Annotated in this window: 106 protein-coding genes and 8 tRNA genes (2 of these 114 running past the window's edge); 96 read left to right on the top strand and 18 right to left on the bottom strand. The window is 43.7% G+C overall.

Annotation, left to right across the window (positions count from 1 at the left end; all coding sequences use genetic code 11):
- The 16 genes from chvE (NHH16_RS01985) to NHH16_RS01910 form a co-directional block, all read left to right on the top strand.
- Positions 1 to 195, top strand: the 3' end of a protein-coding gene (chvE, locus tag NHH16_RS01985; RefSeq protein WP_262067912.1) for a multiple monosaccharide ABC transporter substrate-binding protein. 918 nt of this gene lie to the left of the window's left edge; only the last 195 of its 1113 coding nucleotides appear in the window; its start codon lies off the left edge, out of view; the stop codon is at positions 193 to 195.
- Between the two features lie 89 nt (positions 196 to 284).
- Positions 285 to 1844, top strand: coding sequence for a multiple monosaccharide ABC transporter ATP-binding protein (mmsA, locus tag NHH16_RS01980; RefSeq protein ID WP_262067911.1), 1560 nt, complete (start codon positions 285 to 287; stop codon positions 1842 to 1844).
- Positions 1845 to 1846: 2 nt separating this feature from the next.
- On the top strand, positions 1847 to 3022 hold the full coding sequence (gene mmsB, locus NHH16_RS01975; protein ID WP_262067910.1) for a multiple monosaccharide ABC transporter permease: 1176 nt from the start codon (positions 1847 to 1849) through the stop codon (positions 3020 to 3022).
- A gap of 25 nt (positions 3023 to 3047) precedes the next feature.
- Positions 3048 to 4160, top strand: a complete 1113-nt coding sequence (locus NHH16_RS01970) for a GntR family transcriptional regulator (protein ID WP_262067909.1) — start codon at positions 3048 to 3050, stop codon at positions 4158 to 4160.
- Between the two features lie 264 nt (positions 4161 to 4424).
- Positions 4425 to 6536: a glutamine synthetase III family protein gene (locus NHH16_RS01965; RefSeq protein ID WP_262067953.1), complete on the top strand. Its 2112-nt coding sequence runs from the start codon at positions 4425 to 4427 to the stop codon at positions 6534 to 6536.
- 144 nt (positions 6537 to 6680) lie between these two features.
- Positions 6681 to 7157, top strand: a complete 477-nt coding sequence (locus NHH16_RS01960) for a DUF1700 domain-containing protein (RefSeq protein WP_262067908.1) — start codon at positions 6681 to 6683, stop codon at positions 7155 to 7157.
- Positions 7158 to 7616: 459 nt separating this feature from the next.
- Positions 7617 to 8765 (top strand): THUMP domain-containing class I SAM-dependent RNA methyltransferase, encoded by a 1149-nt coding sequence (locus tag NHH16_RS01955; protein ID WP_262067907.1) that lies wholly within the window; start codon positions 7617 to 7619, stop codon positions 8763 to 8765.
- A 2-nt stretch (positions 8766 to 8767) separates the two neighbouring features.
- Complete coding sequence (gene rdgB / locus NHH16_RS01950) at positions 8768 to 9379, top strand: RdgB/HAM1 family non-canonical purine NTP pyrophosphatase (protein WP_262067906.1); 612 nt, start codon at positions 8768 to 8770, stop codon at positions 9377 to 9379.
- Positions 9376 to 9855 (top strand): metallophosphoesterase family protein, encoded by a 480-nt coding sequence (locus NHH16_RS01945; protein WP_262067905.1) that lies wholly within the window; start codon positions 9376 to 9378, stop codon positions 9853 to 9855. Before rdgB ends, NHH16_RS01945 begins: the two co-directional genes overlap by 4 nt.
- 90 nt (positions 9856 to 9945) lie before the next feature.
- Positions 9946 to 10020 (top strand) — tRNA-Pro (locus tag NHH16_RS01940).
- Positions 10021 to 10027: 7 nt separating this feature from the next.
- Positions 10028 to 10098 (top strand) — tRNA-Gly (locus NHH16_RS01935).
- 43 nt (positions 10099 to 10141) lie between these two features.
- Positions 10142 to 10215: transfer RNA gene (locus NHH16_RS01930), tRNA-Arg, on the top strand.
- 132 nt (positions 10216 to 10347) lie between these two features.
- A tRNA-His gene (locus tag NHH16_RS01925) sits at positions 10348 to 10421 on the top strand.
- 34 nt (positions 10422 to 10455) lie between these two features.
- Positions 10456 to 10527 (top strand) — tRNA-Gln (locus NHH16_RS01920).
- A gap of 44 nt (positions 10528 to 10571) precedes the next feature.
- Positions 10572 to 10644 (top strand) — tRNA-Lys (locus NHH16_RS01915).
- Positions 10645 to 10668: 24 nt separating this feature from the next.
- Positions 10669 to 10750: transfer RNA gene (locus tag NHH16_RS01910), tRNA-Leu, on the top strand.
- A 21-nt stretch (positions 10751 to 10771) separates the two neighbouring features.
- On the opposite strand, the gene bioB is transcribed toward NHH16_RS01910, so the two are convergent.
- On the bottom strand, positions 10772 to 11761 hold the full coding sequence (gene bioB, locus NHH16_RS01905) for a biotin synthase BioB (protein WP_262067904.1): 990 nt from the start codon (positions 11759 to 11761) through the stop codon (positions 10772 to 10774).
- Positions 11762 to 12199: 438 nt separating this feature from the next.
- Between bioB and NHH16_RS01900 the strand changes: the two genes are divergently transcribed.
- On the top strand, positions 12200 to 13078 hold the full coding sequence (locus tag NHH16_RS01900; RefSeq protein WP_262067903.1) for a helix-turn-helix transcriptional regulator: 879 nt from the start codon (positions 12200 to 12202) through the stop codon (positions 13076 to 13078).
- Here NHH16_RS01900 and NHH16_RS01895 read toward each other — a convergent pair.
- Entirely contained in the window at positions 13022 to 13405 is a 384-nt protein-coding gene (locus NHH16_RS01895; RefSeq protein ID WP_262067902.1) for a hypothetical protein, read from the bottom strand. The genes NHH16_RS01900 and NHH16_RS01895 overlap by 57 nt on opposite strands.
- A 143-nt stretch (positions 13406 to 13548) precedes the next feature.
- Between NHH16_RS01895 and NHH16_RS01890 the strand changes: the two genes are divergently transcribed.
- The 9 genes from NHH16_RS01890 (at position 13549) to mmsB (NHH16_RS01850) (ending at position 24173) form a co-directional block, all read left to right on the top strand.
- Positions 13549 to 14121 (top strand): DNA-3-methyladenine glycosylase I, encoded by a 573-nt coding sequence (locus NHH16_RS01890; protein ID WP_262067901.1) that lies wholly within the window; start codon positions 13549 to 13551, stop codon positions 14119 to 14121.
- A 32-nt stretch (positions 14122 to 14153) separates the two neighbouring features.
- The gene (locus NHH16_RS01885; RefSeq protein WP_262067952.1) at positions 14154 to 14990 is read left to right on the top strand and encodes a DUF2238 domain-containing protein; all 837 of its coding nucleotides are present in this window, start codon (positions 14154 to 14156) and stop codon (positions 14988 to 14990) included.
- 2 nt (positions 14991 to 14992) lie between these two features.
- The gene (locus tag NHH16_RS01880; protein ID WP_262067900.1) at positions 14993 to 16006 is read left to right on the top strand and encodes a sugar ABC transporter substrate-binding protein; all 1014 of its coding nucleotides are present in this window, start codon (positions 14993 to 14995) and stop codon (positions 16004 to 16006) included.
- Positions 15996 to 17492, top strand: coding sequence for a sensor histidine kinase (locus NHH16_RS15610; RefSeq protein ID WP_262067899.1), 1497 nt, complete (start codon positions 15996 to 15998; stop codon positions 17490 to 17492). The genes NHH16_RS01880 and NHH16_RS15610 overlap by 11 nt, the downstream gene beginning before the upstream one ends.
- Positions 17470 to 19065, top strand: a complete 1596-nt coding sequence (locus NHH16_RS01870) for a response regulator transcription factor (RefSeq protein ID WP_262067898.1) — start codon at positions 17470 to 17472, stop codon at positions 19063 to 19065. Before NHH16_RS15610 ends, NHH16_RS01870 begins: the two co-directional genes overlap by 23 nt.
- A gap of 3 nt (positions 19066 to 19068) precedes the next feature.
- Positions 19069 to 20136 (top strand): sugar ABC transporter substrate-binding protein, encoded by a 1068-nt coding sequence (locus tag NHH16_RS01865; RefSeq protein WP_262067897.1) that lies wholly within the window; start codon positions 19069 to 19071, stop codon positions 20134 to 20136.
- 155 nt (positions 20137 to 20291) lie between these two features.
- Positions 20292 to 21401 carry a multiple monosaccharide ABC transporter substrate-binding protein gene (gene chvE / locus NHH16_RS01860; protein ID WP_262067896.1) on the top strand — a complete coding sequence of 370 codons (1110 nt, stop codon included), beginning with the start codon at positions 20292 to 20294 and terminating at the stop codon, positions 21399 to 21401.
- Between the two features lie 66 nt (positions 21402 to 21467).
- Complete coding sequence (gene mmsA / locus NHH16_RS01855; protein ID WP_262067895.1) at positions 21468 to 23009, top strand: multiple monosaccharide ABC transporter ATP-binding protein; 1542 nt, start codon at positions 21468 to 21470, stop codon at positions 23007 to 23009.
- Between the two features lie 3 nt (positions 23010 to 23012).
- Positions 23013 to 24173: a multiple monosaccharide ABC transporter permease gene (mmsB, locus tag NHH16_RS01850; protein WP_262067894.1), complete on the top strand. Its 1161-nt coding sequence runs from the start codon at positions 23013 to 23015 to the stop codon at positions 24171 to 24173.
- A 147-nt stretch (positions 24174 to 24320) separates the two neighbouring features.
- On the opposite strand, the gene NHH16_RS01845 is transcribed toward mmsB (NHH16_RS01850), so the two are convergent.
- A complete protein-coding gene (locus tag NHH16_RS01845) occupies positions 24321 to 24515 on the bottom strand; it encodes a hypothetical protein (RefSeq protein WP_262067893.1) in 195 nt (64 codons plus the stop codon).
- Between the two features lie 158 nt (positions 24516 to 24673).
- On the opposite strand from NHH16_RS01845, the gene NHH16_RS01840 reads away from it, so the two are divergent.
- From NHH16_RS01840 to NHH16_RS01790, 11 genes are all read left to right on the top strand, one after another.
- Entirely contained in the window at positions 24674 to 25222 is a 549-nt protein-coding gene (locus tag NHH16_RS01840; RefSeq protein ID WP_262067892.1) for a LemA family protein, read from the top strand.
- Positions 25212 to 26957: a DUF2207 domain-containing protein gene (locus NHH16_RS01835; protein ID WP_262067891.1), complete on the top strand. Its 1746-nt coding sequence runs from the start codon at positions 25212 to 25214 to the stop codon at positions 26955 to 26957. Before NHH16_RS01840 ends, NHH16_RS01835 begins: the two co-directional genes overlap by 11 nt.
- A 23-nt stretch (positions 26958 to 26980) precedes the next feature.
- Complete coding sequence (locus NHH16_RS01830) at positions 26981 to 27748, top strand: IclR family transcriptional regulator (protein ID WP_262067951.1); 768 nt, start codon at positions 26981 to 26983, stop codon at positions 27746 to 27748.
- Between the two features lie 289 nt (positions 27749 to 28037).
- Positions 28038 to 28952, top strand: a complete 915-nt coding sequence (locus tag NHH16_RS01825; protein WP_262067890.1) for a malate dehydrogenase — start codon at positions 28038 to 28040, stop codon at positions 28950 to 28952.
- 11 nt (positions 28953 to 28963) lie between these two features.
- Positions 28964 to 30442 carry an L-lactate permease gene (locus tag NHH16_RS01820; protein ID WP_262067889.1) on the top strand — a complete coding sequence of 493 codons (1479 nt, stop codon included), beginning with the start codon at positions 28964 to 28966 and terminating at the stop codon, positions 30440 to 30442.
- Positions 30443 to 30460: 18 nt separating this feature from the next.
- On the top strand, positions 30461 to 31012 hold the full coding sequence (locus NHH16_RS01815; protein ID WP_262067888.1) for a 2-oxoacid:acceptor oxidoreductase family protein: 552 nt from the start codon (positions 30461 to 30463) through the stop codon (positions 31010 to 31012).
- A complete protein-coding gene (locus tag NHH16_RS01810) occupies positions 31009 to 31278 on the top strand; it encodes a 4Fe-4S binding protein (protein ID WP_262067887.1) in 270 nt (89 codons plus the stop codon). Before NHH16_RS01815 ends, NHH16_RS01810 begins: the two co-directional genes overlap by 4 nt.
- A complete protein-coding gene (locus tag NHH16_RS01805; RefSeq protein WP_262067886.1) occupies positions 31271 to 32452 on the top strand; it encodes a transketolase C-terminal domain-containing protein in 1182 nt (393 codons plus the stop codon). Before NHH16_RS01810 ends, NHH16_RS01805 begins: the two co-directional genes overlap by 8 nt.
- Positions 32453 to 32464: 12 nt before the next feature.
- Positions 32465 to 33376, top strand: coding sequence for a thiamine pyrophosphate-dependent enzyme (locus NHH16_RS01800; RefSeq protein WP_262067885.1), 912 nt, complete (start codon positions 32465 to 32467; stop codon positions 33374 to 33376).
- Positions 33377 to 34480, top strand: a complete 1104-nt coding sequence (gene buk / locus NHH16_RS01795) for a butyrate kinase (protein ID WP_262067884.1) — start codon at positions 33377 to 33379, stop codon at positions 34478 to 34480.
- A 15-nt stretch (positions 34481 to 34495) separates the two neighbouring features.
- A complete protein-coding gene (locus NHH16_RS01790; protein ID WP_262067883.1) occupies positions 34496 to 35392 on the top strand; it encodes a phosphate acyltransferase in 897 nt (298 codons plus the stop codon).
- Between the two features lie 54 nt (positions 35393 to 35446).
- Here NHH16_RS01790 and NHH16_RS01785 read toward each other — a convergent pair whose 3' ends face one another.
- The 3 genes from NHH16_RS01785 to NHH16_RS01775 are packed head-to-tail and all read right to left on the bottom strand — an operon-like array spanning position 35447 to position 40478.
- Complete coding sequence (locus NHH16_RS01785) at positions 35447 to 37087, bottom strand: sensor histidine kinase (RefSeq protein WP_262067882.1); 1641 nt, start codon at positions 37085 to 37087, stop codon at positions 35447 to 35449.
- 19 nt (positions 37088 to 37106) lie between these two features.
- The gene (locus NHH16_RS01780; protein ID WP_262067881.1) at positions 37107 to 38933 is read right to left on the bottom strand and encodes a sensor histidine kinase; all 1827 of its coding nucleotides are present in this window, start codon (positions 38931 to 38933) and stop codon (positions 37107 to 37109) included.
- Positions 38934 to 40478, bottom strand: a complete 1545-nt coding sequence (locus tag NHH16_RS01775; RefSeq protein ID WP_262067880.1) for a response regulator — start codon at positions 40476 to 40478, stop codon at positions 38934 to 38936. It abuts the gene before it with no gap.
- A gap of 165 nt (positions 40479 to 40643) precedes the next feature.
- Here NHH16_RS01775 and NHH16_RS01770 point away from each other — a divergent pair, with 165 nt between their 5' ends.
- The 9 genes from NHH16_RS01770 to NHH16_RS01730 all read left to right on the top strand — a co-directional run bounded on the left by NHH16_RS01770 (position 40644) and on the right by NHH16_RS01730 (position 50203).
- Positions 40644 to 42137 carry a sugar ABC transporter ATP-binding protein gene (locus NHH16_RS01770; RefSeq protein WP_262067879.1) on the top strand — a complete coding sequence of 498 codons (1494 nt, stop codon included), beginning with the start codon at positions 40644 to 40646 and terminating at the stop codon, positions 42135 to 42137.
- 20 nt (positions 42138 to 42157) lie between these two features.
- Positions 42158 to 43150 carry an ABC transporter permease gene (locus tag NHH16_RS01765; RefSeq protein WP_262067878.1) on the top strand — a complete coding sequence of 331 codons (993 nt, stop codon included), beginning with the start codon at positions 42158 to 42160 and terminating at the stop codon, positions 43148 to 43150.
- A complete protein-coding gene (locus NHH16_RS01760) occupies positions 43150 to 44160 on the top strand; it encodes an ABC transporter permease (RefSeq protein WP_262067877.1) in 1011 nt (336 codons plus the stop codon). Before NHH16_RS01765 ends, NHH16_RS01760 begins: the two co-directional genes overlap by 1 nt.
- A gap of 54 nt (positions 44161 to 44214) precedes the next feature.
- Positions 44215 to 45282, top strand: coding sequence for a rhamnose ABC transporter substrate-binding protein (locus NHH16_RS01755; RefSeq protein ID WP_262067876.1), 1068 nt, complete (start codon positions 44215 to 44217; stop codon positions 45280 to 45282).
- Positions 45283 to 45347: 65 nt separating this feature from the next.
- A complete protein-coding gene (gene rhaM / locus NHH16_RS01750; protein WP_262067875.1) occupies positions 45348 to 45662 on the top strand; it encodes an L-rhamnose mutarotase in 315 nt (104 codons plus the stop codon).
- Positions 45663 to 45678: 16 nt separating this feature from the next.
- Entirely contained in the window at positions 45679 to 46467 is a 789-nt protein-coding gene (locus NHH16_RS01745; protein WP_262067874.1) for a ParA family protein, read from the top strand.
- Between the two features lie 7 nt (positions 46468 to 46474).
- Complete coding sequence (locus tag NHH16_RS01740; RefSeq protein ID WP_262067873.1) at positions 46475 to 47437, top strand: AraC family transcriptional regulator; 963 nt, start codon at positions 46475 to 46477, stop codon at positions 47435 to 47437.
- Between the two features lie 82 nt (positions 47438 to 47519).
- Positions 47520 to 48935: a rhamnulokinase gene (gene rhaB / locus NHH16_RS01735; protein ID WP_262067872.1), complete on the top strand. Its 1416-nt coding sequence runs from the start codon at positions 47520 to 47522 to the stop codon at positions 48933 to 48935.
- Positions 48936 to 48946: 11 nt separating this feature from the next.
- Positions 48947 to 50203, top strand: coding sequence for an L-rhamnose isomerase (locus NHH16_RS01730; protein ID WP_262067871.1), 1257 nt, complete (start codon positions 48947 to 48949; stop codon positions 50201 to 50203).
- 61 nt (positions 50204 to 50264) lie between these two features.
- Here NHH16_RS01730 and NHH16_RS01725 read toward each other — a convergent pair whose 3' ends face one another.
- The 3 genes from NHH16_RS01725 to NHH16_RS01715 form a co-directional block, all read right to left on the bottom strand.
- Positions 50265 to 52460 (bottom strand): glycoside hydrolase family 2 protein, encoded by a 2196-nt coding sequence (locus NHH16_RS01725; RefSeq protein WP_262067950.1) that lies wholly within the window; start codon positions 52458 to 52460, stop codon positions 50265 to 50267.
- Between the two features lie 8 nt (positions 52461 to 52468).
- Entirely contained in the window at positions 52469 to 53935 is a 1467-nt protein-coding gene (locus tag NHH16_RS01720) for an MFS transporter (protein ID WP_262067870.1), read from the bottom strand.
- 170 nt (positions 53936 to 54105) lie between these two features.
- Entirely contained in the window at positions 54106 to 55317 is a 1212-nt protein-coding gene (locus tag NHH16_RS01715) for a helix-turn-helix domain-containing protein (RefSeq protein ID WP_262067869.1), read from the bottom strand.
- Positions 55318 to 55467: 150 nt separating this feature from the next.
- Between NHH16_RS01715 and NHH16_RS01710 the strand changes: the two genes are divergently transcribed.
- Positions 55468 to 56850 carry an MATE family efflux transporter gene (locus tag NHH16_RS01710; protein ID WP_262067868.1) on the top strand — a complete coding sequence of 461 codons (1383 nt, stop codon included), beginning with the start codon at positions 55468 to 55470 and terminating at the stop codon, positions 56848 to 56850.
- Here the strand turns inward: NHH16_RS01710 and NHH16_RS01705 are convergent.
- Positions 56798 to 57025 carry a hypothetical protein gene (locus tag NHH16_RS01705; RefSeq protein WP_262067867.1) on the bottom strand — a complete coding sequence of 76 codons (228 nt, stop codon included), beginning with the start codon at positions 57023 to 57025 and terminating at the stop codon, positions 56798 to 56800. The genes NHH16_RS01710 and NHH16_RS01705 overlap by 53 nt on opposite strands.
- 204 nt (positions 57026 to 57229) lie before the next feature.
- On the opposite strand from NHH16_RS01705, the gene NHH16_RS01700 reads away from it, so the two are divergent.
- The 6 genes from NHH16_RS01700 to NHH16_RS01675 all read left to right on the top strand — a co-directional run bounded on the left by NHH16_RS01700 (position 57230) and on the right by NHH16_RS01675 (position 65342).
- Positions 57230 to 58078, top strand: coding sequence for a sugar phosphate isomerase/epimerase family protein (locus NHH16_RS01700; protein WP_262067866.1), 849 nt, complete (start codon positions 57230 to 57232; stop codon positions 58076 to 58078).
- A 12-nt stretch (positions 58079 to 58090) separates the two neighbouring features.
- Positions 58091 to 59401, top strand: coding sequence for a glycoside hydrolase family 1 protein (locus tag NHH16_RS01695; protein ID WP_262067865.1), 1311 nt, complete (start codon positions 58091 to 58093; stop codon positions 59399 to 59401).
- A 3-nt stretch (positions 59402 to 59404) separates the two neighbouring features.
- A complete protein-coding gene (locus tag NHH16_RS01690; RefSeq protein ID WP_262067864.1) occupies positions 59405 to 61243 on the top strand; it encodes a family 43 glycosylhydrolase in 1839 nt (612 codons plus the stop codon).
- Positions 61240 to 63792: a glycoside hydrolase family 78 protein gene (locus NHH16_RS01685; RefSeq protein ID WP_262067863.1), complete on the top strand. Its 2553-nt coding sequence runs from the start codon at positions 61240 to 61242 to the stop codon at positions 63790 to 63792. Before NHH16_RS01690 ends, NHH16_RS01685 begins: the two co-directional genes overlap by 4 nt.
- On the top strand, positions 63785 to 64591 hold the full coding sequence (locus tag NHH16_RS01680) for an SDR family NAD(P)-dependent oxidoreductase (RefSeq protein ID WP_262067862.1): 807 nt from the start codon (positions 63785 to 63787) through the stop codon (positions 64589 to 64591). The genes NHH16_RS01685 and NHH16_RS01680 overlap by 8 nt, the downstream gene beginning before the upstream one ends.
- A 157-nt stretch (positions 64592 to 64748) precedes the next feature.
- Complete coding sequence (locus tag NHH16_RS01675) at positions 64749 to 65342, top strand: type IV toxin-antitoxin system AbiEi family antitoxin domain-containing protein (RefSeq protein WP_262067861.1); 594 nt, start codon at positions 64749 to 64751, stop codon at positions 65340 to 65342.
- A gap of 114 nt (positions 65343 to 65456) precedes the next feature.
- Here the strand turns inward: NHH16_RS01675 and NHH16_RS01670 are convergent, their stop codons facing one another.
- Positions 65457 to 66170, bottom strand: coding sequence for a phosphatase (locus NHH16_RS01670; protein WP_262067860.1), 714 nt, complete (start codon positions 66168 to 66170; stop codon positions 65457 to 65459).
- 222 nt (positions 66171 to 66392) lie between these two features.
- Here NHH16_RS01670 and NHH16_RS01665 point away from each other — a divergent pair, with 222 nt between their 5' ends.
- The 19 genes from NHH16_RS01665 (at position 66393) to NHH16_RS01575 (ending at position 82919) form a co-directional block, all read left to right on the top strand.
- Positions 66393 to 68939 carry a glycyl radical protein gene (locus NHH16_RS01665; RefSeq protein WP_262067859.1) on the top strand — a complete coding sequence of 849 codons (2547 nt, stop codon included), beginning with the start codon at positions 66393 to 66395 and terminating at the stop codon, positions 68937 to 68939.
- Positions 68940 to 68959: 20 nt separating this feature from the next.
- Positions 68960 to 69754: a glycyl-radical enzyme activating protein gene (locus tag NHH16_RS01660; RefSeq protein ID WP_262067858.1), complete on the top strand. Its 795-nt coding sequence runs from the start codon at positions 68960 to 68962 to the stop codon at positions 69752 to 69754.
- Between the two features lies 1 nt (position 69755).
- Positions 69756 to 70121, top strand: a complete 366-nt coding sequence (locus NHH16_RS01655; RefSeq protein ID WP_262067857.1) for a BMC domain-containing protein — start codon at positions 69756 to 69758, stop codon at positions 70119 to 70121.
- A 12-nt stretch (positions 70122 to 70133) separates the two neighbouring features.
- Positions 70134 to 70586, top strand: a complete 453-nt coding sequence (locus NHH16_RS01650) for a EutP/PduV family microcompartment system protein (RefSeq protein ID WP_262067856.1) — start codon at positions 70134 to 70136, stop codon at positions 70584 to 70586.
- Between the two features lie 255 nt (positions 70587 to 70841).
- Positions 70842 to 71654 carry a class II aldolase/adducin family protein gene (locus NHH16_RS01645; protein WP_262067855.1) on the top strand — a complete coding sequence of 271 codons (813 nt, stop codon included), beginning with the start codon at positions 70842 to 70844 and terminating at the stop codon, positions 71652 to 71654.
- 16 nt (positions 71655 to 71670) lie between these two features.
- Positions 71671 to 72162: a GlcG/HbpS family heme-binding protein gene (locus NHH16_RS01640; RefSeq protein ID WP_262067854.1), complete on the top strand. Its 492-nt coding sequence runs from the start codon at positions 71671 to 71673 to the stop codon at positions 72160 to 72162.
- Positions 72153 to 73541, top strand: coding sequence for an aldehyde dehydrogenase family protein (locus NHH16_RS01635; protein WP_262067853.1), 1389 nt, complete (start codon positions 72153 to 72155; stop codon positions 73539 to 73541). Before NHH16_RS01640 ends, NHH16_RS01635 begins: the two co-directional genes overlap by 10 nt.
- Positions 73542 to 73558: 17 nt before the next feature.
- Complete coding sequence (locus NHH16_RS01630; RefSeq protein ID WP_262067852.1) at positions 73559 to 74770, top strand: zinc-dependent alcohol dehydrogenase; 1212 nt, start codon at positions 73559 to 73561, stop codon at positions 74768 to 74770.
- A gap of 17 nt (positions 74771 to 74787) precedes the next feature.
- Positions 74788 to 75135, top strand: a complete 348-nt coding sequence (locus NHH16_RS01625) for a BMC domain-containing protein (RefSeq protein ID WP_262067851.1) — start codon at positions 74788 to 74790, stop codon at positions 75133 to 75135.
- Positions 75136 to 75148: 13 nt separating this feature from the next.
- Positions 75149 to 75427 carry a BMC domain-containing protein gene (locus NHH16_RS01620; protein WP_262067850.1) on the top strand — a complete coding sequence of 93 codons (279 nt, stop codon included), beginning with the start codon at positions 75149 to 75151 and terminating at the stop codon, positions 75425 to 75427.
- 34 nt (positions 75428 to 75461) lie between these two features.
- On the top strand, positions 75462 to 75746 hold the full coding sequence (locus tag NHH16_RS01615; protein ID WP_262067849.1) for a BMC domain-containing protein: 285 nt from the start codon (positions 75462 to 75464) through the stop codon (positions 75744 to 75746).
- 157 nt (positions 75747 to 75903) lie between these two features.
- Positions 75904 to 76182 carry a BMC domain-containing protein gene (locus NHH16_RS01610; protein ID WP_262067949.1) on the top strand — a complete coding sequence of 93 codons (279 nt, stop codon included), beginning with the start codon at positions 75904 to 75906 and terminating at the stop codon, positions 76180 to 76182.
- Between the two features lie 81 nt (positions 76183 to 76263).
- On the top strand, positions 76264 to 76911 hold the full coding sequence (gene pduL / locus NHH16_RS01605) for a phosphate propanoyltransferase (protein ID WP_262067848.1): 648 nt from the start codon (positions 76264 to 76266) through the stop codon (positions 76909 to 76911).
- A gap of 25 nt (positions 76912 to 76936) precedes the next feature.
- On the top strand, positions 76937 to 77203 hold the full coding sequence (locus NHH16_RS01600; RefSeq protein WP_262067847.1) for a EutN/CcmL family microcompartment protein: 267 nt from the start codon (positions 76937 to 76939) through the stop codon (positions 77201 to 77203).
- Positions 77204 to 77207: 4 nt separating this feature from the next.
- Positions 77208 to 78530, top strand: a complete 1323-nt coding sequence (locus NHH16_RS01595; protein ID WP_262067846.1) for a 4Fe-4S dicluster domain-containing protein — start codon at positions 77208 to 77210, stop codon at positions 78528 to 78530.
- Between the two features lie 15 nt (positions 78531 to 78545).
- Positions 78546 to 79094 carry a BMC domain-containing protein gene (locus NHH16_RS01590; protein ID WP_262067845.1) on the top strand — a complete coding sequence of 183 codons (549 nt, stop codon included), beginning with the start codon at positions 78546 to 78548 and terminating at the stop codon, positions 79092 to 79094.
- A 17-nt stretch (positions 79095 to 79111) separates the two neighbouring features.
- Entirely contained in the window at positions 79112 to 79876 is a 765-nt protein-coding gene (locus tag NHH16_RS01585) for a DeoR/GlpR family DNA-binding transcription regulator (RefSeq protein ID WP_262067844.1), read from the top strand.
- Positions 79877 to 80479: 603 nt separating this feature from the next.
- Positions 80480 to 81811, top strand: coding sequence for a magnesium transporter (gene mgtE / locus NHH16_RS01580; RefSeq protein WP_262067843.1), 1332 nt, complete (start codon positions 80480 to 80482; stop codon positions 81809 to 81811).
- 73 nt (positions 81812 to 81884) lie between these two features.
- Positions 81885 to 82919 carry a hypothetical protein gene (locus NHH16_RS01575; protein WP_262067842.1) on the top strand — a complete coding sequence of 345 codons (1035 nt, stop codon included), beginning with the start codon at positions 81885 to 81887 and terminating at the stop codon, positions 82917 to 82919.
- Between the two features lie 69 nt (positions 82920 to 82988).
- Here NHH16_RS01575 and NHH16_RS01570 read toward each other — a convergent pair.
- Positions 82989 to 83071 (bottom strand) — tRNA-Leu (locus NHH16_RS01570).
- A gap of 46 nt (positions 83072 to 83117) precedes the next feature.
- A complete protein-coding gene (locus NHH16_RS01565; RefSeq protein WP_262067841.1) occupies positions 83118 to 84239 on the bottom strand; it encodes a DUF4317 domain-containing protein in 1122 nt (373 codons plus the stop codon).
- 148 nt (positions 84240 to 84387) lie between these two features.
- On the opposite strand from NHH16_RS01565, the gene sdaAB reads away from it, so the two are divergent.
- On the top strand, positions 84388 to 85059 hold the full coding sequence (sdaAB, locus tag NHH16_RS01560; protein WP_262067840.1) for an L-serine ammonia-lyase, iron-sulfur-dependent subunit beta: 672 nt from the start codon (positions 84388 to 84390) through the stop codon (positions 85057 to 85059).
- A gap of 14 nt (positions 85060 to 85073) precedes the next feature.
- The gene (gene sdaAA, locus NHH16_RS01555; RefSeq protein ID WP_262067839.1) at positions 85074 to 85949 is read left to right on the top strand and encodes an L-serine ammonia-lyase, iron-sulfur-dependent, subunit alpha; all 876 of its coding nucleotides are present in this window, start codon (positions 85074 to 85076) and stop codon (positions 85947 to 85949) included.
- 124 nt (positions 85950 to 86073) lie between these two features.
- On the opposite strand, the gene NHH16_RS01550 is transcribed toward sdaAA, so the two are convergent.
- A complete protein-coding gene (locus tag NHH16_RS01550; RefSeq protein ID WP_262067838.1) occupies positions 86074 to 87099 on the bottom strand; it encodes a LacI family DNA-binding transcriptional regulator in 1026 nt (341 codons plus the stop codon).
- Between the two features lie 304 nt (positions 87100 to 87403).
- On the opposite strand from NHH16_RS01550, the gene NHH16_RS01545 reads away from it, so the two are divergent.
- The 10 genes from NHH16_RS01545 to NHH16_RS01500 are packed head-to-tail and all read left to right on the top strand — an operon-like array spanning position 87404 to position 98362.
- Positions 87404 to 88222: an SDR family NAD(P)-dependent oxidoreductase gene (locus NHH16_RS01545; protein ID WP_262067837.1), complete on the top strand. Its 819-nt coding sequence runs from the start codon at positions 87404 to 87406 to the stop codon at positions 88220 to 88222.
- A gap of 18 nt (positions 88223 to 88240) precedes the next feature.
- Complete coding sequence (locus tag NHH16_RS01540) at positions 88241 to 89224, top strand: thiamine pyrophosphate-dependent dehydrogenase E1 component subunit alpha (RefSeq protein ID WP_262067836.1); 984 nt, start codon at positions 88241 to 88243, stop codon at positions 89222 to 89224.
- On the top strand, positions 89224 to 90237 hold the full coding sequence (locus tag NHH16_RS01535) for an alpha-ketoacid dehydrogenase subunit beta (protein WP_262067835.1): 1014 nt from the start codon (positions 89224 to 89226) through the stop codon (positions 90235 to 90237). Before NHH16_RS01540 ends, NHH16_RS01535 begins: the two co-directional genes overlap by 1 nt.
- A gap of 10 nt (positions 90238 to 90247) precedes the next feature.
- Positions 90248 to 91162 carry a class II fructose-bisphosphate aldolase gene (locus NHH16_RS01530; RefSeq protein WP_262067834.1) on the top strand — a complete coding sequence of 305 codons (915 nt, stop codon included), beginning with the start codon at positions 90248 to 90250 and terminating at the stop codon, positions 91160 to 91162.
- Between the two features lie 15 nt (positions 91163 to 91177).
- On the top strand, positions 91178 to 92404 hold the full coding sequence (locus tag NHH16_RS01525) for a dihydrolipoamide acetyltransferase family protein (RefSeq protein ID WP_262067833.1): 1227 nt from the start codon (positions 91178 to 91180) through the stop codon (positions 92402 to 92404).
- A gap of 17 nt (positions 92405 to 92421) precedes the next feature.
- A complete protein-coding gene (lpdA, locus tag NHH16_RS01520) occupies positions 92422 to 93795 on the top strand; it encodes a dihydrolipoyl dehydrogenase (RefSeq protein WP_262067832.1) in 1374 nt (457 codons plus the stop codon).
- Between the two features lie 17 nt (positions 93796 to 93812).
- Positions 93813 to 95363, top strand: coding sequence for an FGGY-family carbohydrate kinase (locus tag NHH16_RS01515; RefSeq protein WP_262067831.1), 1551 nt, complete (start codon positions 93813 to 93815; stop codon positions 95361 to 95363).
- The gene (locus NHH16_RS01510) at positions 95353 to 96351 is read left to right on the top strand and encodes a lipoate--protein ligase (protein WP_262067830.1); all 999 of its coding nucleotides are present in this window, start codon (positions 95353 to 95355) and stop codon (positions 96349 to 96351) included. Before NHH16_RS01515 ends, NHH16_RS01510 begins: the two co-directional genes overlap by 11 nt.
- A 6-nt stretch (positions 96352 to 96357) precedes the next feature.
- Positions 96358 to 96978, top strand: a complete 621-nt coding sequence (locus NHH16_RS01505) for a GDSL-type esterase/lipase family protein (protein ID WP_262067829.1) — start codon at positions 96358 to 96360, stop codon at positions 96976 to 96978.
- On the top strand, positions 96953 to 98362 hold the full coding sequence (locus NHH16_RS01500) for an MFS transporter (RefSeq protein ID WP_262067828.1): 1410 nt from the start codon (positions 96953 to 96955) through the stop codon (positions 98360 to 98362). The genes NHH16_RS01505 and NHH16_RS01500 overlap by 26 nt, the downstream gene beginning before the upstream one ends.
- 71 nt (positions 98363 to 98433) lie before the next feature.
- On the opposite strand, the gene NHH16_RS01495 is transcribed toward NHH16_RS01500, so the two are convergent.
- Positions 98434 to 99660: a sensor histidine kinase gene (locus NHH16_RS01495; protein WP_262067827.1), complete on the bottom strand. Its 1227-nt coding sequence runs from the start codon at positions 99658 to 99660 to the stop codon at positions 98434 to 98436.
- Entirely contained in the window at positions 99661 to 100341 is a 681-nt protein-coding gene (locus NHH16_RS01490) for a response regulator transcription factor (RefSeq protein WP_262067826.1), read from the bottom strand.
- A gap of 134 nt (positions 100342 to 100475) precedes the next feature.
- Here NHH16_RS01490 and NHH16_RS01485 point away from each other — a divergent pair, with 134 nt between their 5' ends.
- From NHH16_RS01485 to NHH16_RS01470, 4 genes are all read left to right on the top strand, one after another.
- The gene (locus NHH16_RS01485) at positions 100476 to 101213 is read left to right on the top strand and encodes a polyphosphate polymerase domain-containing protein (RefSeq protein ID WP_262067825.1); all 738 of its coding nucleotides are present in this window, start codon (positions 100476 to 100478) and stop codon (positions 101211 to 101213) included.
- Positions 101206 to 101883 (top strand): DUF4956 domain-containing protein, encoded by a 678-nt coding sequence (locus NHH16_RS01480; protein ID WP_262067824.1) that lies wholly within the window; start codon positions 101206 to 101208, stop codon positions 101881 to 101883. The genes NHH16_RS01485 and NHH16_RS01480 overlap by 8 nt, the downstream gene beginning before the upstream one ends.
- The gene (locus tag NHH16_RS01475; RefSeq protein ID WP_262067823.1) at positions 101883 to 103514 is read left to right on the top strand and encodes a carbohydrate-binding domain-containing protein; all 1632 of its coding nucleotides are present in this window, start codon (positions 101883 to 101885) and stop codon (positions 103512 to 103514) included. The genes NHH16_RS01480 and NHH16_RS01475 overlap by 1 nt, the downstream gene beginning before the upstream one ends.
- A gap of 140 nt (positions 103515 to 103654) precedes the next feature.
- The gene (locus NHH16_RS01470; protein ID WP_262067822.1) at positions 103655 to 105028 is read left to right on the top strand and encodes an MATE family efflux transporter; all 1374 of its coding nucleotides are present in this window, start codon (positions 103655 to 103657) and stop codon (positions 105026 to 105028) included.
- Between the two features lie 98 nt (positions 105029 to 105126).
- Here the strand turns inward: NHH16_RS01470 and NHH16_RS01465 are convergent, their stop codons facing one another.
- Together NHH16_RS01465 and NHH16_RS01460 are read right to left on the bottom strand one after the other, a co-directional pair.
- Positions 105127 to 106053, bottom strand: a complete 927-nt coding sequence (locus NHH16_RS01465) for a site-specific integrase (RefSeq protein WP_262067821.1) — start codon at positions 106051 to 106053, stop codon at positions 105127 to 105129.
- Complete coding sequence (locus tag NHH16_RS01460) at positions 106047 to 106691, bottom strand: restriction endonuclease subunit S (protein WP_262067820.1); 645 nt, start codon at positions 106689 to 106691, stop codon at positions 106047 to 106049. Before NHH16_RS01460 ends, NHH16_RS01465 begins: the two co-directional genes overlap by 7 nt.
- A gap of 118 nt (positions 106692 to 106809) precedes the next feature.
- On the opposite strand from NHH16_RS01460, the gene NHH16_RS01455 reads away from it, so the two are divergent.
- From NHH16_RS01455 to NHH16_RS01420, 8 genes are all read left to right on the top strand, one after another.
- A complete protein-coding gene (locus tag NHH16_RS01455; protein ID WP_262067819.1) occupies positions 106810 to 107400 on the top strand; it encodes a restriction endonuclease subunit S domain-containing protein in 591 nt (196 codons plus the stop codon).
- Positions 107393 to 110464 (top strand): type I restriction endonuclease subunit R, encoded by a 3072-nt coding sequence (locus NHH16_RS01450; RefSeq protein ID WP_262067818.1) that lies wholly within the window; start codon positions 107393 to 107395, stop codon positions 110462 to 110464. The genes NHH16_RS01455 and NHH16_RS01450 overlap by 8 nt, the downstream gene beginning before the upstream one ends.
- 96 nt (positions 110465 to 110560) lie before the next feature.
- On the top strand, positions 110561 to 111781 hold the full coding sequence (locus tag NHH16_RS01445; protein ID WP_262067817.1) for a restriction endonuclease subunit S: 1221 nt from the start codon (positions 110561 to 110563) through the stop codon (positions 111779 to 111781).
- A 13-nt stretch (positions 111782 to 111794) separates the two neighbouring features.
- Positions 111795 to 112412 (top strand): protein adenylyltransferase Fic, encoded by a 618-nt coding sequence (gene fic / locus NHH16_RS01440; protein WP_262067816.1) that lies wholly within the window; start codon positions 111795 to 111797, stop codon positions 112410 to 112412.
- 15 nt (positions 112413 to 112427) lie between these two features.
- Complete coding sequence (locus tag NHH16_RS01435) at positions 112428 to 112940, top strand: restriction endonuclease subunit S (RefSeq protein ID WP_262067948.1); 513 nt, start codon at positions 112428 to 112430, stop codon at positions 112938 to 112940.
- A gap of 86 nt (positions 112941 to 113026) precedes the next feature.
- Entirely contained in the window at positions 113027 to 113644 is a 618-nt protein-coding gene (locus NHH16_RS01430; RefSeq protein WP_262067815.1) for a DUF6088 family protein, read from the top strand.
- Positions 113641 to 114642 carry a nucleotidyl transferase AbiEii/AbiGii toxin family protein gene (locus tag NHH16_RS01425; RefSeq protein WP_262067814.1) on the top strand — a complete coding sequence of 334 codons (1002 nt, stop codon included), beginning with the start codon at positions 113641 to 113643 and terminating at the stop codon, positions 114640 to 114642. The genes NHH16_RS01430 and NHH16_RS01425 overlap by 4 nt, the downstream gene beginning before the upstream one ends.
- A 152-nt stretch (positions 114643 to 114794) precedes the next feature.
- Positions 114795 to 115343: the 5' portion of a type I restriction-modification system subunit M gene (locus NHH16_RS01420; protein WP_262067813.1), read on the top strand. It continues 1071 nt past the right edge of the window; 549 of the gene's 1620 nt are visible here — the first part of the coding sequence; it begins with the start codon at positions 114795 to 114797; its stop codon lies off the right edge, out of view.

Genomic DNA, 115343 nt, shown 5'->3' with positions numbered 1-115343 from the left:
GAAAAGTGTGTAAAGATGGTTGAAGCTGTACTTAAGGGTACAGAGCCAGAGATTAACGATACGGAGCAATACGACAATGGTAAATTAGTTGTTCCTTCTTATCTCTGTGAACCACAACCAGTAGATAAAGACAACTATAAAGAGATCTTAGTTGATACAGAATACTACACAGAAGCAGAAATTAACGAAGAATAAGAAAGTATAAAACGATGGGGCAGTGGTTTTTCCACCGCCCCGTTTAAAAATAGGCGGATAGAAGCAAAAAATGTAAAGGAGCGGGTGACATGTCTGATATTATTTTGGAAATGCAACATATCACGAAAGAGTTCTCTGGCGTTAAAGCGTTAGATGATGTTACCTTTAAGGTGAAACGCGGTGAGATTCACGCTTTATGTGGTGAAAATGGGGCCGGTAAGTCAACCTTAATGAATGTCCTCTCGGGTGTATGGCCATACGGAACGTATAGTGGTGATGTTATCTATAAAGGTGAAGTATGTAAGTTCCACAAGATCAAGGACAGTGAGGAAAAAGGGATCGTTATCATTCACCAAGAGTTGGCTCTAAGTCCATATCTTTCGGTGGCGGAGAACGTGTTCATGGGAAATGAACAAAAAGCGGCCAAAGGGGTTATTAGCTGGACGAAGACGAGAACCAATGCGAAGGCTGTATTAGCCCGTGTAGGTCTAGAGGATGAGGACGTTAACATCCCTGTGTTCAAACTGGGTGTTGGCAAGCAACAATTAATCGAAATTGCCAAAGCGATGGCTAAGGACGTTGAGCTTTTAATTCTCGACGAGCCGACAGCAGCACTTAATGATGAAGAAAGTGCAAAACTTCTAGAGTTGATGCTCGAACTTAAGAAACAAGGTATTACAAGTATCATTATTTCTCATAAGCTGAACGAAATTAGTTATGTAGCAGACTCAATCACGATTATCCGAGACGGTAAGACGATTGAGACACTTGATAAAGAAAAGGACGACTTCAGTGAAGAGCGAATCATAAAAGGGATGGTTGGCCGCGAGCTGACGAATCGCTACCCTCTTCGTGAAGGTGATGACTATAAAATCGGCGAAAAGATTATGGAGGTTGAGGACTGGAGCGTCTATCATCCAGAGGACGCCGATAGACAAATTATTAAAAATGTAAGTTTTAACGTTCGAGCAGGCGAGGTCGTGGGCTTTGCTGGTTTAATGGGCGCCGGACGAACAGAACTAGCGATGAGTCTTTTTGGCAAGGAATACGGTCAGAAGATAACGGGAACCATTAAGATGCATGGCAAAGAAGTGAAGATTAATAATGTAAAGGATGCCATTGAGCACAAAATCGCCTACACCTCCGAAGATCGGAAGACTTACGGTCTGGTGCTGATTGACGATATTAAGCACAATATGTCGATGGCAGCTCTGCGTAGATATTTTTCCAACCACGGTATTGTTGATAAAAATAAAGAGATTCTAAAAGCAGAAGAGTACAAAAAGCTAATTAATGTAAAAGCCAATTCTATTAACCAAGAGGTCGGCTCTCTTTCGGGTGGTAATCAACAAAAAGTTGTTCTTGCGAAGTGGATGCTCGCTCAGCCAGATGTCTTGATTCTCGACGAACCTACCAGAGGAATTGACGTTGGGGCAAAATACGAGATTTATACGGCAATCAACGAACTGGCGAAGGCGGGAAAGGCTATTATCGTTATTTCCTCTGAGTTGCCGGAAATAATTGGAACGTGCGACCGAGCATACGTAATCAATGAAGGTCGGATTGCCGGCGAACTATATAAAGAAGATTTATCACAGGAAAGAATTATGGGCTGTGTTATGGCTGATAATAGGAAAGGAGACGCGTAGAAATGGGAGAACAAAAAGCAAAGAAAACAAAGTCAGTTAGTATTCAGGGGTATGGGATGTTTATTGCCCTGATTGCCATCTTTATCGTTTTTAATATTTTAACTGGAGGGAAGAATGCAACTCCCTTTAATATCAACAACCTAGTTATGCAAAACGGTTACGTTGTTATTCTGGCAACAGGTATGTTACTATGTGTTTTGACTGGTAATATCGACCTTGGTGTAGGTTCTATTGTTGCTGTAACCGGGGCTGTCGCCGCGATTATGGTAGTGCAGATGAAAATTGCTTACCCAGTAGCATTTTTAGTAGCTATTTTGATTGGTTTGGCATCGGGAATGTTTGTTGGTTTCTTTATTTCTGTACTGGAAATACCACCGTTTGTCGTTACTCTAGCGACGATGCTGATGGGGCGTGGTCTTACTTATACCTTACTAAAAGCACAAACTGTAGGACCTCTTCCAGATAATTACGTGTACTATGCAGCAGGTTTCGTGCCTTCGGTAAAGATTCCTTTCGGTGATGGTCACCTAGATTTAGTTAGTATTGGGGTGGCTGTGGTGGCGACGCTAGCGATTATCTTCTCAGAGATGCATTCTCGGCGGACGATGAAAAAGTATGGATTTGCAGTTCCTGCCTTTTTCAAATCTGTCATTAAGGTAGTGCTTATTTCTGGAATTATTTGGTTCTTTTTCTTTAAGCTCGCTCAGCTTAACGGCATTCCCGTGGTATTAATTATTATGTTTATCATTGTGGTTATTTATCATTTTGTTACGGAAAAAACCGTGGCTGGACGCCAAATCTATGCGCTAGGTGGCAATGCGAAAGCTGCTAGATTATCAGGTATCAACACGAAGAAAGTATTCTTCTGGGTATACACCAATATGGGCGTGTTATCGGCTGTTGCTGGTATCATCTTGTCGGCCCGTAATGCAGCGGCTACTCCAAAAGCCGGTGAAGGGTTTGAGATGGATGCCATCGCCTCCTGTTATATTGGTGGCGCGGCGGCTGCTGGCGGTATCGGAACGATTGTGGGCGCGGTAGTAGGAGCGTTTATCATGGGAATACTCAACAACGGTATGTCGCTGATGGGTCTTTCTACCGACATTCAAAAGGTTGTTAAAGGTCTTGTTCTTTTAGGTGCAGTTACCTTTGACGTACTTTCGAAAAAGAAGAAATAAAGTAATCGATATATAAGGGGTAAGAATGAAAGATAAACCGAAGTATGAAGTTATTCTCGATTGGGTTTATAAAAAAATAGAGTCTGGTGAGCTAAAGGATGGAAGCCGATTAAACTCGGAGAATGAGCTGGTGGCCCTGTTTGGCGTTAGTCGTCAAACCGTCCGCCGAGCCATTGCCGATCTCGAGACCAGAGGGATTGTGAGACGGCGCCGAGGAAGCGGGACCTTTATCAATATTTTGCCGGAGCACGGAGAGGTGAACGTTCTTTCGCCGAAAGAGCGAACGAATCGCATCGCTGTTATTACCACGTATATAAATGAGTATATTTTTTCGCCGATTATCCAAGCGATTGAAAAGGTGCTACATAACAACGAATACAGCATTCAGCTATCGTTTACTAATAATGCCATCGGTAAGGAGCGTCAGATTCTCGAGGGCCTTTTGGAAAATATGGATATCGACGGTGTAATCGTGGAGCCTACTACGAGCGGTTTGCCTAATCCGAACACTCATTTTTACCGGGAGTTATTAGCAAGAGGTATCCCAGTGCTTTTTCTCAATAGTTACTATGAAGATGTGAAAGTACCCCATGTAAGTATGAATGACTACGCCGCAGGAAAGATTGCCACAGAGTACCTGCTTCAGTGCGGTCACAAAGAAATCGGTGGTATCTTTAAAGCGGATGATGGGCAAGGACGGCGGCGTTTTTCCGGATATCAGGATGCCCTTTTGGCGGCTGGTGTGGAGGTTAAGAGGGAGCGCGTGGTGTGGATTGATACGGAATTATTAGCGGCTGAGGATGCAGATTACGCGTTCATTACTAAACGGCTAAAAAATTGTACCGCCTGTGTGTGCTATAACGATGAAGTGGCAATTAAGCTACAAAATATTTGCCTTAATCAAGGGATTGGTGTACCGGAAGAACTATCCATTATGGGAATTGATAATTCGGAGTTGGCTCATTTTGCTCAGATTCCCTTATCCACAGTGGAAAATCCTATTGAAGATTTAGGGAAACTGGCGGCCCTGGGAATCATGGAGTTGATAAATGGACACGGTTTACAGGAGAACCTAGAGCTTGAACCCAAGGTGGTTGAAAGAGAATCCGTTAAAAAAATACTTGATTTTCGTATGTAGTTAATATATACTATGCATTAGTTAGAACAAGGGCGTTCCAATAATCGTTTGGATCGCCCTCTTTTTATGTAAGAGAAAGTTCTGTGAACTTTTCTCTTACATAAAAAGAGCTCTGCTAGAGATGCGCACTTCGGCGCAACGTTTTTTGTGCATACGCACACGCCGAAGGCGCAGGAATTTGCAGAGGCAAATTCCATTTTAATATGCAAGAGAAAATTCTGTGAACTAAATTGTACAAAGGGCTAGAAGGAAAGGATGGGAAAGATGAGCGAAGCGATTAAAGTAGCTGAAATTTTTGGAGAAGATGTATTTAATGAGAGCGTTATGCAACAACGCCTGCCAAAAAAAATCTACAAAGATCTAAAGCAAACAATAGAGGAAGGCAAGGAACTTGACCTTGCAACAGCCGATGTCATTGCCCACGAAATGAAGGAATGGGCGATTGAAAAGGGTGCTACCCACTATACGCATTGGTTTCAACCACTTACCGGAGTAACGGCAGAAAAGCATGATTCTTTTATTTCCGCACCGCTTGAGAGTGGTAAGGTGCTAATGAGTTTTTCCGGAAAAGAATTAATCAAAGGCGAGCCAGATGCGTCTTCATTCCCTTCAGGAGGCTTGCGGGCGACTTTTGAGGCTCGTGGATATACAGCCTGGGATTGTACCTCGCCGGCGTTCGTGAGACACGATGCCGCTGGGGCAACGCTATGTATTCCGACAGCATTTTGTTCTTATACAGGCGAAGCACTAGACCAAAAGACACCGCTTCTTCGTTCCATGGAGGCCATTAATAAGCAGTCACTACGACTGATTCGCCTTTTTGGCGATACCACGGCTAAGAAGGTAACTCCTTCTGTCGGACCAGAGCAAGAGTACTTCTTAGTAGATGCCGAGAAGTTCAAGCAACGAAAAGACTTAATCTATTCAGGACGGACGCTCTTTGGGGCGATGCCGCCAAAAGGCCAAGAGCTTGACGATCACTATTTCGGTACGATTCGCCAGCGTATCGGTGCTTACATGAAAGAGCTTAACGAAGAGCTATGGAAGGTGGGCGTGTCTTCCAAGACTCAGCACAACGAAGTAGCCCCTGCTCAGCACGAAATCGCTCCGATTTACGCAAAGGCCAATGTGGCTGTAGATCATAACCAAATCATTATGCAGACTCTCAAACGAGTAGCAACTCACCACGGTCTTAAGTGCTTATTGCACGAGAAGCCTTTTGCTGGTGTTAACGGTTCAGGCAAGCACAACAACTGGTCATTAACGACGGATACCGGAAAGAATTTATTAGAGCCAGGAAAGACGCCTCATGAAAATATTCAATTTCTTCTTGTGCTAGCGTGTATCTTAAGAGCTGTCGATATGCATGCCGATTTATTGCGCAACTCAGCAGGGGACCCGGGAAATGATCACCGTCTAGGAGCAGATGAAGCGCCACCGGCTATTATTTCTGTCTTTTTAGGGGAGCAATTAGAAGACGTGGTAGAGCAGCTTGTAGATACTGGTGAAGCAAAGAGCAGTAAAAAGGGCGGTAAGCTAATGACAGGTGTAAAGACACTTCCAGACTTAGCAAAGGATGCCACCGATAGAAACAGAACCTCACCATTTGCCTTTACCGGTAACAAATTCGAGTTTCGGATGGTTGGTTCACGTGATTCCATCGGTTCACCCAATATCGTTCTTAATACTATTGTGGCAGAATCTTTCTGCGATGCCTGCGATATTCTTGAGAAAGCGGACGACTTTGAAAAAGCTGTTCACGATTTAATGAAGGAATACATGACGAAGCATCAACGGATTATCTTTAACGGCAACGGCTATTCAGAAGAATGGTTGGAAGAAGCCAAGAGACGTGGTCTGCCAAACTTACGCTCAACAATTGATGCAGTTCCAGCACTGGTAACCGAGAAATCATTCAAGCTATTTGAAAGATTTCACGTTTTCACTAAGGCAGAGCTTGAATCAAGAGCGGAAATTAAGTATGAAAATTACTCGAAGGCGATTAATATCGAAGCTAGAACGATGATCGATATGGCTAGTAAGCAACTGATTCCTGCCGTTATCAAATACACGGGAACCTTGGCGAAAACAGCCTTGGTAGTTAAAGAAGCAGGAGCTGATAATAGCGTCCAGGTTAATCATTTGAATGAAGTGAATGCCCTTCTAGCGAAGGCTGAGAGAGCTCTAGACGCTTTGGTTAAAGTGACGAATAAAGCAGCAGCGATGGAAGAAGGCGAAAAGCAGGCTCATTTCTATTACGATAAAGTGATGCCAGCGATGGCGGCTCTACGTAAGCCAATTGATACCTTAGAAATGAAGGTGGATAAGGAAGCGTGGCCAATGCCTTCTTACGGAGATTTACTTTTTGAAGTATAGAACTGGGAACCCTGGCATCAGAATATGAAATCTTTATGATTTTTAGGGCCTTGTGCTTTTAATACCAGAATAACTATGGTATTCTAAGCACAAGGTTTTTCCTTGCCTAATTAATCAGTAATCAGGTGTCATAGGAGGCAGAAGATGACAAAAAGTGAATTTCTTGAGAGGCTTAAAGAAGCTTTAGAAAACGATATAAACGGACCAGTGGTTCAAGAAAATATAAATTATTACAGTCAGTATATCGATGATGAAGTGCGTAATGGTCGCGAAGAGGCGGCGGTAATCGAAGAACTAGGTGATCCCTGGGTGCTTTCAAAGACCATTATCGACTCGGTAGAGATTAAGACGAAGCAAAGCAATACGTATAGTCAAGGGACGTACTCAAATAGTAGCAGCCAGACAAATCAGAGCAGCAGTCAAGGCGCTAGTGGCAGTAGTAGCGGTGGTGGCAGTGGCTTTAGTGGAAAGCTTAAGCTGATTCTAATAATTCTGGTAGTAGTAGCTGTTGTTATGGGTATCTTTAGTTTGGTAGTAGGTGCCTTTTCGGCAATGGCCCCAGTCCTGGTACCGATTCTTCTAATTGTCTTTATTGTTAGACTTTTCAGTAATCGAAGGTGATAAAAGATAAGCGCAATCGTTAGGTTGCGCTTATCTTTATTTATGTAATAGGAAAGTTCTTTGAACTTTCCTATTACATAAATACGCTCCGCTACGGATGCGCACTTCGGCGAGAGGAATTTTGTGCAACAGCACACGCCGAAGGCGCAAGAATTTGCGGAACGCAAATTCTATTTTAAATAAAGTAAAGCAAAGAGAAAAGCTTCGGTAGGGGAGCTACCGAAGCTTTTCGAGGGGAGTATAAATAATTAATAAGGGGTTGTAGAAACTTGTCGTCTCTACACAATTTAGTATAGTATAAAGCGAAGATAATTGCAAGACGCCAAATCGGAGATATATGCACAGATTTTCCGCTGAAAATTTGGGCATATTGTCAAAAGTATTCTGCTTGACAAGGTTGACAAGGGTGGGGTGCAAACCGTAATATTAATTGAAAGATTAGGAAGAACGAGGAAGAATATGAGTACATATGAATTTATCGCACCTTGCCATTTTGGTCTAGAAGCGGTGCTTAAAAGAGAGATTACCGATCTTGGCTATCAGATTACCAAAGTTGAAGATGGACGCGTGATGTTTAGCGGGGATCAAGGAGCGATTGCCAGAGGCAATGTGTTCCTAAGGACGGCAGAGCGCATTCTGTTAAAGGTTGGCGAGTTTAAAGCCACAACCTTTGATGAGCTGTTTGAAAAGACGAAGGCTCTACCTTGGGCAGATTTTGTTCCTCAAAACGGTAAGTTCGGGGTGGTAAAAGCTTCCTCAGTAAAGAGCAAGCTCTTCTCGCCTTCTGATATACAAGCGATTGTGAAAAAGGCAATTGTCAGCAAAATGCAAATGGCATATAATATAGAGTGGTTTCCGGAAGATGGTGCGAATTATCCCCTACGAGTCTTTATTATCAAAGACATGGTGACAATCGGTCTCGATACCTCGGGAGCGGCCCTTCATAAAAGAGGGTACCGAGAGGATTCGGGAATTGCTCCCATAAGAGAAACGCTAGCGGCGGCTTTGATTATGCTAACTCCTTGGCATGGAGATCGGATTCTTGTAGATCCTTTCTGCGGTAGCGGCACTATTCTTATTGAAGCGGCAATGATGGCGGCTAAGATAGCCCCGGGAATGAATCGCTCATTTACGGCGGAGGCTTGGGAGAATATCCTTCCGAAAAAAGTATGGTACGATGCCATCAATGAAGCGAATGACCAAGTGAAAGACGATATCGAAACGGATATACAAGGTTACGACATCGATCGCAGTGTGCTTAAGATGGCTCGTAAGAATGCCGAAATTGCCGGCGTGGATCACTTGATTCACTTTCAAGAGCGGGACGTTAAAGAACTAAACCATCCAAAGAAGTATGGTTTTATAATTACCAATCCGCCATACGGCGAACGTCTTGAAGACCAAGAAAGTATCAAGGGCCTTTATAAAGAGCTAGGAAAAGGCTACGAACGACTGGATAGTTGGTCTCTTTATATGATTACCTCATATGAGGATGCCGAGAAGTACTTTGGGAAGAAGGCGGATAAAAACCGAAAGTTATATAATGGCATGCTTAAGACTTATTTCTATCAGTATTTAGGACCCAAGCCACCAAGGAGAAGAGATTGACAATGGACAAAATCATATTTGCAACAGGAAACGAACATAAAATGGTAGAGATTCGCATGATTCTCGAAGGACTAGGAGTAGAGATTCTATCACAAAAAGAAGCGGGTATTCGTGGGGATGTCGTCGAAGATGGCAAAACCTTTGAAGAGAATGCCCTAATTAAGGCGAGAGAGATAGGTAAGCTGGCGTACCAAAGTCCAGAGCTTCGCGGCGCCGTAGTGCTTGCTGATGATTCGGGTTTAGAGATTGACGCTCTCAATAAAGAGCCAGGGATTTATTCGGCGCGCTATTTAGGAGAAGATACCAGTTATACAGTAAAGAATAATGAAATCCTAAGACGCTTGGCAGATGTGCCTGAAAATAAGCGCCAGGCTCGCTTTGTCTGCGCAGTGGCAGCCTATTTTCCCGATGGGAGTGAAGAGGTAGTCAGAGGCGTGATGGAAGGCAGGATTGGTTATGAGATTGCCGGGGCTAATGGCTTCGGTTACGACCCGATTTTCTATTTACCGGAACAAGGGGCGACAAGCGCCGAAATTTCACCAGAGCTAAAAAATGAACTTAGTCATCGTGGTCAGGCTCTGAGACTGATGAAGGAAGTAATTGAACGTAGATGAAGGTATTAATTGTAAGCGACACTCATAAAGCGCATAATGGACTAAAGGAAGCGATAAAGAGGGAAGCGCCTCTAGATATGCTCATTCACCTTGGCGACGGCGAAGGCTACGAGGATGAGATTAAGGAAATGGCCAATTGCCCCGTTCACATCATCGGTGGGAACAATGACTTTTTCTGCGATTTAGCTAGAGAAGAAGAGTTTTTTATCTGCGGTGTGCATGTGTTTATTACCCATGGTCACGCTTATTTTGTGAGTCTTGATGAAGAACGGTTGCTGGCAGAAGGCCGTGGGAGAGGCGCGGATATTATTATGTACGGACACACTCACAAGCCTTCCGTTCATGAAGAAGGAGCAACCACAATTCTTAATCCAGGCAGTATCTCTTACCCTAGACAAGAGGGAAGAAAGCCTAGTTATATCGTTATGAATGCAGATTTAGAAGAAAAACCAAAATTTGATATAAAATACTTGTAAATAATCATTGACATCTCCGTCACCTTAATATATAATAATTTTTGTCGCTACGGAGAACTTCTAAAGCTAGCGATAATAATTTCATAGCTACGGGGTGTGGCTCAGCTTGGCTAGAGCGCCTGGTTTGGGACCAGGAGGTCGCAGGTTCGAATCCTGTCACCCCGATTTATATGCGGGTGTAGTTCAATGGTAGAACACTAGCCTTCCAAGCTAGATACGTGGGTTCGATTCCCATCACCCGCTTTTGTAAAGCCCTGAAATAAATATTTCTTGGTTTTTATCATTTGAGTCTATAGCTCAGCTGGATAGAGCAACGGCCTTCTAAGCCGTAGGTCGCAGGTTCGAATCCTGCTAGGCTCGTTGGAGCACTTAGCAACTGTGTTACAAGTTGCTTACGTGCGTAACATGGCGAAATACTTAGCGAGGTGTTTTACGAGCTTAGTATTGAGGCTCGTTGCCAGAGATAGTTAAGGTGCTTCTAAAAATAATATGGTGGGTATGGTGCAGTTGGTTAGCGCGCCAGATTGTGGTTCTGGATGTCGAGGGTTCGAATCCCTTTACCCACCCTCAGCTATCAATTTGATAGCGGAATTAAAAGATTGGGCTATCGCCAAGCGGTAAGGCACAGGACTTTGACTCCTGCATTCGTTGGTTCAAATCCAACTAGCCCAGGTTAGTCAGATGACTTAATACAAGCGACTGACACATAGTTAAAAGGGCGTGTAGCTCAGTTGGTAGAGCACTTGACTTTTAATCAAGTTGTCCGGAGTTCGAACCTCCGCACGCTCATAGCCTTTTGGCTTAATTTAATACGCGGATGTGGCGGAACTGGCAGACGCGCTAGACTTAGGATCTAGTGTTTCACGACGTGCAGGTTCGATTCCTGTCATCCGCATAAAAGTCTTAATTTCTTGTTTTACAAGGGGTTAGGACTTTTTTCATATTCAAATGATAATCCTATCCTTGCCAAATTATTTTTTTCTTGCTCAAAGGTTTTCCCAGGAGTGGTTAGGTAATTGCCTACAATCATGGCATTTATCCCGGCGGTATATCCCAAATACTCGTCTTCCTTTAAGGCTCGTTCCCGTCCGCCGGCAAAGCGCAAGTTTCTGTCTGGCAGAATAAGACGGAAAACGGCGATGGTTCGAAGGATCTCTTCGACAGAAAGAGGTGCCTGCTTTTCTAAGCGTGTTCCGGGAAGCGGGTTAAGGATGTTAATTGGGATACTATCAATATCCAGCTCTTTTAGCGCAAAAGCCATTTCTACCAGCTGTTCTGGGGACTCGCCCATGGCGATAATGCCACCGCAACAGACGTCCAAACCGGCTTCCCTGGCAATATGAATAGTCTCTAGCTTTTCGTCATACGTGTGGGTAGTGCAGATGTTGGGGAAATATGAAGCACTAGTTTCAATGTTGTGATGGTAACGGGAGACACCGACATTCTTTAAACTACTTGCTCTTTCAGGTGTTAGGCTGCCGAGAGAAGCGCAAAGTGCCATGCTTGTTTCTTCGTTTAATCTTTGGAGGATGTGTAAAATCCTGGCAAACTCGGTATCCGTCAAGTGCTCGCCGCTAGTCACTAAGCTGTAGCGATTGACACCCATATGCCGCAAACTCTTAGCATTATCGATAATTTCCTCAACGCTTAAGTCATTTACTGCGACTGGCCTAACATTGCTGTCGTGATATGTAGACTGGGCGCAAAAAGCGCAGTTGCCAGAACAGCGACCAACCTTTGCAGGATAGATGGCACAGGTATCTATTTGCGTACCAAAATGTTGACGTGTAATTGTATTGGCTGTTTGGATAAGTGGAGAAAGTGGTGTCGCTTGGGAATCCATTAGAACATTTGCTTCTGCTACGGTGAGTGTTTGTCCGGCTAGGACATTTTCTAATATTGACATAATATGCAGTCTACCTTTCGTTATTTTTAAGTTGATGCTTAGCTATTATATTCTTGCGTGACAAAAATGTCAACTTATAATATAAAAGGTTAACAATCTGCACTAAAAGCGTGTTAGGAGACGAAAAGGCTGCCTTGATGCTGGTGCTATATGAGCCGTAGTTGCCTTGAATGGGGGGGATGGTTTATACTGGTGATTAACTTGCAGAGGTAGAGATGGAGGATATCAGATAATGAGTGAGAAAAAAGAGCGATGTGGGTGGGCTGGTGAAGACGAATTATATTGTCGGTATCACGATGAAGTCTTAATTTCTTGTTTAACAAGGGTTAGGACTTTTTTCGTATATATACCGTTTTACATTCGTCTGAGCATATAGCAAAAAAAGTCGAGAGTCCTTTTTGAGAAAGAAGTAAACTTACATTGTAAGGTGGTGATAAGATGAAGGAGCAGATATTAGCTGTTCAACACATGCAAGATTATATCGAAGATAATTGTACCCAGGAGATTTCTTTGACGGACTTAGCTAAGGTGTCGTTGTTTTCTCCCTGGTACTCGTATCGGCTCTTCAAACAGTACACGGGTTTAACACCTGCAGAGTACATCCGCAAGGTTCGGCTGTCAAAATCCGCACGGCGGCTGAAGGAAGAGGAGTGTAAGATTATCGATGTGGCGTATGATATGGGCTTTGGTAGTGTTGATGGTTATCAAAGAGCATTTTACCGGGAATTTGGGTGTAACCCTGCTGAATATGCTAATCACCCAGTTCCGATTCAACTCTTCGTCACCTACGGAGTAAAATTCAAAGAACTCAGAAAGGAAGTAATCGATATGACAAATGTACAAAATGTTTTCATTCAGTTGATTCACAAACCCGAACGTAAGGTGATTATTAAACGGGGAGTCAAGGCGACAGAGTATTTTGGTTATTGTGAAGAGGTTGGATGTGATGTGTGGGGGCTCTTGACGAGTATGGATTCCATAAGTGGCGAACCAGTCTGCTTGTGGTTACCAGAGGCGTATCGCAGTGCTGATACTTCTGTTTACGTTCAGGGAGTAGAAGAGCCGGTTACGTATGACGGACCGGTGCCGGAAGGTTTTGATGTTATTACATTGCCAGCAGCGGACTACTTGATGTTTCAGGGAGAGCCGTTTAGAGAAGAAGATTATGGGGAAGCGATTGTGGCCGTCGAGAATGCAATTAACAAATACGACCCTTCTCTCCTAGGATTCCAGTGGGATGGAGACAATCCGCAGATTCAGTTAGAACCGCGCGGTGAGCGAGGCTATATTGAAATGAAGGCAGTAAAAGCGAAATAGGATTATCACAACAATTAGTCCAATTCCGATCCTAGCTAACCACATGGTGGATTTCTTATAGGTTATCGGGGGAGAGGTATCTTCTTTATGGAGTCCGAGTGCTTCGATGAGGGCCTTGGCCTGTTCCTCTTGATCTGCTGGGACAGAGATTTGCTCACCTTTGGAGAGGCTATCTTTAAACATCTCGGGCATGACCCCTTTGCCGATTGGCTGGTACACGGCTGTGATTCCGTTATATTCTAAAGTGTGAAGCAGTAATTCGGTTTCTTCTTTGTTATAAGAGATGTAAATTACCGGTTGTTCACGAGGCATATTGTTGGTCGTCATAAGGTGTACTCCTTGCATTTGTGATACGTATAAGTATATCATGTTCTTGTTGCTGGTGCCATATGAGCAGTAGTTGCCTTGAATGAGGGGATGGTTTATACTGGTGATTAACTTGCAGAGGTAGAGATGGAGGATATCAGATAATGAATGAGAAAAAAGAGCGATGTGCGTGGGCTGGCGAAGACGAATTATATTGTCGCTATCACGATGAAGAGTGGGGCGTACCCCTTCATGATGAGCGGCGTTTATTCGAAATGCTTTGCCTAGAAGGGGCTCAGGCTGGTCTTAGCTGGATTACGATTCTTCGGAAAAGGGAGAACTACCGCAAAGCTTTCGACAACTTTGAGATAGATAAAATATTAAAATACGATGAGAAAAAAATAAACGAGCTCTTGCAGGATGCGGGTATTGTCCGCAACCGCCTGAAGATTCAAGCGGTTATTACCAATGCGAAGGCTTTTCGCGAGATACAAGAGGAGTTTGGTAGCTTTGATAGTTATATTTGGTCCTATGTAAAAGGGACGCCAATTCAAAATCACTGGAAGGATATCCAGGAAGTACCGGCAAAAACGGAACTATCCGATCAGATTAGCAAGGACTTAAAGAAACGCGGGTTTAAATTTGTCGGCTCGACCATTATATATGCCTATATGCAGTCTATCGGCATGGTGGATGATCATACGGCGAATTGCTTTTGTAAAGGGAGTAGAAGTTGAAGAATAGAAGTTTGAAACAAAAGATTCAGGTGATGATTACGGCGATGCGCAGAGAAAGACGACAGCATCGCTCGTCTTTTATCGTCTATATTGTATTGCGGGCACTGGTCTTGCTGACCATGATTTTACAGATTTTTAACCGTAACTATGAGAATGTGTTCCTGTGTTTGCTAACGCTATTGCTGTTAATTGTCCCTAGCTTTATCCAGGTGAATCTTAAAATCGAAATTCCCACGGCGTTTGAAATCACGATTTTACTTTTTATCTTTGCGGCGGAGATTCTCGGGGAGATAAGTGCTTTTTATATTCAGTTTCCCTTTTGGGACACAATTCTTCATACGATTAACGGGTTCTTAATGGCGGCTATTGGTTTTGCCTTGGCGGATCTCTTGAATCGACAGAAAAAGGTGAGTTTTCATCTGGCACCTTCTTTTTTGGCGATAGTGGCGTTTTGCTTTTCCATGACGATCGGGGTGCTCTGGGAGTTCTTCGAGTGGGGCATGGATAGCTTCTTTGGTCTAGATATGCAAAAGGATACATTAATCCACGAGCTGCGTACGGTTTATTTAGACCCGACTAGGCAAAATGTGGTGGTAACTATTAAGGATATCACTTCTACGGCGGTTAATGGGCAAGACCTAGGAATCGGTGGTTATCTAGATGTTGGCCTTCGGGACACGATGATGGATTTACTGGTTAATTTTGTTGGCGCCGTTATCTTTAGTATCTTAGGGTATTTTTATGTGAAATATAGAAACAAGAAGAGTTTGGCTAAAAAATTTATTCCTGTCCATAAGAAAGAGGAAGAAGATTTCTTAATGCAGGCGATAAACGAGATGGACGAAGAAGAAAGTAAGAAGGAACGCTAATCATGCAGATGAAAAGATTCTATATTTTGGTAGCAGCCGTCATTCTCATTGTGGGAGTTTTGGTCGGGTCCTATATCGCTCAAGATAGACTGGTGAAGAAAACGGATACAAGCGGGAGCAAAGAAGAAACGTATACTTATCACGTGGCGATGCTAGTGAATGATCGGCGGGATGTCTTTTGGCAATCCGTCTATCAGTATGCTAAAGAAGCAGGGCGTAATCAGGATATTTACGTCGAAGATTTTGGCGCGAGAATGGGTGAGAAATATTCTCGGGAAGAACTGCTAGAGATGGCGATTGCCGCAGAAGTGGACGGGATTATTATCGAAGCAAACAACAGTCCCGAGATGGTGGCGCTTATCGATGAGGCAACGGCTAAGGATATCACCGTTATTACTGTAAGTAGCGATGCAACGGGGAGTAAGCGACAGAGCTTTGTTAGTGTAAATGATTATGCGCTTGGTGAGATGTACGGAAATCAAGTGGCCGCTCTCAAAGGTAGCGCTACCGGAAAAGTGACGGTACTACTAGCCGCAGATGGTGGCAATACGGGACCGGATGTTATCTTTTCGGGGATTAATAAAGCGATTGAAGCAAGCGGGGAAAAGTTCCAGTTAAATTCCTTGATGGCCGGGGAAACGGGAGAGTTTGAATCAGAAGAAAAGATTCGTCAGCTGTTACGAGATGGCGATACGAGACCCGACGTGCTGGTGTGTTTAAGCGCAGTGGATACCATTAGTGCATATCAGTGCGTGGTGGACTATAACCTAGTAGGCAAGGTAAAGATTGTCGGCAGTTATGATACTCCTAGGATTCTCGAGGGTGTCGAGAAAGGGATTATCCAGTCGACGATTGTGGTCAGTGCCCAGGAGATGGGGAATAAAGCGATTCAAGGGATGTCCGACTATTTGACGAAAGAATATACCAGTGAGTACATGAGTGTAGAGAGTAAGCTGATTACGAGAGAAAATGTCACTGACTATCTTAAGGAGCAAGAGGAACAAGGTGAAAAATAACAAAGCAAATTCCATTTGGAAAAAATTAACTCAGGTGTTCTTGGTGGTTCTAATCGTGGTTTTTCTGATTAACGCTTTCATCTACTACAACCTAAATAATACGATTTCTCAGGTGGATAACGTCTATAGCAGCAATATTCAGTTGAACGATTTATCGGAGAACCTCCAGTCGATTCAGGATCAGCTCTACGAATATTTAAGTACTCAGAGCTCCGATGTGCTAGAGAGCTACTATACATACGAGCAGGATTACCGGATTAAGATGAGAGATTTAAACCAGAAGGTGGTAAGCGACAACTACTTGCTGATGGAAAAGAATATCTACTTCCTGTCCCAGACGTATCTAGAGTATGCGAACGAGGCGATTAACGCTAAGCGGGGGCGAGACGTTAGTAAATATAAAGACGCCTATGAAAAGAGTGATAAGCTATACGACTATCTGCAGGCGGGAATTGATAGTATGAACACCACAAGTTTCTTAGAGAACGCTCATAATTATTCGGTGTTAAGAGAAAGTCTTAAGGTGATTATGATTTCTAGTATCGTGGCCCTTTGTGTCGTGATGGCGCTTTCCACCGTTTGGGTTATCTCGATGACTAGAAGCATTACGAAGCCTCTGGTTAAGCTAGCGGATGCCGCCCGGGAGATCGCTGCCGGTAATATTGAGGTGGATTTTCCTATCGTCGAGACAGGGGATGAGATTACGGCTGTAGCCAAAGCCTGTAATAAGATGATCGAGAGTATCCGCTCTCATATTGAGGAGACTAGGGCCAATATGGAGCGGGAGAGTCGGCTAAAAGAAAATGAGTTGACGATGAAGTCAGACTTAAAGGAAGCTCAGCTTAAATACTTGCAGGCTCAGATCAACCCTCATTTTCTGTTTAATAGTCTAAACGCAGGCGCCCAGCTGGCGATGATGGAGGGGGCAGAAAAGGCTTGTATGTTTATTGAAAACATGGCTGATTTTTTCCGTTACAACGTACGTAAGCTGGGACACGATTCCACTTTAAGAGAAGAACTGCAGCTAATCGATAGCTATATCTATATTTTAAATGTGCGTTTTTCAGGGGAAATCAAATATCAAAAGCAGGTAGATGAGCGTTACCTAGACACGGTGATGCCAGGGATGATTTTGCAACCCATTGTGGAGAATGCCGTGAATCACGGTCTGCGAGGCGGTGAGGGAGGCGACTTATTACTATCTGTTTACAGTGACCGAGAGGAACTTCGTATTAGTGTTAGAGATAATGGCTGCGGGGTAGATAAAGACATAGCTGCTCAGATTATGGCTGGTGCTTACGAGAACAGCGGCGAGCAAAAGGATTCGGCAGGCGTCGGTCTTGATAATGTCATCAGCCGGTTGCGCAGCTATTACAATAAAGAAGAGGTGTTTGTCATAACACCCCTTGAACAAGGGACGGAAGTAACGATTATCATTCCGACAGAGAAGAGGGCAAAGATAAATGACGAAAATATTGATCTGTGATGATGAGGGTATTGTTAGAGAATCCCTACAATTTATTATCCAAAAGAACTTTAAAGACGAGTTTGTTACGGAAGTTGCGAAAAACGGGCGAATCGCTATTGAACTGGCCGAGTCTTTTCGCCCGGATATCATTATGATGGATATTCAGATGCCAGGGATTAATGGCATTGAAGCGATGGCAGAGATTCGCCTGGAGAACAAAAATGTCTTGTTTATCGTGCTTACCGCTTATGATAAATTTGAATATAGCCAAGCCTCTATCGATGTGGGGGTATTTTCCTATTTAACGAAGCCGATTAACAAAGATGTGCTCTGTGAGGTGTTGCGAAAAGCGGCTCAGAAGGTGAAGACCAAGAAGCAGAAGGTCAAATCAGACCTATTAATCAAAGAAAAGATGGAAGCAGTAATCCCCCTAGTAGAAAGTGGGTTAGTATATAGCATTCTTTTAGATAACACCAATGACTCAGGGGACGGCATCGGTTACCGGGAGCTCTTAGATATTAAAGAGGATTACGGCTATGTCCTCCTTTTGACCGCTGGTGATGAGCTTCGTAAGGGCAAGTTAACGAATCTCGTCGGTGCGGGGATTGCTCTTGGCAATCAGTTTCAAAAGGTCAGGGAGACGCTTAAAGAGGCGCTACCAGGGATTGTCGGCGAGGTCATGTCCAATAAGATCGTAATGATTATTCCCTGTCTTGAGGAGCGGGAGGATTACCAGACGCGGATTCAGAAGATTGAAGGGGTGCGGGCCCTCCTGAGAAAGCTAGAGCAGCAAACCAACCTAAAATTTAAGGCGGGGATCGGTTCGGTGGTGCCTTGGTCGCAGATGCTAGAATCCTACCGAGAAGCCAGCAGTACAGTTTCCGGGGGCATCGGTAAGGTGACCCACGCCAAGGATATGCCGGTAAGCTGTGTCTATGAAGAGGATTATCCCATTGATTTGGAGAAAAAGCTCTTCGATGGAATTGAACGCGGCAACGCCGAGGAGACAAAGAAGTACAGCGAAGAATTTATCTACTGGATGCAGTCCCGCTCTACAGGGCTCGATAACTCGGTCCGTCTTAAGGTTATCGAATTTATTCTCTGGGCTGAGCGCTTAGTCTATATGCAAGGCGGTATTGTCTACCGCTTTAATGCCCGGGAGGACTATATGGATACTTTGCTAGGGCTAGTTTCTTTTGAAGAGGTGGAAGTGTGGTTTGTTAGGAAGATGACAGAAGCGGCTGAGCATATCGCCATGAGCCGACAAGAACGGACGGGGAATGTGGTCGAAAGGGCGAAGACTTATATCAACGATCATTTTACTGGCGATTTATCTCTAGAGACCTTAGCGGGGGAAATCGGTATCAGTCCTTACTATTTAAGTAAGCTGTTTAAGGAAATCGAAAAAGTAAATTATATCGATTACGTAACGGGACTGCGAATGGACTATGCAAAAGCCGCTTTATCGGGAAGCGAGAAGAGTATCAAGGAAATATGCGCCGAATCAGGCTACAGTGACCCTAATTACTTTAGCCGGATTTTTAAACGCTGGACGGGAAAGACGCCCACAGAATACCGGGAGGGAATTTAGTGTATGAAGAGAAAAGTGGCAGCACTTTTAGTAATCTGTATGCTGGGCACCTTGAGTGGCTGTGCCAGTAGCGAAAAGGAGAGTCAGCTTACAAAAGACGAGAAAGAAGCAGAGGTGCGTATCGGCATCACCTTCGACACCTTTGTTTTAGAGCGTTGGATTAGAGACCGAGACGTCTTCGTCTCCACCGCCGAGAAGCTAGGGGCTAGCGTAGATGTGCAAAACGCCAACGGCGACGTGGATAAACAGCGAGAACAGATTAAGCGCTTTATCGAGGAGAAGATGGATGCCATTGTGATTGTGGCGGTAAACTGTTACCAGCTCTCCGATGTGGTGAGAGAAGCGCGAAACGCGGATATTAAGGTGATCTCTTATGACCGGTTGATTCAAAATGCCAAGACCGATCTTTACGTAACCGTCGATAACGAGATTGTTGGTCAAAAGATGGCGGCGAATATAAGAGAATGCTTGCCAGATGGGGGCAACGTGGTGATGATCTGCGGTCCGAAAGAAGATAGTAATAGCCTGGATGTGGCCAATGGCTTTGAGCGGGAATTAAAGGATGACAAATGGCAGATTATCTATAAGAGCAACGTCCAGTCGTGGACTCCTGAGAACGGCTTTAAGGCGGTAAATGAAGCCTTTGATACGGTTTCTGATAGCGATGCTAATATCGATGCGGTGATGTGCGGCAACGACGGGCTAGCCGGCTATGCTTTTCGGGCTCTTAGCGAACGGCAAATGGCGGGGAAGGTCATCGTCGTTGGTCAAGATGCTGACCTTGAGGCGTGCCAGCGAATCGTCGAGGGGACTCAGTCGATGACGGTCTTTAAGCCGATTGACGAGTTAGCCAAGATGGCAGCCGAGTGTGCGGTCAAGCTAGTAAAGGGCGAGGATATTGGCATGATTGGCGAGATTGCCAATAATAAGACGATTGAAAACGGCAGTACAGTTATGTACCGCGGTTTGTTGCCGATAAGCGTGACGAAAGAAAATATGGATAGCGTTATTATCGATTCCGGCTTTCATGTTAAAGAAGAGGTTTATCTGAATATGACAGCGAACCAGTAGCATATTTTTAAAAAAGGTCTAGTACAAAAAAGTGCTAGATCTTTTTTTATGGAAAAAAACACCATGAATATTTTCAGACGATGGCAAACATGTCCTATTCAAAAGTTGTTATATTTTACTCAAACAAAAACTACATTAACGAACGGAGGAAAAAAATGAAGAACAGATTGAAAAAGTTATTGGTAGTGGGAATGGCAGCAGTAATGATGTTTTCCCTAGCAGCATGTAGTAGCACCGGTAGCGGTGGCGCTGACAAGGACAAGACAGAGGACAAGAAGACCGAAGCAGGAACGGGTAAAGTTGGTGTAGCGATGCCGACAAAGGATCTTCAACGCTGGAATCAAGACGGCGAAAACATGAAGAAACAACTAGAAGCTGCTGGCTATGAAGTAGACCTTCAATACGCAAGTAACGACGTGGCAACTCAAGTATCTCAAATTGAAAACATGATTTCTGGTGGCTGTGAGCTCCTCGTTATCGCCTCTATCGATGGTGACTCTCTTGGAACACCACTAGCCACAGCAGAAGAGCAAAATATTCCGGTTATCTCTTATGACCGTCTGATTATGAACTCTTCAGCAATCGCTTACTATGCGACTTTTGACAACTACTTAGTAGGTCAAAAACAAGGCGAATACATCGTTGAAGCTTTAGATCTTGACAATGCTGATGGACCTTTCAACATGGAAATCTTCACTGGTGACCCGGGAGATAACAACGTAAACTTCTTCTTTGGTGGTGCTATGGACGTTCTTCAGCCATACATCGATGACGGCAAACTAGTGGTTCAATCAGGCCAAGTTAAAAAGGAAGAGTGCGCAACTGCTGACTGGTCAACAGAAAAAGCACAATCAAGAATGGATGCTATCCTAAGCTCTAACTATGCAGATAAGAAATTAGATGTTGTTCTTTGTTCAAATGACTCAACGGCTCTCGGTGTAGAGAACTCTTTAGAAGCTAACTACACAGGCGAATGGCCACTTATCACTGGACAAGACTGTGATCTTCCAAACGTTAAAAACATGATCGCCGAAAAGCAATCCATGTCAGTATTTAAAGATACTCGTAAATTGGCAGAACAAACTGTAAAAATGGTTGACGCTATTATGAGCGGTGACACTGCAGAAACAAACGATAATGAGTCTTACGACAATGGAACCGGCATTATTCCTACTTATCTTTGCGATCCAACAGTAGTAACCATTGATAACTACAAAGAGATGTTAATCGATTCTGGTTACTATGCAGAGGACGAGCTTAAATAGGTAAAGAAATTTATTTACAGGCGGGTTACTTCCCGCCTGTATTTTCTAGAAGGCAGGAGGAATATAATGGCTAAAATAATCTTAGAGATGAAAAACATAACCAAGACTTTCCCCGGTGTTAAGGCTTTAGATAATGTGAATCTGAAAGTGAAAGAAGGCTCTATTCACGCGCTTGTGGGTGAAAATGGGGCCGGTAAATCTACATTGATGAACGTGCTTAGCGGCGTCTATCCTTACGGAAGCTATGAAGGCGATATCATCTATAACGGTGAGACGTGTCAATTTAGCAAGATTAAAGATAGTGAAGAAAAGGGAATCGTTATTATTCACCAAGAACTGGCTCTAGTTCCCGAGATGACCATTGGTGAAAATATGTATCTAGGAAATGAGCAGGGAAAAGCATTTGATATTGATTGGAACAGAACGTACGGAGAGGCGGATAAGTACTTAAAACAAGTAGGCTTAGAAGAGTCCTCTCGGGTACTTATTAAAGATATAGGAACCGGTAAACAGCAGCTAGTAGAGATTGCGAAAGCCTTGGCGAAAAAGGCTAAGCTTCTAATCTTGGATGAACCTACTTCATCCCTTAATGAAGAGGACTCTAAAGCGCTCTTAGATTTGTTGCTGGAATTCAAAAAGCAGGGAATGACTTCAATTATCATTTCCCACAAATTAAACGAGATAGCATATGTTTCCGATGAGATTACGGTTATCCGTGATGGTTCAACCATCGAAACTTTAGATAAAGCCACAGATGATATTACTGAAGACCGGATTATTCAGGGTATGGTTGGGCGAGAGCTAACCGATCGCTTTCCGAAGCGGACGGAAAACTATATTGGTGATGTCTCCTTAGAAGTTAAGAACTGGACCGTTTACCATCCCCTTTACACCGAGCGCAAGGTGGTCAACAATGTCTCCTTCAAAGTCCATAAAGGTGAGGTGCTAGGTATATCGGGACTAATGGGGGCTGGACGTACAGAGCTGGCCATGAGTATCTTTGGCAAGAGCTACGGCAAAAAGCACTCTGGTGAGTTATATATTAACGGTAAAGAAGTTACCCTTAATTCGGTGAAAGACGCTATCGAACACAAGCTAGCGTACGTGACGGAGGACCGGAAGGATAACGGTTTGATCCTTAGCAATCCGGTACGGGTGAATACGACTTTAGCAAACTTACAGGGGGTTAGTAAACGCGGGGTTATCGATGCGGATAAAGAGATTGCGGTGGCAAAAGAATATAAGGAAAAGCTGAATACCAAGTGTCCTACCGTAGAGCAAAACGTGGGCAACCTAAGCGGCGGAAATCAGCAAAAGGTACTCCTAGCCAAATGGATGTTTGCCGAGCCGGATGTCCTGATTTTGGACGAGCCTACTAGAGGGATTGACGTTGGTGCTAAGTACGAAATTTACAGCATAATTAACGACCTAGTTAAAGCCGGGAAGTCCGTTATTATGATTTCCTCAGAACTTCCAGAGGTTCTAGGTATGTCAGATCGCATCTATATTATGAATGAGGGCAGGATTGCCGGTGAATTGACTTGTGAGGAAGCGAGCCAGGAAAAAATTATGGCCTGTGTCGTTAAGTCTGGTAAAGGAGGAGAATAGGATATGGATAAAGCAAAGGTTTCAACTTTTTTCAAAAAATATACAATGGTTATCGTCCTGGTCATTGTCATGTTACTATTTACTTGGCAGACAGGAGGTAAGCTTTTACTACCACAAAATATTAACAACCTGATTTTACAAAACGCTTACGTATTTGTCTTAGCAACTGGTATGCTGCTATGTATTTTAACTGGTGGTAACATCGACCTAAGCGTTGGTTCGGTAGTTTGTTTTGTCGGTGCCGTTGGCGCCACCCTAATGGTAAAGAACAATGTCAACGTGTTCCTTAGTATTGTGATTATGCTAGCTGTCGGTCTACTAATCGGTATCTGGCAAGGGTTCTGGATTGCCTACAGACGAATTCCCCCATTTATCGTAACCTTAGCGGGAATGCTGATGTTTAGAGGGATGTCTAATATCGTACTCCAAGGTTATACGATTGCGCCGATGCCACAAGGATATCTAAATCTTTTCAATAGCTATATTGTGGACTTCTTCCAAGGAGATGGCTTTAATATTACTAGTTTGGTAGTGGGGATATTGGCAGCAGCAATCTATACGATCAGTCGTTTTCGTCAAAGATTTCAGCGTCTAAAAAAAGGCTACGACGTGGATAATATCGGAACCGATATCTTGCGCTGCGTAGTCATGAGTGCAGTGATGATTGCGCTGATGTGGCGCTTAGCAATGTACAAAGGGATTCCTAACATTTTGTTATGGATAGGTATTATTGTCCTGATTTATGCGTATATCACCTCTAAAACTACCGTTGGTCGTCATTTCTATGCCGTCGGTGGTAACGAGAAGGCAGCGAAGCTTTCCGGTATTAATACGAACCGAGTGTATTTCTTAGCTTATGCGAATATGGGACTATTAGCCGCAGTAGCGGCGATGGTAACGATCGCTAGATTAAATTCTGCTAACCCGACGGCAGGTGATAGCTACGAAATGGATGCCATTGGTTCCTGTTTCATCGGTGGTGCTTCTGCCTATGGCGGTAGCGGTACGATTCCGGGAGTTATTATCGGTGCTACATTAATGGGTGTTATTAACTTAGGTATGTCCATTATGGGAATTGATGCCAACTGGCAGAAGGTGGTTAAAGGCTTGGTTCTTTTGGCAGCGGTAATCTTCGATGTAGAATCTAAGAAGAATTCAAGATAAGCGAAACTATTCACACCTTGTAACAATAGACGAGGCCGAGATAAAGCACCTAATTAGGTACAGCTATCTCGGCCTCTTTTTCGTTTCCGACTGGTCGTATTATATCATGAATATGTGGGAAAAACGTGAACAATTATTTTTGGATAATCAAAGAGTTCGCAAAAAATTTGCGCTTACTCTTTCCACTTCACTGTTATTAATATCAAGCAAATGATATTTGTTTTGTTTGAAGAAGCCATCTTCTAAATCTCTGATATAATATTTTTCGACCAGTTCTAATGCTTCATGTCTAGACTCGGCTGCATTGATGTAGTTCCCTAAATCGTCTCTAATTATAAACATATCATAGCCCTCCTAAGGCTATTGTAGTCTAAGTGAAAAACTAACAAGTACCCTTTTGACAAATATATAACGGGAAAATTATCCAAGAGGATAGTATATAAATTAACTGGTAAGTATGGTAAAATGAAAATAGTTTTTAGAAAATAGGAGGAGATAAGATGGCATTAATTATTATTTTAGTAGTTGTTGTAGTGTTAATTGCTTGGGCTATTGGGGCCTACAATGGCTTAGTACAAGCCCGTAATAAGGTGAAGGCAAATTGGTCACAAATCGATGTGGTTTTAAAGCGAAGAGCGGATTTGATTCCTAACTTGGTGGAGACGGTAAAGGGTTATGCGGCTCACGAGAAAGGGACATTAGAAGCGACAATCGCCGCTCGTAACAAGTACTTAAGCGCAGGAAGCCCAGAAGAACAGATGCAAGCATCGGGTGAGTTAACTCAGGCCCTTAATCGGATTATGATGTTAGGTGAGGCGTATCCAGATTTAAAGGCCAATACTTCGTTTAATGACTTGCAGCAAAATCTAAAAGAGACAGAAGATAAGATTCAGTACGCAAGACAGTTTTACAATGACTCTGTTTACGCTTACAACAACAAACGGGAAACTTTCCCATCTTCAATTGTAGCCGGTATGTTTAACTTCAAGCCTTACGAAATGTTTGCTGCCGAAGCTGCGGATAAAGAGGTGCCAAAAGTTGAATTCTAAAAAACGCAAAAAGGGACTGGCGGTAGTCTTGGTTCTCCTTTTGTGTTTCGCCTTTGCCGTGCCTTTAGCGGCAGCAAGCGGTGACGACTTTGGCTTAGATATCGAAGTTGTGCTCGCCGAAGATGGCAGTGCGACGATTAAGGAAATATGGGATATTAACGCAAATCAGGGGACGGAGATTTACAAGCAACTATTTAATATGGATGGTATGGAAGTTCATGATTTCCAGGTGGAAGAAGACGGTAAGAAGTATGAACAGTTAGAGTGGTGGGACGTGGACGCTAGCCAAGAGGAAAAAGCGTTCAAATCAGGAGTAGTAGGCACCGACGAAGGATATGAACTCTGCTTCGGCGTTGGTGAGTACGGTCGCCATAAATACGAACTGAGTTATAAAATTACCGGCTTTGTCTATCAGCTAGAAGATGCTTTTGCGGTTAACTTTCAGTTTGTTAGCCCAGAAATGAATGTCAAGCCAAATGAAATGACGATTAAAATAAGTGGAGTTAATGTGAATCCTGATACGAGAGTCTACGGCTTTGGTTTTGAAGGGGACATTCACGTAGAAGGTGAAGAGGGAGACTATTACATTCTTGCCGTTAGCGATGGTGAAGTTGATTATGCCAATGTCTTTGCCGGCTTTGAAGAAGGCTCGTTTACAGATGCTAACCAGACGTATGCTTCTAGAAGCTTAGAGGATATGATTGATGAAGCCAGAGAAGGTAGTGACTATACCGACAGCTCTGGCGGCGGGTTCCCGTGGTTTCACGTAATCGTATCGGTAATCTTTTTAGGCGGAATTCTGACGGCGGTAACTGCATCATCAAAGAAAAATAAACGCCTAAAGACGCTAGAGTTTACCGATGGTCGTAATGAACTACCGGCCTATAAGGACGTTAATTATTTTCGTGATATTCCCGCCAATAAAGATATGTTTCTCTTCTACTATATTGCTAGACAAGCGGATTTAGTCGATGAGCAGACGGCTCAGTCAGGTCTTGTTAGTGCGATTTTACTTAACTGGATTCGTACGAAAAAGGTGGAGTTTGATAAGACGGAGAAGAAAGGGATATTCTCTTCAAAAGATACCTTTACAATTCACTTTTTAGATGACGGGAATGGTTTAAGCACGCCGATGGAAAAGGTGCTCTATGGGTACTTTAGGGAAGCGGCTGGGGCTAACCTGGTGTTAGAAGACAAAGAGTTTGAGCACTGGTGTACGAAGAACTACGAATCCATGACGGGCTGGTTTGCTTCGGTGGACACAGCGGTTGCGGGCATGCTCGGGAAGAATGGCTACGGCGAAACCCAGACGGTTAAGCAAAAGGTAATGTTCTTTGATACGAATATTATTAAAACCATTTATACGCCCAAATTCCGGGAAGAGCTTTTGCACTGTATCGGCTTCAAGCGCTTCTTAGAGGAGTTTGGCAGTCTTGGAGAAAAGCAAGTAAAAGAAGTTGTCCTTTGGGAAGAGTACTTACTATTTGCCTCTATCCTTGGCATGGCCGATAAGGTAGAGAAGGAAATCGGCCGCTTATATCCCGAGTTTAACGAGCAGTCGGATATCGATATCTTCTATACTTCAATGGCGACGAGAGCGTTCGTTCTCCATAGTATTAGCAATGTGCACTCCGCAGAATCAGCTGCCAGATTCGAAGGTAGTGGTGGTTCCACTTCCTTTAGTGGCGGTGGCTCCTCCTTTGGTGGCGGTGGCGGTGGCGGTGGCTTCCGTTAGAAAGAAGAATCAAGGTGATAAAGATGGAAAATGGGGATAAGAATAAACAGTACATTCTCAGCTCGGTAGAAACAGCTCTATCGGTGCTGGAGCTGTATTTTGACCATGAAGAGCTGAGTGCCGCTGAGGTGGCAAAATATTTAAAGATAAGCAGGAGCACAGCCTTTCGCTTTTTGGTAACCCTAGAAAGTAAAAGTTATTTAAAGAAGACAGAGAATTCTAAATATCGGTTAGGAATCAAACTTTTTGCCTTGGGACAGGTAGCGAATCGGCGAATGGAGCTAATTTCGCTGGTACATCCGTATTTAGAGAGATTGACAGAATTTACCGGTGAGACTTCACACTTTACCTGTATGGACGGGGACAGCTATGTGGCCTTTCTAGACCACGTCCTGGGCACCAAGCATCTACATATGAACATGATGCTGGGAACCAGGCGGGTTGCTCATACGACTGCTTCGGGAAAGGTAATGCTTGCTTACGGAGCCGCTCAGCAGATTACGAAATATCTTAAAAATATAAGTTTCATCCAGCAAACGGAAAACTCGATTAAAGATGCGAAACAGTTGCTAGAAGAGTTAGAAGAGATTAAGGAGATTGGCTACGGATGTGACAACGAAGAGGCCGAGGTTGGTCTTAGTTGCTACGCGGTCCCCCTTCTTAATGCCGAGGGGATGCCGGTAGCGGCCATCAGTATCTCCGGTCCAACGACTCGGTTAATTGCCAACAAAGAGTCCTACCTAAAGAAATTAGAGGAAGCAGCGGGAGAAATTATGTCTGCCCTTAAGTAATTAAAACTGAATACAATAAAGAGTACTCCTCTTTTGGTTGATTTTTAACGCAAAGAAATCAACCAAAAGGGGAGTTTTTCTATCGGCAAAAGCAGGTAAAATAAGTACATAATACACAAAAAAGGGATTGATAAAACCGTAACATTATAGAAAAAGCACAAAAAAATAATGTGATTTCAGTAAATCCCTACATTGACATGAAGAAACGGGAATGCTAACATCAAAACAAATAAGTTCTCTCTAGGTAACAAGGTTTCGCTTAGAGAAACAAAAAGGAAGGAGTAAAAGAATGAAATTAGGAGTTATTGGAGGTGCAGGTCTTTTAGGGTCGACAACGGCGTTTTGCGTAGGGATGCGCGATGTACTAGAGGAGATAAAGCTCCTGGATTTAAAGGAAAATGTCCTAGAAGCACATGTAATGGATATGAGTCAGGCGTTGTTACCCGTCAGTAAAACGAAGGTGACGAAGGCTGACTATGAGGATTTAGGAGATTGTGACATTATTCTGGTGACGGCTAGCTTACCTGAGCGCCAAGTGGCGAATCGGAACGAATACTTGACAGGTAACCTAGGGGTGGTTACCCCAATTTGTGAAAAGTTAAAAGCGGTTTGTAAGAAGGATGCTATCTTAATTTCGGCAACGAATCCGGTGGATGTATTTACCTACGTATATTGGAAGCTGCTGGGCTGGGATAAGAGCAAAGTCCTTGGTTTCTGCGTCAATGATACGCTGCGGTTTAAATGGGCCATCGAAGAAGTGACAGGTAAGGAGTTTAGTAAGCTAGACGCCATGTGTATTGGAGAGCACGGCGATGGACAAGTGCGTCTATACAATCACGTGACTTATGATGGTAAGCCTATGGAGATTTCTCAGGAAGAGCGCACCGCCATAGAAGAAGCCACGGCGAACTGGTTTAGAACCTGGCAGCAACTAGATAGTAAGAGAACCACAGGGTGGACCTCAGGAGTAATGCTTGCCGATATGATTGAAGCGATTGCCACAGATAGCAAGGCGGTTATTCCGGTTTCGGTCGTTATGGATGGATTTAAAGGCTATGATCATGTAGCGATGGGAATGCCCGGTGTCTTCAGTAAGGAAGGTGTGACCAAGCTGATAGACGTAGAGCTTACAGATGAAGGCAAGGCGCAGCTAGATAAGACCGCCTGCAAAATCGAAGATATGTTAAAGAGCATTGATATGTGAAAGGAGATTTTATGCAGTTATTATTAGCAACGACCCCGATATTAATTGTACTAGTAGGTATTGTTGTTCTCAAGAAACCTACGTGGATCGTATCACTAATCGCTTTTGCATATACCTTTATCTTAGCCATTACCGCCTTTAAAAAAGATTTGGCGGAAATCGGAGCGACGACGCAGAGTGCAGTGGTTTCTGCTCTACAGGTCGGATTTCTCGTATGGGGAGCATTTGCGTTATTGGAGCTTATGACAGTAAGTACAGGAATGAACAGAATCAAAATCACGGTGGGAACTTTGACAAAAGATACCAGGGTTCAAGCCGTTTTAATCGCCTTTTGTCTGGGGACCTTTATTGAAGGGGCAACTGGCAATGGCGCACCGGCAGCGATTTTGGCACCGTTTCTTTTAGGTCTTGGATTTCAGCCGGTACTAGCAGCGGCAGCCTGTCTGATTTGTAATGGTATGTCTCCGTGCTTTGGTGGGGCAGGGGTACCGACGATTGCTGGTATGGGAGGAATAACGGACAAGGTAGAGCTTAGCAACTTAGTAGCTATGACCGGACGGTTTTTGATGATTGGCATCATCTTTATTCCGGCAGTTATGCTCTTAGTACTCTTTGGGAAGAAGAGTTTGAAGGGAATGTGGGGATATTTAGCAGCTATTTGTATTACCATGTCTCTCAGTATGTTCTTAGTATCGAATTTTATTGGGGCAGAGTTAGCGGATATGGTAACCGGAGTTGTGGGGGTAATCGTCTCGGTTATTTATATCAAAGTTATAGGGGTGAAAGACCAAGAGGAGTATACCAATAAAACGAGTCTCGATATCGAAACAAAGGTCTCAACGCTGAAGGCTTTTTCACCGTATATCTTACTTCTGATTTTACTTCCGGCAGTTCGCTTTAGTTTCCCTTTAAGCGCTCTTACAAAATATGGTTATGCCACTTGGATTGCCTTAGTTATCCATCTTGTGGTTTTTATCAGTTCTCTTATTCTCGGTTGCGGGAAAGAGTTCTTGAAGTGTGAAATCAACGGTTTAAGAAAGCTTATCAAACCGATTATTGCGTTATGTGCACTTTTTGCCCTGGCTAATATTACGAATACAGCAGGGATGATGTCTTTAATCGCTCAGAGTATCGCCACGGTAGCAGGGCCAATCTATCCGGCGGCAGCCGTAGTTATCGGTGCGCTTGGAGCCTTTATGACCGGTTCTTGTCTAGGGTCAAATCGACTCTTTGCGCCCATGCATATTGAGGCAGCTTCATCTTTGGGGATTAATAAGGTGGTCAGCGCCACCGCCTCGAGTGCTGGTGCGGCCCTTGGCAATATGATTTGTCCTAATAATGTTATTGCAGTAAATGCCACACTGGAACTTAAGAATTCAGAAGGCGTGGTAATGAAGCGGACAGTTAAGGCCTTTGTAATTATGTCCATAATATACGCGGGTCTAGCGCTACTTTATACTTACGTTCTGTTCCCAGGATTCGGCTTATAAAAGGAGGAAAACAATATCATGAAAGAAATACGTTTACACGGACGAGGTGGTCAAGGGGTGGTAAAAGCCGCTCAGACCATTGTCTCTACAGTGGTAGATGACGGAAGTTACGGACAGTTTATCCCATTTTTCGGCGTTGAGCGTAAAGGCTCGCCGGTATATGGATTTTTACGTTTAAATGATGAGGATATTCGGATTAAGACCCAGGTGTATTATCCGGAAATTCTCTTGATTTTAGACGATACGTTATTAGACATGCCCCAGACCTTTGCCGGCTTGCAAGAAGGTGGCACTGTTGTCCTCAATACCAGTAAAAGCATCGAAGAACTTAATCTTCCTAAGACAGTAGGGACTTTAGCTCTTCTTGATGCGGAACCGATTGCTCTTAGCCATATTAAAAGAAATATTCCCAATACGGCAATGCTAGGAGCGTTTGCGAAAGCGACCGGTCTCGTGAACTGGGATAAGCTTAAAGACCATATCGCGGCCACGTTTGGCGAGCCTAATCGACTGGCTGCTGATGAGGCTTATGAGAAGGTTCGGATTATTAACTTGGGAGGTGCTGCATGAGAAAATATATTTCACCAATTGGAAAAGAAGGGTTATACGTCTTAGATACCGCTAGTTGGCGGACGTATCGACCGGTAATGGATAAAGAAGCGTGTATCGAGTGCGGAGCATGTATGAGCTTTTGCCCTGTGAATTCGATTTATCGCGATCAAGAAAAGAAATACTATATTTCTTATGACTACTGTAAAGGTTGCGGCATCTGCGCCAATGAGTGTCCTAAAGATGCAATTACGATGATGTTGGAAGGAGAAGGAGAAAATGAGTAAGATTCAAGCTTTAACAGGTAATTATTCTGCTTCATACGGAGCAGCGCTTTGTAAACCGGATGTCATTGCGGCGTATCCGATTACTCCTCAATCATCAGTTGTAGAGAAGTTGGCTCAGTTTAGCGCCGATGGGGAGATCTCCGCTAGCATGGTGGAAGTGGAATCAGAGCACTCGGCGATGAGTGTGGTGCAAGGGGCCGTGATGGCTGGAGGACGGGCGTTTACCGCCACCTCAGCTCAGGGACTAGCCCTAATGTACGAGCCTTATTTTAGAATGTCTACCCTTCGTCTACCGATGGTTATGGCTCTGGCAACGAGAGAAATGACTTCACCAGAGACGGTATGGAGTGGTCAACAAGATGCCGTGTCTGTTCGTGATGCGGGCTGGATGCAAGTGTTCGTAGAGAACAATCAAGAAATTCTCGATATGATTATCCAAGGCTATAAGATAGCTGAAGATCCCAATATATTATTGCCACTTAATGTTTGCTATGACGGTTTTTACCTGTCTCATCTAAGCGAGCGGGTGGAGATTCCTGAGCAAGCCGAGGTGGATGCTTTCTTACCGCCTTATAAGTCGCGTCACGCGATTCTCGATCCTAAGGAGCCGATGGCGGTGGATCCGCTGACTCCTGGCAATATCTTGATTGAGTATCGGAAGAGCCATTTAGAGGCGATGCAAGAGGCGCTTGCGAAAATCGAAGAAGTAAACAAAGAATTTGCTGACCAATTCGGTCGTAATTACGGGGGTGCCATCGATACGTATTGTATGGACGATGCGGAGATTGCCATCCTTACTATCGGCAGTATGACGGGAACCGGTCGAGAGGCCGTAGACGAAGCCCGGAAAAAAGGCATTAAAGTAGGCTTGATTAAAGTGAGATTCCTGCGTCCCTTCCCAGTAGAGCGTATCAGAGAGGCACTTAAAGGTGTGAAAGCGTGGGCATCAATTGATCGTAGTGTGGTCTTTGGCTGGAACTCTGGTCCTGTCTTTATGGAGACGAGAGCAGCGGTAGGAAATGCCGATTCTACCTGTAACTTCTCAGCTATTGGCGGCCTAGGCGGCGCGGATATCTCTCTTGATGACATTACAGGTTGTATTGAAACATTGGATAAGCTGAAGACAGAGCCTGGGAAAAAAGATACCCTATGGTTTTCTAAGCCGGTTGAGTAAGGAGGGGAAAGAATGAGTTACTTAGATGTTTTAAGTGAAAGTAAAGATCTAGTTACACCGGGAATGTCAGCTTGTCAAGGCTGTGGCGGTGAATTGATTTTAAGAAAAGTATTACAGATATCAGGGGAAAATACCATTATTGGTATTCCGCCAGGATGTATGGCAGGAGCAGGGGTAGTAGGCTGGAATTTTTCTAATGGTTTAAAGATTCCCGTTCACATTCCTCTTCTTGATAACACAGCCTCTCTCTTATCGGGAGTCACAGCCATGTATCAAAAGATGGGACGAGAGGATGTAAATATCATCGGTCTAGCAGGAGATGGCGCGACGGCGGATTGTGGTTTCCAGTCGCTATCAGCAGCGGCTGAGCGAGGCGAGCATATGCTCTATGTATGCTATGACAATGAAGGGTATATGAATACCGGCTTCCAGAGAAGCTCGACCACGTTTAAAGGGTCTCAGACTAGCACTACCCCAGTGGGTAAGGTGAAAAAGGGAAAGAAAGAAAATCGTAAGAACATTCCCATGATTATGGCCATGCACGGGGCTGCTTACGTAGCCACAGCTAGTCCTGGCCACATGAAGGATATGGTGGAGAAAATTGAAAAGGGAATCGCTGCAAGTAAGCATGGATTCGCCTATCTGCATATTATCTCTCCATGTCCTACGGGTTGGGTAAGTAAACCGGAATGCGGAATCGATTTAGCCAAAAAGGCAGTGAAGAGTAATTACTTCCCACTATTTGAGGTAGAAGAAGGGGTTTGGCGGCGAACCGTTCCTAATCCTAAGCCGATTCCCGTTACGGATTTTATTGCTGGTCTTCGGAAATTCAAGCATTTAGGCGAAGACGAATTGGCAGAAATTCAAGAATACGTGGATAAGAATAACGAATTGCTGGAAAAATTAACAAGAGAGGTATCGTAGATGGGATATAGATTACTGATGATAAACATGGGGTCAACCTCAACCAAGCTAGGTGTGTATGAAGACACCAATTTTGTTTGGCAAGAGACCTTGTCTCATCCCCGAGAAGTGATTAGCCAGTATCTGAAATTTATGGATCAATACGATTATCGCATGTCAGCCATCTTAGATGTCCTAAAGGAAAAAGGGGAAGAACTGTCAACTTTTGCGGCTTTTGTTAGTCGTGGGGGAACCGTTCAGCCAGTGCCTGGCGGTACTTACCGGATTACCGAGAAAATGCTTGAGGACTCTCAGTCGGGGAAATTTGGTGATCATCCTTGCAATATCGGCGGGCAGATTGCTTATGATTTAGGAGAAAAGTATGGAAAGCCAGCCTTTACCGTAGACCCACCAGTATGTAATGAGATGTGGGAAGAAGCTACGTATTCTGGCTTGCCGGAAATTCAGCGGATTGCTTCCTTTCAGCAACTAAATCACCGGGCGATTGCCAAGAAGTATTGCTCGGAACAAGGCGTTAATTATGACGAACAAAACCTAATCGTCGCTCATATGGGTGGAGGTGTTAGCGTCGCAGCTCATTGCCAAGGGAAAATCAGAGATGTGAATAACGCCTTAGCAGGAGACGGTCCTTTTGCCCTAGAAAGAAGTGGCGGTTTGCCAGTAGGCTCTTTAATAAATCTGTGTTATAGCAATCAATATACCCAAGAAGAAATGCTTAGAAGGGTAAATGGTCGCGGTGGCATGGTGGCTTATATCGGTCTCGTTGATGGCCGGGAGATAGGCAAACGTATCGATGCAGGTGATAAGGAGGCAGAGATGGCAACGAGGGCGATGGCCTATCAGATTGCTAAAGAGATTGGCGCTCTATCAGCAGCGATGAAGGGCCAGGTCGATGGCATTATTTTAACAGCCGGTCTCGCTTATTGGACGTATTTAGTGGATTTGCTTAAAGAGAGAATTGGTTTTCTCGCACCGGTATACGTCTATCCCGGTGAGAATGAAATCGAGTCCTTAGCATTTGGTGTCCTGCGGGTATTAAACGGGGAAGAGCAAGAAATGAATTACGACCAGGAGGCCGCCAAGGAAGATCATTTGGGGTTGTAAGAGAGGAGACAGATCTTGTTAAGAAATTTTGAAGAAATATTAGCAAAAATAGAGAAAGATCCGGTCAAGAAAAGAATCGTGGTAGTAGCAGCTCACGATGAGGAGGTTCTTGGTAGCGTAGTGGAAGCCTATAAAAAAGGGATTGCTGTCTTTACGCTGATTGGCAAAAGCGAAGAAATTGCGATTATCATGAAAGAATTAGGCGAGGATGCTACTAGGTGGGATATTATTGATGAACCGGATGATAAAGAAGCTGCCAGATTAGCGATGAAAATGATTGCTGATGGAGCTGCTGACCTACCGATGAAAGGACTACTGCACACGGCGGTGTTCCTGAAAGCGGTATTTAATAAGGAATATGGTTTAGTACCGGAAAACGCTTTGGTAGGCCAAATTACCGTGGCCGAATACAAAGCGGCGGGCAAATTAATTATGGTTACAGATTGCGCGGTCACCGTCGATCCGGGGTATGCCCAGAAGGTACAATTGATACAAAATGCTGTGAAATTAGCTAAGGCTTTGGGGTATAAAACTCCTAAAGTAGCAGTCATTACCCCGGTCGAGGTGGTGAATCCGAAGATGCCAGAGACCATCGAAGCCTCTATGCTAACAGTTGCTTCCATGCGGAATCAGATAAAAGGCTGTATTGTCGATGGACCGCTAGCTCTAGATAACGCTTTATCAAAAGAAGCGGCGGTGGCAAAAGGGATAGATAGTCCTGTGGCCGGTGATGCGGATATTTTACTGATGCCAAATCTTAGTACAGGAAATGTGCTGGATAAAGCCCTGCGTTACTTTGCGGAAATTAAGACAGGTAGTGCAGTAGTTGGTGGGAAAATTCCTTTTATTATTACTTCCAGATCAGATACCGCACAAAATAAGTTGCACGCTATTGCATTAAGCGTATTATAAACTCTTATCTCAAAAAGAAAGAAGGAGGCGAAACTAGCCTCCTTCTTTCAATGTTTATCTTGGTAAAGTAATAATAAAAACATGATTGTCTACCATATCATTTCTATCAACACCGAATGCTTCTCCGTAAAGGTCTTTAATATGCAGGTCTTCTCTTCCAAGAAGTTCATTGGTAGCAGAACTTGTAGGACCGGTACCGCTATCAGCAACGGTGATCTTTAGATGAGTTTGTGTATATTCCATCTGGATATGGATCGTGCCGCTAGCGATTCCTGAATCAAAGTCTTGGAATAGGGCGTTTTCGGTAAAGCTTAGTAGTAAGAAACGAGGAATGCTATTGTTTAAAATACGGTCATCTCTGATATCGTATTTTAATTCGATGTTTCCTGGGTGGCGATACTTTTGGATAGTAAAGAAATCGTCTAGAAGGGTCAGTTCTTCTTTTACCGTAATGGTAGAAGCAGCGTATTGGTCTACATGCTTCATGAAGCTTGCCAAAGCTTCTGCCATTTCGGGAATGCCAGCTACTTGCTGAATATTGGCCATCCATTTAATCGTCTGGAGGGCGCTACTGGCAAAACCAGGATCGATCAGCTTGTCCGCATTTTCGCTTAAGCGCTCTACCCGAGCTTTTTCGTCTTGGCGCACCTCGGCAGCATACGTTTTCATGCTTCCTGAGAGGAAGTTAGCACTTCTGGCGATATCGCCTAGTTCGTCGCTTGTTTCTATGGTAGGGTCGCTGGTAAATTGTCCAGTTGCCAGTTTTAAAAGATGATTTTTAATTCTTCTAGCGGGTTTTATGATAAGCTTCTTTGTCTGCATATAGAAGATCAAGCAAAAGAGCCCGATGAGTAGCAAGAGACCAATTAGCAAAGGCAAGTAGGTAGACGCTAGGCGGATGGCGAGCGTAGGCTTTGTTTTCGTTAGGGAGACGCGGCAATCTTCGTAGCTAAGAGGAAAGCTCTCAGAAGGATCAATAGCCGTATTTTTCTCGGAAAGCGTCAGCGTGTTGTCTTTTACCAGATAGCGTTCACCTCCTAGTTCAAGGCGAACATCATAACCGAGATCTTCGTAGGCGGTCATAACCTGGACAAAAATCTGGGGATCAATATCTAGATAGAAGAAGCCAAGAGTGTCTTCACTGCCACCGTGAAGGAGCGTTATTAATTGAAGACTGTCGGTGTCGTCCTTAACAAAAGGGTCTGCTTGCAGACCGCTAGCCAGTCCGAACTCCTTTCTTTCGATTTCTGTTTGAAAGTAGTCCAGTTGGGTAATGGTCTTTACTGCATTTACATCTGCGCCCAGGAAGGAAGCAGCGCCTGCTTGGAGATATTCCTCGCCAGCTGAATTAGCGATAATAATCCGGCGGAAATACGAGTGAAAGCTGTTCCCGTAGAAGCGTAGGGCGAGGGCGTGATAAGCGCTATCTGTCGCCTCTGAATCTTCTAGGTAAGTAGCGATATCTTCGCTTGCCACAGCCCAGTCAGACAGCTGACGGATGCTATCCAGCCGTAAGTCCATATCTTCTTGAAGGTTTTTACCGTGTTGCTGTAGTTCCTGCTTCTCCGTTTTTTGCTGGACTTGTTCGCCGGTAGCGATGGTCACCATCAAGGTGCCAACCCCCAGTATTAGCAAAATGGCTAAGAACATAATGAGAAGCTTGCCACCGATTGTTTTAAAAAATGAACGTTTCATGTATTAAAAATCCCCCTTTTTAATTAGTTTCTTCCCCAGAAGTGGCGATGTGAATCTCCACTTCGGTACCAACGCCTATTTCACTGCGGTAGACGAGTCCTGAAGTTTCACCATAGAGTATTTGTAAGCGCCGATGGGTATTATAAACGGCGATGTTTGAGCCCTTACTAGGACCGGCTTTGTCCTGGCTATAGATTTCCTTTAAGGTCTCCTCATCCATCCCTACCCCGTCATCGGAAACTAAGATAATGATTTCTTCTTCCTCTCGCCAAGCTGTTATCACCAGCGTTCCAGTCTTGCACTCCTTTTCCAGAATGCCGTGGAGTACGGCGTTTTCAATGACTGGTTGCAGGGTCAGCTTCGGAATGGTGTAGTCTAGAAGCTCTTCAGGAACATCAATCACCAGCTCAATGGTATCGTGGAAACGCATATTCTGCAGCTCCACATAGGTGGTCACGTGTTCCAGCTCTTCTGATAAAGTGGAGAAGCTTTTCTTTTTACTTAGTGTTAGTTTGTAGTAACGAGATAGCTTAATAATTGCTTGGCTGACCTCTTCTTGCTTTCCTTGTTGAGCGAGCCAATTAATCATTTCCATTGTATTATACAGGAAATGGGGGTTGATTTGGGCTTGAAGGGAGTTAAATTCGGCAATTCGCAGTTCTTCTGCCGTTTTCATCTGACTTTCCATTAAGTTATTGATGGTCTCGGTCATGTGATTATAGGAATCGATCATCACCCCAACCTCATCTATCGCCGTCGGTGGCGGTAGAGCCACAGGTAGATTGGACTTAGCCCTCTTCATCTCCTCGGAGACCGCGGTGATCCGCGAGGTAAGGGAGTGGGAGAGCCGGTTAGCAAACCAAAAGACGATTAAGACAAAGAAGAGGTAGATTAGGAACATCCCCAGAACCAACTGGTAGCTGTGTGTCAGCATGGGTCCAGCCGGTAGGGCGATTACCAGATACCAGTCTACGCCTTTTACGTTATAAAAGGCAGCGTATACTTCTTTGCCAGCCACCGTCTTGGGAATAAAGTTATTCGATGAGGTGAAATATTCGTTGATCTCATCATAGTTGAAGTAGTAAGCCCCGGCACCGCTACTTTGCGAGGAGGCCACGACACTATCCCGAGAGTTAATCAGGTAGGCAGAATTGTCCTCACTTGCCAAAGAGGTTTTTAGGAGCTCATCAAAAAAGTCTTGAGAAAAGTAAAGGGCTAGAAAACCTTGGTAGGAAACCCCGTCCTGCTTAATGGTAAATTTGGTGATATAGGCCGCGTTGCCATAGTGCTCCTTCTCCAGTGAGCTTAAGTAAAAAGGTGGACACATCAAAGAGGTAGTGGTGGGGGTACCGCTAAAGATACCGTGCCAATACGAACCTCTTGCTTCTGCGGCGAGGGTTAAGTTGTCGTAAAGCGGACCAACGATGTAGTCCTTCTCTCTAGGTGGTTCGTTGATATAAAGCTTAACTTTTTTAATGAGGGTACTGCTTTGCATGTCTTCGATTAGATTGGAGAACTCTTTCGCGTCTTCTGAAAAGGAAAGGGTTCGCAAAGATTCGGTTCGCTGGCTGGAGGTAAGTTTTTCGAAATAGGTAGAATCTTTTAGTTGCTTTTCGAATTGCAGGATCTTATCCACTTCTTTTTCGATAGTCGGTGCCACGGAAAGCGTTTTATTTTGTTCCCGACTGATGGTTTCACTAACCACCATATCGTACATTCGAAACACAAAAAAGATACCAACGATAATCACTGGAATAGAGAGAATAATCAGGTGACTAATGGTTAGCTTGGCCTGGATAGGTAGGTTTAAATATCTTTTTTTGATGTTCTGAAAAAAATTCTTCATCTAAAGTACATTCTCCCGATAACCTGAAGGCGTCATGCCTGTATATTTCTTGAAACTTTTGCTGAAGTAATTGCCGTTACTGTAACCTACCTGTTCAGAAATCTTGCTAATCTGATTCCTTGGGTCTCGGAGCAATTCTTTGGCCCGTTCCATCCGGTAGTTGGTAATGTATTGGTTAAGGGTTTCCCCGGTCTGATTCTTAAAGTAGGTACACACGTAGGAGATAGAAAGCGATACGTGTTCACCAACATCTTTAATCGAAAGAGTGTCATCGCTATAGTGCTGGGCTACGTAGCCTCTGATTAGAGAGATGGTGGTCTCCTCAGGGGTATGGGAGGAGAGAGCGCTAAAATACTGCAAGGTCAAATCAATGGTGCGACGGTGGATTTCTTCAAAAGAGAAGGCGTTCTCAAAGATCGAAAAAGTCTCTGGATGAAACCTTAAGCCCTGTTCATTACTAGCATCGCTAATGGTAGAAACTAAGCGGTAATAGCTATCTTTAGCGTGGCTCGGAAGAACAGCCAGATTGCCTTTGTAAAAGCTGTAAAGCTCTTCTAAAGCGTGAATCGCCACCGGCTCGGCCACCTGCTCTAAGGCGTGAACGAAATCTTTGATGTAGCCAGCAGGTAAGTCATAATCCACACTGCGATCGCCTGGGCGGATTACGGAATTGGCTTTTAAGACGGTGCCAGAAGGAAAGAAGAAGCTACTTTGGAGCGTAATCACTAGGGCAGTATAAGCGTCGTACACTTTCTTAATGCCGCTAATAGTTTCCCCTTGAACGATGTTATTAGGGCCGTATTCCGAATAAAAATGCTGAATGAGCGAAGTGAATTCTTTTTCCATCTCGTCGCTTGGAAGTCGCTTGCCAAACACGTGAAACACGTGATAAATGGAGTGGAGGCGTACGTACATCAGGTCGTAATTATAGACTTTTAAAAGGGTCTTTAGACGCAGTAAGAAACCGTCCACGTAGATGCCATCGGCATCTTCTGTGCGCACCTTTACCACATAGGTAGTAAAATACGTATCTTTTTGAAGACTGGGATAGAGTTCTTTTGTCAGGGACTTTATCTCAGTCGTGTTTTCCTTATAAGGTCTCGTTAGATACGTGGCGAGAGTCCCCTCTTTTTGTAAGGTTTCCCAGTTTTTGCTACGGGTAAGCGTCTGTAACTGCAACTGCTCTCGCTTAGCTTTTAACACCGCTTCCGCCACCTCTTCTAAGTTAAGAGGTTTTTCTACATAATGAAGGACTTTCAAACGAATGGCGGCTTTTAAGTATTCTTTATCGGAATAACCACTCATAAAGATCACGCTAGCATCAAGGCCAATGGCATTCAGCTGTTCGATTAAGCGGATGCCGTCCATGCGGGGCATCCGGATATCAGAAAGGATAATCTCCGGTTTTTCATTAGCAATTACACTAAGGGCGCTAATGCCATCATCGGCGGTAAAGACTTCTTCAATCCCTAGTTTATGCCAATCTATGGACTCTAGGAGCCCTTCTCTAGTATATTTTTCATCGTCTACAATCAGTAATTTCACAAGCAAACGCCTCACTTTCTCGGTAAACTTATCATAGCAGAATATAGGTGAAAAGCAACATCAAAATAATTTACCCTTAATCGTAAAATATTTCTATTTTAGATAAATTTAAGAAATGCTAAGCTTTATATAGAACGTAACAGCAATGCAAAAGGAGGAAGCGAAGTGTCTGATTATATCTTGGAATTAAAAGACATTACTAAAATATTCCCCGGTGTTAAAGCCTTAGATGGTGTAAAGTTTCAGCTGAAAAAGGGCGAAATTCACGCGCTGATGGGTGAAAACGGGGCGGGTAAATCAACCTTTATCAAAGTCATCACCGGAGTACATAGAGCCGAAGAGGGGGAGATGTTCCTTGAAGGCGAGAAGGTGAACTTTAAGAAGACGAAAGATGCCCAAGAGGCTGGGATTGCGGCGGTGTATCAGCATCCCACATCTTACCCGGATTTAACAGTAGCCGAGAATATCTTTAAGGGACATGAGGTCCTAAAGTTTGGCATGATTCAGTGGAAAGAGATGAATCGTCAGGCAGAAACCCTTCTTGAGCAGCTAAACGCCGACTTTAAGGTGACAGATGAAATGGGTACTCTTAGCGTTGCCCAGCAGCAAATGGTGGAAATTGCCAAAGCCCTTTCTACAAATGCTAGAATCATCATCTTAGACGAGCCGACAGCGGCGCTGACCAAAAACGAATCCGAAGAACTTTACCGGATTGTGGATAAATTAAAGGAAAACGGGGTATCGATTATCTTTATATCGCACCGATTTGAAGATATGTATCGCTTAGCCGATCGGGTTACCGTCCTAAGGGATTCCCAGTACATCGGTACTTATGACGTGGATGGCATTACCAATGCTGATTTAATTAAAGCTATGGTTGGTCGGGAAATCAAGGATCTTTTCCCTAAGCCAGAAGTGAAGCTCGGCGAAGAAGTGATAAGAGTGGAGAACTTTTCCCGTACCGGCTACTTTAAAGATGTAAGCTTTAAAGTTCGTGCCGGTGAGATTATTGGACTGACCGGTCTGGTAGGTGCTGGTAGAACGGAAGTGGTAGAGAGCATTTGCGGTGTTACTCGCCCAGATAGCGGTAAAGTCTTCTTAAATGGTAAGGAAGTTACCATTAAAGAACCCTCAGATGCGATGAAGAACGGGATTATTCTTTTACCGGAAGATCGTCAGAAGCAAGGCTTGATTCTTAGTTGGGGGTTAGGTGATAATGTGACCTTACCGATTATTAGCAAATACGCAAAAGGTGGCTTTAACGATACGAAGAAAGAAAGAGAACTGGCAAAAGATTTATTAGAGTCGGTAGATACGAAGGCCGTCAGTATTTTTGATAAAGCGTCTACCTTATCTGGGGGAAACCAGCAAAAGGTAGTGGTAGCGAAAGCCCTAGCTCAGGAAATGAAAGTGGTTATTATGGACGAGCCCACCAAAGGTGTAGACGTTGGTGCCAAAGCCGAGATTTACCAGATTATGGGTGAACTGGCGAAAGAAGGTTACGCTATTATCATGATTTCTTCAGAAATGCCAGAGATTCTCGGAATGAGCGACCGGATCGTGATTATGTGTAACGGCCGAGTGACCGGTCAGCTGGATCGTCAGGAGACGACCCAAGAGCGAATCTTAGAACTGGCTATGGAAAAATCGGAGAAATAAAAGGAGGAAGGAAAAGTAAAATGAAAAACAGTAAATCGATACTTAAAAAATTAACCGCCTCCAGAGAAGTGAGTTTGATTATTGTTCTAGTAATCCTTTGTGTGGCAATTGGTCTTAGAAGTCCCTCGTTCTTAACCCTTAAATCTATTGCTGATATGTTTAAGAACAATGTAGTGACGATGATTATGGCCGTCGGTATGTTAGGGGTCCTCTTAGTTGGCGGAATTGATATTTCTATCGCCTCGACCTTAGCCTTTTCCGGAATGGCTGTCGGCATGCTCTTAAAAAGAGGCGTTATTACTAGCACTCCCCTAGCTATTTTAATCGCTGTCGGCATCGGGCTAGTGTGTGGACTCTTGGTGGGTCTAGTTGTTGCGAAAGGGAATGTGGCACCGATTATCGCTTCCATGGGCTTTATGTATATCTACCGGGGACTTGCCTACGTAATATCCAATAACGAATGGGCAAGCGCGGATAGCTTGGGAGACTTTAAGAATTTTGCCCTAGGTAAAATCTTAGGAATCAACAATGTTGTCTGGATTATGATTTTGATTTATATCGCCTTCTTCATCCTAATGAAGTGGACGACTCTTGGACGGAAGCTTTATGCCGTTGGTAGTAACCGGGAAGCAGCGGAGATATCCGGAATTAACGCTTCCAATGTTATCCTCTTTTCTCATACGATGATGGGTGTGCTAGCGGGACTTTGTGGCGCTTTGGCGGTTTCAATCTACGCTTCCGCTCAGGCCAATATGCTTTACGGTAAAGAGATGGATGTAATCGCTGCTTGTGTTATCGGCGGTGTTAGTATGACTGGTGGTCGCGGTAGCGTTCTTGGGGCTTTCCTTGGCGCTTTGATCTTAGCGATTATCGCCAAAGCTCTACCGCTAGTTGGTATCGAAGCGATTGCCCAAAATACAGTAAAGGGTGTTATTATCCTTGTGGTTATTATTCTGAATGTATTAACCCAAAGATCAATGGATAAGAATAGTTTGAAAGAGAGGGAATTGTAATGGCAGGAAAATCAGGAAGAACGATTGCGCATACCCAGAACAAATCTCTACTAAAGCGTTTGATGTGCTGGGAAAGCATGCTAGTAATACTATTTATCATTGTTAATATCTATTGCTCGAGCCTTTCTTCAACGTATCAAATCAATAACGTTTTGCGAGAAATGCCCAAATATTTGACAGAAGTGTTTTTACTATTGCCAATGGCCTACATCTTAGTTATGGGAGATATCGACATCTCCGTTGGCTCGATCGTGTGTCTTTCGGCAACGGTGGCTTGCATTTTGGGAAATAAAGGATTACCCTTTGGTTTGGTATTATTAGTAGGACTGCTTACAGGAGCGCTGTGTGGACTTATTAACGGCATTATCGTTACGAAATTTACCGAGTTACCGCCGATGATAGTCACTCTGGGAACTCAGATTCTCTTTCGAGGAATCGCCGAAATCGCCCTTGGTAGCGGGGGGTCAATCTCTCTCGAGCACGCTGAAGGCTTTCGGATGTTAGCTGGTAGAGTAGGAAGAATACCGTATATTCTCTTCCTTGTGCTTATCCTGGCAGTTATCTATATTATTATTTTAAGTAAGACCACCTTTGGCAGAAAGCTCTATGCTATTGGATCAAACAAATTAGCAGCGTATTACGCCGGGGTAAAAGTTCAGAAGATTCGCCTAATCGTCTTCACTTTAACCGGACTAATGGCAGGTCTTTCAGCATTATTTTTAACGGCTCTTCAATACGGCGTGAATACAACCACTGCTAGTGGCTTCGAGATGAATGCGATTTCCATGGCAGTCTTTGGGGGAATCTCTACCGCCGGCGGGAAAGGTCGACTTCAGGGTGGTGTAATTGCTGCATTTATCATTATTAGTTTGCGAGTCGGTCTAGGACAGATTAACTTAAATCCACAAGTCATCCTTATAATTCTAGGTGCGCTACTTATCCTAGCCGTTATGGCACCAAACATTGTGGAACAGTTTAAGCTAATGAAGAAAAGAAGTAGCGTAAAGTAGAAATATGAGGCATAAGCCTTGTATATAAAAAACTCACAAAAGGGAGGAAACAAAATGAAGAAACGTATTTTCAGCGTGCTTTTATGCATGGCAATGATGGCTAGCCTTTTAGTAGGCTGTGGCAGCAGTAACGACGGCGGCGATGACGCTAAGTCAGAAGATGGCGGAAGCGATAGCGGCAAAAAGGTTTATGCTATGGTAGCCAAACAAGCAGGTAACCCGTTCATGGAGAAAATGGCAGAAGGTTTCACGGAAGTAGTTGAGGCTGCTGGCGGTGAAGCAATCATCAAGTATCCAGAAGAAGGAAAAGCTGATCATCAGATTACTGCAATTCAGTCTTTGATCTCTCAAGGAGTAGATTCAATTTCTGTAGCTGCAAACGATGAAAATGCTCTGCAACCAGCACTTGAAGATGCAATGGCAGAAGGTATCAAAGTAAACTGCCTTGACTCTAAAGTAAACGCTGACAGCCGTCAATTATTCGTAAACCAAGCCGGTGTTGATGAAATCGGCCAGGCTCTGATGGACGCAGTTCTTGACATCAGCGGTGGCGAAGGCCAATGGGCAATTCTTTCTGCTACATCTCAAGCAACCAACCAAAATGCTTGGATCGATTCTATGAAAGAAATCATGGAAGGTGATGAGTATTCTAAGCTTGAATTAGTAGAAGTTGCTTACGGTGATGACGAGCCTCAAAAATCAACTGACCAAACACAGGCATTACTTTCTAAGTACCCAGACCTTAAAGTAATCTGTGCACCAACAACAGTTGGTATTATGGCAGCTGGTAAAGTACTTCAAGATGAAGGTTCAGCTACTAAGTTAACAGGACTTGGACTTCCTTCAGAAATGGCAGCTTACATTGGTGATGGCGATGATTCTTCTTGCCCATATATGTTCCTTTGGAATCCAATTGATCTTGGACGTCTTGGTGCATACTCAGCAATCGCTTTAGTAAATGGGGATATTGAAGGCGCTGAGGGAGAAACCTTTGACGCAGGCGACATGGAGAACAGCCCATACACAATTACAGACGCTGGTGACGGCGGTACAGAAGTTATCTTAGGTCAACCTTTCAAATTTGATCCATCAAACATTGACGAATGGAAAGAAGTTTACTAAGATAGAAATAATTAGATGATTAAAGAGGATTTCTTAATTGAAATCCTCTTTTTGGAGGTAAAAGCATGGTAAGAAAAGCATTTAAAATGAAGATATACGAAGGACAAGCCGCCGAATACGAGAAGCGTCACAATGAATTGTGGCCCGAGATGGCAGAGATGATTCATGAGCACGGCGGTTCTAATTACTCGATTTTTCTCGATAAGGATACGAATATCCTTTACGGCTATATTGAATTAGAAGATGAGGAAAAGTGGGCCAAGAGCGCGGACACGGCGATTAATCGCAAGTGGTGGGATTTTATGGCGAACATTATGGAGACCAATCCTGATAACAGCCCGGTAGCGATCGACTTGCAACCAGTATTTCACTTAGACTAGAAAGAGGGAGATTTGCATGAAGAAGACAAAGATTATCGCCTTTGCAAATAATAAAGGAGGCAGTGGCAAGTCTACTACCTGCTCAAATATCGGGTATGGCTTAGCGATGAGGGGAAAGAAAGTACTGCTCATCGATGGCGATATGCAGCTTAATCTTTCCTTGTCTCTTTTTGATGAAGAGCAGGTCCTTAAGTTTGCCGAAAGCGAGCGTAATCTTTATGTGGCGATTAAGAATCAAGACGACTTAACCGACTATGTGGTCACCACCAAATATGCAAATCTCGACCTGATTCCTTCCTCGACCTTAATGAGCTCGATTGAATTTGAACTCTTCTCCAAGTGGCAGCGAGAATTTATTTTAAAGAAGTGCTTACAGAACCTAGTGGACGGCGGGACCTATGATTATATTCTGATCGATGCACCGCCGACCCTTGGGGGCTGGGTGATGAATATCCTAGTTGCCGCCAAGCAGGTGATTATCCCCGTTGAGTCTTCGCCCTGGGGGTTATTTGGTCTAGGAAATATGTTTGAGTTTTTTGAGCAGGTTAAGCAGATCAATCCCGATCTTTCAATTGCGGGGATTGCCATTACCAAAGTGGATACGAGAAAGAACTATTTTAAACAGACAAAGGAAATCTTAAGCGAACTAAAGGGCATCAAGGTGTTTAACACTTTTATCCGGGTAGATAGCGGGATCGAGTGGTCTCAGGATAATAACGAACCGATTATCGCTTACAAGCCTTCAAGTAGAGCTGCCAAGGAGTACCTAGAGCTTACCGACGAAGTTGTTAAAGTGCGAGGATAAAGAAGCTATGCATAGAGAAATTATCGAACGCCTTTCGGGAATAACTGAGGAAGAACAAGAAATTCTAGATGGCCAACAAGGAATTAATAAAGGGATTTACACCCAGAAAAGCGAGCTGGTTATCGACCGGGATAAGCTTCTAGAAAAGGGGAAGCTGATTCAGCTGCGAACCCATACCCGCTTCGTTCACTTTCCTAAGCATCGCCACAATTACGTGGAACTAACGTATATGTGTAGTGGACAGACGACTCATATCATTAATGGGGAAGAAGTGATACTTAGGACTGGGGACTTGATTTTTCTCAATCAGAACGCGGTTCAGGAAATCCTGCCAGCCACTAAGGACGATATTGCCGTTAACTTTATTATTTTGCCGGAATTTTTTAATACGGCCTTCGATATGATGAAAGGGGAAGAAAGCCTACTAAAGGATTTTCTAATCGATAGTCTGGGAAAAGGCGCTCACAACGCCTCCTTTCTTCACTTCCTCGTCGCCGATGTATTGCCGATTCAGAACCTGGTGGAAAATCTAATCTGGGGACTATTAAACGATCAAATCGGCAAGCGCAGCAGCAATCAGATTACCATGGGACTCTTGCTTTTGCAGCTACTGAACCACTTAGATAAGATGGAATCAGGGGCAGATGCCTATGAAAGAGAGTTTACGATTACCGTCCTTAATTATATCGAAAACAACTATAAGGACGGGACGCTAGGAGAATTGTCAGAATTGTTGAATAAGGACGTTTTTTGGGTTAGTAAGGAAATCAGGAAAAGAACGGGCAAGACGTATAAAGAGTTGCTTCAAGGGAAGCGCTTAAGTCAGGCAACCTATCTGCTGACCAACAGTCGGATGCCAGTGGCAGACATTATTACCGCCATTGGTTACGATAACAGTAGCTACTTTTTTAGAATCTTTAAGAAACGTTTTGGGATCTCTCCAAAAGAATATCGTGAGCGTGGCAAATAAGGACGGTGTATTTAGTAAATACCGTCCTTTTTTTTGTCTGTTTTGTTCTATATAATTGAGGGAAGAAAGGGAGGTAGGATCATTGAATAAACATTATTTAGCAATTGATATTGGTGCCTCAAGCGGTCGTCATATCTTAGGCACGATGATTGATGGCAAGATGGTTCTCGAAGAGGTGTACCGCTTTCCTAATGGTATGGAAAACCGAGACGGTACCCTGTGTTGGGACTTAGATGGCCTCTTTAAGGAGATTATCGCTGGCCTTAAGGTGTGTAAAGAGTTAGGGAAGGTTCCAGAGACGATGGCGATCGATACTTGGGGCGTAGATTTTGTCTTGTTGGATGAGAATGATGAAATTCTCGGCAAGACTGTCGGCTACCGGGATCATCGTACCGATGGTATGGATACAGAGGTGTATAAGATAATCTCTCAGGACGATCTTTATTTGCGCACCGGTATTCAAAAGCAGATTTTCAATACGGTTTATCAGCTGATGGCGGTAAAAAAGAATCAGCCAGAGGATATGGCAAAAGCTAAGAGTATGCTGATGATTCCCGACTATTTTCAGTACAAGCTAACGGGTGTTAAAAAGATGGAATACACCAACGGGACCACTGGGCAACTCATTAACCCGCAGACTGCCGATTGGGACTATGAATTAATAGAAATGCTAGGCTATAACAAGGAGATGTTCGTACCGGTATCTATGCCGGGTGAGGTGGTAGGTGAGTTTAGTAAGGAAGTGCAGGAAGAGGTAGGTTTTAACTGTACGGTAGTCTTACCAGCGACTCACGACACCGGTTCGGCAGTTTTAGCAGTGCCCACCAATAACGATAATGCCCTTTATATAAGCTCAGGCACTTGGTCTTTAATGGGTGTAGAACGAGCTCAGGCCGATTGTTCACTAGCCAGCATGAAAGCGAACTTTACGAATGAAGGCGGTTATGATCATCGCTACCGCTACTTAAAGAATATTATGGGGCTATGGATGATTCAGTCTGTTAAGAAAGAATTCACTGAGGACTTGTCCTTTGCCGAGATCTGTGAACGGGCGGGAAAAGAAGAGATTCCCTCGATTGTGGATTGCCAAGACGAAGTATTTTTAGCGCCTGAGAGCATGACACAAGCGGTGCAAAATTATTGCCGGCAGACCGGACAACAGGTGCCGGAGACGGTAGGCGAGATCGGGGCAGTAATCTATAATAGCTTAGCGAAATGCTACGGTGATACCATCGAAGAAATCGAAGGCATTACGGGAAAGAAATACGAAACGATCTATGTGGTTGGCGGCGGTGCCAACGCCGGTTACTTAAATGAACTAACGGCAAAATACTGCCAGCGTAAAGTATCCGCTGGCCCAACGGAAGCAACAGCCATTGGCAATATCATTGTGCAGATGCTCTACGACAAGGTATTTAAAGATTTACCAGAAGCCAGGGAATGTGTGGGTAGGTCTTTTGACATTGTAAATTATGATAAAACAGGAACGGTAATTTAGGAGGAAGAACTATGACGACGAAAGAAAGATATCTATCAGCAAAAGAAATGTACGCCGCTATTGGCGTGGATACCGACAAAGTATTAGAAGACATGAAGAAAGTGGATTTATCAGTTCACTGCTGGCAAGCCGATGATGTAGGCGGTTTTGACCAGAAAGACAAAGAGCTTACCGGTGGTATCCAAACCACCGGAAACTACCCAGGAAAAGCAACCACTCCTGATGAGTTAATCGCTGACCTTGACAAAGCTTTTAGCTTAACAGCAGGAAAACACCGCTTAAGTTTGCACGCTAGCTATGCAATCTTCGGCGAAGGCGAGTGGGTAGATAGAGATTCTCTTGAGCCTAAGCACTTCCAGAAATGGGTCGAGTACGCGAAGGAAAGAAACATGGGCCTTGACTTTAACCCTACGTTTTTCTCTCATCCTTTAGCTAGCGAGTATACCTTGACTCATCCAAACGAAGAGATTCGTCAGTTCTGGATTCGTCACGGTCAGGCTTGTATCCGCATTTCTCAGTATTTTGCTGAGCAAACAGGTACCCCTTGTCTGATGAATATCTGGATTCCTGATGGTTTAAAAGACGTACCAGCTGATAGAATGGGCCCAAGAGCTCGGTATAAAGATTCTCTAGATCAAATCCTTAGCATCGATTACGATAAGAGCAAAGTACTAGTGTGTGTAGAGTCAAAAGTATTCGGTATCGGTATGGAGTCCTATACAGCAGGATCGGCAGAATTTACAATGAACTACGTGATGAAAAACGATCTTGTACCTCTGATGGATAACGGCCACTACCACCCAACGGAAATGGTATCGGATAAGATTTCTTCCGTCCTGCTATTCTGTGATAAATTAGCTCTTCACGTAACCCGTCCGGTGCGCTGGGATTCAGACCATGTTGTGCTTTTAGACGATGAGACGAAAGAAATCGCGAAAGAAATCGTGCGTAACGACGCTCTTGACCGGGTGCTAATCGGTCTTGATTTCTTTGACGCTAGCATTAACCGGGTAAGCGCTTACGTTGTGGGTATTCGCAACATGCAAAAAGCCTTAATGATGGCGATGCTAACACCTAATAAAGACTTAAAAGAACTTCAAGATACCCAGCAATTCTCTGAGTTGATGGTGATGCAAGAAGAACTTAAATCCTATCCATTCGGCGATGTTTGGAACTACTTCTGCGAAGTGAACGGTGTTCCTGAGAGAGAAGATTGGTGGAGAGAAGTACAGAAATACGAAGAAGAAGTATTATCAAAAAGAGCATGAATAGATTATTAAGAAATAAAAAACTCAGACCCTTTGGTGGCCTGAGTTTTTTATTTCTCATCTATTTTTTAATTCCCTGCAAGATCCGGTTTACCTGACGGATACTTTCATCGTCTACGCCGCCTTGTTTAAAGAGACTAACAAGGGTTTGGCGTCCCATCATTCGCTGAAGGGCTGGGTTATCCTTGACGGCTTCGGCTACGTCTCCTCGTTCGGAAGCGCCTCTAGCCATCATTTCTGAGATAATGGCCCCAGCTTTTTCGTTAGCGTTTATATCGGCCAAACGATCGTTAATAGAGAAGCAAGTGGGGTCAAGTTCACCGTCAAACCAGTTGGTAACGGGGGCGCGTTTAACGAAGATGTAATCAGGATTCGCGGTGTCGACCTTGCGAATCTGAATCTGGTCTTCACAAGTTTCTGCCTTGGCGGTAATGGTATGCTCCCCAGTAATCCTTACCTTAAAGGTAAATACCGTCTTCCCGGTTTGGGTTTCTAAAGCTTTACCATCTACAAATAAGGTGACCTCTTTCTGGTTAGAGTAGACCTTAATCTCGGTTTCGTCTTCAGCCCGGTCGACGTAACGACGACCACAGAGATGTACGAAATTCTCGGTCTTATTCCAAGCGGCCTTATAAAGGTAAAAGGCATCTTTTTTTAGCTGGCGATCAAGGGTTACAAGACCCTTTTGGTTCTCCCCGTGCTTGCCACCTTCATCCCGGCCATCTGCCGCAAAGTCAAAGAGGTTCCAAACGTGAGTGGCCCACAGATATGGTCTAGCTTCAATCATTTTCAGCATATGCTCGTGATAGAGGGCTTGGTATGTCTCGGTATAATCCCCTTTTTCCGGCGTGCTTGTCTGATACTGCGGATTGGCATCAGCGCCGTACTCAGAAAAGCCCATAACCTTATCAGGGTACTGCTGGTGGAATTCGTCAAAGAATTCATCGGTTTGCTCTAATTCCCCTAAGTACCATCCGAAGTAGAGATTATAGCTGTTAATATCAGGAATATCGAGAATCGGACTATCTGTCTCTAACATAAAGACATTGGCCATAGTGGTTGGTCTGGTCTTATCTAGTTTGTGACATAGGTCATTTAGAAGTCGGTGATTCTCTAGTAAATCATCGTTTACCGCACTAGCGGCCGTGATTTCATTGGAGAGTCCCCAGGTAATGATGGAAGGGTGGTTATAGTTTTGCACCACCAATTCTTCCATCTGGCTTAGGGTGTTCTCTCTTGCGGACTTCATTTGCATAGTGATATAAGGAATTTCTGCCCACAAAATCAAACCGTTCTCATCGCATAAGTCATAGAATTCTTGAGCGTGTTGGTAATGGGCGAGGCGGAGTGTAGTTGCTCCTAGCTCTTTAATGATCTCCATATCCTTTTGGTGATGCTCTGGTAATAAGGCATTGCCGACGTCTTTAAAGTCTTGATGACGTGAAACACCTCGCAGAGGGTAGGTGCGTCCATTTAGGAAAAATCCCTGTTCAGAATCAATCTTAAACTCCCGGCAGCCAAAGCGAGTGGCTACCTCATCGCCGCTTTCTAAACTCGCTTTTGCCGTATAGAGATAAGGGTCAACAAGGCCATCCCAGAGGTGGACGTCTTCAATCACAAACGTGGCCTCGGCGTGCTTATCAGTAGTAGCAATGGTCTTTTCTTCACCGTTAATGGCAAAGGTAACTAAGGTGTCCCTTGAAGTCCAAGCCTCAGCAGTGACGGTAGCAGACTTCTCCAAGAGGTTTACTTCTGGAGTGACTTTAAGGCCTGGCGCGCCACAGTAGTCTAGGTCAAAGTGAAGGGCGGGAACGGTGATTAGATTAACCATTCGGTATAACCCGCCGTAGAAAGTGAAATCCGCTTTCTGGGGATAACAAATGGTATTATCCTCGTTATTAAGGGCGACGACAATGGTGTTATCATCTTGAAGAACTTCCGTAATGTTTACCCGAAAGGTGGAGTAACCACCTTCATGATGAGCGAGTTTTACTCCGTTTACATAGATATCAGCTATCATAGCGGCGCCGGTAAATTCCAGATAGGCATAGGCGCCACCTTCAAGTTCTGGCTTTGCCATTTTCTTAATATAGTAGCAGGTACCCCGGTGGTAATCGTTTCCCCCATCTTGGCCGTCAAGGGCATTCCAGGTGTGAGGAAGCGAGATTAGTTCACCATCCTTAGTCAGGGCATCGCTAGCATCCCCAGCCGACTTTACAAAAAGCCAGTTATCTTTTAATGGTTCTATTTTTCTCATACTTTTCATTACGCCTCCACCTCAGCTTTTCTAGCAGCAATTCGCTTTTGGACCTCTACCATGTCTTCTTTTGATAGGTGACAGAATTTCATGGCGATAAGCGTGCAGATCCAGCCTAAAATTGGGAGACCGAATACAAGTCCAGTAGTAAGCCAGAAGATTTGCGGTGTGGCCGCATCCCCAGGTTGTGGCATCGTGGTGGTGTAACCGATTAGGGCTACAGAACCAGTGGCAATCAAGGCTGAAAAGGAAGTGACAATCTTATCTATAAAGTTATAAACCCCTGTAATAGCAGCTGGTACGTAACGACCGCTACGATCTTGCTCAAAGTCGATAATGTCTGACATAAAGGACGTGCCGGCGGTAGTTACACACATGTTAGCCCCGTTCTTTAATAGTGTTAAGACTACGTAAGCAATCATAATCACACCACCGGTAGCAATTTTTTTCGGATCGATGGCAATAAAGAAAATCCACATGACTACAGAAATCACGAGGGCGATTTTGGACCAAGTGACAATGGTTTTCTGGCTACCAAATTTCCCGGCGTACTTAGCGCCAAAGAAGGCAAATACTAAGGATGGTAACATGCCGATAACCGCAAGCATCGTAGCTAGCCCCATGTTACCAATCAGAATTCCATTAAGCATGGTTACGATAACTGCTTGGGAGGTGGTTTGCTGGGCGATTTTGTCTGAAACATTGGAAATGATGTAACACTGAAGAGGCCGGTTCTTTTTAACAATTTCGAACATGTCTTTCATTTTTAAGTTACTTTTTTCCTTCGACAGTCCTTTGAAGTTTTCCGGTTTATCGTATTCTGATACGCCGATGCAGACCAGGACGACACCGATTGCCGCCACTGCGAGGCATAGTTTACAGGCAGCAGCTAAGAACTCTCCATTGTAAGTGCCACCAAAGCGAGGTAGTAAGACCACGTTTAAGATAATACTCAGAGTCATCGGCAGCAGGTAGTTAAGTGCCGTAGACCAAACACCAACAGTGGGACGTTGCTTGGGATCATTACTGATTAATGGGTTGATGGTAAGGGCAGTGATATTGGCGATGGTATAGCCGATTACGTAGACGATATAGCTTAAGACGAAGGCGATCATCCCCAGACCTTTACCAGCCCCCCAATTAAACATAAACATCAGTCCTAACGCTTCGATTAGAAATCCGATAACAATAAGAATTCGGATTTTCCCGAAGCGAGTGTTAACCTTGTCGTAGACAAAGGCGATTAGCGGATCGGTAACACCATCTAAGATTCTTGTCCAAGTTAGAATTACACCGACGGCAGCGGTACTGATACCAAACCCGATACTGGCAGTATAGCTAGCTAGACCAATCAGAGAGTAGACAGCCATACCGATAAAGGCGTTGCAGGCAACCAAGATGATTTGCCAAAGTTTGGCACGGCGATATTGAACGCCGTCGATTTCGCTTTGTGTAAGCTTCTTTGCTTTTTCCATTTTTATAAATCCTCCATTTTCCTTTAATGTATCTGTGACCTCACTATAGCCATATACTAGAAAATGAGGGTTTGCAAATTCGTTATCATGTTAGAAAACTTAAGATGTAATTCGAAAAAGAATAAATACATAACATTATAGCGAAAAAAGAAACGAGAAATAAGAATTGCTTAAATCTTTTGATTGCTTTGCCGGTATTCGCTAGGGGAAATCCCGACTTCTTTGCGAAAGCAGGTATAGAAATAGCTACGGTTTCCAAAGAGGAGAGTGTCGCTGATGCTTTGGATAGAGTCACTAGTACCAGCTAGCAGGAGCTTTGCTTGGGAGATTCGTTCCTTCAATATATATTCGTTTACGCTTATCCCTACTTCCTTATGGAATTTGCGAGAAAAGTAATATTCAGAATATCCATACCTCTGGGCCAACGCTTTAATCGAGAGCGGGGTGGTAATATTTCCTTTTATAAAGGTGCAGGCGTTTTGAATCTGGGTAGATACGTCAGAACTTTCCTTTGCCTGCTGGACCCGTAAGACGTAATCTTCAAGCATCTCCTCGAGTAGTTTTCTAACAGCGGTAAGGGAGGCGCACTCTTCCAAACGGGTTGCGTAATAGTCGTTTAGGTCATAGGCGATTTCTGGTGCTAGGCCGCCGTTTATACAAGCTCTAGAACAAAGGGTAAGCAGTACCAGTCCACTGTTTTTATGCTGTCTTAAGGCATCGCCGGTTTCTGCTTTTACTCCAGAACTTAATGAGGAAGAGTTTCTAAGCGCTTCTTTATAGTTAGGGCTGCCATCTGCAAAGGCTTTTAAGAGTTGTTGCTCGGTGTACCAAATACCCGCGTGCTCAGTAGAGGCTTTTTTTGCCGATGCTTGGGCAGGCGCAGGAATTGTACTTTGAAAGGTGAGGTCTGCATCAGTAATCCTTTCCCCAGTTAAGGCGTAGTGGAACATAATCGCGTATTGGCTAAGGATGTTGCTGGGGATAGTGGGGATTTGCTCAAATATCTTAGTAATACTAGAACGCAGCTTAATGCTTAGATCATAGGAGTCCATGTTTTTTCTAAGCATGAGGTGAGAATTCCGGCCGCTATAAATAGGGCCGATAAAGTAGCAGGCCTTTAGCGTGTCCTCATCGTAGTCAAAACTAGCCATCCACATTAAATTGGCAGGGGCCTCTAAAATGGTAGGTGTACGTTTCCCAGAAGCGATATGTTCTTTCACCAGACCGGCGAGACCAGTATAAGAGACAAAGTTTCCGGCAAAAACGCTTTCCGTCCAATTGGTCTGGAGAAAATTAAGGTCACCATCGTATTCCCAGAGAAATAAATCGTAATTGCAATTAATTAGCTCTAGGTAAAGCTGGAGATTTTCGCGATTCGTCATGGTCTTACCTCTCTTTCTGATGTTTCTTATCTCGTGGTGAAGTTATATAATTCGTTACATTTCTAATCTTGGGCAAATTGTAGCACATCTTCGCGAAATAATGAACGCCTTTTCTCAGCAAATTTCTTACACTATCGGTGAGGTGAGAAAATGAAAAAAACAGACTTAAAAAGTGAAGCCCTATTTGCGGAAAAATCAGTATGGAAAGCAATCTTTTCCTTAGCGATACCATCCTGCATTACGATTCTGATTATGGTGTTTTACAATTTGGCGGATATGTTTTTTATCGGTCAATTAGGAAGTACGGCTCAAGTGGCAGCTGTCTCAATTGTTGGCCCGGTCTTTTCCCTGGCGGTGGCGGTAGCGACGATGTTAGGCATTGGTGGTAGTTCGGTAATTGCCAGTACCGCCGGTTCCGGTAAGTTAGAAGATGCCAGAGCTCTTGGAAGTCTATGCTTTTATACCGGTATTGCGCTGGGACTTATCTGCACAATAGTAATGCTACTAGGCGGCGAGCCTTTACTAAAGCTCCTAGGGGCAAGTGAGGCGACGAAGAGTTATGCAAGCGAATATCTGCGTATGCTGGCCCTAGGGGCACCGATGATGATTCTATCCACCACCCTACCAGCACTTCTTAGAAGCGACGGGGCGATTAAAGAAGGACTCCTTGGAAATCTGCTAGGGACGATGCTTAACATCATTCTTGATCCGGTCTTTATCTTCACTCTAGACTTGGGTGTAAGTGGGGCCGCAATTGCCACAGTTATCGGCAATACAGTAAGTACCATTGTCTATGTTACCTACATTATTAGGAAGGGCCAAATCCTAGGACTAAATCCATTGCTTGCTATGAAAAATATCAAATTGTTATGGAGAGTTATGGCCATTGGGCTGCCGAATGGTATAAGTAGTATTCTCTCCGGTTTTGCCTCTTCTTTTGCTAACAATTTGTTGGCCAGCTACAGTGTGAACGCCGTTGCGGCCATGGCTGCCGCCGGTAAAGTCTCCATGATTATCAGTATGCTACAGATGGGAATCTGTATGGGAGTGGCTCCGATGCTGGCCTATAATTATGGGGCAGGCAAGATCGCTAGATTGCAAGAGATTATCAAGAAACTCAGTCTGCTCACGGTCATTGTCGGCACCCTTTCTACCCTTATCTGTATTTTAGGTAGAGGAGAGTTAATCGGTCTATTTTTAAAAGAAAGTAGCGCGAGAAGACTAGGAGAAGAGTTAGTTGTCCTTTTAGTTCTAGTGAGTCCTTTACTGGGCTTTTACTACCTTAGCACCAATTTCTTACAAGCCACTGGGAAAGCGATGCTAGCAACAATAGTTTCTTTGCTGCGACAAGGAATCATCTTAATGCCAGCCCTTTTCTTATTAGAACGCCTTCTCGGCGTCCCCGGTATTGGTCTAGCTTATCCGGTAGCAGATGGGCTTTCGGTGGGTGCAGCCCTCATCCTTTTGCTAGGGCAATTAGCTACTGCAAAAAAGCGGATAGAAGCTTATAATCGGCAGGAAGCTCGCACTTAATAATCCCGCCGAAAAGCAGTTCCGGTTGGTTTTTTAAAGATAGAAATATGTATTGGCACAAGGCGCTTTTCATCGCCAAGAGATCCCCCTCAGGCGTTTCGAAAGTGACCTTGCCTTTACATTCTTTGATTTTGCTTAGTAACTCTTCTAAGTTACAGTTTTCTTTAATTGGCATATATTACCTCTCGTTTTCAAATTATCTATGTTTATAGGATATCATTTTTTGAAAAGATCGATGTTCGTATATTCGCAATAATGTTTATTTTTTAATCAGACAATTGATCAAAAGGAATTAATTAACGAAAAAGCGAAAAAACGAACGCATATAATTGCCAGGATAGATAAAATAGAGGTGAAGATAAAAGAAAGGAAATAACAAATGACAAGGAAAGCGGTACAGCAGATTATGCTAGGGACGGTTACGAGAAGTGAAAAGGAAGCTTTAGATACTTTGCGGCAGATAAAAGCAGCGGGTTATGATGGGCTAGAACTTAATGGCTTTATGATTCGTCCTTCTTCACTAATGGTGCGCCTGCTAACGAAAGCCGCAGGCATACCAGTGGGAAAAGGGGGACATCTAGATTGGCCGAATCTATTAAAGGAGACAGGACTTGGGTGTGTAAGTCTTCACGAGGATTTGAGGACGGTAACTAAGGACCCGAAAAGCGTGGCCAAGGAAGCGGAAGCCTTGGGCTGTGATCAGGTGGTAATTACGGGAATGTATCGCTTTGATTACGGCAACGAGGAAGCGGTAAAAGACTTAGCGGCGAATTTGAATACGCAAGGTGAACGCTTGAAAGAAGAAGGCATCTCGCTTCTATATCATAATCACAACTGTGAATTTAGGAAGGTTGCGCCTAGGCGGACGGCCTTTGATGTGCTAGTAGAAGAGACGAATCCCGAATTCGTTAACTTTGAGTTTGACTCCTATTGGCCGACGGAAGCAGGAGTGTCAGCGCTTGCTTTGATGGAGAAGTTAGGAGAGCGCTTAAAGTTATACCACATCAATGATCGGGGGACTAGAGTAGTGGGGCCGTCGATGACGCCTATTCTCAAATCGGATAGTATGGAACTAGGCTTTGGTAATATGAACCTAGAAGCCTTAACCAGGCAGGCGCTAAAGGTAGGGGTTAAGGCGATCATTTTAGAGAGTCATAAGAACTGGATAGATAAATCGCCAGTTAAATCGTTACAAGTAAGTAGTAAATTTCTAAATAAGCATTTATAAAGGAGGCAAATCATGAGTAGATTTCCAGAAGGATTTTTAGTAGGAGCGGCAACGGCGGCTCACCAAGTAGAAGGAAATAATGTAAATAGCGATTATTGGGCAATGGAGCAGATGCAATATACGAGCTTTACCGAACCCTCGCTAGCGGCCGTAGACCACTATCATCGGTACGAAGGGGATATTTCTATGCTGGCAGCGGCTGGGCTTAACAGTTATCGCTTCTCCATCGAGTGGGCGAGGATAGAGCCAAGAGAAGGTGAGTTTGACGAACGAGAAGTGGAGCATTACCGGAAGGTGCTAGAGTGTTGCCACGCCCATAAGGTAGAGCCGGTGGTGACCCTTCTTCATTTTACTTCGCCTAAGTGGCTGATAGAAAAAGGGGGCTGGGAAGAGCCACAGACTATTACGTACTTTGCTAGGTATTGTCGTTATGTGACCCAGCAGCTAGGGTCTTTGATGCATTACGTCTGCACGATTAACGAAGCGAATATGGGCTTACAGATTGCCGCGATTTCGGCCAGGTTTCAGGTGCAGATGATGGCAAAGATGAAGCAGGCTCAGCAGGGAAATGCTAGCGAAGAAGCTGCCAAGAGTACGGAAGGCAGCGTGCAAGTAGGTCTTAATATGCAGAAGATGATGGCGAATATGGAAAAGCAAAAAGCAGAGAATCTAGAAGTGTTTGGCACCGAGACTCCGCAAGTCTTTGTCAGTGCCAGGACTCCTGAGGGGGATATTCTGGCAATGAAGGCTCATCAGGCAGCGAAAAAGGCTATCAAAGAAGTGAATCCGGAGCTTCAGGTGGGCTTAAGTCTTTCTCTTCACGATATTCAGGCGAAGCCTGGTGGGGAAGAGGTAGCCGCGAAAGAGTGGGAGGAAGAATTCCTTCACTATGTGCCCTATATTAAGGACGACGACTTCTTCGGATTGCAGAATTATACCCGGTCTGTATACGACGAAAATGGTATCTGTGCTACTCCCGAAGGGGCAGAGCTTACCCAGATGGATTATGAAATCTATCCCCAAGCTTTAGCCGCTTGTATTCGTAAAGCATACGCTTTGCTTCAGCTACCGATTATGGTGACGGAAAATGGCATTGCCGTTAGCGATGATGAAAAACGGGTGCGTTTTATCGATGAGGCAACGAAGGGGGTCTGCGATTGTATTGCCGAAGGTATCCCGGTCACGGGTTATCTGTATTGGTCGCTAATGGATAATTTTGAATGGCAAAAAGGGTACTCGATGACGTTTGGTCTCATTGAAGTGGATAGAACGACGATGGCCCGTAGTGCGAAGCCGAGCTTAGCGTATTTGGGAGGGCTATAAAACATGAAATACTATTGTAATCCTTTAAATGTGCCGTATCGCTACCAGTTTAATATGGATCCTCGCGCAAATGGAGCCCTGCAAATCGACCGGGAGGCAGCGGACCCTTCGCTGATTTTCTTTAAAGGTAAATATTATATCTTTGCGTCTATGAACCTAAGTGTATGGGTATCGGAGGATTTGGTGAGCTGGGAAGCGAAGCGCCTACCAGAGTCCCTCCCTCTTTATGACTATGCGCCGGATGTGCGGGTGGTAGGCGATTACGTCTATTTCTGCGCCTCCAAAAAAGGCGAAATCTGCAACTATTACCGTACTAAGGACGTGGTCGCTGGTCCCTATGAAGAGATAAAAGGAACCTTTGACTTCTGGGATCCCCATCTGTTTGTAGACGATGACGGTCGCTTTTATTTCTACTGGGGTTGTTCCAATATTACACCTGTCTGGGGTGTGGAGCTAGAGCCGGAGACCATGCTACCGAAAACAGAGCGAATAGAACTAATCAGTGGCGATCCTTTCTTAAGAGGCTATGAGCGAATGGGTGTTGATAACAGCGAGTTCCCTAGAAGCGAAGCGGAAGTAGAGCAGATGTATCAAGGCTTTTTAAAGCAAAGTGGTATGACGGAAGACCAAGTTCCCAAAGAGTACGCGCCACAAATCAGAGGGATGTTTACCAGAAGACCTTTTATTGAGGGACCTTGGATGACGAAGCACGGGGGTAAGTACTATTTAGAGTATGCGTGCCCGGGGGCTGAGTATAACGTCTATGCCGATGGGGTTTATACCGCCGACTCGCCCCTTGGACCTTTTACCCTAGCGAAAAACAACCCATACTCTTATCATCCAGGAGGCTTTATGCCAGGAGCTGGTCACGGTTCCACCTTGGAAGATAGAGTCGGAAATCTTTGGCATACATCAACCATGAGTATAAGCGTCAATCACCAGTTTGAGCGCCGGGTTGGTCTTTGGCCAGCGGGCTTTGACGAGGACGGCGAGCTTTACTGCAATCAAAATTACGGGGACTGGCCGATTGCTGTAACGGAAGGTGAGCAAGATCCTTGGCGGGAACCACAGTGGTACCTTCTAAGCTACGCGAAACCAGCTAGTGCTTCTTCATCAGCACCGGAAAAAGGACCAGACCAAGCGGTAAACGAAGATTCTAAAAACTGGTGGAAGGCCAGTGATAATAGCAGCGGTCAGTGGTTAGAAGTGGACTTAGAAAGAGAAATGGATATTCGGGCCATTCAGGTTAATTTTGCTGATGACAAGCTAGAGATGGATTCACCTGGGGAGATTAAAGGCAGTCAGACCCAGCCCCGTTACATTGAAGAACGCAACTTGTGCACTCGGTGGAAGCTAGAGGGTTCCCTTGACGGCAAAGAGTATTGTGTCATTGAAGATAAGTCCAAGGCTAATACTGATTTGCCTCATGATTTTATCGTTCGCGAGTCAGGAATTAATGCACGCTTCATCCGCTTGACAATTCTTGAGATTCCTTATGACGCGGTTCCTTGCATATCGGGGCTTAGAATATTTGGAATGGGGGACGGGGAGCTGCCAGAAAGTTCAAGTTTTTCAGCCAAGCGAAGCACCGATGACTTAGACCTACTGGTCACAATTGAAGGCAAGGAGAGCGCTACTGGCTATAATATTCTCTGGGGTCACGAAAGTGATAAGCTCTATCACAGCTACCAGATTTATCGAGACCCGGCAGATGTGAGGGAAGCAAAAGACGCGGTTATTACGAAACGTATCGGCGCCTTAGTAAAAGGCGAGGAGTACTTTGTGCGGGTTGATAGTTATAACGAAAATGGAATTAGTAAAGGAAAAGTGATAAGACTATGAAAGCAGTTCGATTAAAGACAGAACATTTAACCAACCCTCTGGGAATTGATGTATTAGAACCAGCTCTTACCTGGAACTGCGAAGGCGGAACCAGGCAAAGGGCCTATGAAATCCGCGCAGAAAAAGGCGGTGTAGAGGTATGGAACACAGGGAGAATAGAAAGCTCTAAGATGCACGCAAAGTACGCTCCGGTTCTTAAAAGCCGGGAGCGAATCACTTGGCAGGTGCGACTGTGGGATGAGAAAGATCAAGTCGGTGAATGGAGCGAGCTTGCAAGTTTTGAAATGGGCCTTTTAAAGAGAGAGGATTTTGTAGCTACGTGGATCAATCCAGAGTTAGAAACCGATTCTAAGCTTCATAAGCCTGCTAGTTATCTAAGGACTAGCTTTACGTCCGAAAAATGTGGTCAGGCTCGACTTTACGTAACGGCTCACGGCTTATATGAAGTATGGCTTAATCACGTCCGAGTGGGTGATTTTGTCCTAGCGCCGGGAACGTCTACCTATGACCAAAATCTCGCCTACCAGACCTATGATGTATCGGCTCATATAAAGCCAGGTGAGAACCAGGTGGAGGTTATCCTAGGGGATGGTTGGTACCGGAGTTGTTCGGGAGTGGACGGTGACCGCAACCTCTACGGCGAAGATATTGCCTTATATTTTCAACTGGAGGTAGAGGGTAAGACCGTCTGTCTCTCTGATGAAAGCTGGTGCGCTTCAAGTGGCGGTCCCCTTAGAGAGAACGATATGCAACAAGGGGAAGTCTTTGATGCTAGGCTTGCAGAAATCGCGGATTTTCACCCAGTCAAAAAAGAAGACTTTGGGGTCAGTAACCTAGTTTGTTCTAACAGTCTGAGAATTAAAGAAAAGGAACGCTTCCCCGGGAAAATCATCACCACTCCGAAGGGAGAGACGGTGATTGATTACGGTCAGAACCTGGCCGGTTACGTAGAATTTCGCTTAGAGGGCAAGGACGGCGAAAAGCTAGTTCTAACTCACGGAGAATCGTTAGATGAGAATGGCAACTTTACAACGGAGAACTTTCAAGATAGAAAGCGCCACAAAGAGGGCGGTATCCGTCAAGAAGTAGTCTACACCTGTAAGGATGGGGAGAATCACTATAAATCCAGATTTACCATCTGGGGCTTTCGCTACGCGCTAGTGGAGACCGCGCTAGACTTATCGACGGCAGAATTTACCGCTATCGCCGTATATTCTGATATGGAGCAAACGGGCAGTTTTACCTGCTCAGATGAAAGGGTTAATCAGCTGGTGCAAAACAGTCTGTGGAGCCTTAAGTCCAATTTTTGCGATGTTCCTACGGATTGCCCTACTAGAGAGCGAGCGGCTTGGACTGGAGATATGGGCGTTTTTGTTGACACCGGCCTTTATTTTATGGACTGCTACCCGGTGATTCGTCGGTGGCTAGGAGAGTGTCGCTTGAATCAATATGAGGATGGTAAGCTGGCGAATATTGTTCCGCGTAACAATGTACCTAGCTACTTTTCGAAGATTCTCGCTGGTTCTGTTGGCTGGGGAGATGCGGCGATTATCGTGCCGTATGCTCTCTATAAACGAGATGGCGATCCCGAGATTCTTAGAGAAAACTACGAAATGATGAAGAAGTGGTACGCTTTCCTAGAAGGCAGAGCAAAGCAGAAACCGTTAAATCCTTTGAAGCGATTACGAAAGAGTCCATATCGGAATTATACCATCGAAACTGGGATCGATTACGGTGAGTGGTGCGAACCGGATGTGGAAAGTACGATGGCTATGCGCACGCCTCAAGGGAAAGTGGCAAGCGCCTACTTCGCTTATTCGGGAAAGCTATTGGCAGAGATTGCCCAGGTGCTTGGAGAAGAAGAGGATAGCATTTACTACCAGGAGATAGCCAAAAAGGCAACAAAGGGCTACCGGGAAATTGCTACCGTAGACGGCAAGATTGAATCCGATCGTCAAGCGGAGTACGTACGGGCTCTGGCCTTTGATTTATTAGAGGGTGAAGAAGAGAAAGAACAAGCGGCAGTAGCTCTTAATCAGTTGGTGATAAATAATAACTATCATCTAAATACGGGATTTTTATCGACCCCGTCCCTTTGCCCGGTGCTCAGCAAGTATGGCTATACAGAGACCGCGTTTCGGTTACTATTGCAAGATACGATGCCTAGCTGGCTCTACGCCGTTCAAAGAGGAGCTACCACGATTTGGGAGAACTGGGACGGCATCAACGAAAAGGGAGAAGTCAAGAATTCCCTTAATCATTATTCCTATGGTGCGGTGTGCGGTTGGTTATTTGGTGGCGTCTGCGGTATCAGTGTAGAAGGGCAGCAGATTACCATTAAGCCGACCCCTAATCGTTTGTTGCCAGAAGCAAAGGCGAGTTACCAGTCACCAGTCGGGGAAATTGTTAGCGGTTATCGCTACGCTGGGGAGCGTATCATAATTGAGATTCACATTCCTGCCAATACGGTGGGAACCTTGGTATTGCCAAATGGCGATGAGAGAGAACTTGTAGTGGGGGCAAATACAGTGGAGATGGACCATGAATAATTTTGAAAGCGTTAAAGGAAAAGTAGCAATTGTAACGGGAGCAAGTAGAGGAATCGGCGAGGCGATCGCTAAATGTTACGCCGTTAATGGCATGAAGGTGGTGTGTGCAGCTAGAAGCCAAGAAGCAGGTGAAGCGGTGGTAAAGGAAATCAGGGAAAAGGGCGGAGACGCCATCTTTGTGCCGACTGATTGCAGCTCAAAGGAGCAGATTAAAAAGTTAGTAGAGACGGCGGTAGCCCACTACGGTAAGTTGGACGGGGTGGTTAGTAACGCCGGGATTGGCAAAGGCGGTACACCTATTCATGAGTACGAAGAGAACGAGTATGAAGAGATATTTGATTTAAATAGTAAAGGTGTCTTTGCCGGTATGAAATACGGCGCGGAAGCGATTCTAAAGTCGAAAAGTAAAGGCGGCTTTTTAATCAATGTGGCATCGATTGCCGGACTTCTGCCTCAGCGAGGACAAGCTCTTTATACAGCTACGAAGTTTGGCGTAGTAGGGATGACCAGAGCAGCAGCGCTAGATTACGCTGAGCACGACATCACGGTTAACGCTATTTGCCCAGGTTATACCCAGACATCCATGTTTGACGGAATTCCTGAACAGGCTATGCAGTTCTTCCTCAAAGACTGCCCAGCGGGGCGTCTCGGAAAGCCTGAGGAGTGTGCAGACCTTGCTCTTTTTCTCGCCAGCGACATGGCTAGATATATCACCGGTGCAGCAATACCGGTTGACGGCGCCGTAAGCGCCGGTCATATGAATGTGATTTCCTGGAAACACCCAGAGATATTGCAGTAATGAGTAAAGTATAGGAAAAAGAATATCTTAAAAAAGAGCGCCTTTTTCAGAGATGAAAAAGGCGCTCTTTACATATGTGTGAAAAGTATATATAATGATATTACTAAACTATACAAATATATTCATAAAAATGGATAATTAAGTAAAGGAGGGTACGATGGATAATAAGATTAAAGCAATGTTCGAGCAGCATGGCGGTGTAATGCGAACAGCTGAACTTAAGGAGTCTGGCATCTATTACAATAAAATTCAAAAGCTACTAAAAACAGGAGAAATCGAACAAGTTCGCCGAGGATATTACCAATATGTAGGAGAAGAGGCATTCTCGGATATACCGACAATTACTACGCTGTTCCCTGACGGCGTGATTTGTATGGAAAGTGCGCTAGACTACTACGGATATACAGATAGAACGCCGGCAGCCTGGCATCTAGCTGTAGATAGCAAGAGCGCAAGAACGAGATTTCATATAGAATATCCTATTATTAAACCTCACTATGTGCAAACTAAGAAGTTTCCAGTTGGTATTGCTAACGGTGAAATTGATGGCAAGAGAGTGCAGGTTTATGATCGAGAGCGGACTATATGCGATCTTCTATTTCATCGAAATAAAGTGGATAGTGAGGTGTTTAATACAGCGATACAAAGATATGTGGGCGATCCGGAAAAAAGTGCAGCACGGCTTATGCAATATGCAAAAGCCCTACGTGTTGAAAAAAAAGTTAGGGAGGTACTAGGGGTATGGCTATAAAGAAAAACTCGCTCATGAAATGTGATAAGTGCTCAAAAACTCGCTCATGAAATTGTGATTAGAGAAACTCAGACCCTTTTGGTGGCCTGAGTTTTTTTATTGGTGTTTTATTAACTACCGAGCAATCAGTCCCAGTAGTAAATGATTATTCGTATTGATTATAAGCTCTTCTGGGAATTCGGCTAGAGCTACTAGTTTTAAGGCTTCTTCTACCTCGCCTACGTGTTCGGTACCATGGCTATCACTGGCAAGGAGAACGGGATGACGGTAGTGCTTGCATAAGTTTAAAATCATCATATCATTAAACTTCGTATCCCCTCGGTAGCCATCAGGACGAAGGGAACTATCGTTGATTTCTAGAGCTACGTGATGTTTTATCGCTCCTTGTACAAGAGCGTTATAATCCACCGGATAGTGAGTGTCATCGGGATGACCGATTACATTTACGTAGGGATTCTTCATTGCTTCTATATAAGCGGTGGTGTTCTCGTCAAGGCTACCAGGCTTTTTCACCGGCCTGTGAAGGCTGGCAATCGTGAAATCTAAGCCCTTTAAAATATCATCTGGCAAATCTAAGCTTCCTTTATTATCCAGAATATTAACTTCCGCGCCGTAGAGCATGCGGATACCTAGGCGATTTTTAGCGGCTTGGGCTAGGCTCCTAAAGTAAGAAGGTTTGCCACCAAAGGCAGTTGCTGGACCGTGATCGGAGATACCGAGAATCTCTAGATTTTTGGTTTTTGCTGCCTTTGCCATATCGGTAATTGTCGCTGTGGTTGCGTGACCGCTAGCGATGGTGTGGGTGTGAATGTCTGATTTGATAACCATATGTTTACCGCCTTTCCTTATTATAAGTATGCCTAAAATAAAAGGAAAAGTCAATGAAAAACAGGAGAAACAAAAAGAAAAAGGTAGAAAATCGGTGGAATACCAATAAAAAACAACGATAAAAGTGTTGATTTGCGTTGACTTCGTATGGCCTTTGGATTATAATGAAACGCAACTAGGTCTATGTTTTTTGAAGCGATAAACCGAGAAAGGAGCAACAAGATGGGTTTATATACGTATAGTACGGCGGATATTCCTAAGAGTCCGCGAATTACCAAGCTGGTTGACAACCTGTATGCTAAGATGCCGGAGATTGAGGCGGCGAGAGCGGTTTTGATTACCGAATCCTATCAGCAGACAGAAAACGAGCCGATGATTATTCGTAGAGCGAAAGCGTATCAGCATATATTGGAGAATATTCCGATTACCATTAGAGATTTGGAATTAATTGTCGGTAGTACGACGCTTGCCCCCAGAGGGTGTCAGACATATCCGGAATTTTCATACGAGTGGTTAGAAGCCGAGTTTGACACGGTGGAGACAAGAAGTGCCGATCCTTTTTACATAAGTGATAAGACAAAGAAACTTTTACATGAGGCCAATGGGTACTGGAAGGGTAAGACCACCAGTGAGTTAGCCACCGCCTACATGGAGAAAGAGACACTTCTCGCGATTGAACACAATATTTTTACTCCGGGAAACTATTTTTATAATGGTATCGGACACGTAACGGTTAAGTACGATGAAGTCCTTGCCATTGGCTTTAAGGGGATAAAGGAAAAAGCGGAAGCTGAGTTAGCGCGCATTCATGTAGGTGACGGCAATTACCAGACCAAATCGCGGTTTTTAGAGGCAGTGATTATCAGCTGTGAGGCAACGATAGAGTATGGTAAGCGCTACGGCCGTTTGGCTATCGATCTGGCGAGAGAATGTAACGACCCGGAAAGGAAGAAAGAGCTTCTAGCAATAGCAGCTAACTGTGCTAATGTACCGGAGAACGGTGCTAGGAGCTTCTGGGAAGCTTGTCAGTCTTTCTGGTTTGTACAACAGCTTTTGCAGCTAGAGTCTAGTGGACACTCTATTTCTCCAGGACGCTTTGACCAGTATATGTATCCCTATTATAAGCAGGATCTAGAAAGCGGAGCGATTACGAGAGAATTTGCACAGGAGCTAATCGATTGCATTTTTGTTAAACTAAACGATTTGAATAAATGCCGGGATGCGGCTTCGGCAGAGGGTTTTGCCGGTTACAGCCTCTTCCAAAATATGATTGTAGGCGGCCAAAATGAAGAAGGTCTTGATGTGACCAATGACCTATCTATTATGGCGATTCAGGCCTCGAAGCACGTATATTTGCCACAGCCTTCCCTTTCGGTGCGGGTGTGGAACGGTTCCCCTCATGATTTTCTCGTTAAGGCAGCTGAGCTTACAAGAACGGGAATCGGCTTGCCGGCTTACTATAACGACGAAGTGATAATCCCTTCCCTAGAGAGCCGCGGCCTTACTTTAGAAGAAGCCAGAGACTACAACATTATCGGCTGCGTAGAACCACAAAAGGCCGGAAAGACCGACGGTTGGCACGATGCGGCGTTCTTTAACATGTGCCGTCCTTTAGAGTTGGTGTTTAGCAATGGTGTGGATAAAGGCGTGCAGTTAGGACCGAAAACGGGAAATGTAGAAGAATTTAAGACGTTTGAAGAGTTTTACGACGCTTATAAAGCCCAGATGAATTATATGATTGAGCTGCTAGTTAATGCAGATAATGCGATTGATGTAGCTCATGCCGAGAGAGTGCCACTCCCATTTTTATCATCCATGATTGATGACTGTATCGGACGAGGGAAATCTGTCCAAGAAGGTGGAGCGATTTATAACTTTACCGGACCTCAAGGCTTTGGTATTGCCAATATGGCGGACTCTCTTTACGTGATTAAAAAGCTAGTCTTTGAAGAGAAGAAGCTTACTTTATCAGAGCTACGCCGGGTCTTGAAGATGAATTACGGAAAAGGCTTGGCGCCAGAAGATGTAGCCGATACGGTGGCTCAGGTAGCTACCCAGATGGCAGGTGAAGGAGTAGCGGTTACCGACCGGGAGATCGCTTCTATTATTAAGGAAGTGGTAGCGGCCTCAGAATCTCCTAGCGTAAAAGCTGAAGGTGAGCGGATCCTCGCTTTAATAGAAGAAGTACCGAAGTTTGGTAATGATATTGATGAGGTGGACTATTTCGCTAGAGACGTAGCTTATACCTACACAAGACCGCTGCTTAATTATCACAATCCTCGGGGCGGGATTTTCCAGGCAGGGCTTTATCCGGTATCAGCCAATGTGCCTTTAGGTGCCCAGACGGGAGCCACTCCTGATGGACGTCTAGCTCACACTCCAGTTGCTGATGGGGTGTCGCCGGCGGCAGGAGCGGATACTAATGGACCGACAGCAGCAGCCAACTCAGTTGCGAAGTTAGACCATTTTATCGCTTCTAACGGAACCCTTTTTAACCAGAAGTTCCACCCTAGCGCCCTAAGCGGTGAGGCAGGGCTGGATAACTTTGTAGGACTTATTCGTTCCTATTTTGACCAAAAGGGAAGTCATATGCAGTTTAACGTAGTGGATAGAGAGACCTTGATTGCGGCTCAGAAAGATCCTTCCAAGTACAAACACTTAGTGGTGCGGGTGGCAGGATATAGTGCCTTATTTACTACCTTATCAAAGTCACTGCAAGACGACATTATCAAGCGGACCGAGCAGAGTAGCTACGAGGCTGTAGATTAGGATTGAGAAAGGAAGACGACATGGATAATTATATGCAGACACAGGGTCGTATCTTCGATATCCAGAGATATTCCATTCACGATGGCAAAGGCATTCGCACAATCGTATTTTTGAAAGGGTGCTCCCTGCGTTGTCGTTGGTGCTGTAACCCAGAGTCCCAAAACTACGAAATCGAGACCATGACGGTCATGGGAAAACCAAAGACTATGGGCCAAGATGTAACGGTAGAAGAAGTTATGAAGACGGTTCTTAAGGACCGGCCGTATTATAAACGAACTGGTGGAGGCTTAACGCTTTCCGGTGGCGAATTCTTAAACCAACCGGAGTTTGCCCTAGCGCTTTTGCGGGCAGCTAAGGCCAGCGGGATTTCCACGGCGGTGGAAACCACTAGTCGGGCCCAGTGGTCGGTAATCGAACCGATGCTTCCCTATATCGACGAGTACTTAATGGATATTAAGCACATGAACTCGGCTAAGCATAAGGAATTTACCAGTCAGCCCAATGAACTGATGCTAGAAAATGCCAAGAAGATATCTGCCTCAGGGCTCACCAAGCTAAGCATCCGGGTGCCGGTGGTGCCAGGATTTAACGATACGAAGCAGGAAATTAGAGATATCGCTGCTTTTACCAAGAGCCTACCAAAGGTGGAAAAATTGCATTTGCTGCCGTACCACAAGTACGGCCAGGGCAAATACGAAGGGCTTAACCGTCCCTATCTTATGGGTGACGTAAAAAGTCCGACGGATGAGAAGATGAAAGAATTACTGAAGATAGCTACAGACAATACCGGCGTGCATTGCCAGATAGGAGGTTAAGATGAGTAGAGAGTACGAAGGCACTAGTAGAATTGTTCAGGAGCTTGTTCCTGGTAAAGAGATTACAATCGCTCACTTGATCGCCAGTCCTGACCCAGAGCTTTACCGGAAGTTAGGTCTAGATCCACGAATTGATCACAGTAAAAGCGCCATCGGGGTGTTGACCATATCGCCAGCAGAGACAGCGATTATCGCAGCGGATGTAGCGATGAAAGCCGCTGGCATCGAAATCGGCTTTGTGGACCGCTTTAGCGGTACGCTTATTGTAACAGGGACGATTTCTGAAGTGGAAGCTTCCATTTCCGCAGTATTAGCTTACGTGGAAACGAAGATGAACTTTCAGGTGTGCGAGATTACGCGTACGTAAGGATGGATGAAAATGAAGAAAATCGTATTAATGGGGCGCTCGGAGGCGGGAAAGACCACCCTTACTCAAGCGTTAAAGGGAGAGAAAATCCATTATCACAAAACCCAGTATATCAATAACTTCGATGTGATTATTGATACGCCGGGAGAATACGCCCAGACCCACGGCCTAGGCGCTGCCTTAGCCCTTTATACCTACGAAGCCGATGTGGTAGGCCTTCTAATTGGTGCCACAGAGGAATATTCATTATTTCCCCCTTGTGTCACCGCTACCTGCAACCGCGATGTGGTAGGCATTGTGACCAAGATAAACGATCCTCACGCTAATAAAGAACGAGCGGCAAACTGGTTACGATTAGCTGGTTGCCAGCAGGTTTTTTATATTGACTCAAAGGCAAATGAGGGGATTCCCGAGCTTTTAGAATACCTCAAAGAAGAGGGCGATGTGTTGCCTTGGGAGAGTTAGGGTTAGGTAAGTCGTGCCAGTTCGAATTTACCTGGCGGTAAATCCTCACTGCGGCTTGGCGCCGAATAAAAAGCGCTCGCCTTATCGCTTCTTCGTAAACGAAAGCGAAAGTCAATCGCTTTTTGCACGACTTACAAGGAAAACCACATTGACATATGTGGGATTGTGTGGTAAGTTAATGAAGAAGGCAACAAGAAACAACATAAAAACAATATAAAAACAACAAAGGTTTTAAATCCAAGGAGGAAAATTAGGATGGTAAACGAGTACGAAATCAAAAAAGAGATGTGTGAAATTGGTAAACGTGTTTACAACAGAGGAATGGTTGCTGCCAACGATGGTAACTTCTCTGTGAAATTAAATGATAATGAATTTTTATGTACACCAACTGGTGTTAGTAAAGGTTTTATGACTCCAGAATACATCTGTAAAGTAGATGCTAATGGAAATGTAATTCAGGCAAACAAAGGGTTTAAACCTTCTTCAGAAATAAAAATGCACATGCGTGTCTATAAGGAAAGACCGGACGTAAACTCAGTAGTTCATGCTCATCCTCTTTATGCAACTACTTTTGCAATCGCTGGTATTCCTCTTACCGCACCAATTATGCCAGAAGCAGTTATTTCTCTTGGCTGTGTACCAATTGCTAAGTACGGAACGCCTTCAACAGAGGAAATTCCTGATGCAGTAGAAGAGCACTTACCATACTTTGACGCTGTTTTATTAGAAAATCACGGTGCGTTAACCTTCTCTGTATCTTTATTAGATGCTTACCACAAGATGGAGTCAGTAGAATTTTACGCTCGTCTATTATGGCAAACGATGCAAATCGGTGGACCACAAGAGTTAAGCGAAGAACAAGTACAGAGATTATATGAAATCAGAAGACAATTCGGTATGCCAGGAAAGCATCCAGCAAATGTATGCCCGAATGCACAAGCAGGTAAGCCAAGCTGTCACAGCTGTGGTAATGGCTGCGGATCTTCCACGTCAAATATCGTAACCGGTGCGGATGCAGACCTAGTAGCTTCTATCACAAAGAAAGTAATGGAGCAACTCGGCAAATAATTTGCGGAGACATACTATGAATGAACAAGAAATTGGGAAAATAGTAGAAGCTGTTTTAAATAAAACAATTAACGAAGACGGATATAAGCAGTGTATGAGCCTACAATTAGCCAATGCCTTGATCCAAAAGGTGATGGAGAAGGCGAAAGCGATGGGTGTGAAAGCGGTGGTCGCAATTTCTGACGGCGCCGGTCGCCCAGTAAGCGTTCAGAGTATGGACGACGCTTACATCGCTAGTTTTGATATCGCTCTTAATAAAACTTATACTTCAGCCAGTCTAAAGATGTCCACTGCCAAGCTAGGAGAGTTAAGTCAGCCAGGAGAATCCCTTTATGGAATTCAGTATACGAATGAAGGAAAAATCGTGATTTTCGGTGGTGGCGAGCCTCTGACGGTGAACGATAAAGTCATCGGTGCCCTGGGGGTAAGCGGCGGAAGTGCGGCTGAGGATACGGCGCTAGCAGCTTATGGAAAAGCCGTTTTCGAGGAGGTTAGAACGTGTCTGTAGATGAACAAATGGTCGGAAACATCGTACGTGAAGTTATGGCAAAGCTTCAGCTTCAAAGCGGTGAGGGTGCCACAAGTGGCGTATTTTCCACAATGGAAGAAGCCATAGAAGCGGCAGCAAAAGCCCAGACATACGTACATAAGATGTCCATGGACCAAAGAGAAAAGATAATTACGGAGATCCGTAAAAGAACGAAAGAAAATGCCGAGATCCTTGCCCATATGGCAGTTCAGGAAACAGGCATGGGAAATGTTCCCCATAAGATCTTAAAGCACCACTTGGTAGCGGAAAAGACACCGGGAACGGAAGATATTACAACCACCGCTTGGTCGGGAGACAGGGGACTTACCTTAGTGGAAATGGGACCCTTTGGTGTAATCGGAGCGATTACCCCTTGCACCAACCCTAGTGAAACGGTAATCTGTAACACCATTGGCATGGTTGCCGGTGGGAATACCGTAGTCTTTAATCCTCATCCAGCAGCGATTAAGACATCAATCTTCGCTGTTAACATGATTAACGAAGCGTCTTTAGCAGCCGGTGGCCCAAACAACATCGCTTGTACCGTAGCTAAGCCGACGATGGAGACTAGCAATGTTATGATGAAGCACCCAGCGATTCAATTAATCGCCGCTACTGGAGGCCCAGGAGTGGTAACGGCAGTCCTTTCATCAGGACGTCGCGGAATCGGTGCTGGTGCCGGTAATCCACCAGCTTTAGTGGATACCACTGCGGATATTAGAAAAGCAGCCGAGGATATTGTAAACGGTTGTACCTTCGATAATAACCTTCCTTGTATCGCAGAGAAGGAAGTAGTAGCCCTTGATAGCATTGCCGATGAACTGATTCACTATATGACTAGTGAACAAGGTTGTTACCTGGCAAACGCGAAAGAGCAAGAACAACTCCTTGCAACTGTATTAAAAGATGGTCGGCTTAATCGCCACTGTGTTGGACGAGATGCCAAGACCTTGCTGGGAATGATCGGCGTACAGGTACCAGATACCATTCGCTGTATTATCTTCGAAGGTGAGAAAGAACATCCTTTAATTGCTGAAGAGTTGATGATGCCGATTCTCGGGATTGTTCGGGCTACAGATTTTGATGATGCGGTTCGGAAAGCTGTTTGGTTAGAGCACGGCAATCGTCATTCAGCTCATATCCACTCCAAAAACGTGGATAATATTACGAAGTATGCTCAGGCGATTGACACCGCCATTCTTGTAAAGAATGGACCGTCATATGCGGCTCTTGGCTTCGGCGGCGAAGGCTTTTGTACCTTTACCATTGCCAGTCGTACCGGTGAAGGCCTTACAAGTGCAAGCTCTTTCGTTAAGAAAAGACGTTGTGTGATGACCGATAGTTTGTGCATCAGATAAATATAGGAGGAAAGATAATGGAAATGAATTCTGCAAATGTAGAAGCTATTGTAAAGCAGGTCCTCGAAAATATGAGCGGTTCTGCCAGTAGTGCTTCTACAAGCAATAACAAAGCAAACGGTAGCATTCCTGCTACTTCAAAAGTAGCAATGCTAACAGCCCTTAAGCACTACGAACTGAAAGAGTACCCGATTCCTCCAGTAGGAGACGGCGATATTCTAGTAAAAGTAGAAGGCTGCGGGATCTGTGGAACGGATGCTCATGAGTTTAAAAACGATCCTTTTAACCTAATTCCCGTTGTGCTTGGTCATGAAGGAACTGGGGAAATCGTGAAGATGGGTAAGAATGTCAAGGTTGATAGCGCCGGCAAGCCTCTAAACCTTGGTGATAAAGTGGTTACCTGTATGATTTTTAAAGATGATCCGGCGATTACCATGTTTGACTTAAATAAACAAAACGTAGGCGGCGCTGATGTTTACGGCCTATTACCAGACGATGATATCCATCTCAACGGTTGGTTTGGCGATTACATTTTGATTCGGGAAGGGTCTTCTGTCTTCAACGTCAGCGACTTAGATTTAAAATCAAGAATCCTAATCGAGCCTTGTGCGGTACTTATTCACGCAGTGGAAAGAGCCAAGACAACAGGTATTCTTCGCTTCAACTCTCGCGTAGTTGTCCAGGGATGTGGACCGATTGGTCTTATCTGTATCGCGATTCTACGGACCATGGGAATTGAAAACATCGTAGCTGTAGACGGTGAACAAAAACGTCTCGACTTTGCGAAACGAATGGGCGCAGATAATTCTGTAAACTTTAAAGATCACAACGGCATTGAAGAGTTGGCAGAAGGTGTAAAAGCAGCTTTCGGCGGTCACTTAGCAGACTTTGCTTTCCAATGTACCGGTTCACCGATTGCTCATGCAAATATTTACAAGTTTATTAGAAACGGCGGCGGTCTTTGCGAGTTAGGATTTTTCATCAACGGTGGCGATGCAACCATTAATCCTCACTTTGATTTATGCTCAAAAGAGATTACCTTAGTCGGCTCTTGGGTGTATACTTTGAGAGATTATGCAACGACCTTTGATTTCCTAAAGAGAGCAAAAGCGATTGGTCTACCTCTTGACGATTTGATCTCTCACGAATTTCCACTTGAAGAAATCAATGAAGCTCACGAGACAAACCTTCGCATGGAAGGCCTTAAGATAGCAATTATCAACAAATAGGTTGAGGTGAAAAATTGATGCATAAAGCAGTAGGAATGATTGAGGTTTTTGGCCTAGCCACCGCTTTCGCAGCGGCAGACGCCGGATGTAAAGCCGGGAATGTAACGCTAGAGCCTTTTGATAAAAATAAACCTGGAAACGCGGATGAACTTCCCGTTCCCCTCATTGTTATGATTAAGTTTCGCGGTGATATAGCCGATGTGGAGGCCGCTCTCGAAGCCGCTAAAAATCGGGCGAACGAATTATCCGGGGTCGTAACAGAGTATGCAATTGCCAGACCGGATGAAGGAACTGAGAAGATGTTAAAGCTTAACGCCTTTGATAAAGGCAGTGGCACTAATAAAAAACAAACAAAAGAAGTCTAGGAGGATTTGAAAAATGGCACAAGAAGCATTAGGAATGATCGAAACACGTGGTTTAACAGCAGCAATCGAAGCAGCTGACGCAATGACAAAAGCAGCAGAAGTATCTTTAGTAGGAACTGAAAAAATCGGTTCTGGCCTAGTAAGCGTTATGGTTCGTGGAGACGTAGGTGCAGTAAAAGCAGCCGTTGAATCGGGAGCAGATGCAGCCGGAAGACTTGGCGAATTAGTAGCAACTCACGTAATTCCAAGACCTCACAACGACGTAGAGAAAATTCTTCCGACACTTAAATAATAAGGTGATAGATACGCGGCGGAAGGAGACGAAGATGGGAGAGTCATACGGATTTTTTGAAATCCCTAGTACTACAGCGGCGATTAACGCGATTGATGTGATGTGCAAGACTGCAAGTGTAGAGCTAGTCACATGGGAAAAGAAATTGGGCGGCCGTCTGGTTACGGTAATCATTAAAGGGAATGTATCCGCAGTTACGCAGGCAATCGAAAGCGCAAATAATACTGCCCTCATCAAACCGGCAGGATCATGCGTGATTCCTAGCCCCCACGAAGAGGTAATTAAGATTATTAATTCAAGCGTTAACCGTGTAGATTAGGAGGCTCAGACAAATGGCAGAGTCAAAACAAACGAAGAGCGGCGCGCCCGCAAAGAGATCAACCACAGCGAAGGCGCCTGCGAAAACAATAGCAAGAGTACAAAAAGCAACAAATGGTGCAAGTAATTCTTTATCAGAACAAAAGGAGGAAAAAAGAATGGCACAAGAAGCATTAGGTATGGTGGAAACCCGTGGTTTGGTAGCAGCAATTGAAGCAGCTGATACAATGTTAAAAGCAGCTAACGTATCTTTAGTAGGAACTGAAAGAATTGGTTCAGGACTTGTAAGTGTTATGGTTCGCGGAGATGTTGGTGCAGTTAAGTCTGCAGTTGAATCTGGAGCAGAATCAGCTGGTCGCCTTGGTGAATTGGTAGCAACTCACGTAATCCCAAGACCACACAACGATGTAGAGAAAATTCTTCCAACTCTTAAATAGGTAGAAGGAAATCATTGGGGACGGAGTTTTTTCGAAAAAAACCCCGTCCCCAAGCGCATAGCGCGTGACAGGAGTTAAACTATGAATAGTGATAATGTTGCAGTTATAACCAGAATGGTAATCGAAGCCCTTGATAAAAAAGAGGCGTTTAAAGAGCAAGATTTTTACGTACCTGTAGGCGTATCTGCCAGACACGTACATTTAACCCAGGAGCATTTAGAAAAACTATTTGGCAAAGGGTATCAATTAACTAAGAAAAAAGAGCTGATGGGAGGACAATACGCTGCCAATGAAGTGGTAACGATTGTTGGCCTTAAGCTAAGAGCGATAGAGAATGTGAGAATTTTAGGCCCTGTGCGAAAAGGCTCACAAGTAGAAGTATCAAAGACCGACGCCGTAAAGCTCGGGGTACCGGCTCCTATTAGAGAGTCTGGTGATACGAAAGGTTCAGCGCCGATTGCCCTTGTGGGACCAAAAGGCGTGGTATATCTAAATGAAGGCTGTATCATAGCTAAGCGCCATATTCATATGGCACCAGCGGATGCCATGGCTGCCGGTGTTACTGATAATCAAGAAGTATCAGTAGTGGCGGACAACGAAAGGGGTACTACTTTTAATCACGTCCAAGTACGTGTGGATGAAAGCTTTACCTTAGAGATGCATATCGACACGGATGAGGCCAATGCAGCTAGCATTCGTACAGGAGATAAGTTACGAATTGTAAAGTAAGGCAATTCAGAGAAAGGAAGAACTTATGCTGATAGGAAAAGTTGTAGGAAGCGTAGTTTCCACTCGCAAATGTGATAGTTTGGTCGGTAATAAATTTATGATTATCGAACCTTTAGATGAAATGAAAAAGAGCGGAGCAAGACTGGTTGCCGTAGATAAAATCGGCGCTGGTATCGGTGAAGTTGTTCTTGTATCTACTGGCAGCGCCGCGAGAGTGGGCACCGGAATGAGTGATGCTCCGGTAGATGCTGCAATTGTGGGTATCATCGATGAAGGAATAGGACTGGAGTAAGCGAATGGATATTAAAGAATTAAGTAGTATTCTGCAGGAAAAAGGGGTAGTAGGTGCCGGCGGGGCTGGCTTTCCTACGTACGCCAAGCTTTCCGAGAAAGCAGAAACCATTATTCTTAACTGTGCCGAGTGTGAGCCACTTCTGCGTTTACACCAACAATTATTAAAAAAATACGCGAAGGAAATCGTTGATACCTTTCATTTGATTGGTGAGACAGTAGGCGCTAAAGAAATAATTATCGGCATCAAAAAACATTATAAAGATACAATCAAAGCGCTAAACGATGTTCTCGGTGCTTATCCAAACGTTCGCCTTGGTCTCTTGGACGAAGTCTACCCTGCAGGTGATGAAGTGGTTCTAATCTACGAGGTGACCGGCAAAGTTGTTAGACCTGGAGGGTTGCCTATTGAAAGTGGAGTGGCAGTCTTTAATGTAGAAACCGTCTACAACGCCTACCGAGCCCTATCAGGTCAAGGGCCGGTAACGGAGAAGTACGTCTCAGTAGTTGCCGAAGTAGAACAGCCAATCACGGTAAAAGTACCGCTTGGCACCACCTTAGATGAAGTGGTAGCGATGGCTGGCGGTGTAACAACGAAGAACCCGGTATATTTTGTCGGGGGACCGATGATGGGAAATATCGGTGTGGGCTCTCAGCCAGTGACAAAGACTACCAATGCGATTTTAGTACTGCCTGAGGATCATTATCTGGTGGAGCGTAAAAGAAGCAATTCTTCCATCGATTTAAAGCGTGCAGCTGCTAGCTGTTGTAACTGTTCGATGTGTACGGATTTATGTCCTCGTAATCGTTTGGGTCATCCCATTGAACCCCATTTGTTTATGCGGGCGGCGACGTTTAAAGACGTTCAAGATCCAAATATTTTTCTCAATACGTATTTTTGTTGTTCTTGTGGGCTTTGCGAACTGTATTCTTGCTTCCAAGGCCTCTCACCAAGAACTTTAATGACCGAATACAAAGGGCAACTAAAGGCAAATGGCGTACCGATGCCACAAGTAACGCCAAAGCCAGTGGGTCCAGAAAGAGAATATCGAAAGGTGCCGATGAAAAGACTAATGGCACGACTTGACTTAGTAAAGTATAATAAAGATGCACCCCTTGACGAAAAAGAGCAAGGTGTTAAAGCGGTTAAAATTCTACTAAGTCAGCATATTGGTGCTCCTGCCAAGGCGATTGTTAAAGTTGGCGATAAAGTGAAAAAAGGGCAATTGATTGCTGAACCTGGGAAGGGGTTAAGCGTGGGAATTCACGCCACTATCTCCGGAACAGTGGGTACTGTAGATGATAGATTTATTACGATTCAAGGATAGGAAGGGACGAAAGATATGAGTAAGGCAATAGGAATGATTGAATACAGGACGGTTGCTTCTGGTATTACTGCGGTAGATACCATGGTAAAAACCTCGGAAGTCAGCATTGTCGAAGCACAGACAGTTTGTCCCGGGAAGTATATTGCCATTGTTACCGGTGATTTAAGCGCTGTAAAAGCAGCTGTTGATGCGGCTGTTACAACTCACGCAAATCACTATATCAATAGCTTTGTCCTTGGAAATCCTCATGAGTCGATTTTTCCAGCAATCTATGCAGCCACAACGATTGAAGACGTTTCTGCTCTGGGAATTGTGGAGACCTATGATGCTACTTCCATTATCGTTGCTGCTGATGAAGCCGCGAAGACAGCGATTGTTGATTTGATTGAACTAAGAATCGCCAGGGGAATGTGCGGCAAATCTTACTTTATGTTAACGGGCGAAGTGTCTGCTGTCCAGGCGGCCGTAGACCGGGCAAAACAATCGATTCAAGAAGGCGGTATGTATGCCGATTCGACCGTAATCGCTCACCCAGATCCGAAAGTGAGAGATGCAATTTTATAGGACAAGGAGAGGCTTAGATGCTGGCAATTGAGAGAAGAAATGAGATCTTAGAGAAACTAAAAGCAGAAAAACGGGTGGTAGTAGGCGAGTTAAGTCGTATCTACAACGTCTCGGAAGAAACGATTCGAAGAGACCTAGAAAAGCTAGAAAATGACGGGTTTGCGATTAAAAGTTACGGCGGCGCTGTTATCAACGAGAACGCCGGACTTGAGGTGCCCTTTAACGTCCGTAAGAACCGCAACGTAACGGAAAAGCAGCAGCTAGCAGAACTAGTCAATAAGCTGGTTCACGATGGGGATAGCCTGATGCTTGACGCTTCTTCGACAGCGGTGTTTATCGCAAAGGCTTTAAAGGATAAAAAGGATCTTACGATTATCACCAACTCCATCGAGATTATCATTGAACTCTTTGAAAAGAGCGACTGGAATGTAATCTCCACCGGCGGTCTATCAAGAGAAGGCTCCTTTGCCCTGGTAGGTCCACAGACAGACAAAATGCTAAGAGCTCACCATGTGGATAAATCCATTATCTCTTGTAAAGGGGTGAATATTAAGGCAGGGATTACTGATTCCGATGAGCTTCACGCTAACAATAAACAAACCATGCTAGATAGCGGAACGGAGAAAATCCTAGCCGCTGATAGTAGTAAGTTCGACGAGATTGCCTTTACCCAGATTTGTGGTCTAAGCAGCATTACAACCGTCGTGACAGATACAAAACCAAGTGATAAGTGGCTGCAGATCTTTAGTGAATACGAGATTGAATGCCTTTATCCAGAATAAATAGAGATTACCGACAACTGTGGTAATAATTGACCTAAGAGGCGAGTCGCGATAAGCGGCTCGTTTTTTGCGTGAAGTTAATTGTTTGGATAATCGTTCCAATCGTTGCGCAACGATTATTGATATCGTTGCATAAAAATTAAAAAAAATGAAACGATTGCCAAAAATCGTTTTAGGTTTTTATAAATTAAGGGGGTGTTACACCACAAAGAATTGAAAAAAAGATATTTGTGGTGTAAGGAGGGCATAAGATGCTAGAAGAAAGATTGACCGAAGGCGTCATTTAGAAAAAATAGTTAAGCGATTACAGAAGGAGGAAAAGGAGATAAGAAAGATGATAAAATAGTTGACAATCATCGCTATTTTCAGATAGACTGAAACAGTCCAAAGAATAACAAATTTTAAGGTAGGTGAATTTTCATGGAAGGTAGTTCGGGACGAAGTTGTAACTTAAAAACTAAAAATCGGACTCGGTTCATGTCAAATTCACCTTTTAGAAGAAGATAATCTGCTAATAGGTCTTTTTTCCTGTGTCACCGAATCCGATAGGATTTTGGTGGCCTTTTTTTGTTTGAAAAGCGCCGCTAATGGAGGTGCGTAGCAATGACAATGATGAATTTGATGAATCTATTAGGAGAGAAGAAATACCGGGAGATAGCGGTAAAATTAAAAGAGCAGAACGTGGTTGATTTGGCGGATTTACTAATGGGGTTAGACGCAGAGTTACAACCCCTAGTTTTTCGTATGATTGACAAAAGCAAAGCGGCAGAGGTGTTCTCTTATCTTGACGATGAAGAACAACAAGCACTAGTGCAGAAGTTTACCCCGGGCGAGATAAGCAGTATTCTCGAGGCGCTATCGGCGGATGATGCGGTGGATTTTCTTGAAGATATGCCAGCCAATGTGGTGACTAGATTATTAGAAAATGTCGGCGCAGACACGCGGAATAATATCAATCGCCTGCTCAAATATGAAGAAGATAGCGCTGGCAGTATTATGACTACGGAGTACGTTACTCTTCATCAAGAGATGACGGTAGGACAAGCTCTGGATAAGATTTTGCGTGTGGGAATTAATAGTGAAACGGTGTATACCTGCTACGTAGTGGAGAGGAGGCGCTTAATCGGTATCGTAACGGGAAAGGATTTGATGACAAATCACAGGGATACCCGTATTGCTGACTTAATGCTAAAAGAGTTTATCTGTGTTCATACCACCGATGATAAAGAAGATGTAGCTAAGCGCTTTAGTAAATACGGCCTTATTGCCATGCCGGTGCTTGATAAGGATGAGCTGCTAGTGGGGATTGTAACCTTTGATGATGCTTGGGACGTTATGACCGAGGAGACAACCGAAGATATCCAGAAGATGGCAGCGATGGAGAGTAACGATGAAAGCTACCTGCGGACCTCGGTGTTTTCCCATGCAAGGCACCGGATTATCTGGCTAATGGTATTAATGTTCTCGGCGAGTATTACGGGAGCCATTATTACGCGCTACGAAGATGCCTTTGCCGTAATTCCCCTTCTAGTATCCTTTATTCCCATGCTAATGGATACGGGTGGCAACTGTGGCTCCCAGAGTTCGACCCTTGTAATTCGCGGTCTAGCCATCGATGAGCTACATTTTAGCGACACCTTGGCGATATTGTGGAAAGAGTTTCGTGTGGCGATTCTTGTAGGCGTAGCCCTTTCTGTTATGAACGGCATTCGCATTTTTATCATGTACCGCGACCTAGGGATTGCTATCGTGGTTTCCATTTCTTTAATGGCGACGATTATGGTGGCAAAGCTAGTGGGATGTATGCTACCGATTGCTGCAAAAAGGTGCAAATTGGACCCGGCGATTATGGCTTCCCCGGTTATCACCACGGTGGTGGATACGTGTTCCATAATTATATATTTTAAAATTGCGACGATGATTTTCAAGATTTGAATAGTTGTTGTTAAAAGGAAAGAGATACTTTATAATTAGCTGAGAATAAAGTGAATAAGAGAGGGGTTTATTAATGCGAAAAGCGAAGTTGTTGATGGTATTTGCACTTGTGCTAATGGTGTTCGCTACAGGGTGTTCCAAAAAGGAAGAGGCTGCGGACAAGGTGCCGGAAGAGCTAGTAGTAACACAAGAAGAAACTAAAGAAGCGACGAAAATCGAAAAAGAAGAAACGATTGTCGGGACTCTTACCCATGCAGCGATGAATACAATGGAAATTAAGACGAATGAGGGAACGGTATTATCCTTTTCAATAGAAGATGCTGATCTGGAGTTTAAGAACGGTATAGAAGAGGGACACTGGGTGGCAGTTGTCTACACTGGCACAATTACTGGTACGGATACGACAGGTGTTAGAGTTATTAGAGTCATCGATGAGGGAGAACATATCGATACGGCAAAGAGTGAGATGAACATTAACAACGTGGACGAAGAGGTGTATGCAACCGCAGGAGTACACATTAGAGCCTCTTATACAGCAGATTCAGAAATTGTTGGTTCCCTCGCTCAAGGCTTGGGAATTAGACGGACAGGGGTCTGTGATAATGGCTGGTCAAGAGTGGATTTTAATGGGAAAGATGCCTATATCTACGGGGAATACTTAAGCCAAGTGGCACCGGCACCTACGGCAGCACCAGCTAAGGTTTCTGGGGATCAACCGAGTACGCCTCAGACGGGTGATTCGGGAAATAGTAATCCTAAGCCAAAGCCTACATCTACACCGGATGCCGAGCAGATAACGAGTAAGGCAGTGGTAGTGGATGTGCAAATGGGGCTCTTGAGTGTTAAAATCGGTGATAACGATGAGCCAATTATATTCGATATTAGCGATGCGAAGATTACCTCAAAAAATGGTATCAAAGATGGTAATGAAGTAACGATTGTTTATACCGGTGATTTAAAAGACATGGATAACGTTAAAGTGATTTCTGTAACGGACGACGATCCGAATCCTTCCTTAGCACCGCGCCTGACAACTGGAGCTGGTCCTCAGATGGAAGAAAGCTCAGATGTTACAGATGATGCGGCGACGAAGGATACAGATAATTAAAGACGATATGAAGCAGTAAAGGACTTTTCGAGAATTAATACACCTCTCGAAAAGCCCTTTTTTATTGAGTGCGGAGAAAGGGACTTGAACCCTCACACCGTTGCCGGCACTAGAACCTGAATCTAGCGCGTCTGCCATTCCGCCATCTCCGCTCACTAGAATATATTAACAAAGATGGGGGTGGTAGTCAATCGGTTTTTACTTGTTTACGTCGATTCCGTTAACGTAGAGATTGTCGGTGATTTCGATAACCAGGCATTTGCGACCGTCAATTTCTTCGGTGCGAACGAGGTCGGTTCTTTTGGGGTTAACCTTTACTACCACATCTGGAGTTTTCACTTCAAAAGAGCGGGTGCTGGTTAAATTATTTGCCATCAGTCTTTCCTGCTCACCAACGATATCGGTGAACTCGTTATCGAAGGTTTCTAGCTTCTCTGAATCAGCACCGCTTTTCGCAAGCAGGTTTTTAATCTCAGGCTTTGAGAGCACCACAGGATCAGGATTTTCTTTGGCCTCTTCGACTAACTGAATGATATTTTCGTGCAATGTTTTGACGGTGTCAAAGTCACACTCATCTTCTAAAGTATCGCTAATAAGAGCGTCAAAAGCGTTCTTTTGATCCTTAGCCGTAAGGGGTAAGGTGGCCCCGAGAACACCCTCGATAAAATCAGGATTCAGTTCGTCGGGCTTCTTGGAATAATATAGCGTGCTATGTAAATCGCTGCTGCGATCGGTAAATGCTGGGAAGACGAAACCGTGCATTGGCGCTTCCACAATCCAGTCCCGAACCCGCTCTTCGATATCGTTAGTGAGGGCGTTGTAGCTTAACCCAGCTTTACTTAGATTTACAGGACAGATGGCGACGATTAAGTGTTCATAGACCTCATCAGAAGCGTCAAACATCTCCATGCCGTCGGAGCTTTTACCTGGTACGTCGTAATTGCTGTGAACGAGGACGATATAATAATTCTCTGGATATTCATAGCTAGCGATAATGTTATCATAGAATTCAGACAAGAGCTGATCGTCTTGAAGTTTCGACTTTCTAAGCTCCCGCAAAAGGTGATGAGGAGTGCCGTCAGCCTCAGCTTCTAAAGAGAAATCCATAACCATTAAGTTCTTACCTAAGGTACCCGACATGGTCTTTTTAAGGATATCTAAGTATTTAAATATTTCTTCTTCTCCAAGGGATAAAAAGGCCTTGGTAAATTCCAATTTCTTTTCCTTTTCGTGGGTTACATAACACCCGCAAATACGGGTGATGGCACAGTTTTCTTTGCTAAGTTGTTTCCTGACTTCTAGGATATCTTTTTTGTTCATAATCTATACTTCCTTCTCTAATTTGCATACTTTACAATCTTATCACAGCCCAAAAAAGAAGTAAAATATTTATCGACTTAAGTTGCAAGTGGCGAGTTTCAATACTATACTTGAGAGAGAATATTGGTATTAAAGAGAGGACAATACTATGGGAAATATTTTTGACATTATCGGTCCGGTAATGGTAGGACCGTCAAGCTCCCACACTGCCGGAGCGGTTAAAATTGGGAACATTGCCCGCCAGCTTTTTGGTGAGCAGCCGGCAAAGGCGACCATCTATCTTCATGGTTCTTTTGCGGCTACTGGGAAGGGTCACGGGACAGATAAGGCGCTAGTAGCTGGGCTACTGGGAATGCATCCTGATGATTTAAGCATCCCTGAGAGTTTTGAGCTGGCGAAGAAGGCAGGAATGACTTTTACTTTTAAGGAAAAGGAGATTAAAGACGCTCATCCGAATACGGCCTTAATGGTACTTGAAGGCGAAGGTAAGAAAGCGTTAGAGATACAAGCTAGTTCTACCGGTGGTGGCCGGATTCGGATTAATAAGCTAGACGGTGTGGAAGTGAATTTCCGCGGAGAAAGCAATACCTTAATCGTCTATAACGTGGATTCGCCGGGGCACGTATCCGCAGTAGCGAATGTGTTGTTTCAAAAGCAGATTAACATTGCCACCGTCCAGTTATACCGAGATAAACGGGGCGGTCAGGCGGTAATGGTCATTGAGGTGGATCAGGACATTCCCGAGAATGCCGTGCAGTGGTTGGAACATTTAGAGGGTATCATTAAGGTCACGTTTCTTAATGTTGCCGATTATGAATAGGGGAGGCTTAGAAGATGTCATTTACAGCAATGGAAGATATTAGGGCGTACTGCGAAGAGGAACGCGTTAGCTTCTGGGAAGCGATTTTAATTGCAGATGCCGATGCGAGAGGGGTAAGCAAAGAGAAGTCTATTCGGACGATGAATAAGATGTGGCTAGCTATGAAGGAAAATCTTGATAATTACGACCGGACCCAGTATTCCAGAAGTCATCTAGTCGGTCCAGAAGGTGGCTTAATGGCGGATTACCAAGAGAAGGGTGAAAGCCTTTGTGGTGATTTTATGGCTAAGGTGATGACCAATGCTCTCAAGATGGGCTGTAATAACGCCTGTATGAAACGGATTGTGGCAGCGCCGACGGCTGGAGCTTGCGGAGTGTTGCCGGCGGTACTGGTTACCTACTATGAAGAAAAGCAGGTTTCTGATGATGCCATGGTGGAGTCGCTTTATGTGGCCGCCGGTGTGGGTGATGTTATCGGCAACCGGGCTTTCCTTGCAGGAGCGATGGGTGGCTGTCAAGCCGAGATTGGTTCGGCAGCAGCGATGGCGGCTGCGGCGATAACCTACTTAAAAGGTGGAGATATTAAGCAGATGATGAACGCTACGGCGATGGCGCTTAAGAATATGATGGGACTGGTTTGTGATCCTGTTGGCGGGTTAGTGGAAGTGCCTTGTGTAAAGCGTAATGTTGCTGGCGCAGTAAATGCCTTATCGGCAGCGGACATGGCACTAGCAGGCATAGAAAGCCAAATTCCTGTAGATCAGGTGATTGATGCTATGAAAGAAGTGGGAGACCGGATGGACGTCGCTTTTAAGGAAACAGGCACCGGTGGTGTCGCCGGAAGTGAACGGGCAAAAGAGGTAATGAAGAACTTACAAAATAGACAGTAAAATTTATTTTTTCTTCAAGATTTCTTCACAATCATTTGATATGATGATTTCAGTTTTAAAGCTGATAAAAAAACTAGAGGCCGCACCTGGGGTAAAACGCGTTACCCTACGGATGCGGCTTCGTCTATTTTGCGGCGACAGACTCGCGTTCGACGAGGCGGGTGCCTATTCTGATTTTCGAAGATAGGTTGGAACGAAGGAAGTCTTCTTCCGATTGTATTTTAAGTTGTAGAAGATGAAAGGCATTGGCGCCATATGAATGTTTAGGAACGTGAATAGTCGTCAGAGAAGGCGAAACAATTTCACACAAAGGCCGGTCGTTAAAACCGACGATGGATATATCTTCAGGTACGGAAAGCCCAACTTCTTTACAAGCTTTTATAAAACCAGAGGCGATAGTGTCGTCATCGGTTACAAAGGCAGTAGGAAGTGGCGCTTTTTTTGTGAGAAAAGCAAGGGAATCAATATAGCTACCATCTTCAGTGTAACGAACGGAGTATATGTACTTGGGGTTAAGTTTTAAATCAAAACTATTCAAAGCTTCTTCAAAGCCTCGATGGCGGGCGCTAAAACTATTGATTTTAGTGACGCTTTTTAAATAGCCTATGTTTGTATGTCCCTTATCTACAAGATATTTAATTGCTTGGAAGGTTCCCATTTGTTGATTGATATCCACACTGTCCAAATTGAGATTGGGCCAATCATTATCTAAAACAACGTACGGAATAGCTAGGCTTTGAAAAGGGAGAATATCATCTGTGAACATCTCCGTGGCAAAGATAATAGCTCCCTCAATTGGAAGTTGGTTCAACTCGTTGATTTGCTGCGTGAGATCTTGACTGCGGTCGATGGTTCGAAAAAGAAGATTATATCCGTGCTTTCTTGCGTAACTCTCAATTCCTTCAATTAGCAATAGAAAGAAAGGGTGTTGATTTAAAATTTCTCCATGTCTTTTATAGATTATGAAACAGATGTTTTTTAAATCTACAGGTTTGTCATCCTTTTTGATCATATTTCCATACCCGAGACTTTCAACACCTGCAAGAACTTTCTTGCGGGTGTTTTCTGATATTCCAGGCTTGTTATTAAGCACCATCGAAAGGGTTGCCTGGGATATATTAAGCATTTTTGCTAATTCTTTATTTGTCATTTCGTTTTCCCTCTAAATCATTGTTTGAATTTTATAAATTATATCCTATTTTAATTAAATAGTCAACGAGACAAAAAAAGGAAGATGCTATGTTCATGAATTTCAGAAGCTGATGTTAAGTGTTGATGATCTTAAGTTTGCAAGGGAGATTGTCAGAAAAGCGAAGGGCAAATTCAAATTGAATAGGCAATACTACTAAAATAATTCATGAATATTTATGAAATATGTTGATTGAATTCATGAACGTTCATGAATATAATAAGCCTATAACAATTAACAAGCAATGATGAGGAGGAAAGTTGTAATGAATAATCAAGTCGTTAAAGACGTCTCGAGTGTAAAGGACAGATTTACTTTGGCAGGGAAGCAAGCGATTGTCACTGGCGCTAAGGGCGGGATCGGTAAAGCAACAGCAACTAGTTTTGCAGAACTTGGAGCAAACGTAGCAATTGTGGATTTGCCAGCTTTTATTGAAGAGAGCAAAGTAGTGGCGGCAGAAATTGCTAATCGCTACGGGGTAAAAACAATCGCCGTTGGGTGTGATGTGACAAAAGAAGAAGATATAAAAAACATGGTGAAAGCGGTATCGGATGCGTTTGGAACTATTGACGTTGTTCACTCAAATGCCGGAATTTTTGTTGGTAACGACCATAATAATATGCCAGTTGAAGAGTTCAAAAAGATTATTGATATCAATCTAACGGGAATGTTTATGGTTAATAAGGAATGCGCCAATTTAATGATTGAGCATGGGCATGGCGGTTCTATTATCAATACAGTCTCAATGTCGGGAACGATTATAAATTCCACCAGGTTAGAAAAAGACTATATGGTTGCTTATACTGCTTCAAAAGGTGGCGCGAAGCACTTGACAAAAGGGATGGCGGTGAACCTGATTAAGCATGGAATTCGTGTGAACTCTATCAGTCCAGGATATTTGATTTCAGGGGCTCACAAGTTTATGGATCAGATTGAGGTTGATTATTGGGCAAACTCAGTGCCGATTAAACGTTTTGGAGATATGGACGAGATAACTGGGATTGTGTGCTTGCTAGCAAGTGATCTAGGTAGTTATTTTGTGGGAAGCGACATTCTTATGGATGGCGGAGCTTGTATTTGCTAGTAGAAAGGAGAATTAGAAATGGTCAAAATGCCAAAAAAGGAACGGGCGCTTGGGATGTATAAAGATATGTATCTCATTCGTCAATATGAGGAAGCGATTTACTATTTGTTTTTAGAGGGAATCATGCCGGGAACGATACATCAATCTCATGGTCAAGAAGCATGTGCTGTAGGGATGATCTATGACTTAAGAAAAGAGGATTATATTCTTACTACTCATCGACCAGCAGGTCATGACTTAGCGAAAGGTGTAAGCCTTCGGTCTATGATGTGTGAAATGTTTGGTAAGGCCGAAGGATGCTGTAAGGGCAAAGGCGGGGCTATGCATACGGGAGATATTTCTGTAGGAGCGATTACCGCTAATGCGATTGTAGGCGGTAATCTCCCTATCGCAGCGGGAGTTGCACTTCGGTGCAAGATGCTTAAAACAGATAATGTGGCAGTATGTTTCTTCGGCGATGGCGCAAGTAATGAAGGTGCTTTTCACGAAGCGCTGAATGCGGCGGCGGTTTGGAAACTACCGGTTGTATACGTATGTGAGAACAATTTATATTCTGCAACAACCTCAATAAAGATGACCACAGCAGTGGAGAATGTAGCAGCCGATAGAGGGAGTGCATATGGAATCCCTAGTGAAGTGGTGGATGGAAATGATGTGCTTGCGGTAAACGAAGCGGCTAAAAAAGCCATTAAGAGGGCACGTGATGGCAAAGGACCGACAATATTAGAACTGAAGACTTATCGGATAGGTGGTCATTCCCGAAATGATGCGTGTGGATATCGACCGAAAGAAGAGGAAGCAGAGTGGTTCTCTAGAGATCCTGTGACAACGTTCCGTAATCGACTTTTAGCCGAAGGCGTGGCAAGTGAAGAAGAGTTGCAAGAAGTGGAAGGGGCAATCCTAGCGGAAATAGATGAAGAAATCGAATACGCGAAAAATGCACCAGAGCCACAGCCAGAAGATGCATTAACAGATGTGTATTGGGAAGGAGGTATCGCATAATGGCAGAACTATCGATTGCAGATGCTTTAAAACAAGCAATAAGAGAAGAGATGAGAAGGGATGAAGCTGTATTTTGTCTCGGTGAAGATGTGGATATTGAAGGAGGAATGGGCGGCGCCTTTACAGTTACAAAAGGCTTAGCTGAGGAGTTTGGAAATGAACGAATTCTTAATACACCAATTGCCGAAATCCTAATTGGTGGTGTATGTGTAGGTGCTGGAATTACAGGGATGCGTCCAGTAGCAGACTTGCAGTATGGTGATTTCTTATTTTGTATGATGGACCAGTTAGTCAATCAGGCAGCAAAGATGTGCTATATGTCGGGCGGGACAGTACATGTACCGATGGTACTACGTGCTCCTTGTGGAGCTACAAACCGTGGGGCTCAACATGCGCAAAGTCTGGAAAGTTACTTTACGCATATTCCGGGACTTAAGGTTATCTGCCCTTCGACACCCTATGATGCAAAAGGGATGCTTAAGCAAGCGATAAGAGATGATAATCCCGTCCTGGTATTTGAACATAAATTACTGTATGGAGGTTCGCGCAAGGAGAAAGATGCGATGAAGGTGGCAGGCGAAGTTCCAGAGACAGACTATACCGTAGAGTTCGGGAAGGCGGCAGTTAGGCGAGAAGGGACAGACGTAACCATCGTCGCTAACTTGTTAATGAGTTATAGAGCACAAGAAGCAGCCGTGGAGCTAGAAAAAGAAGGGATTAGCTGCGAAGTGATCGACCCCCGCAGTCTGGTACCGTTTGATTATGAAACAGTAGAACAATCGGTGAAGAAAACAGGTAAGTTATGTATTGTTCACGAAGATACGTATAACAACGGTTGGGGAGCGCAAGTAGCATCTCATTTTGCGGAACATAATATTTTTGATTTAGATGCACCAATTAAGGTGGTGGCTGCTTACGATACACCGACGCCTTTTGCGGCGCCAATGGAAAATTACGTAATCCCATCAACCAAACGAATTATCGAAACGGTGCGAGAATTAGCCAAATTTTAGGAGGAAAGTGATGAGTAGAGTTTCAGTAAAAACAATGTTAAAGGATGCGCTGACAAATAAATATGCAGTTGGCTATTTTGAAAGTTGGAGTTTAGAATCCACCTTGGCTATGGTAAGAGCAGCGGAAAACATGAAATCACCGATTATGATAGGTGTATGTGGGACCTACGTGGGCGAACCGAAGCGTAAATATAAAGAAAGTGTAGCTGTTTATCAGGCGATGTTAGCAGAGATTGCACACGAAGCAAAAGTACCAGTGGCCCTACTATTAAATGAGGCAGACGATGAGCAGTTAGTGCTCGACGCGGCAGCAGTAGGGTTCGATATGGTTATGTTCGCGCCAATATTTGCATCGGAAGCCTTGCCTTTAGATGAGTTGACCAAGATTCAAAAAAGAATTGCCAAGCGAGCACATGAAATGGATGTTTTAGTGGAAGGGGAAGTAGGAGAGTTGCCTCTATTTAATTCGGCGACAGGAGAGCTTCACGAAGGTGAGGTTACCGACCCTAAGGTGTGCGAGGACTTTGTCAAGGAAACAGGAGTAGATACCATTGCTGTAGCTGTCGGGAACTGTCATTTAAAAGAGGATGGTTTGGTAACAATTGACTTTGAGGCTCTTAAGACCTTGGTTGAGAGAATTGAAATTCCGTTAGTACTGCATGGGGGAACGAGTATTTCTCATGAGGATTTATCGAAAGCGGCAAGCATGGGTGTGGCAAAGGTAAACTTTGGTACAGGCATGAAGCGAGTGGCGCTTACGGCCATGAAAGAATACTTTGCGAAGAACGATGTCGACAAGATGGACCCCAACGATGTCTTAGGACGTGGTCAAGAGAAAGATCTTATGGTGATTGAACAAGAGGCCATTATGAAGTACGTTGAGGCAACAATAAAGGCACTGAATGGCGAAAACAAAGCATTTTAAGGTGGGAAGAAGATTATGATAAAAGAAATAACCATGCCAGCAGGCGGACAGACCACAGATACTTCCACAATTGGTACTTGGCTCGTAAAGGAAGGCGATCAAGTAAAGCGTGGTGATGCTCTTCTTGAAGTGGAAACAGATAAAGCCACTATGACGGTGGAGAGTTTTGCTAAGGGCACAGTCCTCAAGATTCTTGCCGCGACAGGGGATACAAGAACAGCCGGTGACGTGATTGCCTATATCGGAGATGAAAGTGATGTATTAGTTGAAGAAACGACAACGGAGGCAGACGCGAAAGCAGAAGATATAAAGGATGAAGAAGAGTACCAGCCGATAGATAGGCAGGCGGCAAAGCGTATTCGAACCGAGGAGCAGTCCGCGCCTGTAAAAGCTACGAGAGAAAACGTCAAGGCCATGCCAAATGCCAAACGATTAGCAGCTGAGTTTAAGGTGTCTCTTGCTGAAGTTGCAGAGTTTCACAAGATTGATATCGTGAAAAAAGCGGACGTGCAGGCATATCTAGATGCCTCACCGAGCGGCAATCAAGAACTGGCTACAGAATCTGGAGATGTAGAAGTACCGTTAAGTAGTATGCGCAAGGTGATTGCTAAACGGATGTTAGAGAGTAGTCAAAGTATTCCAGTATTTCACGGTACGATTGAGGTTGATATGGAAGAGTGTATTGCTCTTCGTCAGAGAATTAATAGTAGCGGTGATTTAAAAGTTTCCTATAACGATATCTTGTTTAAGTGCCTTGAGGCCGCAATTAGAAAGTATCCGAATATTAATGCATCTTATACGGATACAGCGATTATTCAGCATAAGGACGTTAATATCGGTCTTGCTGTAGCCGCAGGCAACGGTCTCGTTGTTCCAGTGGTGAGTAAGGTTAATAAAAAGAATATCGCTGAGATATCTGCTCAGAATAAGACCAATATTGAAAAGGCCAGAAATGGGAAGTTGGCACCAGCGGACATGAGTGGCGGAAGTGTTACGATTTCCAATCTAGGAATGTATGATATCTCAGAGTTTACTGCGATAATTAATCCACCAGAGGTATGTATTCTCGCTCTTGGAAAGACAGAACTAAGGCCAGTGTATAAGGATGGAGCTTTTGTTCCAGTTCAGTCGATGAAGATTACTGCTAGTTTCGACCATCGCCTTATCGATGGTGCCTATGGGGCTGAATTTTTAACCGAGCTAAAGAAGATTATTGAGCAACCGGCTTTAGCGCTTGTGTGATGAAGGAGATGAAGGATATGAGTGAGAAGATATACGACTTAATTGTAATCGGCGGTGGCCCTGGCGGCTATTACGCAGCGATTAAGGCGGCAAAAGCAGGTTTGTCAGTCTTGGTATTTGAAGGCGAAAATGTCGGAGGCACTTGCTTGAACGTAGGTTGTATTCCCACAAAATACTTACTAGATAAAGCCTCGGCAATGGAGAGAGTAAGAGCCTTGACAGGACAGAAAATCTTTCGTGAACCAGGCTTGTTTAGTTTTCGAAAAATACAAGAAGGCCGCGTTCAAGTTGTCAACAAACTAGTTGGTGGCGTAGATCATCTACTTAAAAGCAATCAGATTACGGTAATTCGTAAATTCGCTACTATGAAAAAGGCCGGCGAAGTCCAGTGCGAGGACATAGTTTATAAAGGCAAGGATGTTATTATCGCTACAGGTTCTGTACCGACAGAAGTTCCTATTCCCGGGGCAGAGTATACGATAAATAGCACGCAGATGCTCTCTATAGAGAGGGTTCCAAGTAAGCTCACTGTAATTGGTGGTGGTGTGATCGGTATGGAACTGGCCAGTGCTTTTCATTCATTTGGTTCAGAAGTTACAGTTATCGAGGTATTGTCAACTCTTTTTCCAGGTGAAGATGAAAAGATTATTAGTTTTATGACAAAGGAATTAAAGCGTCGTGGCATTAATATTTTATGTGGGACGCGGGTAAAGGCGATAAGCCAAAAGGGCGCTCAGCGTATGGTAACGTACGAAGGAGAAGAAAACGGAGAAGTTACAGCGGATGTGGTCTTGATGGCCACAGGTCGGAAAGCAAATTTAAGAGGGATTGAGGTAGAAAGTATCGGTATTGAGCTAAATGAAAGAGGCGAAATAAAGGTAAATGAGTATCTACAAAGTAGTGTTTCTCATGTCTATGCTATTGGCGATGCTATTGGCGGCTTTCAGCTCGCTCACGCAGCGTATGCAGAAGGTGAGGCAGCAGTGGATCATATTTTAGGTAAAGAAGATGCTCTAGATGAAAGTGTGATGCCTAGATGTATCTATACAATTCCGGCGATGGCAGCTGTTGGTATTACGGAAAAACAGGCTAACGAAAGAGGGATTGAAACGGTGACAGGTTCCTTTTCCTATGGTGCGAACGGGATGGCGTTAGCAGAAGGCGCCCAAGGTCTTGTCTTAGTAGTTATGGACAAAAAGAAAAAAACGACGTTAGGTGTACATATCACTGGAGAGTGCGCTCCAGAATTAATTTCCTTTGCGGGCTTAGCGGTTCAGCAGAAATTAACTCTTGAGGAATGGGAAAAACTTATCGTTGCGCATCCTTCTCTGTCAGAAATGATTAAAGAGGCAGCCCTTGATTGCTTTGGAAAAAATGTACACGGTAGTTAAGATTAAAGGAGAATGATATGGGAAGATATCTGATAGGTCTGGATTATGGGACAGGTGGCGGTAAGGCCTGTATTATCGATGAAGAAGCGAATGTGTTGGCCTATGCATTCAGAGAATATCCAATTTATGTGGATAGGCCGTCTTGGTCTGAACATGACCCCAATAAATATTGGCCAATAGCTTGTGAGATTATCAAGGAGTGTTTGGAGAAAGCCAATGTGCGTCCCGAAGAGATACAGGCAATTGGCATATCTTCAGCACAGCCTTGTCTAGTGATGGTTGATGAAGAGCACAACCCGATTAATCGAGCATATAATCTGATGGATAGAAGAGCTGTAGAAGAAGTGGAGTGGCTTAGGAAAAACGTCGGCGTAGATGAGATATTTGCGATTAACGGGAACCGCATCGAGGACCATCCAGCGATGGTAAATATTATGTGGGAAAAGAAAAATCGTCCGGAAACGTATAAGCAGGTATGGAAAATGCTGACAATTGACGCTTACGTTCGCTTGAAAATGACGGGTAAAGCCGCAATGAGTTATTCTCATGGTGGATTCTGGGGCGTAGCTTACGATATCAAGAAAAAAGAGTTCAACCAAGAACTAATGGATAAATTAGGGATAGAGATGGAGCTGATGCCAGAACTATTTCCTTGTGAAGAGATTGTGGGCCATGTTACGGAAGGAGCGGCTAAGGAATTAGGTCTTGTAGCTGGTATTCCCGTTTGCGCAGGTCAGGTAGACTGTAACGCAGGGTTTGTCGGCGGTGGTGCAATATCTCCGGGAGATGTACAGATTAACCTAGGTACTTGTGGAGTGATGGGTGTTGTTAATAATAGTAAAGAGTTTATCGACTTAGTATGTAATGATCGGTACACTACGAATTCCTGTGAAGACTTTATCTCTATTGCGGTAGTACTTACAGGTGGGCAAGTCCTTCGGTATCTGCGAGACAATCTTTGTCAAATGGAAGCGGCGACAGCAGAGTTAATGAGCGATCTGGATGTGTATGACCTTATGAACAAAGAGGCGGAGAAAGTGCCGGCCGGCTGTGAGGGTTTGATTATTCATCCGTACTTAATGGGTGAACGGACGGTTCTCTGGGATGTTTATGCAAGAGGAACCATGTTTGGTCTATCGATGCACCATACCAAGGGGCACATTATTCGGGCGATGATGGAAGGGGTTGCATATGCACTTTATGATAACTATCGCCTAATGTTAGAAAAAGGGATAAAAGCGAATGCTCCGATTATTTTAAACGAAGGCGGAGCAAAGAGTAGACTATGGCGAAGAATTATTACGGATGTGTTTAACGTTCCGACGGCTTTTGTTGAAAACAGAGTCGGTGCACCGCTGGGAGACGCTATCTTAGCTGGTGTATCCGTAGGAATCTTCCCGGATTTTTCCATTGCTAAAGAGAAGGTTAAGTATATTGATTACATGGAGCCAGATCCGAAAATGCACGAAATGTACATGGAGTATTTTGAAATCTATAGAAATTTGTATCAGCATGTAAAAACAGATTTTGCAGATCTATATAAGGTGGCAAAAAAATATGAAAAATAGATATCTGTATATCAGTGAGGTTACAGATGCTACTCACAATTTAGCCCTCGAAGAATATGCTCTTACCCATTTTTCGGAAGGAACTATCATTTTGCTTTGGCAAAATGCAAAAACGATTGTGGTTGGTAGGCATCAAAATACGATGGAAGAAATCAATCAGAAATATGTCGACGATCATAAGATAACGGTTGTACGTCGAATGACTGGTGGCGGCGCGGTCTACCATGATTTGGGGAATCTCAATTATTCAATTATTACGGATAATAAGGGAGATGAAACGAGCCAGATGAAACATCTGGCCGCCCCTCTAATTGATACGCTTAGGCAAATGGGAATAGATGCAGAATTTAGTGGACGAAACGATGTGGTTGTCGACGGGAAGAAAGTATCTGGCACGGCTCAGCGCCTGTACAAGAACCGTATTCTTCATCATGGATGTATCTTATTTGATGCGGATTTGAGCGCAGTTTCTCACTGCTTAAATGTCGATCAAGCAAAATTTAAATCGAAAGCGGTTAAGTCGGTTAAAAGTAGGGTGGCGAATATTGTGGATTTTCTTGATTGCAAAGTATCCATGGAGGAGTTTAAGGGGCGACTAAGTGATAACCTGATTGCTAGTAAGAATTATCAATATCTTGTTTTAAACGAAACAGATTACGCAAATATATCGGAAATTAAGATTTCGCGTTATCAAAACTGGAATTGGAATTATGGTGAAGCGATGGCGACTTCTATTTACAACAAAGTACGATACGTAGGCGGAAAGTTAGAAGCTAATGTGGATGTGAAAGAAGGCAAAATAGCTAGGTGCAAACTTCTAGGGGACTTCATGGCGAGATGCTCTGTTGCTGAAGTAGAGCGACGATTACAAGGTTGCAGATATGTGTATGAAGATATAGTAGAAGCTCTGAATGGGTGTCATCTTTCCGATTATTTTGGACAGATAACGAAAGAAGAAGTAGTTGCCTGTATTTGCTGTAGGGAATAATAAAGAATGAAAATAGTATGTTTGGGCGATAGCTTAACCTATGGATACGGAGTTCTTAGAAACCAAGTGTGGACGGCGCAGCTAAACCGAAGTTGCCAAGATCATTTATTTATTAATAGAGGGATTAGTGGCGACACCACCGGTGGCATGCTTGCGAGAATGGATGCAGATGTGTTGAGTGAGGCACCAGAATACGTACTGCTTATGGGCGGAAGTAACGATATTTTTCTGACGGGAGATTTTCTGTTGGCAAAATGTAATATTAGCAGTATGGTATTCCAGGCATTGAGTAAAGGTCTACACCCGCTTCTTGGGATTCCGATTCCAGTATGCAAAGAAAGATTAACGAGTAATTGGAAAATTGTTATTGGTGATAATAATGTAAATGATAAAATAAATCGGTATCGTACGTGGTTACTGGAGTTTGGCGAGCAGTATTATGTCGAGATTATTGATTTTTATGATGCTGTGATAGCATGTGAATCAGAAGCGGCGGAGCTTTATTTGGATGGACTTCATTTGAATCAAAAGGGACAAAGTCTAATGACGGCGTGCGTAACGAAGTCAATGTGCTCATGGGGGGCAAGAAAGGTGGGAAGTAGTGAAGAGAGAGAAAGCACTATATAACCCAGATGTAGATTTAAATACATATCGTTTGACAAGAGGGCAGCGTTTTACCTATGCTCTTGGAGATTTTGGCTATAATTTTATGTACTATTGGTTGAGTACCTATTTGATGATCTATTATACAGACACGATCGGTATTTCAGCAGGAACGGTTTCAATTATGATGTTGGTGGTGCGGATATTTGATGCTATCAACGATCCCTTTATCGGTTCCCTTGCCGATCGAACAAAAACGAGATGGGGACGCTATCGTCCTTGGTTTTTGGTTGGTTCGCTGGCGATGGCTACATGCATTGTCTTGGTTTTCGCAGCGAAGGCAGAGTGGACATATACGAATAGGGTTCTTTGGATGTGGGGGATTTACTTGCTTCTTACAGTGGCCTCGACGTGTAGCAATATGCCTTACGGTGCTTTGAATGCCTGTATAACGCCCGATTCAGAGGACCGGGCAAAGCTATCAGGATTGCGAATGATGTTTGCAAATGTTAGCTCGATGGTAACCGTAATTATTGCTGTGCCACTTATCCGGTTTTTTGCAACGGATGGCTCGGCCACAGATGAAAGAGGTTACTTTTACGCGGTTCTAATTACCTGTCTGTTAGGTATTCCCACGATGATTATCTGTGCAGTTAAGACCAAAGAAGTAGTTACACCGCCGCCATCTCAGAAGACGATTCCGATGAAGGCGCAGATGAATTCCCTTGTGAAAAATAAGCCGGTAATGATACTTGTAATGGGGCAATTAATTCAAGGGTGCGTCCTATATGGAAGGGCCGCTATGCTAGCTTACTACTGGCAATATAATGTGGGTAATCCAGGATTTGCAACGACTTATGGATGGGTCAGTTTAGTAGCTGCAATTATCGGTACTGGCTGGCTAGGTAATTTCTTGTTTAAGAAAATGCAACATAAAGGAAGAGTGTGCGCGACCCTTAATTTCATGACCGCCGCGGCTTATGGACTGATGTATTTTGTTCAACCGCCAGCACTATCTTTTTGGGTGTTAACCTTTTTTGGCAGTATGAGTTTTTATGCTTATATGGGTGTTCATTTCGGTGCTATTGGCGATGCTGTAGATTACGGTGAATATGTTGCAGGAGTGCGATGTGATGGTTTTCTATCCTCCTTTATATCGGTAGCGAATAAGGCGGGCGGAGCCATTCTGCCAGCAATCGGAGCCGCTGTCTTAGCTTCCCTGAACTATGTGGCAAATGGAGAACAGACAGCCACTGTGTTGACTGCTATTAATTGCTTTATAACCGTAATACCAGCAGTTCTTAGCTTGATTAGTGGTATATTTTATTTAAAGTACCCTATTAGTACCAAAGAACATAAGAAAATTATAACCGAGTTAATTGATCGACGAACAGTTGTAAACTCCTAAAATTATTTATACAGTTAAAGCGCGAAGTATAGCCAGTACATTAGGTACTGGCTATACTTGTTAGGGAGCGTTTAAGTTCGCGGAATTACGACGGTAAAGGTAATCATTCCCCCGTCGTCACATTGCGCCTTAATCGTGCCGTGGTGGAGCTTGACGATTTGTTCGGCGATAGCGAGGCCCAGGCCGAAACCGTCTGTGCTGCGAGAGGTCTCGCTACGATAAAAGCGTTCGAAAAGGTGACTGGTGGTTTCTTTATCCATAACATTTCCCTGATTGGAAATAGCGAGGATAATTTGATTATTTTCTGCCTTTAGGCGACTGGTTACCGGATGATCTGGGAGAGAGTATTTAATACCGTTATCGAGAAGAATTTGAATCAAGCGGCGTAGGTACATTTCGTTGCCTTTGATCACGACATCCTCAGCGATATTCTCTTCAAGAGAAATTTTCCGCTCATAAGCCAGGCTTTCAAAGGCCAATGTCTGCTCAGTCAGTAAATCGCTTAAATTTACATTGGTGGTCGCCAGTTGCTGTTGTTCGTCATCTAGTTTGGCGAGCATCAGCATCTCTTCGATGAGAATCTTCAGTTGTTCGGCTTCGCTTCGGCTACTTTCTAGCCACTTGAACTGTTCGGTGGGTGCCGCTTCCTCTCTTAAATTGTGTTCCATGATATCCAGATTTGCAAGAATCACTGTCAGTGGTGTCTTTAGGTCGTGGGAAGCATCGGCTACAAATCTTTTTTGTTTATTCCAAGATTCTTCAATAGGCTTCGTTATCCACCGGGCCAGATAGAGGCTGATTATAAAGAGCAAAGCTAGTGAAACTAAGTAGGATAGCAAGGAAATAATAACTGTAGAAACTATGTCGTTTCTTTCTTGATGTATATCTAGAAAAGAGATACTAGTGCCATGAGGTGTATTACTGACTAAGTAGCGCAAGTTGTATTCATTTAAAATGCCGCTGCCGCTTTCGTTTTCAGTCACGGCCTGGATAAGCTTTTCCACATCGCTAGTGGTAATCTGATAATTCTCATCTCTGAGGGCGGTGATATTCCCCTCACTATCTAGTTCGGCGGTAAAGGAGGCACCCATATCTCTTTCTTCCGGGGGCTTTCCTAGTTCGAATTTAGGGGTCTGCTTAGGTTCCAGGGTTCGGCTTGCCATTTCTAGCTTTTTATGGCTTTCGTTAATCCGTCCTCTCACCTGAATAATTCCAATGCCACCAAAGACCACCGCTAGGACAACGGCGAGGAGACTCATGGTAATTATGATAAACTTATTTCGTAGTTTTTTAATCATTTATTTATCTTCCTTCTTTACTAGTTTGTAGCCGACTTTACGAATGGTTTCTATTTCTAGAGTGGATTTTAAGTACTTGAGTTTTTTTCGGAGAAAGGAGATATAGGCTTCCACGTTATTGTCTACCGCCTCAGAAGCATCACCCCAAACCTTTGATAAGAGCGTTTCCTTAGGGGTGATCATCTCGCCAGAGGCTATTAGAAGCCGCAGGACTTCTCGTTCTTTAAAGCCTAGATTCACATTCTTTGTGCCTTTTATTAGCTGGTTAGTAGAAAGGTTGAGAACGATATCGCCGTAAGTTAAAGTATCCATAATCACGACCCCTTGGCGTCTAGTGAGTGCCCGCACCCGGGCCCGTAGTTCGTCGGCATCAAAAGGTTTCGTCATATAGTCATCGGCGCCACTATCGAGGCCGTTAATTTTATCTGGGATTTCCCCTTTAGCGGTAAGCATGAGGATGGGAGTCTCAATTTTTTGCTCGCGCAACGCTTTTGCCACGGCAAAACCATCCTTTTTAGGTAGCATTACATCAAGGATAATCAAGTCGTAATCTTCCTCTAAGGCGTAATAAAGCCCTTCTTCTCCGTTATAAGTGAGTTCGGTTTCGTGATGATCTTTTTTCAAAATAGCCGCTAAAGCCTCGGCTAGGCGGCGTTCATCCTCTACAATTAATATCTTCAATGGTGGGCTCCTTTCTGAGCGTTTCTTCCATTATATATCCCTAAGCTGAAAATTAACTTAAATAATTTCAGTTAAATTTAAGGTAGGCCTTTTATACTGAACGAGAAAAGAGTAACAGAAAGGGGCTTGCCTATATGTCGGACCACAGTTTTACCCGTAAGGAGATAAAATACGTCCTTACGCCCAAAAAATTTCACCAGCTCTGGTGGAGTATAAAAGAGTATTTCGTGCCGGATACGTATTCTCAGTATCCCGTTCATACCGTGTATTATGATACTTTGGATTACCAGTTGATTAGACGTTCTCTAGAAAAACCGAAGTATAAAGAGAAGTTGCGCCTTCGCAGCTACCAGCCCTTTCAAAGTAAAGGGGAGAGCTTTATCGAAATCAAGAAAAAGTATCAAGGGGTAGTGTATAAGCGCCGCCGTCTTCTGGATTATCACACCTTAGTAGGTGCTCTTGCCGCGAAGCCTCTGCTACCAGCGGAAATCAGAGATGAGGACACCTACATTAGCCGCCAGATAGGAGCAGAAATCAGAGATCTAACTGCTCGCTATGAACTGTATCCGCAAATATACCTATACTATGACCGCCTAGCTTATGTAGGTCAAGAGGATTCAGAAATTCGGCTGACTTTTGATCACAATTTGAGTTACGGCGAAACGATTTTGTGTGAAAAAGAATCGTTGCAACCGTTTTTTGAAAAGCCGCTCATTATCATGGAACTAAAAGTTCCTGAGGCGATACCCGTTCCTTTGGCAGAGATATTCTCACGCCATGAAATATACCCGGGTTCCTTTTCGAAATACGGGTACTATTATCAAAATTGCTATCAAAAAGAAAAACAAGTAAAAGGAGTACGACATGCATAATTATATTTCCGGAAGTATACTCTCCGGTACACTTAACGTCCAGAGTCTGCTTATTTGCAGTATCACAAGTGTGATTCTGGGACTGGGAATCGGCTTTCTCTACCGCTTTCGCAACACCTATAACAAAGGATTTTTACTAACGCTAACACTTTTGCCGCCAATCGTCCAGCTGGTTATTATGATGGTAAATGGCAACATCGGGGCCGGGATGGCAGTAGCCGGTGCCTTTAGCCTGGTGCGCTTTCGCTCGGTGCCAGGAAATGCTAGAGACATTACCAATATTTTCTTTGCCATGGCCATCGGTCTCACTACCGGTATGGGATACTTGGGACTTGCCATCACGTTCTTTATCTTTCTCGCCTTAGTGGAGCTTATTTTCCTTATCAGTCCCTTAGGGTCAGAGAAAGAGGGGGTGCGTATTTTACGAATGACTATCCCAGAAAATTTGGATTACGAGAACGTGTTTGACGAGGTTCTTGATTATTTTACGGAAAGCTATACCTTGCAAAGCGTCCGTACCGTTAATCTAGGAAGCTTATTTGAACTGCAATATCAGGTGGAATTAAAGGGCGGCGAGTCTCAAAAGGAGTTTATCGATAAGCTCCGGACTCGGAATGGCAATCTTACTATTAGCCTTTCCCGTCCGTTTCCCAGTAGGGAGGAATTATAATGAAGAAATTAGGCGTGCTGATACTGCTTGTAGGTCTCCTTTTGGTTACGAATGGATGCGGCAAAGAGGAGGAGGGCACAGAAGTTACAGAAGAGGTGACGGTAGAGGAAGTGGATTCATCGGAAGTAACTATTGAATGTGCGGGAGATACGGCGACAGCATCGGCGGACAGTGTAAATATACAGACATCGCTAATCGAAATCACCGAAGCCGGAACGTACCGCCTTAGTGGTGATTTTAGCGGACAGCTACGAGTAAATGCAATGAATACGGACATCGTCACGTTGATACTCGATAATATCACCATTACGGGAACGACGAGCTCGGCTATCTATGGAATGCAGGCGGAGGAGGTGATTATCGAACTAGCTGCCGGTAGCGAAAATATGTTAAGCGACCCGGCTGCTTATACAGAGCTTGATGCTGAGGGCGAACCAGATGGTTGCCTGTACGTTCAAGATGATTTGACAATCAAGGGAGAGGGAGCCCTAACTGTAAACGGTAGCTATAATGACGGGGTTGTGAGTAAGGATGACCTAGCGATAGAAGGTGGAGTATTTAAGATAACAGCGACAAACCATGCCCTTAAAGGTCGTGACCGTGTGGCCATCAGTGATGGCGATTTTACTTTAGTAGCTGGTGGAGAAGGGATTAAGTCCAATAACGATACGGACGCCGAGAAGGGTGTCATCGAAATATCTGGTGGCACGTACCAGATTGAGGCCGCGGGAAAAGGTATTCTCGCTCAGACAAGTCTAGTGGTCTTTGGCGGTGAATACACCATTCAGACAACGGATGACGGTCTCCATACGAATGGGAACTTGACGGTGAATGGGGGAAACTTTACGATTGCTAGCGGCGACGACGGACTCCATGCAGATGGTGATGTAGTGGTGGCTGAAGGTGAAATTAATATTACCCAGTCCTATGAAGGAATTGAAGGGACCACCATCGCCATTAATGGCGGAACCCTTAATATTACCGCCGATGACGATGGCTTTAATGCGGCGAGTCCGTCTTCCGAAACTACCGATGGCACCCCAGGAACTATGCGAGGACCAGCGGAGGATCCGATGGGGGCAGCCGATGAAGCTTGTAACCTGGTTATTAGTGGTGGCAATGTAACGGTTAACGCCGGTGGAGATGGTCTAGATTCTAATGGGTCGCTTACGCTTGCTGGTGGTAATGTGACCGTCTATGGGCCGGCCAATGATGGCAATGGCACAATTGATGCAGACGGAACGTATTCCATTACCGGTGGCAACTTGATTGCGATGGGTTCTTCGGGAATGCATCAGAATCCGTCTTCCGTATCAGGGGTCCTAGGATTTACCATATACTTTAATAGTACTTGTTCTGCTGGCAGCACCATTACCCTTCAGAACCAAATTGGTGAAGAAGTGGTCACAGCCCAGACCCTTAAAGATATTCAGGCTCTTACCATTACAAACGCAGGCCTAGTAGCCGGGGAAACGTATACGCTCTATGTAGATGGTACTGAGCGGGGCTCTTGGATTCTTAGCGAAGAATTCAAAAGTTATACAGATTCCGGCGAGGAAACTAGCGGCGGCATGGGTGGAATGCCAGGAGGCGGTATGAATCCAGGCGGTATGGGCGGCCCTGGTTGGTAGAGTGATAAGAGGAGAGTAATTATCATATAAGTATGCCACTACGTCAGCAGATCGACGTGGTGGCATACTTTTTTCTAATATAGGTAGAAAAATAAGTTGGAATGTGTTACGGTTTCTCAGATGAATGAGAAAAGTGAGGAATGAAAGTGGAGTTAACAACGAAGATTTTTTCAGATAAACGATTTTACAAGCGTCTGCTAACGCTGATGCTACCGATTATGTTGCAGAGCCTCATGCTAGCGGCGGTAGCCGCCGGTGACGCCGTTATGCTTGGAAGAGTGGATCAGAATTCCATGTCGGCGGTGTCTCTAGCAACCCAGATTCAATTTATTCAAAACATGATTCTAGCTGCAGTGACTGGCGGTATTTCGATTTTAGGAGCCCAGTACTGGGGCAAGCAGGATTTAAAGACGATTAACGACCTTTTTTGTATGGGACTTAAACTAGCGGGAATAGCTTCGCTGTTATTTTTTGTCGCCTGTATCTTTCTTCCTAAGTATCTGATGATGATTTTTACCAATGAACCAGAGCTCATTCGTATTGGCATTGATTATCTGCGGATTGCCGGTTGGTCCTACTTGCTTACAGGCATATCCCAGTGTTATCTGACGGTGATGAAAATCAGTGGTCACGCCTCTAGAGGCGCGATTATAAGCTCAGGAGCGGTGATTTTAAATATTGTTCTTAACGCAATTTTTATCTTCGGTTTCTTTTGTGTACCAGCGATGGGGGCAAAAGGAGCGGCGATAGCCACCTTGATAGCTCGTGTGATTGAACTAGTTTGGGCAGTAGTGTCCTCCTTACAAAAGGGGTTCTTACGTCCCCAGCTTTCCGGCTTTTTCCATAAGAATAAGAACCTTATGATACAGTTTGGCAAATGCGCCCTGCCATTACTTGGTGGCGGTTTGTTCTGGGGCGTTGGTTTTACCGCCTATACGGCTATTATCGGGCACATGGGTGCCGATGCGGCGGCAGCTAACTCAGTCTCAGCTGTGGTCCGGGACTTGATGTGTTGCGTCTGTAATGGCCTAGCGAGTGCCGGTGGTATCTTAGTAGGTTATGAACTGGGAGCAGGCAAGCTACAGCTAGGCAAAGTGTATGGTATTCGCTTGGCGAAAATATCCTTTATCTGTGGCATAGGTTCGACAATCATCGTCCTGGCGCTGACACCCTTTGTTACTCGCTTTATGATTCTTACAGATGAAGCTAGGAGCTTATTGACGGGGATGATGGTAATCATGGCTTTCTATATGATAGGACGCTGCGTCAATACGATTATTATCAATGGTGTCTTTGCTGCCGGTGGGGATACGCTCTTTGACGTCTATAGCCTAGCCGTAACCATGTGGGGAATTGCCATACCTCTAGCTCTAGCGGGTGCCTTTTTGTGGAATTGGCCGGTGCTCCTGGTGTTCGCCTGTACGTGTATCGATGAGGTGGGTAAGATTCCCTGGGTGCTGTATCACTTCCGTAAGTACCGCTGGGTGAAGGATCTGACGGTGGTAGAAGAATAGTAGTATAAAGTGTAAAAAAGTCCAGGTTCCCTTTTTAAATGGGTTCTGGACTTTTCTACGTTTAAACATCATCAACGTAAGCAATCGTGAATTTGTAATTAACAGAGTCCTGATAAAGAGCGCATAACCAGATCTACATCTTTGTTTTCCAGTTCTTGAATAATATGTAGATAAGTTTTTTGAGTTGTTGTCATACTAGCATGACCAAGTCGTCTGGCAACACTAGCGATGGAAACGCCCGCAAACAACAGTAGTGAAGCGTGGGTGTGACGAAGTCCGTGGATTGAGATAATAGGTATTTTTGCTTCCTCACAGCGACGAGATAAAATATCATTCACTGTGGAGTTATAAACCTTTGTTTTTATAAAGAAAGGTTCGTCTGGAGGTAAGTTTTTTACCAATGCCGAGAATTGAGTTACCGTTTGCCAATCAATTTGAATCTTTCGTGATGACGATTTGTTCTTAGTTGGTTGGAATCCACCGGCGTCTTTGTAATTCCAAGTTTTATTCACCGATAGTGTTTGATGGGCAAAGTCAAAATCGTTAGGGGTAAGAGCAAGTGCTTCAGAAAATCTCATGCCAGTTTTGGCAACAAGTAAGATGAAATAATCCCAGTTTACTTCAGACTGTAAAGTAAGACTTGCCAATAAATTGTGTAGTTCAAATTGGTTGAGATATTTGATCTTTTTAAAGGCAGGAGTTTTTCCCTTAATAATAGCTTTCCTGGTAGGGTCGCGTTCGATTAGCCCTTCGTCCATAGCATCCAAAATGGCGCCCTTCAATTGATGGTGAAAGTCCATAGTTGTTTGTCGCTCATGACACTCGGCGTAATCATTAAGCAACTGTTGATACATAATACGGGTGCACTCTGAGAGCCTTAAATCTGGGATAAGCTTAACAAGCCACTGATGAGTCATCAAATATTTATTCATGGTAACTTTTCTTACCGCCCCCTTTTTATACACTGTAATCCACTTTTCGTAATACTCACAAAACAAATCCGTATGCTTAGTTTCTTTTAACATAGCTTCATCTCCTTCTTATGGGATTGCTTACGCTGATGAAGGGTGATAAGGGTGTCAAGACTACAGAAAACATCAACAATTCGATTCTGTTCATCTTTTGTGGGATAAGATATCATAACATCTTGAATATCTGCGTTATGAATGTGAACAACTGATTTTCCTTGTGCTCTTTTCGCAAGTTCTTTTTGGGGATTTCCACTTGAAAAAGCCAAGGCCAAAAAAGATGGACTTATTTGCTCAATTGGACGAAGAATATTGAGGTCACCACCAAGTAAAACCCCAGCTTTTTCAACCGCTGACGCTCTTGCAATGTCTTCAGCACTTTCACCTGAAGCAGGGATTATGACCTCGTTCCCTTGACTAATTACAGAGCCTCTTTTGGTGGCTGCAAAAGTATCTACTTCGCTGATAACAAATTGATAATTAGTGTATAGTCTACCGTATAGAATTATGGGCATTCCAGCTTCTTTTAAATCACTTTTTGAATAGCCATTGCCTTTAAAATATTCCGCAATCTCTACAGCCTTACGCTGTTCCCAAACTATCGCATTTTTGTTAGAGATACTAAGAGAATGAACTAATTTTGCGTTATTCTCAAGCGTTTTTGCGTTAAAGAAGGAATATAAACGAAAATACAAAGTGAAATATTTAAAAATTACATAAAATCGCTTGACGGAGGCGAAAATAAGAGTTAGAATTACATCAAAAGAAATATAGAGTTATTTCAAAAAATACAAAAAGAAAGGAGGAGACGCTATGGAGAAAAGAAAGCTTGGTTCATTTGTAACCTTTATACCTGGTATTAATCCCACAAGAGCTGAGAATCAAATTGAAATGAAAAATATTATTTACTATGACCAAGCAGCTTTTGAGAGCGACTTTAACTACGAAAACAAGGTTAACGAAGAGAAAACCACGGGTATGATTAATAAAGGAATCGCTCTAGAAGCTGGTGATGTTGTGATTAGTAATTCGCTACAGATGGCAACTATTGTTGGAGAAGGTAACGCAGGTAAGGTTCCTTCACTCAATTTCACGAAAGTAGAGTTTAGGAGCAATGCCCTTGATAAGCAGTATTTTGTCTATCTCTTCAATGTTTACTCAGGAGTGAAACGTCAAAAAGAGAAGGGATTGCAAGGAAATGGTGCCATTTTACGAATACCAATCAAAGAATTAACGCAAATCGTGATTCCAGTTGTGCCCATTGAACAACAGAAAAAAATAGGAAGTTCTTATAATAAGACTCTTAGGATAAAAAGTAAGTTAAATAAGTATACGGAGTTAATGGAACAGTTTGCCTACTCGGTTCTAGAAGAAAATTTGAAGGAGAAAAGACAAGATGAGTGAATACAAGAGTAAATCTGAATTGGACTTTGAACGTGAGGTTATTGACTACTTAACTCAGATAGGTGGTGTTAAGCAGTGGGAGTATTTGGATAAAATTAGAACCACAGAACAGTTGTGGTCTAATTTTAAAAGAATCTTAGAACAGAATAACCGTGCTCGCATAGACGGCCAACTATCTGACACCGAGTTTGGACAGGTAAAAAAAGTTATTACTAGCATAGATTCTCCCTACCATGCAGGCCAATTTCTTTATGGGGTAAATGGAGTTTCCGAGATTGAAGTGGATCTTGACAATGGGAAACACGTATTCCTAACCGTATTTGACCAAGCGCAGGTCGGTGGCGGAAACACCGTTTATCAAGTTGTAAATCAAATTGAGCGACCCAAAGTAGTCGATGGCAAAAAGAATCGCCGCTTTGACGTAACCCTACTTATTAATGGATTGCCAATTATTCAGATTGAATTAAAGAAAGCCCTTCACACGACGACAGAGTCGCTAAATCAAATGGAGCAATATATTGCCGAAAAGCAATATAGCGGCATTTTTGCAACTTTACAAATATTAATTGCGATGACACCTTATGACATTCGCTATATGGCGAATACAAAAATCGAGAGTTTCAATCGTGCATTTGCCTTTAATTGGCAAAACGAAGATGATGCAAGACCTGTCCGTTCATGGAAGACTTTTGCTGACAAAGTGCTCTCAATCCCCATGGCTCATGACTTGGCAACACGATACATGGTTCTTGACGGCACAAAAAATAAGGAAAGTATTAAAGTTATGCGGCCATATCAGGTCTACGCAACAAAGCGAGTACTTGATAAGGTGAGCAAATTTGATTTCAACTACAACGAAGGAAAACTAGGATACATTTGGCATACTACCGGTAGTGGAAAGACTATTACCAGCTTTAAAACAGCATGGCTCGCTAGTCGTTTATCTAATGTAGATAAAGTGGTGTTCTTAGTTGACCGTATTGCGTTAACCAATCAAACAGCAGATGCTTATATGGCTTATGATCCGGTTGCCGGCTTTGCTGGCAAAACAGGAGTGGTTGGTGAGACCGCAAATATATCAGACTTACACCGGAAACTCACTAAAAAGAGTGATAAAAATATTATCGTAACTAGCATCCAAAAAATGTCTCGTTATGTTGCTCGTGAGAATTTCAAAAAGCTAAATGAGAATATTCTCTTTATCGTGGATGAAGCCCATCGATCGACTGGTGACGGCAGTGAAAACGAGGGAATGCTTGAAAGCATCCGCAACGCTATACCGAATTCGGCATGGGTTGGTTATACGGGAACACCAAAGTTTCCAGCTACTCGGGAGATCTTTGGTAATATTCTTCACGCATATACTATTAAAGAAGCAATTGCAGACAAGAATGTGCTTGGTTTTAATGTGGAATTCAAGAATACCATCGAAGCGCCAGAAGATCCTACGGAAGAGGACATTGATGATAATATTAAAGGAAGTGTTTATGATACGAGTCCAGAGCATGTTGAGCTAGTTGTTAAAGATATATTTGATAACTGGAAAGAACGTTCAAACAATGGGAAATATAACGCCTTGTTTACGGTCCATGTTGGGGGCAACAAAGCTTCGACGCCAAGAGCTATGGAGTATTTTGACAAGTTCGAAGAAATGAATGCAAAACGGGCAAAGGAAGAACGTCTCAAAGTTGCGGTTAGTTTCTCAGCTGATACTTCAAATGGCAATCACCAATTAAAGACGAATGAAAATTTGCACCGCGCCATTAATAGCTATAATAAGCTTTTTGGTACGGATTGGGATATGAGTACAGTTAAGCAATACACAGAGGACGTGACTCGTCGGTTGAATAAAACTGCGGATGATAGAAACTACCTTGATTTAGTGATTGTTGTGGATCAGTTGCTTACAGGCTTTGATGCGCCGGAACTTAATACGCTTTATATCGATCGCACCCTAAAAGGGGGGAATTTGATTCAGGCCTACTCTCGTACCAATCGGATGCATGATTATCAGGCGAAGCCTCAAGGAAATGTTGTGAATTATCGCTGGCCCGTTCAAAATGAGTTGGAGATGAATAAATCCTTTTATATATATTCTAACCGGGATTCGGCTAGCGAGCAGGAAGAGTTACCTCTAGAGAAACTAAAAGAAGATAATAAGAATGCAGGAATTCTTTCTAGACCTTTTAGCGAAGTTCAAAGCCAGATGCAAGAAGTGGTGCAGGAACTTGGAGAATTGACAAACGACTTTATTCAAGTGCCCCCTAGTGAAAGAGACCAGGAAGAGGCTTTTAATCGACTAGGTGATTATAATCGTCTACTTAGTCAGTTGAAGCAATATACTGAGGATGATAATAAGAATCCCATATCGGCCTATGATAATCCGGAAGAATTCTATCAGCGTATCGGTATTACAGAAGAACAAGAAGTGATTTTGACAACGGTAATTGCCGAGGAACTCAAAAGGTACCAGGCAGAAAGAGAGAATATTGATATTTCCCAAGTGAACTTAGCGATGGTTCATATCCATGATGTTATGATAAACTATGATTATCTCATTGATCTAATTGCTAAAATGGCAGATGAAGTGCACGCAGATGAAATGGATAAGGCCCAGAAAACTTTTGCAGATATTAACATGGAAATTGCGAAGTCAGATAATGAGAAGGAAAAAGTCAAGGTACGCAATTTCGTAGATAAGATTATCACCAAGGAGTTCGTATTTGATAGTTATCCAGCACCACGTAATGTGGAAAAGATGAATCAAGCGATGGATAAATCTCAAAAAGATACTAATATTAAGTTAGTAACAGAATTTGTTCGTAAGTGGGGTATTGATAATAGTGTGAAACCTAAGGAGGTTGATGAGCTTATTAAGAAGCATCGACTAGGACAGGAAGACATGGATAAGCAAAATGAGTTGACGACGATTATGAATGAGGCGCGCTCTGATTACAAGGAGATTGCAGCCGCAGAAGTAGCTGCGTTATCTTGGGTTAAATATCGAATCGAATTCCGTAAGGCATTTTATGACTTGGCTGATGAAATCAAGAAGGGTGAGTGATTGCGGTCAGACAGTCTTCGTTAGGATCCGTTATAAAAAAATCAGTATATGCAAAATGTGCGTGTAAATAAGCCAAGATAGGGAGGATAGAGCAAAATGGACATAAAAAAAACAAAAGAACCTGCCATTAGATTCAAAGGTTTTACTGGAAATTGGGAACAGCGTAAGCTATCTGATATCGCGACATTTATCAATGGACGAGCATATAAGCAACAAGAATTATTAGAGTTTGGTAAATACCCTGTTCTGCGCGTTGGTAATTTCGGGACAAATAATCAATGGTATTATTCTGATTTAGAACTTGATGATAAGTTTTATGCGAATAATGGAGATTTGCTTTATACGTGGGCCACTGCGTTCGGACCGCATATTTGGGATGGTAAAAAAGTCATTTACCACTATCACATATGGAAAATAGAGCTATCGGAACATTTAGACAGAGATTATGCATTACAACTTCTCGAGTCGGATAAAGCAAAACTCCTAGCAAATACAAATGGTAGCACAATGATTCATGTTACTAAAAATGAAATGGAATCTAAGATGGTTTCAGTTTCATCAATCGAAGAGCAAAGATTGATAGGAATTTTTTTGAAAGAACTAGACCACCTTATCACCCTTCATCAGCGTGAGTTAGATTTAATGAAGCAGCAAAAAAAATCTTTGCTCTCGAAAATGTTTCCTAAAAATGGGGCGGAGTTTCCGGAGCTTCGATTTATTGGATATACTAATCCTTGGGAACAGCGTAAGTTGGGGGAACTGATGGAAATCACATCATTAAAACGTATTCATCAATCAGATTGGACAAACTCGGGTGTGAGATTTTTAAGGGCGAGAGATATAGTTGCAGAATCAAAAAAGGAAGAAGTTACTGAGCCGTTATTTATTTCGCAAGAAAAATATGATGAATATAGTGCTTTGTCGGGCAAGGCGAAAATAGGAGATCTACTTGTTACTGGCGTTGGAACTATTGGTGTCCCGATGCTTATAAATAGCGAAGAACCGCTATATTTCAAGGATGGTAATATCATATGGTTTAAAAACGAGGATGCAATAGATGGCAGTTTTTTTTATCATTCTTTCAACGGTGATAGTATTCAAAAATTTATAAGGGAATCAACTGGCACTGGGACAGTTGGAACATACACCATCGAAAGCGGGAAAAAAACACCGTTATATTTACCTCATCAAAAAGAGGAGCAGGTAAAAATCGGCACATTCTTCTCCCGCCTCGACAACCTTATCACCCTTCATCAGCGTAAGTTGGAAACATTAAAAAGTATAAAAAAATCATTTCTTGCAAAAATGTTCGTCTAAGAGGAGGAAGCATATGGCATTGGAGAATAAGTTAGGGATAACAGATTCAGTAGAACTTGCTCGTGTAGAAGAGAAGTTGAGCAAGAAAAAAGCGCTTGAAATATTCGAGTATAAGTTGTTAGACACCTTTGAGATAGGAACATTTAAGGGTCTTTCTGAGATTCATAAGTACTTGTTTGATGAAATATATGAGTTTGCAGGGAAGATAAGAACAGTAAATATTGCAAAGAGCGGATTCCGCTTTGCACCAGTCATGTATTTGGAGACTGCGCTTCAAAATATTGGAGTTATGCCGCAAGCGAATTATGATGAAATTATTGAGAAATATGTGGAGATGAATGTAGCACATCCTTTCAGAGAGGGAAATGGCAGAAGCACTAGAATTTGGCTAGATGCAATTTTAAAAAAGGAGCTTCGCAAGGTGGTTGATTGGAGCAAGGTAGATAAAGACGATTATCTGCTAGCAATGGAGCGTAGCCCCATAAAAGATGTGGAAATAAAAATCCTTCTTCAGGCGGCGTTGACAGATAAAATTGATGATCGAGAGGTTTATATGAAGGGTATTGATGCCAGTTATCACTATGAGGGTTACAATGTTTTTATGACAGAGAAATTGAGCGACGAGAAGTGATGAAAACCTTTTCCGATAGTTTGGGAACAGCGTAAGTTGGGAAATGTGGCTCCCTTGCAAAGGGGATTTGATCTCCCAAAAGAAAGTATGTCTAGTGGAGAATTTCCGGTTGTTATGTCAAATGGTATAAATGGATATCACAATGAGTATAAGATTAAAGGGCCAGGTGTTGTAACAGGGAGATCTGGCACTATAGGAAATGTCCACTATATAGAGAAGGACTATTGGCCTCACAATACAACATTGTGGGTTACTGACTTTAAAGGCAACAATCAAACATTCATCTTTTTTTTATATCAACAACTCGATTTAAGCCGATTTGGAACAGGTAGTGGTGTGCCGACTTTGAATCGCAATGATGTACACACAGAAGTTATTTCTATGCCAAATTTCGAGGAGCAAGCTAATATTGCGGAATATTTTCTTTGCCTAGACCACCTTATCACCCTTCATCAGCGTAAGGTGGAAAACCTAACAAAACTTAAGAAAACGCTGTTGCAGGATATGTTTTGTGAAGAACTCAAGTAGTTGAGCAATGTGAAAGTCAGTCAATAACACAATATTGATTTTCGTCAGAAATATGATACAATTAATCTGACGAAAGGCGGTGCTTTATGATAAGACCAAAATATTTAGAACAAATATCGCAGCGGATAGATAGTTTTGAAGTCGGGACAGCATTTACAGCAGTGGATTTTTTGGATATTGCCTCTACTGATGCTATTAATAAGGGGCTATCTCGTATAAATGAGGAAGGCAAAATTAGGAGAGTAATGCAAGGTGTATATGATATTCCTGAATACAGCAATGTTTTGAATGAATATAGTGTTCCTAGGATCGACAAAGTGGCAGAAGCTCAAGCAAGAAGATATAATTGGACGATTGCGCCTGCAGGGGATACAGCACTTAATATATTGCATTTGTCAACGCAGGTATCTAATAAATGGCATTATGTTAGTGATGGACCATACCGAAAGTATACTATAGGAAAATCTACACTTGAGTTTAGGCATGTTGCGAATCGTGAAATTGCCGGAATGAGTACTTCTACTATTATGGTCATTCAAGCATTTCGTGCACTTGGGAAGTATAATATTGGTGAAAAGGAGATAGGTAAATTACGAGAGGTTCTTACTAAAACGGACAAGAGTATTTTGATAAATGAGGCCAAAACATCAACAGCCTGGATATATGAGTTTGTGAAAAAAGTTAGTTGGGAGGATGCTAGATGATAAAAGTCGCTAATTTACCTACTGAAGAGAGGCGGATATTGTTTTTGAATACGGGTGAGAAAATCGGTATGCATCCCTCGATTGTCGAAAAAGACTTTTGGGTATGTTATATGTTGGGTTATCTTTTTGAGAGATGCCTATGGAAAGATTCGTTTGTGTTTAAGGGAGGTACAAGTCTTTCTAAAGCTTACCATGTTATTAACAGGTTCAGCGAGGATATTGACTTGATAATGGACTGGCGCCTCATCGATTATGATATAAATCAGCCATGGGAGATGCGGAGCAAGACCCAGCAAGACAAGCTTAACAAAAGGATGAATGTAGAAGCGGAAATTTTTTTAAAGGATATCTTCCTTCCGCAGTTAATTAGCGATTTACATAAGGAACTTAATACAGTGCCTCAAATCTGCATAGAAAAAGAAGGAAATGAGGCTATTGTAAATTTTGCTTATCCTCAGATAAATAGAGATATATATCTGCGACCGGAGATACGCATGGAGATAGGACCACTTGCGGAATGGACACCATCTCATTTTCAAAATGTAAAATCTTTTGTGGCAGAGCAATATAGTGACGTGTTTGATGCTCCAGAAGCTGCAGTTAGAACAGTCGACATTGAGAGAACCTTTTGGGAGAAAATAACTATATTACATAAAGTGGCAAATAGGCAGGGAGGCAAGTCAGTTCCGCATAGATATGCAAGGCATTATTATGATGTTTTTTGTATGTGCAAAACAGATATAAAGCAGAGGGCGCTAGATAAGAAGGAGCTTTTAGCGCAGGATATAGCTTTTAAGTCAAAGTTTTATTACTCGAAAGGTGCCGCGTATGAAACGGCTAAAATTGGCACACTACAATTACTTCCGAATGAGGATGGCATTCGTCAATTAGCAGATGATTATGAACATATGAAAAATATGATATACGGAGAAATACCGCATTTTTCTAATATTGTTAAATCTCTGAGGTTGCTAGAGGAAGAAATAAACAAATCATGAGAATAGTGACATGCCAGCTTGAAGCACACCAAATCGGAGCATATAAAGTAGGTAAACCACTTCATCAGCGTAAGCTAAAATTGCTGAAAACCATTAAAAAAATCGCTATTAAAAGCAATGTTTTTATATAAATAACAAAGGAGAAAAAATATATGAGTAATGCAACAGAGATTACCACAAAACTATGGGCTATGGCCAATAAACTACGAGGAACAATGGATGCTAGCGAGTATAAGAACTATATTTTACCCTTTATGTTCTATCGCTATCTATCAGAGAATCAAGATAATTACCTGGAAGATAATCATTTAGAAGAATTCTACACGGTGGCAGATGCAGAAGAGCGAGAAGAATATTTGGAAGAGATCAGTCGTGGGCTCGGTTATGCCATTATTCCGGAATACACATGGGATAAATTAGTTTCGAAAATTGAACATCACAAAATTAAAGCCAGTGATTTTCAGGATATGTTTGATCATTTTAACGCTAATGCCAAACGCAATCCTACAGCTGAAGCAGATTTTGCAGAGGTATTCTCCGATGTTAATCTAGGGGATACCCGTCTAGGAACGAGCACGAATGAGCGGGCTAAAGCGTTAAATGATATTGTTTTAATGATTAACGAGTTTAATTTTAAAGACGAGTCAGGACAGGATATTTTAGGGGATGTCTATGAGTATCTAATTGGCCAATTTGCTGCC

It is taken from the genome of Ohessyouella blattaphilus (assembly GCF_024721265.1).
GTDB lineage: Bacteria > Bacillota > Clostridia > Lachnospirales > Lachnospiraceae > Aequitasia > Aequitasia blattaphilus_A.
Note: the sequence above shows the minus strand (reverse complement) of the source record. Positions and strands in the feature narration are given on the sequence as shown.

What these genes read in the sequence shown, in the direction of transcription:
- mmsA (WP_262067911.1), top strand. Translation starts at nt 285, where the DNA reads ATGTCTGATATTATTTTGGAAATGCAACATATCACGAAAGAGTTCTCT.
- mmsB (WP_262067910.1), top strand. Translation starts at nt 1,847, where the DNA reads ATGGGAGAACAAAAAGCAAAGAAAACAAAGTCAGTTAGTATTCAGGGG.
- NHH16_RS01970 (WP_262067909.1), top strand. Translation starts at nt 3,048, where the DNA reads ATGAAAGATAAACCGAAGTATGAAGTTATTCTCGATTGGGTTTATAAA.
- NHH16_RS01965 (WP_262067953.1), top strand. Translation starts at nt 4,425, where the DNA reads ATGAGCGAAGCGATTAAAGTAGCTGAAATTTTTGGAGAAGATGTATTT.
- NHH16_RS01960 (WP_262067908.1), top strand. Translation starts at nt 6,681, where the DNA reads ATGACAAAAAGTGAATTTCTTGAGAGGCTTAAAGAAGCTTTAGAAAAC.
- NHH16_RS01955 (WP_262067907.1), top strand. Translation starts at nt 7,617, where the DNA reads ATGAGTACATATGAATTTATCGCACCTTGCCATTTTGGTCTAGAAGCG.
- rdgB (WP_262067906.1), top strand. Translation starts at nt 8,768, where the DNA reads ATGGACAAAATCATATTTGCAACAGGAAACGAACATAAAATGGTAGAG.
- NHH16_RS01945 (WP_262067905.1), top strand. Translation starts at nt 9,376, where the DNA reads ATGAAGGTATTAATTGTAAGCGACACTCATAAAGCGCATAATGGACTA.
- bioB (WP_262067904.1), bottom strand. Translation starts at nt 11,761, where the DNA reads ATGTCAATATTAGAAAATGTCCTAGCCGGACAAACACTCACCGTAGCA.
- NHH16_RS01900 (WP_262067903.1), top strand. Translation starts at nt 12,200, where the DNA reads ATGAAGGAGCAGATATTAGCTGTTCAACACATGCAAGATTATATCGAA.
- NHH16_RS01895 (WP_262067902.1), bottom strand. Translation starts at nt 13,405, where the DNA reads ATGACGACCAACAATATGCCTCGTGAACAACCGGTAATTTACATCTCT.
- NHH16_RS01890 (WP_262067901.1), top strand. Translation starts at nt 13,549, where the DNA reads ATGAATGAGAAAAAAGAGCGATGTGCGTGGGCTGGCGAAGACGAATTA.
- NHH16_RS01885 (WP_262067952.1), top strand. Translation starts at nt 14,154, where the DNA reads ATGATTACGGCGATGCGCAGAGAAAGACGACAGCATCGCTCGTCTTTT.
- NHH16_RS01880 (WP_262067900.1), top strand. Translation starts at nt 14,993, where the DNA reads ATGCAGATGAAAAGATTCTATATTTTGGTAGCAGCCGTCATTCTCATT.
- NHH16_RS01870 (WP_262067898.1), top strand. Translation starts at nt 17,470, where the DNA reads ATGACGAAAATATTGATCTGTGATGATGAGGGTATTGTTAGAGAATCC.
- NHH16_RS01865 (WP_262067897.1), top strand. Translation starts at nt 19,069, where the DNA reads ATGAAGAGAAAAGTGGCAGCACTTTTAGTAATCTGTATGCTGGGCACC.
- chvE (WP_262067896.1), top strand. Translation starts at nt 20,292, where the DNA reads ATGAAGAACAGATTGAAAAAGTTATTGGTAGTGGGAATGGCAGCAGTA.
- mmsA (WP_262067895.1), top strand. Translation starts at nt 21,468, where the DNA reads ATGGCTAAAATAATCTTAGAGATGAAAAACATAACCAAGACTTTCCCC.
- mmsB (WP_262067894.1), top strand. Translation starts at nt 23,013, where the DNA reads ATGGATAAAGCAAAGGTTTCAACTTTTTTCAAAAAATATACAATGGTT.
- NHH16_RS01845 (WP_262067893.1), bottom strand. Translation starts at nt 24,515, where the DNA reads ATGTTTATAATTAGAGACGATTTAGGGAACTACATCAATGCAGCCGAG.
- NHH16_RS01840 (WP_262067892.1), top strand. Translation starts at nt 24,674, where the DNA reads ATGGCATTAATTATTATTTTAGTAGTTGTTGTAGTGTTAATTGCTTGG.
- NHH16_RS01830 (WP_262067951.1), top strand. Translation starts at nt 26,981, where the DNA reads ATGGAAAATGGGGATAAGAATAAACAGTACATTCTCAGCTCGGTAGAA.
- NHH16_RS01825 (WP_262067890.1), top strand. Translation starts at nt 28,038, where the DNA reads ATGAAATTAGGAGTTATTGGAGGTGCAGGTCTTTTAGGGTCGACAACG.
- NHH16_RS01820 (WP_262067889.1), top strand. Translation starts at nt 28,964, where the DNA reads ATGCAGTTATTATTAGCAACGACCCCGATATTAATTGTACTAGTAGGT.
- NHH16_RS01815 (WP_262067888.1), top strand. Translation starts at nt 30,461, where the DNA reads ATGAAAGAAATACGTTTACACGGACGAGGTGGTCAAGGGGTGGTAAAA.
- NHH16_RS01810 (WP_262067887.1), top strand. Translation starts at nt 31,009, where the DNA reads ATGAGAAAATATATTTCACCAATTGGAAAAGAAGGGTTATACGTCTTA.
- NHH16_RS01805 (WP_262067886.1), top strand. Translation starts at nt 31,271, where the DNA reads ATGAGTAAGATTCAAGCTTTAACAGGTAATTATTCTGCTTCATACGGA.
- NHH16_RS01800 (WP_262067885.1), top strand. Translation starts at nt 32,465, where the DNA reads ATGAGTTACTTAGATGTTTTAAGTGAAAGTAAAGATCTAGTTACACCG.
- buk (WP_262067884.1), top strand. Translation starts at nt 33,377, where the DNA reads ATGGGATATAGATTACTGATGATAAACATGGGGTCAACCTCAACCAAG.
- NHH16_RS01785 (WP_262067882.1), bottom strand. Translation starts at nt 37,087, where the DNA reads ATGAAACGTTCATTTTTTAAAACAATCGGTGGCAAGCTTCTCATTATG.
- NHH16_RS01780 (WP_262067881.1), bottom strand. Translation starts at nt 38,933, where the DNA reads ATGAAGAATTTTTTTCAGAACATCAAAAAAAGATATTTAAACCTACCT.
- NHH16_RS01765 (WP_262067878.1), top strand. Translation starts at nt 42,158, where the DNA reads ATGAAAAACAGTAAATCGATACTTAAAAAATTAACCGCCTCCAGAGAA.
- NHH16_RS01760 (WP_262067877.1), top strand. Translation starts at nt 43,150, where the DNA reads ATGGCAGGAAAATCAGGAAGAACGATTGCGCATACCCAGAACAAATCT.
- NHH16_RS01755 (WP_262067876.1), top strand. Translation starts at nt 44,215, where the DNA reads ATGAAGAAACGTATTTTCAGCGTGCTTTTATGCATGGCAATGATGGCT.
- rhaM (WP_262067875.1), top strand. Translation starts at nt 45,348, where the DNA reads ATGGTAAGAAAAGCATTTAAAATGAAGATATACGAAGGACAAGCCGCC.
- NHH16_RS01745 (WP_262067874.1), top strand. Translation starts at nt 45,679, where the DNA reads ATGAAGAAGACAAAGATTATCGCCTTTGCAAATAATAAAGGAGGCAGT.
- NHH16_RS01740 (WP_262067873.1), top strand. Translation starts at nt 46,475, where the DNA reads ATGCATAGAGAAATTATCGAACGCCTTTCGGGAATAACTGAGGAAGAA.
- NHH16_RS01730 (WP_262067871.1), top strand. Translation starts at nt 48,947, where the DNA reads ATGACGACGAAAGAAAGATATCTATCAGCAAAAGAAATGTACGCCGCT.
- NHH16_RS01725 (WP_262067950.1), bottom strand. Translation starts at nt 52,460, where the DNA reads ATGAGAAAAATAGAACCATTAAAAGATAACTGGCTTTTTGTAAAGTCG.
- NHH16_RS01720 (WP_262067870.1), bottom strand. Translation starts at nt 53,935, where the DNA reads ATGGAAAAAGCAAAGAAGCTTACACAAAGCGAAATCGACGGCGTTCAA.
- NHH16_RS01715 (WP_262067869.1), bottom strand. Translation starts at nt 55,317, where the DNA reads ATGACGAATCGCGAAAATCTCCAGCTTTACCTAGAGCTAATTAATTGC.
- NHH16_RS01710 (WP_262067868.1), top strand. Translation starts at nt 55,468, where the DNA reads ATGAAAAAAACAGACTTAAAAAGTGAAGCCCTATTTGCGGAAAAATCA.
- NHH16_RS01705 (WP_262067867.1), bottom strand. Translation starts at nt 57,025, where the DNA reads ATGCCAATTAAAGAAAACTGTAACTTAGAAGAGTTACTAAGCAAAATC.
- NHH16_RS01700 (WP_262067866.1), top strand. Translation starts at nt 57,230, where the DNA reads ATGACAAGGAAAGCGGTACAGCAGATTATGCTAGGGACGGTTACGAGA.
- NHH16_RS01695 (WP_262067865.1), top strand. Translation starts at nt 58,091, where the DNA reads ATGAGTAGATTTCCAGAAGGATTTTTAGTAGGAGCGGCAACGGCGGCT.
- NHH16_RS01690 (WP_262067864.1), top strand. Translation starts at nt 59,405, where the DNA reads ATGAAATACTATTGTAATCCTTTAAATGTGCCGTATCGCTACCAGTTT.
- NHH16_RS01685 (WP_262067863.1), top strand. Translation starts at nt 61,240, where the DNA reads ATGAAAGCAGTTCGATTAAAGACAGAACATTTAACCAACCCTCTGGGA.
- NHH16_RS01680 (WP_262067862.1), top strand. Translation starts at nt 63,785, where the DNA reads ATGAATAATTTTGAAAGCGTTAAAGGAAAAGTAGCAATTGTAACGGGA.
- NHH16_RS01675 (WP_262067861.1), top strand. Translation starts at nt 64,749, where the DNA reads ATGGATAATAAGATTAAAGCAATGTTCGAGCAGCATGGCGGTGTAATG.
- NHH16_RS01670 (WP_262067860.1), bottom strand. Translation starts at nt 66,170, where the DNA reads ATGGTTATCAAATCAGACATTCACACCCACACCATCGCTAGCGGTCAC.
- NHH16_RS01665 (WP_262067859.1), top strand. Translation starts at nt 66,393, where the DNA reads ATGGGTTTATATACGTATAGTACGGCGGATATTCCTAAGAGTCCGCGA.
- NHH16_RS01660 (WP_262067858.1), top strand. Translation starts at nt 68,960, where the DNA reads ATGGATAATTATATGCAGACACAGGGTCGTATCTTCGATATCCAGAGA.
- NHH16_RS01655 (WP_262067857.1), top strand. Translation starts at nt 69,756, where the DNA reads ATGAGTAGAGAGTACGAAGGCACTAGTAGAATTGTTCAGGAGCTTGTT.
- NHH16_RS01650 (WP_262067856.1), top strand. Translation starts at nt 70,134, where the DNA reads ATGAAGAAAATCGTATTAATGGGGCGCTCGGAGGCGGGAAAGACCACC.
- NHH16_RS01645 (WP_262067855.1), top strand. Translation starts at nt 70,842, where the DNA reads ATGGTAAACGAGTACGAAATCAAAAAAGAGATGTGTGAAATTGGTAAA.
- NHH16_RS01640 (WP_262067854.1), top strand. Translation starts at nt 71,671, where the DNA reads ATGAATGAACAAGAAATTGGGAAAATAGTAGAAGCTGTTTTAAATAAA.
- NHH16_RS01630 (WP_262067852.1), top strand. Translation starts at nt 73,559, where the DNA reads ATGGAAATGAATTCTGCAAATGTAGAAGCTATTGTAAAGCAGGTCCTC.
- NHH16_RS01625 (WP_262067851.1), top strand. Translation starts at nt 74,788, where the DNA reads ATGCATAAAGCAGTAGGAATGATTGAGGTTTTTGGCCTAGCCACCGCT.
- NHH16_RS01620 (WP_262067850.1), top strand. Translation starts at nt 75,149, where the DNA reads ATGGCACAAGAAGCATTAGGAATGATCGAAACACGTGGTTTAACAGCA.
- NHH16_RS01615 (WP_262067849.1), top strand. Translation starts at nt 75,462, where the DNA reads ATGGGAGAGTCATACGGATTTTTTGAAATCCCTAGTACTACAGCGGCG.
- NHH16_RS01610 (WP_262067949.1), top strand. Translation starts at nt 75,904, where the DNA reads ATGGCACAAGAAGCATTAGGTATGGTGGAAACCCGTGGTTTGGTAGCA.
- pduL (WP_262067848.1), top strand. Translation starts at nt 76,264, where the DNA reads ATGAATAGTGATAATGTTGCAGTTATAACCAGAATGGTAATCGAAGCC.
- NHH16_RS01600 (WP_262067847.1), top strand. Translation starts at nt 76,937, where the DNA reads ATGCTGATAGGAAAAGTTGTAGGAAGCGTAGTTTCCACTCGCAAATGT.
- NHH16_RS01595 (WP_262067846.1), top strand. Translation starts at nt 77,208, where the DNA reads ATGGATATTAAAGAATTAAGTAGTATTCTGCAGGAAAAAGGGGTAGTA.
- NHH16_RS01590 (WP_262067845.1), top strand. Translation starts at nt 78,546, where the DNA reads ATGAGTAAGGCAATAGGAATGATTGAATACAGGACGGTTGCTTCTGGT.
- NHH16_RS01585 (WP_262067844.1), top strand. Translation starts at nt 79,112, where the DNA reads ATGCTGGCAATTGAGAGAAGAAATGAGATCTTAGAGAAACTAAAAGCA.
- mgtE (WP_262067843.1), top strand. Translation starts at nt 80,480, where the DNA reads ATGACAATGATGAATTTGATGAATCTATTAGGAGAGAAGAAATACCGG.
- NHH16_RS01575 (WP_262067842.1), top strand. Translation starts at nt 81,885, where the DNA reads ATGCGAAAAGCGAAGTTGTTGATGGTATTTGCACTTGTGCTAATGGTG.
- NHH16_RS01565 (WP_262067841.1), bottom strand. Translation starts at nt 84,239, where the DNA reads ATGAACAAAAAAGATATCCTAGAAGTCAGGAAACAACTTAGCAAAGAA.
- sdaAB (WP_262067840.1), top strand. Translation starts at nt 84,388, where the DNA reads ATGGGAAATATTTTTGACATTATCGGTCCGGTAATGGTAGGACCGTCA.
- sdaAA (WP_262067839.1), top strand. Translation starts at nt 85,074, where the DNA reads ATGTCATTTACAGCAATGGAAGATATTAGGGCGTACTGCGAAGAGGAA.
- NHH16_RS01550 (WP_262067838.1), bottom strand. Translation starts at nt 87,099, where the DNA reads ATGACAAATAAAGAATTAGCAAAAATGCTTAATATATCCCAGGCAACC.
- NHH16_RS01545 (WP_262067837.1), top strand. Translation starts at nt 87,404, where the DNA reads ATGAATAATCAAGTCGTTAAAGACGTCTCGAGTGTAAAGGACAGATTT.
- NHH16_RS01540 (WP_262067836.1), top strand. Translation starts at nt 88,241, where the DNA reads ATGGTCAAAATGCCAAAAAAGGAACGGGCGCTTGGGATGTATAAAGAT.
- NHH16_RS01535 (WP_262067835.1), top strand. Translation starts at nt 89,224, where the DNA reads ATGGCAGAACTATCGATTGCAGATGCTTTAAAACAAGCAATAAGAGAA.
- NHH16_RS01530 (WP_262067834.1), top strand. Translation starts at nt 90,248, where the DNA reads ATGAGTAGAGTTTCAGTAAAAACAATGTTAAAGGATGCGCTGACAAAT.
- NHH16_RS01525 (WP_262067833.1), top strand. Translation starts at nt 91,178, where the DNA reads ATGATAAAAGAAATAACCATGCCAGCAGGCGGACAGACCACAGATACT.
- lpdA (WP_262067832.1), top strand. Translation starts at nt 92,422, where the DNA reads ATGAGTGAGAAGATATACGACTTAATTGTAATCGGCGGTGGCCCTGGC.
- NHH16_RS01515 (WP_262067831.1), top strand. Translation starts at nt 93,813, where the DNA reads ATGGGAAGATATCTGATAGGTCTGGATTATGGGACAGGTGGCGGTAAG.
- NHH16_RS01510 (WP_262067830.1), top strand. Translation starts at nt 95,353, where the DNA reads ATGAAAAATAGATATCTGTATATCAGTGAGGTTACAGATGCTACTCAC.
- NHH16_RS01505 (WP_262067829.1), top strand. Translation starts at nt 96,358, where the DNA reads ATGAAAATAGTATGTTTGGGCGATAGCTTAACCTATGGATACGGAGTT.
- NHH16_RS01495 (WP_262067827.1), bottom strand. Translation starts at nt 99,660, where the DNA reads ATGATTAAAAAACTACGAAATAAGTTTATCATAATTACCATGAGTCTC.
- NHH16_RS01485 (WP_262067825.1), top strand. Translation starts at nt 100,476, where the DNA reads ATGTCGGACCACAGTTTTACCCGTAAGGAGATAAAATACGTCCTTACG.
- NHH16_RS01480 (WP_262067824.1), top strand. Translation starts at nt 101,206, where the DNA reads ATGCATAATTATATTTCCGGAAGTATACTCTCCGGTACACTTAACGTC.
- NHH16_RS01475 (WP_262067823.1), top strand. Translation starts at nt 101,883, where the DNA reads ATGAAGAAATTAGGCGTGCTGATACTGCTTGTAGGTCTCCTTTTGGTT.
- NHH16_RS01470 (WP_262067822.1), top strand. Translation starts at nt 103,655, where the DNA reads ATGAAAGTGGAGTTAACAACGAAGATTTTTTCAGATAAACGATTTTAC.
- NHH16_RS01465 (WP_262067821.1), bottom strand. Translation starts at nt 106,053, where the DNA reads ATGTTAAAAGAAACTAAGCATACGGATTTGTTTTGTGAGTATTACGAA.
- NHH16_RS01455 (WP_262067819.1), top strand. Translation starts at nt 106,810, where the DNA reads ATGGAGAAAAGAAAGCTTGGTTCATTTGTAACCTTTATACCTGGTATT.
- NHH16_RS01450 (WP_262067818.1), top strand. Translation starts at nt 107,393, where the DNA reads ATGAGTGAATACAAGAGTAAATCTGAATTGGACTTTGAACGTGAGGTT.
- NHH16_RS01445 (WP_262067817.1), top strand. Translation starts at nt 110,561, where the DNA reads ATGGACATAAAAAAAACAAAAGAACCTGCCATTAGATTCAAAGGTTTT.
- fic (WP_262067816.1), top strand. Translation starts at nt 111,795, where the DNA reads ATGGCATTGGAGAATAAGTTAGGGATAACAGATTCAGTAGAACTTGCT.
- NHH16_RS01430 (WP_262067815.1), top strand. Translation starts at nt 113,027, where the DNA reads ATGATAAGACCAAAATATTTAGAACAAATATCGCAGCGGATAGATAGT.
- NHH16_RS01425 (WP_262067814.1), top strand. Translation starts at nt 113,641, where the DNA reads ATGATAAAAGTCGCTAATTTACCTACTGAAGAGAGGCGGATATTGTTT.